Consider the following 87995-nt stretch of genomic DNA (forward strand, 5'->3'; position numbering starts at 1 on the left):
CAGACCGCCAGCGATCAACCGCTCCGGCGCGCCGGCTTGCACGACCTTGTTGCAGGCTCGGCAGGCGTATTTGGGTCTGGTTGTGCGCACGACGCGAAGCTGCGCCGGGACCCAATCGAGCATCTCGCTGACGCTCTCACCAATCAGATGGAGAGCGCCGCCACAGCAGCTGCAGACCCGATCTTGCACCTCGAGCAGAACGTCTTCGCGTGGCAGATGATCGGGCAGCGGACGGCGTCGCGGCGAAGAGTTGGCTTCCGGTGTGACCTTCGGTTGCGCTTCTTCGACGCGGCGAATGTCGCTGTCGAGATCCTCCAGACCGAGTGCAAGCTGGTCGGGATCGATGCGCTCGGAGCTGCGGCCGAACTGCATCCGCTGCAGCCGTTTGATGATGGACTTGAGACGATCGATCTCGGTGTCGCGATGGTCGATTGCAGCAGCAATGTCGCGCACGAGGCGCTGCAGAAGCTCTGGATCGGAGGGGAGATTGGTGAGATCGAGCTGCATGTCCGATGGTACTCGAACACGCTGATTCGTAGAAGAATCGCAACTCAGTTCAGCACCTGTTTTTGCAGATCATCCTGCAATCGCCGGCTTCCATACGCGTTCTGGCGCGCGCCAGTCGATACCTTCGATCAGCATCGCGAGCTGCGCCGGCGTCAGCGTGATCGAGCCATCATAGCCCGCCATCACTGGCCACACGAAGCCGCCCTGATCGATGCGTTTCGTGAACAGACAAAGCCCGTTTCCGTCCCAGAACAGGACCTTCAGGATCGATGCCTTTCTGCCGCGGAAGGCAAACAGATGACCAGAGAACGGATCCTTCTTCAGCGTGTCCTGCACCAGCATTGCAAGGCCGTCCATGCCCTTGCGCATGTCGGTGTAGCCGAGCGCCAGGTGCACCTTCACGCCTGCAGGGACGAACATCATGGCGCTGCATCTCCGCTTTCAATCTGCGCCCGCACCGTATCCGGATCGCTGCCGGCGGGAGCGAAGACACGCCGTCCATCATGGAGGTCGACGGCCATCATGCCCTCCGGTGGACGCACGAGATCGCGCAGGGCGCGTGCGGCGGGCATGTCGTCGGGCAGCACAACACGGGCGAGCTTGGAGCGCTTCTTTTGCGCGATGCCGAACTGCGCGCGCCAGCGGAACAGCAGCCCGGTGACAATCCCATGCTTGCGCGCGACGGCAGAGACTTTGGCGCCTGGTAGTTCGGTTTCCCTGGCAATTGCGAGCTTCTCCTCGTCGCTGAAGAAGCGCCTGACCGGCACCTTGGGCGTGGCCGGATCGCCAATTTCGGCGGCTGTCAAGCGGCGTTCGGGCTGTGAGTTCCTAGCACTAGTGCTAACGGCGGGACGGGCGGAGGGATGAAGATGGGCGCGCCAGTCGATCGTGACCTCGCCGGCGGCCAGTCGGTCGCGCCATTTGCGCAGCGAATGCGGCGACAGCTGCATCGCCGCGGCGTAGGCGCGGAGCTCCATTCCGCTCCAGTTCAGCGCCTCGACATGCATCGCCCAGAACGCCTGAGACGCTCGATTGCGTACATCCGAGGTGATCGTAAACCTGCGCTGCTTCTGCTTTCGAAGCGCCTTTTCTCGCTCTTCCCGGGCGCGCTCGCGGCGCAATTCCGTCTGATATTTCTCGAGCTTAAGCGCAGTCTCGTTGCCGGCCCGCCGCTTCAGCCAACGCCGCAGAGTGTTCTCGGTCAGACGTTGTTGCTGGCAGTATTTGCCGATCCCGAGACCGCTGCGACGCCACGCTTCGATGTGCAGCGATCACCATTCGCGGCGCGCTCTGTTCTCGAAATGTTTGGATCCCACCGGAGATTCTCCACAGCAGCAGAGAACTCGAAATGGAACGACAACACACGAGGGGGAAGGTGTGCAGAGACCGGACGGTTACCCGGCCGATTAAAGCGGCAAGATAAAAGCGGCTCGCCGGTTGAACAGCAAGCCATTGACATGGCTTGCGTTCAACCGTGCCGTTCGGTCGGAGCGTGTGCTGCGCTTGCAGTTTCTCGAACTGAATCAAAGCCATCTGTGGCACCAATCGTAGTGCAGCGGGCTCAAGCGTAGAGTATCGAAAGTCTCTTGAATCCCTCGCTTGAAAAGACCAAGCGTGATCAGGACCTGTTTGCAACTCGTATTCTCGTGCGAGTTTCTCCGCCCTCTTGGAAGGCTCTTTGTTGTGCGAAGACAGTTCTCTGTTTCTTTGCGAGCGATCGAGCGCCAGCCGCCGTTCCGCTCAGCCACGATTCGAAAATCGTTCGAACGCTGTCAGGCGCTGCAGCCGGGGTTCGACGTCGCAGAGATAGACCTCCTCTCTGAGAAAGGCGATCTCGGCTTCGATGGCGGATTGCTGGATGTCGATATACCAGGACTTCGGCCGGCCATCGGTGCCGTCGGCCCACCGGTACCCGCGCTTCTTCAGGGTATCCTTGAGGCCGAAGGGAGACTGCTCCGCCCACACTCTCATGATCGGCTTGCGCGCCGTCTGGAGCAGGGCAGCCAATGCCGGGGCCCCCGTCGTCGGCAGGACGAAATCCAGGACCTCGAGCAGAGCGTGGCAGTCGTCAACGGCGCGATGGGCCTGGTGGAAGAATCCGGCGCCGTGCAGAAGATATCCCAGCTGCGCGCCGGCGAAACCGTGTGAGCGCCAGTCGACCTCGGTCGCGCTGCAGCCCCAGGCCTTACGTTCGAAAATCGGCCAGTAGCGCTCGGCGAACCGACGGTCGAAGGCCGCGTTGTGGGCGATGACGATGGCCGCGCCCGCGACGAACGCCGATACCGCGTCCGGATCGATACGCTGTCCGGCGACCATCTCGTCGGTGATGCCGGTGAGCGCCGTCACCTCGGCGGAGATGGGGCGGCTGGGTTCGTGGAAGGCGGAGAAGACGCTCCTGACGCCGACGATGCGACCTTCCCGGGTGTAGTCGAATGACAGCATGCCGAGTTCGATGATCTCGTCCCGGGAGTGGTCGAGGCCGGTGGTCTCGGTGTCCAGCAGGACGGCCGTCCTGACCTCCTCTCCGATGGCGGCAGGGGAGGAGGCTCGGGGAACAAGCCTGCGCAGCACCCGGTAATCGGGCGATTGCGCGAGGGCATCTGCCATGGCCGCCAAGCCGGCAGCCTCGTCAAAATGGTGTCGGTGGATTCGCGGCGCGGCAGTCATGACGCGCCACCATACCCAAGCAAATGACCGCCAGGTATCGGAGAGTCAGGCGATTCACGGCCATTTTCGGCCCACCTGCCGACGCAAGGGCTGTGCGAAGAGGATCGCCTGATCTGCCGATTTTGATCGCCGCCATGTCGGAACCCGGCGCTGTCATTCGTCTTGAATCTGGACCATTGAAACCGGAGTTCCGCGTACATGGCCCCCCGCGCCAATTGGAAAGGCTTCCTGCGCCTGTCGCTCGTCACCTGCCCGGTGGCCCTCTACCCGGCCACGTCCGAGTCCGAGAAGATCAGCTTCAACCAGCTAAACCGGACGACGGGTCACCGGATCAAGTACGTCAAGGTCGATGCCGACACCGGTGAGGAGGTCCCCAACGAGGACATCGTCAAGGGCTATGAGCTCGAGAAGGGCCAGTACATCGAGGTCTCGAAGGAAGAGCTCGAGGAGATCGCCCTGGAGTCCACGCGCACGATCGAGATCGACGAGTTCGTCGACAAGACCGACATCGACCCGCGCTACCTGATCCGCCCCTACTATCTGCGCCCGGATGGCAAGGTCGGCCATGACGCCTTCGCGGTGATCCGTGAGACCATCCGTGAGATGAACAAGGTCGCGATTGGCCGGATCGTGCTCACGAACCGCGAGCACATCATCGCGCTGGAGCCGATGGACAAGGGCCTGGTCGGCACTCTGCTGCGATACCCTTATGAGGTGCGGTCGGAGCAGGAGTATTTCGAAGAGATTCAGGACGTGAAGATCACGAAGGACATGCTCGACCTCGCCCGGCACATCGTGAACCAGAAGGCCGGGACGTTCACGCCGAAGAAGTTCGAGGACCACTATGAAACCGCGCTGGTTGACCTGATCAACCAGAAGCGTGCGGGCAAGACGATCCGCCCGAAGGACCGGCCGAAGGGGGAGAACGTGGTCGATCTGATGGAGGCGCTGCGCCGCTCGGTCGGGCAGCAAGCGCAGCCTTCGGAGGCGGCCAAGCCCGCGAAGAAGTCGAAGAAAGCTGCTGCCGGCCAGAAGGAGATGTTGATGCCGATCGCCGGCAAGAAGGCTGCCGCCAAGGAGACACCGGCGAAAAAGCCAGCCTCCGGCCGCCAGCGGAAATCCGCTTGAAGCATCCCGTAACTCCGGACGGGCGCTACTTCGTGGTCCGAGGGCGCCTTTGGCGAATGGCCGATCCGAGGCTTGGAGAGACCGAGCGCTCCGTCCTGACCAAGCAGCTGATGTCTGCCAGGCGCGCCGTTCGAGCCGCCAAGGAGGCGGAGGATCCGGAAGCCGAAGCCGCGGCGCACCGCGCTGTGGACCAGGCTAAGAGAGCGCTCGGGGAGCGGGGGCCGGTCTGGTGGACGGACGGCTCGCCCGATCTGAACCGACACATGGCGAAGAACACGCCCTACGCCACATGGTACGCTGAAGTTTCCCTGTCGCGCAGGTAAACTCCCGTGCCGCGTAAACTGAAGACCTATCAGACCTCGCTCGGATTCTACGATCTCGCGATCGCCGCGCCGTCCATGAAGGCGGCATTGGAGGCGTGGGGCGCCGGCAAGGGCGGGCCAAGCGGTACGTCAACTCATCGATGCGCCGCCGAAAGCAGGTAATAACACTTTCCTGATCACCCACAAGACGAACATAGCCGATGCTTTCGGCAAGGAGGCCGCGGACGTTCAAGAAGGCGAGGCTTTCATCTACAAGCCCGGCGGCTCTGGACCAGCCGCTTTCGCAGGACGCATTAAGGTCGCGGATTGGATTGGCGAAGTTGGCAAGTGACAGAATTTCCAGTGTGCGACGTAGGCGGTGCGCAACTTGCTGCTGGGCTACGGTCCCGAATGCGACAAAATACCGGGACACGTGACGACGTCAGAACGCCGATCATTACTGGTTTAGCTTGGCGTCATCACGCTCGCATTCGGCTGGCTCGTCCGTCGGTGCTGGCGGAGATATCCACTCGGGTGGTTGCAAGAGACAATTGAATACGAGCCGTTCCGGCTAACCATCCGGTGAGCGTCACCGCTGCAAAGGTGCTTTTGATCGCTTGCCGAAGTGAGCCGGTCAGTCGGCGTACGTGCTGCCATTGAGCGCTTCTGAAGCGAATTCAAAGGATCATTCGGCACGGATCGTAGTGTGCGGAGCCGCAGTGAAGTTTCGGATCGACTTCCGGGTCGAGCGACCGCCCGTCCTCCAAGTCCCAAGTGGAAGAGCATGCTTGCCGTCGCCGTAGTTGGATGACGTCCAAATCGGGTGATCGAGAAAAAAACCACAGAAAGATCCAATCAGTTCCGAACACGGTCCCTTAGCGTGGCGAGCGCACAGCAGGGCTTGCATGCGGCAGTTCACCTGGAGGGGACATGGACCGATTGTCAGGGAAGATCGCGCTCGTCACCGGCGGAACCAGCGGCATAGGATTGGCCACCGCAAAGCTGTTTGCGGAGGAAGGCGCATTTGTCTTCATTTCTGGGAGACGGCCTGCAGAACTCGAGGCGGCCGTCGCCGCGATCGGGCCGAGCGCGAGGGGAATTCAAGGCGACATTGCCAATCTTGGCGATCTCGATCGACTGTTCGAGGAGATCAAGCGAAGCAAAGGGCGGCTGGATGTTCTGTTCGCGAATGCCGGCCTCGGCGAATTCGCTCCTCTTGGGTCGATCACGGAGGCCCATTTCGACAAGACCTTCGACGTCAACGTCCGTGGGACCCTGTTCACCGTACAGAAGGCGCTGCCGCTCATGGGCGAAGGTTCCTCGATCGTGCTGAATGCGTCGATCGCCGCCATCAAAGGCATTCCCGCATTCAGTGTCTACGCGGCGACGAAGGCCGCTGTCAGGTCGTTCGCCCGCGGCTGGAGCGTCGATCTGAGAGATCGAAAGATCCGGGTGAACGTCGTGAGCCCTGGCACGGTACCGACGCCTGCCTACGACAAATTCGGCATGACGGACGACCAGATGGCCGAGTTTCTGAAGGGCCACAACGACGTGGCGCCGATCGGGCGGGTTGGACGGCCGATCGAGATCGCGGAGGCGGTCCTCTTCCTGGCGTCCGACAGAAGCTCCTTCGTCAACGGCGCCGAACTGTTCGTCGACGGCGGCGCCGCCCAGGTCTGATCGTCTTCACCAGATTCGAGATCGTCGCAGCGGAATACTTCACGGAGACGACTTTCGTTTGAGACACGTCGCCCGGTCCAGGACCAGGCGCAGCGGGTCTCGACCCGCTCCGGAATAAGAAAGGACGATGGTATGTCGGAGCGAAGCGTAAGCGAAGTCGCCTGGAATCGAAGAAGAGTCCTCGTGGCCGCGACGACGGGCGTCGTTGGCAGCGCGGTCGCGGGATCTGCGTCGGCAGAATCGCTTGCGGACGTGCCTGCTCGCGAACCGGGTGCCGATTTGGGCGCGCTCAGTGCGCGGTCGAAATACGTGCAGATCGGGCGCATCCCGGAGGCGGGACCAGGGCGCCGCAACGTCAATCCCGCCGACGCCATCAACTCGAAAGCTCCGTTGCAGAAGCTCGTCGGCGCAATCACGCCGTCGGACCTGCATTACGAGCGAAGTCATGCTGGCGCTCCCGACCTTGACCCGTCCAAGCACAGGCTGCTCGTGCACGGCATGGTTCGCAAACAACTGGTCTTGTCCGTCGAGGATTTGAAGGCAATGCCGGCGGTCTCCCGCATCGCCTTCCTCGAGTGCACTGGCAACGGATGGGAAAACTGGAAGAAGGCCGACGGTGATCTGACCGTTCAGAACACGCATGGGCTGGTCAGCACCAGCGAATGGACCGGCGTGCCACTGAGGTTCATTCTTGGTCTTGTGGAGAAGGAGACGGCTGCCACCTGGATGCTCGCCGAGGGTGGAGACGCAGCCGCCGTGGCTCGCAGCATTCCGCTCACCCAGGAGATCGTCGATGAGGCGATCATCGCCTATGGGCAGAACGGGGAACCGATCAGACCCGCGCACGGCTTTCCGATCCGACTGATCCTCCCCGGGATGGAGGGCAATCTGAACATTAAATGGCTACGTCGCCTGAAATTTGGCGACCAGCCATGGATGACCCGGTGGGAGACGGCACGTTACACGCAGCTTCTCGCGAATGGGAAGGCCAGGCAATTCCAACTGCGAATGGAAACCAACTCAGTCATTACGCAGCCCTCCGGCACCATGCAGATTCGGCCGGGATACAATCGCATCTCGGGACTGGCCTGGAGCGGCCACGGCAAGATCGCCAGGGTGGAGATCAGCACCGACGGCGCGAAGAGCTGGCAGGAAGCTCAATTGAACCTTCCGGCTCTGCCCAAGGCTCAGACGCGCTTCCAGATGGATTGGAACTGGGACGGCAAGCCGACGAAAATCGTCAGCCGCTCAATCGACGACAAGGGCAACGTGCAGCCCGATCGGGACTCCTTCATCGCCAAGATGGGGACGAACGCCCTGTTTCATTACAACGCCCAGCAGACCTGGAGCATCGACCAAGCGGGAAGGGTTCAAAATGTCCTGTCGTAGAATGATGCTGCTGTCGAGCGCCATGGTGTTCGTGCTTGTCTCTTCCGCAGTGGCGGCCGAATTCGGCCGCCTTGCGACCCCGGACGAAATCGCGCTGTGGGACATCGACGTTCGGCCCGACGGCAAAGGTCTGCCGCAAGGAGTTGGCACGGTGGCCAGAGGCAAGGATGTTTTCGCTGAAAACTGCGCGGCATGCCATGGCGAAAACGGCGTTGGCGGCACCAAGGATCGGCTCGCCGGCGGGCAAGGGACGCTGGCGTCGGCCATGCCCGTGAAGACGGTGGGAAGCTTCTGGCCGTACGCCACGACGCTGTTCGACTACATCCACCGGGCCATGCCCTATCAGGCGCCTGGATCGCTCGGCGTCGACGATACCTACGCGGTTGCCGCCTACATTCTCAGCCTGAACGGGATCCTGCCTCCAGACGGCAGGCTCGACAACCACTCGCTGCCTGACATTCGGATGCCCAACCGTGACGGCTTCATCCCGGAACAGGAATTCAGCAAGGGCAGCAAATAGGTTCTCCATGACGAGCGCCGTAGATCCGCGATTTCGCCGCTTGCGACGCCTGTTGCTCGCAGCAAACATTGTCTCATTTTACGTCTGCTTCTCAGGAGTAAATGCCATGGCTGCAGAAGGATTGATCAGTCTGCAGATCCACCACCAGCCCAAGGAGACCATGGAACGGGTCGAGTCCGCCGTGTCCAGGCGAGGTCTGACGATTTTTGCGCGCATCGATCACGCCGCCGGTGCGGCCCAGGTCGATCAGTCTCTGCGCCCGACCGAACTTCTGATCTTCGGGAACGCGAAGGGCGGAACACCGGTGATGAAGGCGGCCCAGACCGCCGGCATCGATCTGCCTTTGAAGGCCCTGGTTTGGCAGGATGCAAACGGCGTCACATGGCTATCGTATAATGATCCGGCCTGGATCGCCGCCCGGCACGCCGCGGGGCCTGACGCCAAGGCGGCTATCGACGCGATGACGAAGCTGCTCCAGGGCATTGCTGCCGAGGTCGCGTCGGAGAAATAGCGGAGGCGTTTGCGCCGCGGACGTCCTCTGTCGCTCGAGACACGCTCGGTGCGTCTAGAGGTGGGACAGGTATAGCACCAGTGCTATCCCCATCACACTGAGGAGTCCGCCCAGCACGATGTCCATGCGCGAGCCAGGAATCTGGCGTTCCTCTTCGCTGTCGATCATGGCCGCGCTACGCAGAAAGCGAATGGTTGCGAGGACAAACAGCAGCGTTGCCATGGCGATCGTTGAGAGTCCCACGATATTTGCGAGCTGGCGAGCAGGCCCGCGCGGAGCGGCGGCATCCGTGGCCAGGCCGGCGGCACTCAGCATCAGATCGAATCTCTCGATCAAGAACCCGAACGCCATGACAGCGATGGACGTCCTTATCCAAGCCAGGAACGTGCGCTCGTTCGCGGCATGATCCCGAAAGTTGCGTATCATTGGCTTTCGCCGTTTGTCTCGACGGGCGACTGAGCAGCGGACTGTCCCTCCGTCGTGATGAATACCGCAGGCTCGTCATAGCCGCTGCGGCTGCTGTAGAATACTAGGCCCATCAGCCCGAACCCTACGACCAACGAGAAGACCACACCCAGAGCCATCGAGACGTAGCCTGCGGTCGGCTCCTCGGCGCCGCTTCCGAGTGTCCAACCGAGGTAGGCGACGAAGCCTGATGCTGCCAGAAGCGCGATCAAGACCACGATAATGGTCCAGGATCCCAGGCCAAGCCGATTACTTGCCGTCGAGGTCCCCGCGGTAGTCAACGTGTCCTTTTCGGGGTCGCTCATCTTGATGCTCCCTGTGACGGATTCATCCGGCTCAGGAGCTCATGCGTGCTCCTGAGCCGATGATTTGTCACTAACCGTTATCCAAGCCTGTGTCGGCTCGCGCGAAGTCCCTGCGACACTCAGTTGCTGGCCGTCGGCCTAGACACCCTCATAGACCAGCTTGGTGAAAAAGGCCGGCGTGATGACGAACTGGCCCCACTTGCCGTCGAAGGCCGCCGTCGGCTTGGCAGCGACGACCGCTTCGAGCGTCGTCTCCTGCTTCTTCAGCTTCGCGACGTTGTCGCGGATGGCGACGAGCATGTCGCGATATTGTTTTAGCTCAGCGCGATTGCTGACCGGGAAACCATGTCCCGGGATCACGATCGTCTTTTCACTGGCCTTCGCCAGATTCGCGTCCGCTGCGCGGATCATCCCATCGATGCTTCCCCCGGTGGAGTAGTCGATGAACGGGTAGACTCCGTTCCAGAAGGTGTCCGCTGCATGCAGAATATCCGCTTCCATGAAGTGCACGGATATGTCGCTGTCGGTGTGAGCAGGCCCATAGTACTGCAATTCGATCGTGGACCGGTTCACCGTCAGCTGTTTCCTCCCGGAAAAGACCTCGGTGGGAATGGCGCTAGGAGCCAAGGCCGGAAAATTGAAGTCCCAGTCCTCGACGCGCTGCATGGTCTTCAAGTGTTTTCGTGTGTTCTCGTGGGCCGTAATGGTCGCGCCTTGGGCATGAACCCACTCGTTGCCGTCAGCGTGGTCGAAATGCCAATGCGTGTTGACGAGATGCCGTATGGGCTCGGCTCCAAGGCTGGCCAGCGCGTCCAGCATTCTCGGCTTCGACGCCGTAATTCCGGCGTCGATCATAACCTTGCCGTCCGGCCCGCTGAGCACGCCGATGTTGCCGCCCGATCCCTCGAGGACACTGACGCCGCCACGCAGCTTGTGGACCTTGATGGCCGCCGTAGCCGCGTCGGCGCGCATCATGTCCACGATGCTTTTGGCTTCGGCATACGCGGCCCGAGGAGTTAGCCACCCTCCACCTGAAGCAAGCGTAGCCGATGCTACGCAACACAGACAAAAGTGCCGTCTTGTCAATTGTGACACCTGGCTCATCTGGGCCTCCAATGATCAGCAGGGTTAGGACGGATATCTGGGGCGAACTCGATGGCCGGTACTTGAATGAAACTCCTTGGCTTTGTACGTTTCGCTCGCTCACAGACGAAAACCATGCAAAAATGCCCGCGCAGCGCGCGGCAAGGGAGGTTCGTCCCGTTCGGGCAATACGCGAGCGATCGCTTGCAAGATGCCGCGGGTCATATGAGTAAGATCGACCTGTGATCGTCTGTGTCGTTGGTTTTGACAAGCAGATTTCTCAAAAATGGCCGTTGGTGCCTTAGCGGGATATGCCGAATGATTCCTCAGGACTCCTCGCAGGGGGATGAAGTGTCGTTCGGCTCGTTTTCACTCCGGGTGAGAGAGCGAGTCTTAAGAAAAGGTACGACGCCGGTTCATCTGCCGCCGCGTGCGCTGGATATTCTCGTTGTGCTCCTGCAGCAGGCGGGCAGCGTCGTCGACAAGAATGATCTGATAGCACGCGTCTGGCCGGACGTGACCATCGATGCTGGCAGCCTGCGATTCCATATCGGCGTGTTGCGCAAGGTCCTGGGCGATGGAGAAGCCGGCGCCAGATTTGTCGCAACGGTGCCGGGTAAAGGGTACAGTTTCGTCTGTCCTGTATCCTATCGAATGATCGAAGAGGCAGACGATCGCAGTCGGGCTGACGAGTCGAAATATGGCCTGCCACCGCGTCTCAGCCGGATGATCGGTCGCGACGAAGTGGTCGAAAAGATCTGCGGGATGCTCCTAGAGCATCGCTTCGTCACCATTGTTGGACCAGGCGGGATCGGTAAGACGACGGTGGCTATAGCTGCCGCGCATCAGAGGAGCCGGCAGGCCGTCGGCGCCGTGGCCTTCTTCGACTTGGGGCCCCTGAACGATGCCATGCTTGTGCCAACGGCCGTGGCGTCGACGCTGGGTCTCATGGTTCAATCCGACGATCCAACGCCGGCAATCATCAGCTTTATCCGCGACAAAAGCATGTTGCTGATACTCGATAGCTGCGAGCACGTCATCGCCTCGGCGGCGGCACTTGCCGAGCACGTCTTTCGGCACGCACCGAACGTGCGAATTCTCGCGACGAGTCGCGAGGCGCTGAGGGTGGAGGGAGAACATGTCTTCCAACTGCCCTCGTTGGAGAACCCGCCCCTTTATGCGCAGACAGTCTCGGACGTGCTTGGGTTTCCGGCGGCGCAATTGTTCCTGGACCGCGTTCTCGCGAGCGGGTCATCATTTGAACTGAACGATGCGGATGCTCCGATCGTTGGAGAAATCTGCCGGCGATTGGATGGAATAGCACTGGCGATTGAAATCGCTGCAAGCCGCGTGATCGCCTTCGGGGTCAAAGGCACGGCTGCTCTGCTCGATGACCGGTTTAGGCTGCTGGGCCAGGGGCGGCGCACTGCTCTGCAGCGTCACCAGACGCTGACAGCTGCGCTGGATTGGAGTTACGGTCTGCTCTCCGATAACGAATCGCTTGTGCTTAGGAGGTCATCTGTTTTTGTCGGATTCTTCTCCATGCGAGCCGCTGTTGCCGTGGTCGGGCCGGATGATCTCAGCGAGGAACTCGCGTTCGAGGCCCTCGCAAGCCTCGTCGACAAGTCTCTGATAGCGGTCGCTTCAGGGACATCGGAGACGCGCTATCGTCTGCTCGACACCACTCGCGCATATGCTTTGTCGAAGCTCATCGATTGTGACGACGAGAACGGCGTCTTTCGACGACATGCCATGTTTTATTTGAGGTGGGCAGAACAGCACGAAAATGTTCGGCTGACCGAGGATAGTCTTGACGGGGCCTCCAGTTACTACCCTCACCTTGGCAACATACGTGCGGCATTGGAGTGGAGCTTCCTTCAGACCGACAAGTCGGTAGCTGTTGCACTGACGTCTGCCGCCGCTCCGCTGCTTCTTGAGGCGTCGTTGGTCACAGAATGTCGCCGCTGGACGGAGCTGGCGATCCTCAATCTGGATGAGTCGAGCCGGGGGACGTCTCGAGAGGTGGCCCTGCAGGCGGCCCTCGGCCTCTCGCTCATGTTTTCTCAGGGCAATAGCGAGGAGGCCAGGACATCACTCGAAAGGGGACTTGAAGTTGCCGAGAGCTTGGGCGATCTGCCAAGTCAATTGCAACTGATCGGTCGCCTGCATCTGTTTCACTACAGAACTGGAGGTTTTCGCGAGGCTCTCAATTTCGCCGAACGCAGCGAGTCAGTTGCACTGAAGATGGACGACCCCGGGGCGTTAGCGGCTGCAAGCTCCCTTCTGGGTGTCTCGCATCATCTAATGGAGGATCTTGAGAAGGCGCGCGGGTACCTGGAATCGGCTGTCGGGCATATCCCCGCCTCAAAGCATGTCGACTCGCTCCGTCTTGGTCTTGACTATCGAAACCGCGCTGGAATCTGTCTGGCGCGCACGCTCTGGCTTCTTGGATACGCTGACCGGGCGACCGAATTGGCTCGGCAAGTCTCGATAGAGGCCGGCAAGTTAAATCATCCTCTGACGCTCTGCATCGCACTTATTTGGGCTGTTTCAGTCTATCTCTGGAACGGGGATTGGGAGAGCGCAGAGCAGAGCATAGAGCGACTGGTCGATCACGCGCGCAACCGCGCAATAGTCGCCTATGAGGCGGCGGGAATTGGCGTACGAGGCTATCTCGCCGTCATGCGAGGTGACCATCAAGCGGGGCTGCCGATGCTGAGATACGCCCTCGTCGAGACGCGAGCGCATCGTTATGAACTGATGACGACGGCCTTCAAGAGTGCGTTGGCGGAAGGACTGTTGATGGCCGGGCAAGCGAGAGAAGCGCTTGACGCGGCGGACGACGCCCTTGCTACGGTGGCTCGAAACGGAGACATGTTCAATGCCGCCGAGCTTCTTCGCATCAAAGGTCACGTGCTCTTGGCCGAAACGGTGAAAGACATGCCCAGGGCGGAGGAGCTCTTCATTCAATCCCTCGAAGCCGCGAAGGCATGCGGAGCCCGTGCGTGGGAATTACGAACGGCGACGAGCCTGGCCAGCCTGTGGCGCTCGCAGGGAGGATTCAGGGCTTCCGTGGAACTGTTGGAGGACGTCTTGAAAAGCCGCACCGAAGGCTTCGACTGCCCTGATGTCATCAACGCTAGGAAATTGCTCAGTGATTGCGCCAGGCGCGCTGCTGCAGGTTGACGGGAACCGGGGCGCTCGGCCGTCCCGAAAGAGACCTCTCACATAATCTAACACCCGTCTTCGAGCATTCTAACAGGCCTCTCGGATGTTCTAACCCCCGGACTTGCTCAGGGACTGTACCTTGCAAGCGCCGAGCGACCACACGAGAGTGTCCAAATATGCAGGAGTTCAAGAATCCCCAGAGGGGTGAGCTTGCCAGTTTTCAAGCTGGCGACTGCACTTACAGCGACCGCTTTGGCATCGCTGCATCAAGCGGACCTGAGCGCGCATCCAGATCGCTGTCCCCATCGATTCGGGGAGCCTGATGTGAGCGTCCTCGATCAGACCGCCGCCGCAAGTTCAGGTTGGCCGGCGCACGCGTTTGAATCGGCCAGGATGCGCCGCACGCCTGCGACTCGTGCAGGCGCCGTAATAGCCCAGACGTCCTTGGCCCGCGTTGACCTCTTCAGACAACTGGTCGTTCCGGCCGGCGAGGACGAGGTGGTGATCTCACACATTTCAAGACGCCTGGCCGGACACGGCGTTACCGAATCGCAAGCCAGGAAAGCTGGCTTTGCGGTCTGCGTCCACCTGGACGAGCTTGCGTCATACGACTTGTGGAGCGAGGAGAGGCCCTGCGCCAGTCCTTCGCTCCCAGCCGGCACAGTCCACATCAGCGACATGCGGCACACCTGGCGGGCAGATATTCAGAGTTCGTTCCAGGTCGTCAATTTCTATCTACCGCAGTCGGCTCTCGACGAGATCGCAGATGGCCAGGGCTTGCGGGTTACGGGCGGGCTCCATTGTCCCATCGCAGAAAGGAAAGCGGACTCTGTCGTGACCAGCGTTGCGATGGCGCTCCTGCCAGCGCTGATCCGCCCCGAAGAGGCGAGCAAGCTCTTCCTGGACCACGCGTGGCGCGCGCTGACGGCACATTTGCTCAATACTTATGGGTCACCTGATGCGCGCCTTCCAGTCGCCCGGGGCGGCCTTGCCCCATGGCAAGAGCGTCGGGCCAAGGAAATGTTGCTCGCAGCCTTGAATGGCAACGTGGCGTTGGCGGATCTCGCGCAAGCGTGTCGCCTGTCATGCAGTCACTTCAGTCAAGCATTTCGACGAACGGTCGGCTGTCCGCCGCATCAATGGCTGCTATCTCAACGGATCGAACGATCGAAGGAGTTGATGCTCAACAGCGATCAACCGCTCAGCGAAGTTGCGCTAAACGCCGGGTTTGCCGATCAGAGCCATTTCACGCGCGTATTCTCTCGTATCGTCAGGATAAGTCCCGCTGCCTGGAAGCGCGCGCAGCAAAGGTAAGTGCGTCATCCTTGGCGCAAAGGAATTCTTTCGTCACAAAGAGCAGAGAATAGGAAAAGAAGCGGTCGCTCGTTCGCTCAATAATGAATCCGTTGTACGGCAACTCGGACAGCGGCGGACAGAACTCAACAGGAGTGGGTGCAAATGAGCACGATCACGACGAAGGACGGTACGACGATCTACTACAACGATTGGGGCTCGGGCCGGCCGATCGTGTTCAGTCACGGGTGGCCGCTGAGCGCGGACGCCTTCGAAGACCAGATGTTCTTCCTCGCTTCGCGTGGCTATCGGTGCATTGCCCTCGACCGGCGGGGACATGGCCGTTCGAGCCAGCCTTGGCAGGGCAACGACCTCAGCACATATGCTGACGATTTGGCGACGCTCGTCGAGAAGCTGGATCTGAAGCATGTGATCCATGTCGGGCATTCCACCGGTGGCGGCGAAGTGACCCGATACATCGGGCGGCACGGGACGGGCCGGGTGGCGAAGGCCGTTCTGATTGGCGCCATTCCGCCGCTGATGCTCAAGACCGAAGCGAACCCCGGTGGCCTGCCGATCGCCGTGTTCGACGAGCTCCGCGCAAACGTCGCCGCCGACCGCTCGAAGTTCTTTCACGATCTGAGCCTGCCATTCTACGGCTACAACCGTTCCGGAGCGAAGATCTCGGAGGGAGTCCGGGAGTCTTTCTGGCTGCAGGGCATGATGGCCGGCTTCCCGGCGTCCTACTTCTGCATCAAGGCGTTCTCGGAAACGGACTTGACGGAGGACCTGAAGCGGTTCGACGTGCCCACTCTCGTCCTGCACGGGGACGACGACCAGATTGTCCCGATCGGCGCCTCGGCCCTGCTGTCGTCCAAGATCATCAAGGACGCGAAGCTCGTCGTCTACGAGGGCGCACCCCATGGAATGTGCACAACCCTCAAAGATCGCGTCAACGCCGAGCTGCTCTCGTTCATTCAGGGCTAGCTGCTGATGCGCCGGCGCCCGACGGGCGCCGGTCAGTCGTCAGTTCAGTGAACAGGAATAGCGACGATGTCACTGCGGGAGAAGTCATGATGACAAAGAACTCGGAATGGTCACGGACGAGGCGCGATGTTCTCGGCGGCGCGGCCGCATTGACCGCCGCCTCGCTGCTGAACGTGAAAGCGTCCGCGGCCGATGACGGCCGCAAGTCTCAACCGTCTCCAGGCATCATGGGCCGTACCCGGTCAGGCCGCTTCAAGACCAAAGACGGTACCGAGATCTATTTCAACGATTGGGGCGCCGGTCCTGCGATCGTTTTCAGCCACGGCTGGCCACTCAGTGCTGACGCCTTTGAAGACCAGATGTTCTTCTTGGCGTCTCGCGGATACCGCTGCATCGCGCACGATCGTCGGGGACACGGCAGGTCCAGTCAGCCGTGGCGCGGCAACGATATGGACACATATGCCGACGACTTGGCCGAGTTGATGCACGAGCTGGACGTGCGGAAAGCGGTGATCATCGGGCACTCCTCCGGTGGTGGCGAAGTTGCACGCTACATCGGCCGCCATGGTACGGAGCGGTTGCGCAAGGCGGTACTCATCAGTGCGATTCCGCCCGTCATGTTGCGATCCGATACCAATCCAGCTGGAACTCCGTTGATGGCATTCGATGACGTCCGCGCCAAGGTGAGCGCGGATCGTTCCCAGTTCTTCAAGGACGTCAGCCTGCCGTTCTATGGCTACAACAGACCAGGCGCCGTAGTGTCGGAGGGCGTTCGATCGTCTTTCTGGCTGCAGGGAATGATGGCTGGATTTCCAGCCGCATACTTTTCCATCGCGGCATTCTCAGAGACCGATTTCACCGCCGATCTGAAAAAGTTCGACATCCCGACGCTCGTTCTTCATGGCGAGTTCGACCAGATGGTGCCGATCTCGGATTCGGCCTTGCTGTCGTCGAAGATCATTCCCGATGCACGTCTCATCGTTGTCGAAGGAGCCCCGCACGGGCTCTGCACGACGCACAAGGATCGCGTCAATGCGGAGCTCCTCGCCTTCATTGGGTAGTTGGAAGATCGGCGGAACGACGATGGGACATGCGATGAATAGGGCAGCAAGGCTCGTTAGTTTGGTTGCGGCGGCTGCGTGCCCCGTCGTCCTGCCCTCCAGCCCGGCCCCCGGGGAGCTTGCGCTGTCGCCGATCTTTGGCGTTGGAATTCCGCCCGATTACCGGCAATGGGAGTTGGTCGGGGTGGCGCACGAAACCGGGTTGGACGAGCTTCGGGGCATTGTCGGTAACGCGACGGCGATCGAGGCCTATCGGGCCGGAACGCTGCCGTTTCCGGAGGGGTCGATCCTGGTCAAGCTGGCGTGGAAGCACGTTCAGTCGACGGAGTTCGAGCCTGCGTTCGTTCCCGGACCTGCCACAACAGTCCAGGTCATGGTCAAGGACTCGAAGCGATATCGCTCGACCGGTGGCTGGGGCTTCGGACGCTTCATCGATGGCCGGCCGGTCGATGAGGCTCAACATCAAACCTGCTTTGGCTGCCACGCCGTGGGGGTCAAAGACCACGACTTCGTCTTCACGCGACTTGCGCCTTGAGACTCGATCGCCCCTTAGGGCGTCGCCGGCGTTCTCGGAATGATCCTGAGCTATCCAGATTTTCGTCCAGTTCGTTGGTGTGACGAGCATCAATTTCGGGCCCGTTGAGCTCACCTCAAGCGTTGCGCGCATCATCCGAACAGCTCGCCGTCGCACGGACGGTAAGAATAGACAACCGGAAAGAGTCGCAGGCAAGAGTAGATCGGTCATCGCGGGTAGTCTCTCCGGCATCGCCTGCAAGTGCAAATGGCGCGACAGACGCGCTGTCCGTCGGCGGTCGTACAGGCGCAACACCCCATAGGAGCAGACATGACCAGACTGGCACGCTATCTGAAGATCGCGGCACTCGCCGCGAGCGTAGCGGCGCTTTCGCCGATCCCGACGACGGTGTCCGGACCGGCGCAGGCCGCGGAGAATACCCCGATTCCGGTTACCCACTATCGGACGGCAAAGATCGACGATATCGACATCTTCTATCGCGAAGCCGGGCCTGCGGATGCTCCGGTCATCTTGCTTCTTCACGGATTTCCAACGTCGTCACACATGTTCCGCAACCTGATCCCTCAGCTGGCGTCCCGCTATCGTGTGATCGCACCGGACTATCCGGGCTTCGGCCAGAGCGCGGCTCCCGACCACAAGACGTTCGCCTATACATTCGCTCACTTCGCCGATCTGATGGACGCTCTGCTGGGCAAACTCGAGGTGAAGCGCTACGCGATGTACGTGATGGACTATGGCGCCCCGGTCGGCTACCGGCTGGCGCTGAAGCATCCGGAACGGGTCAGCGCGCTGATCATCCAGAACGGCAATGCCTACGAGGAGGGGCTCAAGAAGTTCTGGGATCCGATCAAGGCCTATTGGGCCGACGGATCACCGGCTCACCGCAAAGCGCTTGAAGTCCTGATGAAGCCGGAGACCACGAAATTCCAGTACACCGACGGAATGAGCGACGTCAGCCGGATCGATCCGGACAATATACTGCACGACCAGACCTTGCTGGATCGACCGGGCAACATGGATATCCAACTCGACCTGTTCCTTGACTACGGGTCGAACGTTCCGCTCTATCCGCAATTCCAGGCGTACTTCCGGGAGCGCAAGCCGCCCACCTTGATCGTCTGGGGGAAGAACGACTTCATCTTCCCGGCAGATGGCGCGGGTCCGTATCTACGTGACCTGCCAGATGCCGAGCTGCATCTGATCGATAGCGGCCACTTCGCACTCGAGGACAAGGCCGACGAAATAGTTCCGTTGATCCGCAGCTTCCTCGAACGGAAACTGCCGGCGTCCTGACGAAGGCATGTGTGTCAGTCCATCGGAGGCGCAGCGCCAAGTCGGGACTGCGCCTGCTGATGCCGACGTAGGCGGCCGTTCGGCGCGCTGGATCAATTCAAATGACGCAAGGAAGCCCAACATGGACGACTCTTTCGACACGGAGGTCAGGGCCGCCGGCAGCGTGCCGCGGGTTACGCGCAGTGCCGCAACGGCCCGCGATGTTCGCGGTCCGTCGGCTCTGCTTGGCTTCGATGATGAACCGCCTCCCAGGCTGATCGTGGATCCACCGCTTGCCGAACCTCTCGCAGCGGGAAAGGTATTCATCCAATATAGAACCGAGAATATGCGTGTGCTGCCTGTTTTCGGCACCGGGGCCTTGGACGTGTCGCCGAGGGTCGGACACGTGCACATCACGGTGGACGACGCGACCTGGCACTTCATCGACGCATCCGGTGAAACAGTTGTCGTCGTAGGGCTCGCGCCCGGCCCGCACCGGATCCTGTTCGAATTGGCCGACCCGACCCACCGCGTGATCGACAGTCAAACGGTGCGGTTCACCGTACCGGGGTGAGATCGCCCAAGGCATCGGACGACCTTGCTCCCTTTAAGCGTGAATTCAAGATGGTGGCGGCAGGTCGATCCAGGAACGCGTCGATGCGATGACTTTGAAACGCACCCGCCTGCCTATTGCATGCAGCGTCGAGATCAGCCCTTGTCGGGGGCGCCGTTCGGAGGCGAAGCAGCGATTCGGCAGACGGTCGCTAGTTGTAGAGCCGGCACAGCGCCTTGATGGCCTCTCTTTGCTCGTCGATTTTCTTCTGAATCGCCTCGCGCAGTTCTTTGGATCGCAGTCTGTTGCTATCGCGCTCGACGTCATCGAGTGCCGACAGGGCGTCGGCCAGGATCTTCATCGTCATCTCGATACCAGGCCATTCGCCTCGGATTCCGAACGACAGCTGTTCGGCTGACGCCGCACTTTCCGGCAATGGAGAGATTGCGCCTTGACGTAGCTCAAGTATTCCGCGCCGGCCTTGAGAAACTGATGCGAATGTTCGCGGGCGGCGACCATTGTGGCATCACCCGGCCAGGCATGGACCAGCATCATGGGCAGCCGAACCGTATGGTTGCTCTCCGGCCCCGACGCTAGTCCTCGCTCGAAACGGCCGTCGAGTTGGCCCGAATGTGCCGAAATTGCTGCGGCCTGCTGCGCGATGTCCGTCGAAGCGATTTCCTCAAAGCGTGACCGCCGCGACTGACATCACCGATCCGGAAGACCGTTCTATGCATGAGCGCTCTTGCGCGCACAGGTGACGCCCATGCCCCCGGCCGGCCACCGATCGATCGTTACAACACAGTTGGGAGCCGCCGCGGACCATCGGCCGGACCTGCGAGCCGTCAGCAGGAAACGCAGACCGGACCCGGAGATCACCGTCCCGGAATTGAGAGCCGCATGGCCGGGCCGCGGCCACTACAGATCGAGCACGATGTCCCCCTTGGGATGGGCGCAGCAGATCAGCACGTTCCCCTCCGTCGGTGCATCAACGGGAGCCGGCTGATAGCCGAGCGCCCCGGCCACCAGTCCGGTCTCGCAGGTGTGGCACACGCCGGCTCGACATGACCACCGCACAGGCACGTCACAGGCCTCCGCGAGCTCCAGCAACGTCCTGAAGCGGGGGTCCCAGTGAACATCGAGACCGCTCCGGGCGAACGACACCATGGGACCGGTGCCGGCCGGTCCTGCCGGCAGGTGCGGCGCGTTGCGCGGCGATGCTGCAATGCCCGGTGAAATCGACGAGCCGGCGCCGAACAGCTCGGTGTGAATGCGCTCCGGCGATACGCCGAGTGCCGCGAGGCCTGCCGTCAAGTCGCGCATGAAGGTCGACGGACCGCAGATGTAGAAGTCGCCGTCCCGGGGAATGCCGATCTCGGCGAGGGCCTGCGTGGTCAGCCGTCCTTCGGCGTCGAAATCCGATTTGAGGCGATCCCCGGTTTCGGGCGCGCTGTAGCAGATATAACTGTGATGATGCGCAAGCGTCGCGAGCAACTCCCGGCTCTCGGCAGCAAACGCATGCTCGCGGCCGTTTCGAGTTCCGTGCAACCACCAGACGTCTCGTGTCGAAGCTTCGGCCGACAGCGCGTGGAGCATAGCCAGCACCGGCGTCACACCAATTCCGGCACTGAGGAGAACGACGGGCGCGTCACCCGGGCGCAGCGTGAAACTTCCGCGCGCTGCGCTTGCCTGCACGAGGTCGCCGGCACGGAGGTGCTTGTCGATGTAGGTGCCGGCCGCACCGTGCGGCTCTCGCTTGACGCTGACGCGATAGAATGCGGCGCTCGGCTGTCCCGACAGCGAATAGCTGCGCGAGAGTGCGGTCTCGGGCGACGTTCCGAGGCGCAATACCACGAACTGTCCCGGAAGGGCGGTGGCGACAGGCCGACCATCTGCGGGCGCGAGCAGCAGCGAGGTCACGTTGTCGCTTTCGTACACTTTGCGGTCCACGCGGAAGGACCGAAACCCCGACCAGGCCGGGGATGGGCCGGATGCCGGACCCAGCCCGGCGTTTCCCGATGCTGGACCACGCTCGTCCTCCTGGAGGAGCAATGCCTCGAAGGAACGGCGCCAGCCGATGCTCAGCGCCGGAATGCGCAGCGCGCGCTGCAATTCGTCGCGGGGGTGGCCGGGCAGATAAAGCAGCGCATCGATCTCGGATACGCTCATGCGCTCGGGCCCCGAAGCAATCAGTGCGATCTCGTCACCGGCTTCGACGTTCCCTTCCTCCAGAACACGAAGGTAGAAGCCGGGCCTGCCGTGCTTCACCAGCAGTGCGGCCATGTCCGGCTCGTTCATGCGGATGCCGACCCGGTAACACGTCACCCGAGGCTGCGTCACCTCGAACAGAGCGCTTCCGATCCGGTAGCGGTCTCCAATGCACACCTCAGCGTCCGGCAAGCCATCGATAGTGAGGTTCTCTCCGAACTGTCCGTAAGTGAAGTCGGCGCGACCCAGCTGCTCCTGCCAGTATTGGTAGGACTCATGCTGATACACCAGCACGGCCCGGTGCTCGCCGCCGTGGCCCGCCAGGTCTCCCTGTCCATCGCCATCGATGTTGAGGCGGCGGACCTTGCGCGGTCCGCTCACCGGCGCCTTCCAAATGCCGGTGTGGACCGTCTTGCCTTGCCAGGGGATGTCGCGTGGCAAGCCGACATTCACCGAAAGCACGCGTCCCATGAGCTTCTCTCCGGAGTCAATTACGTTCATCCGAACAACAGCGGCGGACCGAACTGGATCAGCGCCAGGAGAATAGTGACGGCCAGTATCGCAATCACGATCGTTCTGCGCATGGCTTCGCCTGTCCCTTTTGCTCGCGCACCAACCTTTTGCGCCGGTTACACACCGGCGGCGACGTCGATGATCGCATCGGCAAAGGCCTTGGGAGCCTCCTGCGGCAGGTTATGGCCGATGCCGCCCTTGACGGTGCGGTGCGCGTATTTCCCCGAGAACATCTTCGCATAGGCGGACGGCTCGGGATGAGGCGCGCCGTTGGCGTCGCCTTCCATGGTGATCGTGGGCACGCCGATCACGGGGGCTTGCGCCAGCCGCCGCTCGTGGTCATCGTATTTCGCTTCGCCCTCGACGAGGCCGAGGCGCCAACGATAATTGTGGATCACGATCGCGACGTGATCCGGATTGTCCAAGGCTGCTGCGCTGCGCTCGAAGGTCGCATCATCGAAGTGCCACTGCGGTGAGGCCAGCTGCCAGATCAGCTTCGAGAACTCGCGCCGGTACCTGTCATAGCCGTCGCGGCCGCGTTCGGTCGCGAAATAGAACTGATACCACCACTGAAGTTCCGCCTTCGGTGGCAACGGCATCTTCCCGGCTTGCTGGCTGCCGATGAGATAACCGCTGACTGAGACCATGGCCTTGCAGCGCTCGGGCCACAGCGCCGCCATGATGTTGGCAGTTCGCGCGCCCCAGTCGAAGCCGGCGACCGTCGCCTTGTCGATCTTGAGAGCATCCATCAGGGCGATGATGTCGGTCGCGATGGCCGACGGCTGTCCGTTCCGGAGGGTCGCCTCGGATAGGAAACGCGTCGTGCCGTAGCCCCGCAAATAGGGCACGATCACGCGATAACCGGCCGAGGCAAGGATGGGCGCGACATCAACGAAGCTGTAAATATCATAGGGCCAACCGTGCAGGAGAATGACGGGCGGTCCATCGGCCGGGCCAGCCTCGGCGTAGCCGATGTCGAGAAGACCGGCGTTGATCTGCTTCAGCGATGCAAATGATGTATTGCTTCCCGGCTTGACGGTTATACCGGCTTTGGCGGACTCACCGGTCCCGGCAGTGACGGTCGTGCTGAGCGAAAGCTGTGCCGCCGCGAGCGTCATGAGTGCGCTGCCAAAGAAGCGACGTCGACCGTGATCGAGTTTGTCAGACATGGCATTCTCCTGTCTTCGTTGTTTCGCGCAAGTCCTGGAGAAGGAGACGTCACTCCTTGTGGCCATCCATCCGCCCAAAAATCGCGGACCCTTGCAGCGCGGCTTGCACCAAGTTTGCACCGAAGCCGGGCCGTTGGCTCGTTATGTCCTGTTAGACGTTGAGAGCAGGCCTCCTGAGCTCGTGTCTCGCGGCCGCTATTCGAACGACGCGTCGAAGATCTCGACGTCGATCAGGACTGGCTTGGCGTTTACGGTTCCATCGGGTTGACGCGGCTGCGAGCGACGAAGGGTCGGCACCACGACGCCTCCGAAGCTCTCATGGGCCCAGGAGTAGTGGGCGACCTTCATGCCGAAAAGGTCGTGATCTGTCCGGCGCTGCAGGGCATTCTCGTCGAAGTAAAAGATCTGCTCGCCCGCGAAGGTGATGAGATTGGGCGGCAGTTGTGCGCGCAGGCGCCGCCAGGTCTCGACGCCTTCGTTCCACGATGGCAGTTCCTCGACAACAACGTCGGGACGGGCGAGAAGAAAGGGCGTGGTCAGATAGCTCCAAATCGTGACGCCGCAGAAGAAGATGAGATGCAGTTCGTCTGCGAGAACCTGCGGGCCGGTGTCAAATACGAGCTCGGGGGCGCACCAGGTCCGCAAGACCTCGCCATCGACGGTTTCGATCGTGATCGCGTCCGGCTGGAACGAGCCGGATCGCTCACCGCCGGTGATCCCGGTGAAACGGACCGATTGTGTTCGTGTCGATCCCTCCGCAATGACATCCTTGAATTCGCGGGCATGTCCTGCGCTCGAGAACAGCGTCCCTGCAGCGGAAAGATGCAGTGTGAACCGGCTCAGGCTGTTCCAGCGTGCGATGCCGCCATTCGCGTCGATTACATCGTCAAGAAGAGCCATGTCTTGTCGTATCCACCTGCGAGCGGATTCACCATGGCGGGGCGCGGACAGCTTGGCGTGTTAGAAATTGTTAGGAGTTGCAAGGGGCTCGCCGCGGGCGATGGCTCACGATGATGCGTTCAACCGACGCCGCCGAGAAAATCTCGCGCTCGGACCAGATCGCGGCTCGCGATCCCTTCCTGATATTGCGCCACGAGCGGGGCCAACATGCGGCTTGCCTCGCCGGCGCGTCCGGTCCGCTGCCAGATGCGGCCAAGGCTTATCGCTCCGCGTAGTTCCCAGGCGAGGGCGCATTGCCGGCGCGACAGGGCGAGTGAGCTCGCGAGGCAGGTCTCGGCCTCCGCGTCGCGTCCCAATTGGGCGAGGATGTCCGCCCGGACCCGCAGCATCTCCGGCATGTCGAAGGACTCGCCGTGGTCGCCGATCTGGGCAATGGCCTCGTCGACCGTGCCCAGAGCGTCTTCGGGCCTGTTTTGCGACGCCAGACCCTCCGCGAGCGCCGTCGCGAAGACGGTGGTCATGATCCGGTGCCGCGTCGCATACAAGATGGCCTGGCTGCGGCGCAGGTGCTCAATGCCGCCGTCGACGTCGCCGCGCTGCAGGAGAAGCAGTCCCTTCTGACCAATGCCTACCGCGTGGTAAGGGCCGAGGAAATGCCGCGCGGCATGGTCGATCAGCCGCTCGATCATGCTCTGGGCGCTAGCGCAGTCGCCGACCCACAGAAACACGTAGATCGTCCAGATCAGCGCAATGCCCAGCGTCAGGGGCTGTTCGAGCTGCTCGGCCTCGCGAACCGTGTAGCGGGCCGCCTCAATGGCGCGATCCGGCCGGCCGGTGAGCCAAAGGCCGCGCGCGAGCGCGACCAGCGCGACGATGCGGTCGTCATAGCCGAGATGCCCAATGTTCAGGCGCTGCGCGTTCGAGTTGTGAACCATCGCGCTTTCACAAAACTGAACGGCCTTGTCCTGATTGCCGATCAGGTGATGCGCCACGCCAAGCATCCATTCGACGTTCAGCGTGCTCGTCGGGTCGTTCAGTCTGCTTGCGACGCTCTCGCCCTGCTCGCCGATTCGGAGCGCTCCGTGAAAATCTCCGACGCGTGTCAGGTAGATGTGCAATCCGCGCAACAGCCATAGCTGCCAGTGCAGGTCGTCGAGCTCCCTGGCGAGCTGCAGGCTTCGTGCGAAGGCCGACTGGACCGCTTCGGTATTGCCCTGCGTGAACATCACGGAGACGCCGAGCGCGGCCTGCAGCGTCATCTCCAGCCGCGCGTCGGCAGAGGTCGTGGCGTGCGACGCGAGCGCCTGCTGAGTCCAACGGTAGCATTCCGTCAGCAGCGTCAGCTCGAGAAAGAACTGCGCCGCCGAAGCGGCCAGATCGATACCGATGACGCGGTCACCTTCCTCTGAGAAGCTCCAGGCCAGCGCGGCCCGCACGTTGGACAGGTGATCTGCGTAGGGCAGAAATCCACCTGCGCTCTGCAAGCCGTTCGACTTCAGGGAGATATCGCGCAGGAAGCTGCGGAAATACTCGGCGTGAGCGCGTGCGACCCGCGGCGCTTCCCCGCTCTCCACGAGCTTTTCCGCCACGAAGGCGCGGGTGGTATCGAGCAGTCGATAGCGGAGCGTCCGCTGGGCAGGAGAGGTCGCGATCAGGGATTTGGAGAGCAGGTTCGAAATCGCCTCCATCGCCTCCGGCTCGCTGATGCCCTGGCATGATGCGACGGCAAGCGCGGCCTCGAGCGTGAACGGGCCGACGAATACCGACATGCCGCGCAGCATGGCGCTTTCGCTCGCCGGCAACAGGTCGTAGCTCCAGCCGAGCGCCGCGCTCAGTGTCTGATGCCGGGGGATCGCGGTGCGTCGCCCGCGCCACGACAGCGAGAAGCGGCTGTCGAGAAGCTCGGCTGTTCCGGCAATTCCGTAGGCGTTGACCCGACCCGCGGCGAGTTCGATCGCCAGGGCAATGCCGTCGAGACGCCGGCATATCTCGGCAACGAGAGGCGCATCGTCATGGCTCAGCTCGAATTCGCTAAGGCTCTCGGCAATTCGCTCGACAAAGAGCTGGCTCGCGGGATAGGCGAGAATATCGGCGACGCCAAGTCCGTCTCGTTCAGGCGGACAATCCAGCGGGAACAGCCGATAGACGCGCTCGCCCTCCGATCGGAGGGATTCCCGGCTCGTTGCCATGACGTGCAGGTTCGGTGCCTCGCGAACCAAGCGCTCGGTCAATGGCGCGAGCTCGTCGAGGAGGTGCTCGCAGCTGTCGAACACCAGCAGCATTGGCCGGCTGCGCAGGAACATCACCAGTCCCGGTATCGGATCCTCGGAATTGACGGTCAGGCCAAGCGCGCTGACGATGCTGCCGGCCACCAGGCTCGCATCACTCACCGCGCCGAAATCGACGAAGCTGACTTGGCCATCGAATGCAGCAAGCTGGCGATGCGCGACGGCCAGAGCGACCGAGGTCTTGCCGATGCCGCCCGGACCGACGATTGTGACGAACCGATGAAGGGAGAGCTCGGACGTGATCTTTTCAACCGCATCGTCCCGCCCAATCATCCTGGCGAGGGGCGCCGGAAGAAGGCGGAGCGACGAGGCCATCTCGCTCGGTCCCTCCGGGAGCGCAAGCCGCGACAGTGGCACAGCTAAGCAATAGCCGCGTCCAGGCACGTTGACGACGTAGCGGGAGCCTTCATTGCCCGCCCCAAGCGCCTTGCGCAGAGCGGCGATATGAAACCGCAGGCTGCCCTCGTCGACATTCACGTTGGCCCACACCCGCTTGACGAGCTCGCGCTTGTCAACGACTTCACCGGCCCGTTCGGCAAGACAGACCAGAATGTCGAGCGCGCGGCCGCCTAGGTGAAGCGGGGCGCCGTCCTTCTCCAGCAGCCGCGATTTCGGAAACAGCCGGAATGGCCCGAAAGCGACGGCCGAATCCTGGTTGTCACTATCTGCCACGCACTTTTCGTCCGTCGAATGTCTTGTTCATTTGCGTATTGTTTTTCCAACTGGACCATCAGTCCAGCAGCCTTCCCAGCCTACGGCGTCGCCGTCGCTGCAACAAGCATAACAAAATCTTGCAACGTCTAACGAGCAAATATCGCAGGTCTCCGCCATTGTGACGCCAGGCCCATCATCAGCGGGGAGGCTGCGATGCCCGGCATTGGAACTCGTCCGAACGACGATATCATTCAATCTGGTCTGGCCGCCAATTTCGGCGACCAGGCCGACTGGGACTTGGTGCTGCGGGAATCGCATCACCGAATGAAGAACACGCTGACGCTGCTCGGTGCGTCAGTCCGCCGCGATCTGACGCGGGCGAGGCCCGGCGAAGTGTCGGCTGCCGTGGACCGGTTCGAGCGGCGCCTCGTCGCCTTCGGCAGGCTCTATCAATTCTTGTCGAATGACGAGCGTCTTCCGGCCGTCAACGTTGCGACTTTCTTCGAGGCACTTTGCGGGGCAGTGTCCGAGGCAATTCTGGAGCCTGCGGGGATCCGTTGTGAAGCCGCCATTGAGGACGGCATGCTGCCCGCATCACAATGTCACCGGCTCGCTCTGATGCTGACCGAGCTGATCACCAATGCAGCCAAGCATGCCTTTCCGACCAGGAATGATGCCCTGATCCGCATCGACGTGCTCCAGCGCGACGGCTGCTGGCTCTGTACGGTGACCGACAACGGGATCGGTGCGACCGGCCCGCTTCAGGGCACCGGGAGCCGCATTCTTGAAGGCCTGGCGCGAAGCATCCAGGCTCGGATGCACGGCGAGACCGGACAAGACGGCACGCGCGTGACCATTGCGATGTCAGCCCTCGCCGATTAACGTCGGTGTGCTGGATTTTTGCGGACGGCGGGGCTGGTTGCCTCGGACTCCATCACGACAAAGCAGCGAGCAGCCGCTTTGCGGCAAGCAGATCGACAGTATCAAATCCCTCGTCAAACCTGTCAAACACCGGCCGGAGCATCTGGTGCGCGGCCCTCCGCTGACCTTTGCCGGCCAACACCACCGCAAGATCATGCGCTGCGCGCAATTCCCAGCCTCGCGCACCCTGACTGTGACTCAGCGCCAGGGACTCCTCGAGACAGGCTTGGCCCGCCTCAACGCGCGGCTGGACCATCGACAGAAGCAATCCTGCCTTCACCCGAAGCAATTCCGGCTTGTAGCAGGTGTCGCCAGAACGACCAACACGCAGGATCGTCTCATCGAGGTGCGCGATCGCCGCGTCGATTCGGCCTGTCGCTGCGAGGCCTTGTGCCAGCGAGATGTCGAACTCGGTGGTAATGAGCTCGTAGCGCACGGCGTGGATAACTGCGAGGGATGCACGCAGGCTCGCAACGCCCTCCACGGCGTCGCCTTTCCGAATGGCAAGCTGCGCCTTGCGCGCACGCCCGACAGCTGCGAGCGGACCGAGCGAGTTCGACTCGGCCATGGTGATCGAGGCATCGATGTGCCGTTCGGCATTGCGCAGGTCTCCGGTCCACAGGAAGATCGATGCGGACCACGCGAGCAGGACGGTCACAGAGGCCGGATGATCCATCTGCCGCGCCCCATCGACGAACTCATGGACGCGTTGCTCGGCCTGGGCCGGATGGCCCTGTAGCCACAGCGTGCGGGCTAAGGCGATGCCGGCCCGGTAATGCCTGTCATGGACAAGATAGATGGTGCTGCTCTGTTGGGACGGCGACCAGTTCTTGAACAGCTCTTCGAGTTCTTCGCGCGCGCCACTCAGGTCTCCCATCATCAGCAGGGATCGGCCCAGGATGGAATGTGCGAGCGCAAGGGCTGCCGGGTCGTCGACATCTTCGGCAACCGTGCGGCACCGCCGCGCAAAGGATAGCGCAACGTTGAAGTTGCCGCCCCGGAAGTGGAACATGTGGAGCATGCCGAGTAGACCTGCTTCATTGGGGCCGTCATGCTCTTCCTGCGCGATCGCTAGGCTACGGTTCAGGGCAGCATGTGCGTGCTCGTTCTCCCCGTAAAGATGCATGGACGAAATGCCGAGGCCAGCCTGCAGATGCATCTGCTCCGATCGGCTGGCCGCCTGGCCGGCGGCCAAGGCCCGTGTCGTCCAATGATGGCACTCAGGCAGCAATGACATGGCCAGCAGGACCGGCACGGCGGCGGCCGCGAGTTCGACGCCGGTTCGCCGGTCGCCGTTCGGCCCGAAGCACCATTCCAGCGCGGAGCGAACATTGCTGACGGCGGCAAGATAAGGAGCCCGTTCTGCCCCAGACATGAGGCTGGACCATTCGGAGCCGGCTCGCTTGAGCCAGTCCCTATGATAGCAGGCATGGCGAACCGCCAGCTCCGAGGCCTCGGGGTCGTCGGCCGCCCGGTCGAGCGCGTAGGTGCGCGTGGTGTCAAGCAGGCGATATCGCATGACGGCGCCGAGCGGACGGGTCGCAACCATCGATTTGGCGACGAGGCCGTCGATCGCCGCGAACACGTCGGCCTGATCGAGTCCGTCGCCGGTCGCGACGGCCAGTGCGGCGTCTAGCGTGAAGTGCCCAACGAAGATTGCAAGCCGGCGAAGCACCATACGCTCGTTTTCGGAGAGCAGGCCGTAGCTCCAGTCGAGTGTCGCCTGGAGCGTCCGCTGCCGTCGTGGCGCCGTACGGGGGCCCGACCACACTTGCGACAGCTGCTCATCGAGAAGGGCCTCCGTCGCGTTCAAGCCGTAGACATCGACGCGGCGTGCGGCGAGCTCGATCGCAAGCGCGACCCCTTCGAGCTTGCGGCAGATGCGTGCGATGATGGCAGCATCGGAATCGTTCAACGTCAGATCAGCGCCGCTGGCCGCCGCGCGTTCGACGAACAGCCGGGTGGCCGGAAACGTCCGGAACGTGTCGGCCGACAGGATTTCCCGGTCGTCGACAGGAAAGGCAAGCGGGTCCAGCCGGTAGACATGCTCGCCCTCGACGCGGAGCGCTTCACGGCTGGTTGCGAGAATGTGGACCTGCGGCGCATTGTTGAAGATCGCCGCAGCGAGCATTGCGACCGCTGCGATCAGGTGCTCGCAGGTATCGAGAACGAGCAGAAGAGACTTGTCCTTGAGATGGGCAACCAGGCTGGACATGACGTTCTGGCTTTGTACGGCCATGCCGAGCGTGGAGGCGACGCTGGTGGCGACGAGATTGGGATCGCTCAGCATTCCCAGATCGACGAAGAGGACTGCGCCGTTGAAGGCGGCGCGGAGTTGATGAGCAGTTGCCAACGCGACGGTGGTCTTGCCAATGCCGCCAGAGCCTATGATGGTCACAAACCGCTTGGCGTAGAGCTGGCTCGACAGCCTTTCGACGTCCTCCTCGCGATCGACCATCGTGCTCAGCCGGTTGGGCAGATCGTACTGAACAAACGCCGGCGAACCGTCGGAGAGGGCGTGAGGCTGTTTGCTAGCCGGACGGGGCGTCCGCGCGACCGCTGCGACAAAGCTGTAGCCTCGCCCGGGTGTCGTCGAGATGTAGCGCGCGCCGTTCTTTCCGTCGCCGAGCACCTTGCGCAGGGCCGCGACGTGAACGCGCAGGCTTCCCTCTTCGACCGCGATGCCGGGCCAGACCTTTGCTATCAGCTCGGCCTTATCGATGATCTCGTTGGGACGCGACAGCAGCGTCACCAAGATCTCAAAGGCCCGCGCCCCGAGTTCCAGCCGGACTCCGTGTCTGGTCAGCTGCCTCTCGCTGACGATCAGTTCAAACGAACCGAACGAAATCGTGTCCTGCCTCTGCGCCGGCGGCAGCATTGTTGCGTGGCCCTTCTTCGCGCTTTTGGAACTGGTTTGAACTTTAGGCCGGAACCCGCGTCGGCGCCAGATGTGCCGCGGTCGGGACAGGCCTTCCAAAGCTGCTCGCAACAGCTAACGCTCTCTAACAAGCCATAACGCGCAAGACGTCCCGGATTGCGCGACGGTTGTCGTGCGATTGTGAATTGGAACCACAACAACCAGAGAGGCCGCCATGACCACGACCGAGATGAGCCGGCAAGCCAGCGTGAAGCCCTCGACGTCGCGCGGAGTTGATCTGAAGCTCGAGGTCATCGTCATCCCCGTCTCCGACGTCGATCTCGCCAAGTCCTTCTACGCGGGGCTGGGCTGGAGACTGGACGCCGATTTTGCGTCCGGCCCCGACTATCGCGTGGTCCAGTTCACCCCGCCAGGCTCGGCCTGCGCGGTGATCTTCGGCACGAACGTGACGTCAGCGGCGCCCGGTTCGGCGCAAGGCTTGTACCTCATCGTCTCGGATCTCGCAGCCGCCCGCAAGGAGCTGCTCGGCCGCGGTGTCAAAGTCAGTGAGCCATTTCACGACGCTGGCGGCAATTTCACCGGACCTGATGAGCCATACCTCTTCGGCAGCCGTCGCGTCGACGGTGTGGACCCCGAGCGCCGCAGCTATCGTTCGTTCGCCTCCTTCAGTGATCCAGACGGCAATGGCTGGCTCTTGCAGGAGGTGACCGAAAGACTTCCTGGACGTGTGGAGCCTGCCGGCACGTGTTTCACGTCGTTGTTTGAACTTGCCGCAGCGCTACGGCGCGCGGCGTCAGCGCATGGCGAACACGAGAAACGTGGCGGAGGGCACGATGATCATTGGGCGGACTGGTACGCCGCCTACATCGTGCGTGAGCAGTCCGGCGAGCCCTTGCCGTCCTGACGCGCGGCGATGAGATCAATCATCCTGATGGCGCAGCGTCGCCTCGACAGTTTCGTGTGTCGCAGCGTCGCGAGTTTGCGCACGCGATCTACGGCTGGACGTGCGCATCGCGCGTCTCGCAACGGTTAACGCGTTCTAACAATCCATAACGAGCAAATTGCCGGCGCTTGCGCCACTTGTTTGCAGCACGAACCGATCGGTCCACTACTTCCACCGCGGTCAACGTCGCCAGCCAAGTCAAGGAGATTGACAATGTCGACACAAATGCGCGCCGATGTCCTGAATCCCGACCGCCGCCAGCTGCTGGGTCATGCCGCGATGGGGGCGATTGCCGCCGGCATGGCAAGCCTGCCGCCGTTCGACCAAGCGCGGGCGGCGGCGAGTCACGCGATCCGCCCATTCCGGGTCGACGTCTCCGAAGAAGATCTCCTCGACCTGCGCCGCCGCCTTGCGGCCACGCGGTGGCCGGATCGCGAGATCGTCACCGACCAGTCGCAGGGTGTGCAATTGGCGACCGTTCAGCAGCTCGTGCGCTATTGGGAGACCGGCTACGACTGGCGCAGGGTGGAAGCACGGCTGAATGCCCTGCCGCAGTTCGTCACCGAGATCGACGGCGTCGACATCCATTTCATTCATGTGCGCGCCAAGCACGAGAATGCGCTGCCGATGATCGTCACGCATGGCTGGCCGGGCTCGGTCATCGAGCAAATGAAGATCGTCGGCCCGCTGACCGATCCCACGGCGCACGGCGCAAGCACATCCGAGGCGTTCGATCTGGTGATCCCGTCGCTTCCGGGCCACGGCTTTTCCGGCAAGCCGAAGACGCTGGGCTGGGACCCGCAGCGCGTCGCGCGTGCATGGATCGTGCTGATGAAGCGGCTCGGATACACGCGCTATGTGGCCCAGGGCGGGGACTGGGGCAATGCTGTGACCGAGCAGATGGCACTGCTGGCGCCGCCCGAGTTACTCGGCATCCACACCAACATGCCCGCAACGGTTCCCGATGACATCGCCAAGGCGCTGCAGCCGGGCGGGTCACGACCATCCGGCCTCTCCGCCGAAGAGAACCATGCCTACGACCAGCTCGACGAGTTCTACAAGCACGGCCTCGGCTATGCGATCGAGATGTCCAACCGGCCGCAGACGCTCTATGGCCTCGTGGACTCGCCGGCAGGCCTTGCGTCCTGGATGCTCGATCATGACGCGCGCAGCGCAGCCATGATCGCGCGGGTGTTCGATGGGAAGACCGAAGGCCTGTCGCGGGACGACGTCATCGACAACATCACCCTCTATTGGCTGACCAATACGGCCGTGTCGTCGGCGCGCCTATATTGGGAGAACAAGCTGGTCTTCTTCGAACCCAAGCACGTCAAGATCCCGGTGGCCGTCAGCGTCTTCCCGGACGAGATCTATGCGGCGCCGCGCAGCTGGACCGAGAAGGCCTATCCCAAGCTCATCCACTACAACCGCCTCGACAAGGGCGGGCACTTCGCCGCCTGGGAGCAGCCGGCGCTGTTCTGCGCGGAAATGCGCACGGCATTCCGTCCGCTACGCCAGTCAATCTGAGAAACGAGGGCGCGCACCAACGCGCGACCTCCCTATTCAGCATCAGATCAGGAGTGAAAATCGTGAATCGCCCAGAACCCAGCTTCACGACCGGGGAAATCAGGCTGGAGCGCCGGCTGCCGTCCTATTGGCGTGTCACGTTCGACATGCCTCCGGTGAACATCTTCGGCCCGAGACACCTTCCGCTGCTCAGCGACATCATCACCGCGATCGAGACCGAACCGCAGCTCAAGGTCGTGGTGTTCGACAGCGCCGTCGATGGCTTCTTCATCACTCACTACGATTTCCTCGCACCGCTCGAGGACTCTCTGCAGGTTCCGCCAGGTCCGACGGGTCTTCAGGCCCTTCCGGACATGCTGGTGCGCCTCAGCCGCGCGCCGGTCGTGTCCATCGCCGCGATCCGGGGACGCGCGACTGGTGTCGGCAGCGAGCTCGCGCTCGCGAGCGACATGCGCTTCGCCAGCCGAGAGAAAGCCATCCTGTCGCAATGGGAGGTCGGTGCGGGCCTCGTGCCCGGCGGCGGGCCGATGGCGCGGCTGCCGCGCCTGATAGGTCGCGGCCGCGCACTCGAGGTGTTGCTCGGCGCTGACGACATCCATGGCGATCTCGCCGAACGCTATGGCTACGTCAACCGGTCGCTGCCGGACGCTGAGCTCGACGGCTTCGTTGAGGCGCTCGCCATGCGGATCGCATCCTTCGACAAGGACGCGATCGCCGAGACCAAACGTCTCGTCGATGTCGCAAGCCTGCCGCCGGACGTCGAGATCAAGCCGGAGTGGGACGCGTTCCTGGCCTCGCTCGGCCGTCCGGCAAGCCGGAACAGGATCGAGGCGCTCATGGCGCGCGGCTTCCATCGCGCCGGCGACGTGGAGAGCCGGCTCGGCTTCCACGTCGGGCAGATCGGCGACTGAGATTAATGCGGTGGCCGTCGACTACCGGGCGCGGAGCGCCGGTGCCGACAAGAACCCCGGCGCGACCGCACGTCGTGCCGGCCAGTCCAGGACAAGGAACCTGATCATGGGCTTTACGATCAACATCAATGGAACACCGCGCAGCGTAGACGTCGACGGCGATACACCGCTGCTCTGGGTGCTGCGCGACGTGCTCGGCATGACCGGCACCAAGTTTGGCTGCGGCCAGGCGCTTTGCGGCGCGTGCACCGTCCACCTCGACGGCTCAGCCATTCGCTCGTGCATCACGGCTATCGACAGCATCGGCGACTCCAAAGTGACGACGATCGAGGCGATCGGCGCGACGTCGGCGGGCGAGCTGATCCAGAAAGCCTGGCTCGACCGCGAGGTCGCCCAATGCGGCTACTGCCAGTCCGGCCAGATCATGTCGGCGACGGCGCTGCTCGCAACCAACCCGCATCCGACGGATGCTGATATCGACGATGCCATGAGCGGCAACATCTGCCGTTGCGGCACCTATGTCCGTATCCGCGAGGCGATCAAGGTCGCCGCGCAAACGCGCGTGAAGGAGGGCTGACCATGATCTTCGATCGCACGACGTCCCATTCGTCCGACACGCGCCTTTCCCGCCGGGGCTTTCTCGTCTCGGCCGCGATGACCGGTGGAAGCCTCGTGATCGGCCTCACCTTGCCGGTCGAAGAGGGCAGCGCTGCGGGTGCCGAAGGTTTCGTGCCCAACGCCTTCATCCGAATCGGCCATGACAGCGAGGTCGTGCTGACCATGCCCTATGTCGAAATGGGGCAGGGCACCTATACCTCGATTCCGATGCTGATCGCCGAGGAGCTCGAGGTCGATCTGAAGCAGGTCAGGCTCGAGCATGCGCCGCCGAACGAGAAGCTCTACGTCAATCCGCTGCTCGGCGTTCAGGCAACCGGCAATTCGAACGCCATTCGAGGTGCCTGGAAGCCGTTGCGTGAAGCCGGCGCCGCCGCGCGCCTGATGCTGATCGAGGCGGCCGCGACGCGGTGGGGCCTTGAGGCCAAGTCCTGTCATGCCGAAGCGGGCGAGGTCATTCATGGCCCCAGCGGGCGGCGCCTGTCGTATGGCGCGCTCGTCGCGGATGCGGCGCGTCTGCAGCTTCCGACGAATGTCGTGCTGAAAAGTCCCGCGGAGTTCAAGCTGATCGGAACGCCAGCCAAGCGGCTCGACGCGGCGGGCAAGGTCAATGGCTCCGTGGTCTACGGCATCGATGCCCGGCCGACGGGAGTGAAGATCGCGACGCTGGCGCAATCGCCCGTGTTTGGCGGCCGCGTGAAGAGCGTGGACGACAGCGCCGCCAAGCTGCTCAATGGCGTGCGCCAGATCGTTCGGCTCGACGATGCGGTCGCGGTCGTCGCCGATCACATGGGCGCCGCGAAGAAGGGGCTGGAGGCGCTCAGGATCGAATGGGACGAGGGTGCCAATGCTGCCTTGGCAACCGAGGACGTCGCGCGCGAGCTCGAGCAGGCCATCCTCAGAGCTGGTCCGGTTGCGCAGAACATCGGTGACGCCGGACAGGCAATGGCGAATGCGGTGACGCGGATTGCAGCGAACTATCACGTCCCGTTCCTCGCACATGCCGCGATGGAGCCGATGAACTGCACCGTGCATGTCCGCGGCGGCGAATGCGAGATATGGCTGGGCACCCAGGCGATCGCACGAGTCCAGGCGTTGGCGGCGAAGGCCGCCGGGCTGCCGATCGAGAAGGTGATCGTCCACAATCATCTCATTGGCGGCGGCTTCGGGCGTCGCCTGGAAGCGGATGGCGCGGTTCGCGCGGTTCAGATCGCCAGGCAGATCGACGGTCCCGTGAAGGTGGTGTGGACACGCGAGGAGGACATCCAGCACGACATGTACCGGCCTTATTGGGTGGATCGCATCGAGGCGGGCCTGGACGAGGCTGGAAGGCCTGTTGCCTGGACCAATCGCTTCGCCGGCTCGTCGGTGATCGCGCGCTATCTTCCGCCCGCCTTCAACAACGGTCTCGATCCGGATACGACGGAAGGCGCGATCGACCTAGTCTATGCGCTTCCGAATTTACACGTCGAGTATGTGCGCGTCGAGCCGCCGGGAATCCCGACGGCGTTCTGGCGCAGCGTTGGCCCCTCGCACAACGTCTTCGTCACTGAGAGCTTCATCGATGAGCTGGCGGCGGCTGCCAAGCAGGATCCGGTGGCCTATCGCCGCGCGCTGCTGCATCATAATCCGCGGGCCAAGGCCGTACTCGATCTCGCCGCTGAAAAGGCTGGGTGGGGCGCTACCTTGCCGAAGGGCTGGGGGCGCGGGATTGCCCTGCAGAACGTCTTTGGAAGCCTCCTGGCGCAGGTTGCCGAGGTCGAGATCACGAGGGATGGTTCGGTCCGGGTCCATCGCGTCGTCTGCGCGATGGATTGCGGCACCGTGGTCAATCCCGACACGGTTCAGGCGCAGCTGCAGAGCGGCGTGATGTTCGGCGTCACCGCAGCGCTCTATGGCGAGATCACGCTCAAGAACGGCCGTGTGCAGCAGGCCAATTTCGACAACTACCAGGTGCTGCGCATCAACGAGGCGCCGGCCGTCGAGGTCCACCTCGTCAAGAGTGCGGAGCCGCCGGGCGGAATGGGCGAGGCCGGCACGTCCGGCATCGTTCCCGCCATCGCCAACGCCGTGTTTGCCGCCACCGGCAAGCGGCTGCGCAAGATGCCCATCGACCCCCATTCGCTCAAGGCGTGAACGGAACCACCACCAGCAAGGAGAAACATCATGATCCGCAAGGCAACGGCAGTTTGGCAGGGTACAGGCCGGGACGGCGGTGGGCACCTCTCCAGCGAATCCGGGGTGCTCGCTGAGGCGCCCTATTCGTTCAAGACTCGGTTTGAGAACGAGAAGGGCACTAATCCGGAAGAGCTGATCGCGGCGGCACACGCGGGCTGCTTCACGATGGCGCTGGCCTTCGGGCTGCAGCTGGCAGGCTTCACGCCGACCGAGCTTTCCACCGAGGCGGCCGTCACGCTCGAGCCGGAAGGCAAGGGGTTCAAGATCAGCAAATCGGCGCTCACCTTGCGCGCCAAGGTGTCGAACCTCGACGATGCCGGCTTCGCCCATATTGCTGGCGAGGCCGAGAAGAATTGCCCTGTGTCGAAGGTGCTCAACGCTGCGATCACGCTCGACGCCAAGCTGATCTAGGCGAACGCGGTAGGGAGCGCGCTATGGCCTAACCGCATCCGCGATTCCGCCGGGGGCGCGCCGTCGGCCGCCATGGTCGGCCGCCCCGTCGAGCCCGGCTCTCGCGTCGTCCGCCCGCGAGGCAGTCCGAGCGAACTGCTTTCGCTTGCCATTGGCTTGTCAAAGCCCGAGACTTGGTCTTCACGATGCTAGCTAAAACGCCATCTCGAGCCCTTGGATCACATCACATGACGACAGAGCGCGCAGTGCTTGCCGGAGGCTGCTTCTGGGGCATGCAGGATCTCATCCGCAAGCAGGCGGGCGTGATCTCGACCCGGGTCGGCTACACCGGTGGAGAGGTTAAGAACGCCACCTACCGCAATCACGAAGGTCATGCCGAGGCGATCGAGATCATCTTCGATGCCGCGCAGACGAGCTACCGGACGATGCTGGAGTTCTTCTTCCAGATTCATGATCCGACGACGCGCGATCGTCAGGGCAATGATCGAGGCTCGAGCTACCGTTCGGCCATCTTCTACACGACGGACGAGCAGAAGCGGGTCGCCGTGGACACGATTGCCGATGTCGAGGCCTCGCACCTCTGGCCCGGCAAAGTCGTCACCGAAGTCGCGCCCGCTGGCGAATTCTGGGAGGCCGAGCCCGAGCATCAGGACTATCTCGAGCGTTATCCGGACGGCTACACCTGTCACTTCATCCGCCCGGGCTGGAAGCTGCCGAGGCGCGGGCCCGAAGCTGCGTGATCAGGCCGCGGGCCATGCGCATGTCGGAGGTGTCTGCCCCCTCGGTCAGCTGTCCGCAGATCGTCTCGAGAACCTCCGCCGCCTCCGCGTTGCGGCCCTGAAGCATTTGGAGGTGCGCGATGCTGATCGCGCATCTCAGTTCCCAGAAGCGGGCGCCGTATCCGGCTGCGATAGCCATCGCCTTGCGAAAGCAATTCTCGGCGCCGGCCGATTGCTCCGCGTCCTTGAGCATCAGTTCGCCCTTGATGCGGATCAACTCCGGCAGATACCACCGCTCCTGCCGGTCGTCGCAGCGCTTCAGGACGTCCTCGATGGCGGCGAGGCCGCGATCGACCTGGCCGGCCTCTCCAAAGCATGCGGCCAGCTCGCCAAGCAGCGGAAGGAAGCGCGGCAGCACGCGGGCATCGCCTGCGCGATCGAGCTCGTCGCGCAGCAACGGCAGGCCTGTCCCGATGTCCCCGCGCCTCGCCACGATCATCGCGTTGAAGGCGCGGGCCCACAAACCCCAGAGTCGGATCCCGTGGCGGTCGGCGTGTCCGAGCAGCTCAGCGCCATGGCGTTGCGCGGCATCATGGTCGCCGGCGAAGAAGGCGAGGAGGCAAGCGCTTTGTCCGAGCACGCTGCAGAAGGTCAGCGCGTGGCCGTTCGCTCGGCCTTCCTCGATGTTGCGTGCGGCAAGCTCCTGCGCCTGGTCGGCCAGGCCCTGCAGCCACAGGATGCGAGCCCGGAAGTATTGCGTCGATACCCTGAGATCGAGCGGGAAGATCTTCGGCTTCTCGGTCAGCAAATGCAGGCAGGCGTTCACCCGGTCGATACGGATCCGGGCCTCGGTCTGGTCGCCGAGATAATGCAGCGCGACCGCCATAAGCCGGTCGGCGAGCATCAGGTCGGTGTTGTCGGGAGAGCTCGCCGCTATGGTGGTGAAACGATCGGCAAGCGCGCGCGCCTTGCCGAACTCTCCGCTGTTGAACTGGTCGATGCACAATCCCCACAACGCCCGCAGCCGGAAATCCTTGTCGTCGAGCCGGTCCGCGAGCTCGAGCGTTTCCTGGAGGATCGGGCGGGCTTCGCGCGCGCGGCCTTCGCCATACATCAGCGACCAGCCGAGGGCGCCCAGCAGCTGCATGCGAAGCTGATCGGCTCCGTCGGCATTGTCGCCCAGCGCCGCAAGCGCGGTCCGCGTCCGTTCGCGGCATTCGGCGAGCAGCGACAGGCGGACCCACAGCGTGACGGCGGCTGCCGTCAGCGCAACGCCGAGCTCAGCGTCGCCGTCGGCGGAGAAGGCCCAGTCCAGCGCCGCGCGAACATTGTCCAGCTTGCCGCCATACGTGCTCAACCATGCGTGTAGCGGCGCCGATGTCTCGGTTTCGGCGCGATTGAGCACATCGCGGAAGTACTCCGCGTGGCGCTGCGCAAGACGCCGTTGTTTTCCTGACTCGGCGAGCTTTCCAAGCGCGTATGTTCGTGTCGTGTCCAGCAGACGGTAGCGCAGCATCCGCGCGCCGGACGGGACGATCAGCGATTTGGTGACTAGGTTGTCGATCGCCTCGTTCGTTTCGGCCGCGCTGAGCCCGTCGCCGGACGCGATCGCTGTCGCCGCCTCCGGTGTGAACGGTCCGACGAATATGGACAATCGACGCAGGACAGTGCGTTCTAAGTCCGACAGCAGATCGTAGCTCCAGTCGAGCGCGGCGCTCAGCGTCTGGTGTCGCGGAATGGCCGTGCGCCGGCCGCGCCATTGCAACGAGAAGCGGCTGTCGAGCAGCGACGCCGTGCCGGCGATGCCGTATGCGTTGACGCGCCCGGCCGCCAGCTCGATCGCAAGCGCGATGCCGTCGAGGCGGCGGCAGATGTCCGCGACGAACGGCGCGTCTTCCGTGCTGAGCTCGAATGGCCCGGACCCCTGGGCGATGCGTTCGACGAACAATTGTGCCGCGGGGTAGGCGAGGATCTCCGCGACGCCGAGATCGTCGCGCTGGGGCGGACAAGCCAACGGGAACAGTCGAAAGATCCGTTCGCCCTCGCTGCGGAATGACTCCCGGCTGGTCGCAAGAACGCGCAGCTGCGGCACGTCGCGGACAAGGCGTTCCGCGAGCGGCGCCAGGGTCTCCAGCACATGCTCGCAGCTGTCGAAGATCAGCAGCGTCCGCTTGTCCTGCAGATTTGCCAGCAGCGCCGGGAGCGGATCGTCCACGTTGACGGCCAGCCCCACCGCGGACGCGATGGCGGTTGCGACAAGCCTGGGATCCCGTAGCGGTCCGAAGTCCACGAAGAACACCTGCCCGGCGAAATCAGTCGAGCGGCGATGCGCGACGGTAACCGCGACGGCGGTCTTGCCGATGCCACCCGGGCCGACCACGGTGATGAAGCGGTGCTGCGAGAGCCCGCTTGAGATCTTTTCAACGACCTCCTCCCGCCCGATCATCTTTGCGAGCAATGGAGGCAGCGGTGCGCGAGGCGCCGCGGCTTCGATGAGGGCTGGCGGGGCCGAAGGCGCCGCCTGGGCGAGCGGAGCGGCAAAGCAGTAGCCCCGTCCGGGGACGTTCACGACATAGCGGGCCGACTTGCCGGCGTCGCCGAGCACCTTGCGCAAGGCGGCGATGTGGAAGCGAAGGCTGCCTTCATCGACATGAACGTCGCCCCAGATGCGCTGGACCAGCTCACGCTTGTCGACGACCTCACCGGGCTTCTTGGCAAGGACGATGAGGATATCGAGGGCGCGACCGCCGATATGAAGCGCCGCGCCATCCTTCTCCAGCAGCCTGGACTTGGGGAATAGGCGAAATGGCCCAAATGAAATGCCTGCGTCCTGATTGCCCGCGTCCTGATTGTCGTTGTCTGGCACGCGCCATCGTCCCCTCGGGAGGGAAACTGTATGGTTTTTCTGTACCAGATCGAGGCGTGGAGTAAACTGGCGGAAGCGGCAGGAGCCCGGTACGCAACTGGGTTCCCGTGCCTCGTGCTGAGCGCATATTCGAACGCATGGCTCAAGCGAATGCTGGAACCAATCGCTAAACTGCTGGTCGGCTATGGACGCAGGCAGGAGTGATCCGATTCATGGGGTTGCCCCTTGACTGTTCCCGCAGGTTGCTCCCTTGCGTGCCTGAGGACTTACGGAACTAAACATGCTCTGGGTATCGCGCCGACGATTGATCGGTTCCGCCGCTTGTGCAGGCGCGCTCGCGGCGGTCACGCGCAACGGAATAGCTGCTGATTATCCAACGAGACCTATTCGGCTGGTCATTCCCTATGCGGCGGGAGGATCGGGTGATCAGATCGGGCGCCCCTGGGTCGATCGCATGGCGGCGCAGCTTGGTCCGGTTTTCGCCGAGAACATAGGTGGGGCGGGCGGGGCGATCGGCGCTGCGGCCGTTGCGGGCGAAAAGCCCGACGGCTATTCGCTTCTGCTGGGCAACGGCAGCACGCAGGTGATCATTCCCTTGGCTGAACGGCCGGCCTATTCCCCGGGCGACTTCCGCGCCATCTACCGGCTCGTCTCAAGCGCGCTCGTCTTCGCGGTTCATCCTTCGGTGCCGGCGCAGGACCTGCAAACCCTGATCGCGTATGCCAAGGTCCATCCCGGCAGGCTGTCTTATGGCACGCCCGGTGTCGGCACTGGCAATCACCTCGTCGGCGAAATGTTCAAGCAGCAGGCAGGCGGGCTCGACATTGTCCACATACCCTATCGCGGCGCTGCGCCGGCAACGAATGACCTCGTCAGCGGTCAGATCCCAGTGTTGATCGCCGTCATGTCGATTCAATTGCAGCAACTGAGCCGGGCCGGCAAGATTCGACTGCTCGCGGTCACCACCGACGCGCGGCTCAGCGCGGCCCAGGAGATACCGACCGCAGTCGAATCCGGCATGCCGGACCTGCGCTATGAGGGATGGTTCGGCTTGTTTGCACCCAGGCTCACCCCGGATTCGATAGTCGACCGGCTCGCGCTGGCGACGCGCGCCGTCCTGGCGGACCCGCCTCTGCAGGAGGCCTACCGGTCCCAAGGTTTGGAGCCGGACAGCCAGTCGAGCCCAGACAGGTTCCAACGTGTTGTCGAAGCCACGTCTGCAAGCTTGAGTCCTGTCATCAAGTCGATCGGGCTACACTCTGGTTAGTCGGATCGGGGGGAAACGCATTTAGAGCCCGACCTGCGTGACGCGGGCCATGAGCCTTCGTCGCCTCTCTTGGGCGCACTTTGGACGCAAAACATCGCCGAGCGCCAACAATGGCAGATCGGAAGTCGAAAATCATAATCATTTGATTTTGTTATGATTTTCGTGGCTTCTGGATTTCACCGCGGGCTGCGAGTGATCGGCTGAAAGCTGTTTCAACTCCCTCATTCGTAACCGATACCCTCTCGTCTACGACTGTACTCGGTCGATCATTTGGGCCACGCTCTTAAAAAGCATTGCAGAACAATGACGATGGTTCTCCCCAAACGGATTCCTAATCATCTGATTTTGTTCGATTTTTCTGCTTCCCTAGGGAAGCCCAGCCCTCGGCTCGGTCAAACGTAGGTCTATTTTCCAACCTAGGGTTCTCGGATGCGCAACGGCGCGTTTGCGACGTTGCATATCGCTTCGACGAGTAGACGCACCGCTCGTCCCTCCCAGGCGAGTTGACCGATTGGGGCCTCCCAGTACTCCGATAGAATGTAGGCCAAATGGCGCGCCTTCACACTCAAGCCCGTCATAGTATAGGCGGGGGTCTCCATGATCGCTCGCTCGACGGGATCGAGCCGGGCCAACACGGCTTCATCCGTTATCGTTAGGTACTCGTCGTCATCGGCGAGATTTCCAACGTCTCCGTCTAGTTCATCTACCAATGCCAAGAATTGGCTCTCAAGCTTGACTAAGGGAGCGTCTGGATCGGCTGAGGCAGTAAGCTCCGAGCTAGTGCTTCTGGCGTGATCGCGCATTTTTTTGCCCAGGTAAACGGAAACCGCCAATCCTAAACGGTTAGCGTGTATAATCGCGGATGTCAACGCTTTTCGTGGCTGTTAGACGGAAATCGTGTTCCATGAAATGGCTGTTTGATGACTCCCGATCAATCTCGGGCTGCTCGTGGTCTGCTCGACTGGTCTCAGGCTGAATTGGCTGCTCGGTCCAATTTGAGTGAGAGTACCATTCGCGATTTCGAAAAGGGCCGGCGGATCCCGTCAATCAACAATTTGGCGGCCGTCAGGCGTGCCCTGGAGGCGGGAGGCGTGCAATTCATCGACGGCGACCAGCCCGGAGTTCGATTGGCGCGCTGATAGTAAACCCCAATCCCCCAGATTCGATAACGCCCTGGACTCGCTAGGCGCCTATAGAACTGGCCATCATACTCTGCAGCCGCCGGCAACTGGCCAAGCTGATAGCCGAGTTCAAAATACTCGGATGGACGGGGCCGCGGGCGACTTCCGTTCGCGATTGAAGCCGAAGAGTAACTAATGATGGTTCATAAGCCATTCATCTTATCATGACGCTTTCCCGCGCGCCCGCACCCGGGAAGTGGTTCGAGATCGACTTGGCAGCCCCCAGGGCCGGTTCGCGTTCTGAATTGCGGTGTAACCTATTGGAATTCCTAGGGTCGAATTCCCTCCGTGTTTCAGAATGCGCGTTGATTTGTATAACGGACCGCGCTGATTTTGATTCCGCCATTCGGAGGTTCGATCCCTCCCGCCCCAGCCAGTTCTTGTTTCGACATCAGCCTCTCAGGGTCACGGTTCTGTTTTTCAAAAATCCGCCGTGTGCCGCGCTGTGGGATGGTTCGAGCCAGGATGTGGGCTCGGGTTTGGACACGGGCAGCCAAGCGTTCGAACCTTCGGCGGCGTCAACCGGCCAGGCGCAATGGGCGCGTGCGGGATGTCTGCAGCGCGCCGTTGCTGGCGAAGTCCCGCATCTGCAAAGACGGCTTCTCTTACGCGCGCCGGACCTCGTCCATGCAGCGAGTTATTGGCGGGACCTTGATCGCTGCCCGGTCCTCCCGAGGGAAGTCACCGCTCCGGCTTGACTCGGTCACGGAGTTCCGCCAGTGTTTTGGACAATTGGTCAGGCCAATTGGCCAAAGATAGACCGCCCCCGGGGAGAAAACGCGGTGCCTCTAGAAGCGGTGGAAGCACGACGTCTCTACCGTCAGGTCGCCGATCAGCTTCGCGCGCTGATCGATGGGGGAGAGTTTCCGGTCGGCAGCCGTCTGCCGACCGAGCGCGAGCTCGCCGAACAATTGCAGGTTTCTCGTCCGACCGTGCGGGAGGCGCTGATCGCCCTCGAGGTCGAAGGCAGGGTCCGCATCCGCGTCGGCTCCGGAATCTACGTCATCGAGCCGACTGCAGCCGCATTCACCGCGTCGGCCTCCGCCATCATCGAAGGACCATTCGAACTGCTGCGCGCGCGCGAGTTCATCGAGGGCGCGATCGCGGGCGAAGCCGCGCGACTTGCGACCGCCGATGACGTCGCAGGCATCGGCGCCGCGCTTGCCGCGGTGGCCACGGGCGATCATCCAAGCGAAGCCCTGATGGCGCACGACCGCGCTTTCCACATCGCGGTGGCCGAATGCCTCGGAAACGCAGTGCTGACGCGTGTGGTCGGCGAACTGTTCGACCAGCGGCTCAATCCTTATTTTGCGAAGCTCGCGACCTATTTCGAGAATTCGGACTCGTGGCGGACGGCGCATGCCGAGCACCAGGAAATTCTCCGGGCCATCGCGGCGCGCGATCCCGAACGCGCTCAGGCCGCGATGCGTGATCATCTGGCGCGCTCGCAAGCCCGGTTCGCACAGAGCTTCGGTGCAGAAGCGGCCACGACGCGCGTCGGGAAAGCGGCTGATACCGAACCAAGCATTACAAAAAACAGAATCAAACCAGGGAGGAAATCCAAGTGCTGAAGAAGATCGCCATTCTTTCCATCGCGGCCACCGCGATGCTCATCGCCGCAGGGGCCCCCGGGCAGGCTCAGACCAAGCTGAAATGGGCCCATGTCTACGAGACGTCGGAGCCGTTCCACACCGCGTCGGTCTGGGCTGCGCAGGAGATCGGCAAACGCACCAACGGGCGCTACCAGATCGACGTCTATCCGGCCTCGCAGCTCGGCAAGGAGACCGATATCAATCAGGGCCTGTCACTCGGCTCGGTCGACATCATCATCTCGGGCTCGAGCTTTGCCGCCAAGGCCTATCCGCCGATCGGCGTGACCTACTATCCGTATACGTTCCGCGATGCGGATCATCTGCTCGCCTACACCAAGAGCGACGTCTTCAAGGAGCTCACCAAGGGATACGAGGACAAAAGCGGCCATCACATCGTCGCGGTCACCTATTACGGCGTGCGGCAGACCTCCTCGAACAAGCCGATCAAGTCTTGCGCCGAGATGAAGGGCCTCAAGATCCGGGTGCCGGACGTCCCCGCCTATCTTGCGATGCCGCGGGCCTGCGGTGCCAACACTGCGCCGATCGCCTTCGCCGAAGTCTATCTCGCGCTCCAGAACGGCACCGTGGAAGCTCAGGAAAACCCGTTGACGACGATCGAGGCCAAGAAGTTCTACGAGGTGCAGAAATACATCGTGCTGACCGGACACATCGTCGATCACCTCAACACGGTCATCGCCGGCGGGCTCTGGAAGAAGCTCAGCGAAGAGGACCGCAAGATCTTCACTGACGTGGCGCAGGAGGCGGCGGCCAAGGCAACCGAAGAGATCAAGGCCAAGGAGGCCAAGCTGGTGACCTTCTTCAAGGACAAGGGGCTGATCGTCACGGAGGTCAACAAGGACGAGTTCCGCGACACTGTGATGAAGGCGATCAGCTTCGAGAGCTTCGATTACCGCAAGTCGGACTGGGATCGCATCCAAGCCATCAAGTAGCTCCGCGTGAGCCTCGCCTCCGCGCCGCTTGGCGGGGAGGCGAGGCCCTCACGCCCATCGTTCAGGTTCAAGGAAATTCGATGTCCACGGCTGAATTGCATCGGCGGATCACGGCCGATGAAATTGCGCATACTTTCGAAGAGAGTGAGCCGGTTACGGCCGACCTCAGCCCCTATGCGGCCGAGGATTGGCTGGCGCTGGCGATCTTCTGGATCATGGCGCTCTGCGTGTTCCTCCAGTTCTTCACCCGCTACGCGCTCAACGACAGCTACGCCTGGACCGAGGAAATCGCGACGTACTGTCTGATCGCGGTGGTCTTCGTGGGATCGGCGATGTGCGTCCGGCTATCGCGGCACATTCAGGTCGATCTGCTGTTCCGCTACCTGCCGCACCTTCCGGCGCGCGTCCTCTCCACAGCGATCGACGCCATTCGGGTCGCATTCTTCACCTACGCCATCAAGCTGGTCTGGGTCTTCATCGACGTGATCGGCGACGAGCGGATGACGACGATCAAGTTTCCCAAGAAATACGTCTACTATTTCGTGCTGCTCGGCTTCGTGCTGATGAGCCTGCGTTCGCTGCAGGTCGCCATCCAGAATTGGCGCCGCGGCTATTCGATTCTCGAGCGCCCGGGTGCGTTCGACGGCACGGAGGCCTAGGATCATGCTCCTCCTGCTCGGATCGTTCCTCGTCCTGATGCTCCTCGGACTGCCGGTGGCGCTGGCGATGGCGGTGTCGTCGCTCGTCTATATTCTCGTCACCGGCATCACGCCTGATGTCACGCTGGCGCAGCGCATGATCGCCGGCGTGGAGAGCTTCCCGCTGCTGGCCGTTCCCTTCTTCATCCTGGCCGGCAACCTCATGAATATCGCGGGTGTCACCGGCCGCATCTACCGTTTTGCCGTCGCGCTGGTGGGGTGGATGCGTGGCGGCCTCGGCCATGTGAACATCGTCGGCTCCGTGATCTTCTCGGGCATGTCCGGCACGGCCATCGCGGATGCCGCCGGTCTCGGCACCATCGAGATCAAGGCGATGAAGGATCACGGCTACTCGACGGAGTTTTCCGTCGGCGTGACGGCGGCGTCCGCCACGCTCGGGCCGATCATCCCGCCATCGCTGCCGTTCGTGATCTACGGCATGATGGCGAACGTCTCGATCGGCGCGTTGTTTCTGGGCGGTGTCATTCCGGGCGCCGTAATGACGCTGGCGATGATGGCGACGGTGGCCTATTTCGCCCACAAGAACGGCTGGGGCAGCGACTCGCCATTTTCCTGGCAGCAACTCGGCTCGGCGGCCCTCGAAATCGTTGTCGTTCTGGCGTTCCCGCTCGCCGTCTGGCTGCTTGTCCTGGCCGGCCTCTCGGTCAATCTCGCCGCGGGACTCTGCCTCGTCGTGCTGCTTGCTCTGGATTGGTATTTTGATTTCTCGGCGGTGATGGCGCTGATGGCGCCGGTGATCCTGATCGGCGGCATGACGCTGGGCTGGTTCACGCCGACCGAAGCCGCGGTTGCCGCGGTCATCTGGTCGCTGTTCCTCGGTCTGGTGCGCTATCGCACGATGAACTTTCGAACGGTGGCGAAAGCGACGTTCGACACTATCGAGACCACCGCTTCCGTGCTGTTCATCGTCACGGCCGCCTCGATCTTCGCCTGGCTCCTGACAGTGTCGCAGGCGGCGCAGATCCTGACGGACACGATGCTGGGCATTACGCACAACAAGTGGGTGTTCCTGCTGCTGGCCAACATCCTGATCCTGTTCGTCGGCTGCTTCATCGATACGATCGCAGCGATCACCATCCTGGTGCCGATCCTGCTGCCCATCGTGCTCAAGCTCGGCATCGATCCGATCCATTTCGGCCTGATCATGACGCTCAATCTGATGATCGGCCTGTTGCATCCGCCGCTGGGGATGGTTCTGTTCGTGCTGGCGCGCGTCTCGAAACTGTCCGTCGAGCGCACGACGATGGCCATTCTGCCCTGGCTGGTACCGCTCCTGATCGCATTGATCGCGATTACCTATATCCCGGACCTCACGCTGGGGCTGCCGAAATACATGGGACTCGTAAAATGACCTCGATGAGCTTCGCCGCCACTCTGTTTGGTCCTGAGGATCTGCGCATTATCGAGCGACCTCTCGAGCCGCTGACCGAGGGCATGGTTCGGATCCGCTTCGGCGCCGGCGGCATCTGTGGCTCCGACATGCATTACTTCCGCCACGCCCGCACCGGCGATTTCGTCGTGACGTCGCCGTTGGTGCTCGGCCACGAGATCGCTGGCGAGGTGGTGGAGATCGCGGGAGCCGCGCAGGGCGTGAAGGTCGGGGACCGGGTGGCGGTGAACCCGTCACGCTGGTGCGGGCATTGTGGGCCGTGCCGCGAGGGCCGTCTGAACCTGTGCGAGAACATCTACTTCATGGGCTCGGCCTCGAAGACTCCGCATATGGCCGGTGGCTTCGCCAGCTATTTCGAAGCCACGCCCGCGCAATGCGTGAAGATCGCCGATCACGTCTCCTATCAGGCGGCGGCTTTGGCCGAGCCGCTGGCGGTCTGCCTGCATGCCGCGGCGCGTGCCGGCGACCTCAGGGGCAAACGGACCGTGGTGTTCGGCGCCGGTCCGATCGGGCTTCTCACGATGCTCGCGGCCCGTCGTGCGGGCGCTGCGGACCTGACGGTCGTCGATATCGCTCCAGCGCCGCTGGCGTTTGCGAGCAGGCTCGGCGCCGATCGTGTGTTCGACATCTCCGGCGGCGACGATGGTCTGAAGGCGCAGGCAGCCGTTGCCCCGTTCGACGTTGTGTTCGAAGTGTCCGGAACGGCGGCCGGACTCGCCGGAGCGATCGGTATCGTCAGGCGGGGCGGCATTGTGGTGCAGATTGGCAATCTGCCGGGCGGCCAGATTCCGACGCCGTCCAATGCGGTGATGGCCAAGGAGATCGAGCTGCGCGGCTCATTCCGCTTCAGCCTGGAGTTCATGACCGCCGTCGAGCTGATCTGCGATGGTGCGGTCGACGTGCTCGGCCTGGTCACGGCGGAGCGTCCGCTGAGTTCCGCGCCCGAGGCGCTGCGGCTGGCGCTCGACCGCTCGCAGAGCGTGAAGGTGGTTCTGACCGCGCATTGACACGCTGCCCAGAACGAGACGGAGTTTCGTCGTCAGCCCTTCCAGATGACCGACTGTTCGTGACGGCGGATCAGCTCGGCCAAGGCCGCGAAGCCCTTCGCGACGGAATCGGAGAACGCCGTCGCGGCCGGCGACTGCGGGCTGCCGGCGAGCCGGAGAACGCCGAGCGCGCGATCCGGGTGCGGCACGCGCAGCGGCAGCGCCGTGATCTCGCGCTCCTTGCGATAGGCGAAGACGACGCCGTGCGGGAGGATGGTGAGTGCATCGGTGCGTTTCAAATAGTTCATCGCGCTCGCCAGCGAGCCGCCGACATAGGGGACGTTGACGCCTGTGGATCCGAATGACAGCAGCAGCGCGCGCATGTCGGCCTGCAGCGGACTGTTCGGTGGCGGCGCGATCCAGGGATAGTCGAGGATCTCCGGCCCCCTCAGCTTGCGCTTCATCAGCAGCGGATGGGTGACCCGGCAGGCAACGACGTTGCGCCCGGGCAGGATCGACTGGAACTCGAGATCGTCACCGTCCAGCACATCGACCGGGCAGATCGCGAGATCGACTCGGTCAGCGCGGATCGCGTCCTGCAGGTCCGGCATGTAACCGTAGCTCTGGATCACGCGCACGTCCGGACGGGCGTTGTGAAACTCGGCGATCAGGCCGGAGATGAGACCGTCCATGAAGAACGGCGTGCCGGCAACGCGCACGGTGCCGGCGAGGCCGTGGCGGAAATTGTCGATCAGCTCGGACGCCTTGCGGGAGGCCAGCAGCATGGCCTGGCCGTGATCGGCGAGCGCCCGGCCGAACGGGGTCGGCCGCAGCGGCCGGCGGCCTTTCACGAACAGCGGCTCGCCCAACCGCTTTTCCAGCGTAGCAAGCGTGCGGGACACGGCCGGTTGCGTCATGCCGAGCAATGCAGCGCCCTCGGTGACGCCGCCTGCGTTGATGACGGCCGCGAGCTGCACGAGGTGGCGTTCGTCGATCTTCATAGCAAATTGCTATATTATCTCCTGCAGAAATCATCAACGCCCCGGCCGGGTCCTGCTACCGTTCTCGTAAACGGGAAATTGTCTCCGGGGAGGGACGATGCGGCAGGAGCTGCCCATCGATCGCAGTGGCGAACGGCCGGGCGAGGCCATGGCGGAACGCATCACGCGGGCCGGGAACGGCCGGCTTCCTACCGGCATGATGGCGATCGTCGGCCACATTCATCAGCTCATCCGCGAGCTTCGTCCGACCAGGACCGAGTGGCGCGAGGTCATGGCGTATCTTGCGGCCGTCGGCGACGCCACGACCGACAACCGCCAGGAATGGGTGCTGCTGGCCGATCTGATCGGCGCGACCGCGCTGGTCGAGGACATCAACAGCCGCCGTCCTCCCGGAGCCACCCCGAATGCGCCACGCGGGCCATTCTATCGTGCGGACGCGCCGCGACGGGCGAATGGCGCAAACATCTGTCTCGACGGTGTCGGCGAGACGCTCGCGGTTGCGGGCAGGGTGGTCGACCTCGACGGTCATCCGATTGCCGGCGCCGTCGTTGAGACTTGGCAGGCCAACGGGCAGGGCTTCTTCGAGAACCAGCAGCCGGACGAGCAGCCCGACTGCAATCTCCGCGGCATCTTCACGGCCGATTCCAACGGCGCGTTCGACTATCTCACCGTGAAGCCGGCGAGCTACGCGGTGCCCATCGACGGTCCCGCGGGCCGGCTGCTCGGCCAGCTTGGTTGTTCGCTGCGGCGCCCCGCCAGCATCCACTTCATCATCTCGGCCGACGGCTTCGAGCCGATCACGACGCAGCTGTTCGATCGCGCCGACGCCACCGAAGATGCGTTGCATTGCGTGAAGCCCAGCCTGCTCGCCGACCTCAAGCCGACCCGGCGCAAGGACGTACCCTGGAGCCTCGCCTTCACCTTCGTGATGGCGCGCGCGCCGAAGACGCGGAGCATGACATGACCAGCACACGCGCCTTCGTCTTCCCAGGCATTCGCTCGCGCGTCGTGTTCGGCGCGGGCACTCTGTCCCAGCTTGGAGCCGAGATGGAGCGGCTGGGTCGCAAGCGCGCGCTGCTGCTGGCGACGCCGCAGCAGCGCAGCGACATCGATGCGCTGGCTGACCGGCTTGGCAGCGCCACGGCTGGCGTCTTCGCCGGCGCTGTGATGCACACGCCGGTCGACGTCACGCGCGCGGCTGTTGTGGCCTACGAGCAGAGTGGGGCGGATTGCGTGATCGCGCTCGGCGGCGGCTCGTCGATCGGACTCGGCAAGGCGATTGCGCTGCGCACCGGCGCCGATCAGATCGCGATTCCGACCACCTATGCCGGCTCCGAGATGACCGACATCCTCGGTGAGACCAGCGGTGGTGAGAAGAGCACGCGGCGCGATCCCGCGATTCTGCCGGAGACGGTGATCTACGACGTCGATCTGTCGCTGACCCTGCCGAAGGACATGACGGTCTCGTCCGGGCTGAATGCGATCGCGCACGCCGCCGAAGCGCTCTACGCGCCGGATCGCAATCCGATCCTGTCGCTGATGGCGGCCGATGCGATCGGAGCGTTCGCGAACGCGCTGCCTGCCGTCATCGCGAACCCCACTGACGAGAGCGCGCGTGCCGATGCGCTCTATGGCGCATGGCTTTGCGGCGCAACGCTCGGCGGCGCCTCGATGGCGCTGCATCACAAGCTCTGCCACACGCTGGGCGGCAGCTTCGACACGCCGCATGCACAGACCCATGCGATCCTGCTGCCGCACACGATCGGCTTCAATGCCGCGGTTGCCGCCGATCTGCTGGCGCCGGTGTCGCTTGCGCTCGGCGGCGCGACGCCAGGCAAGGCGCTGCATCGCTTCGCCGTGCAACTCGGCGCGCCGACGCGGCTGAAGGATCTCGGACTGACCGAGCCTGATCTCGACCAGGCGGCGGCGATCGCGGTGAAGAACCCCTATTCCAATCCGCGGCCGTTCAGCCAGGCCGACATCCGCGCGCTGCTGCAGGACGCCTGGGCAGGCACAGAACCACCGCTTTAGATCGATCGTTACGTAAGAAATAAAACAGGGAGGAAACGACACATGATCACGCGACGAAGGCTTCTCGAGACTGCGGCTGTCGGCGGCCTGCTGTCCGCCACCGATACGATCTTCAGGCCCGCGCTCGCGGCCGGGAAGGCGGCCAAGATCGGCTATGTCAGCCCGCAGAGCGGCCCGCTCGCGGCCTTCGCCGAGGCCGACAAGTTCATCATCGACGGCTTCAACGCCGCTGCGAAGGCGGCCGGCCTGCAGGTCCAGGTCGTCGTCAAGGACAGCCAGTCCAATCCGAACCGCGCCGCCGAGGTCGCCAAGGAGCTGATCGTCAGCGACAAGGTCAACCTGATGCTCGTCGCCTCGACGCCGGAGACGACCAACCCGGTGTCGACGACCTGCGAGTCCGAAGGCCTGCCGTGCATCTCGACCGTCGCGCCGTGGCAGCCCTGGTTCATCGGCCAGCAGGGCAATCCCGGCGATCCCGCCTCGTGGAAGCCGTTCAGCTCGAGCTATCACTTCTTCTGGGGCCTGGAGGACGTCATCGCCGTCTTCACCAACATGTGGGCCCAGCTGACCACCAACAAGCAGGTCGGCGGCCTCTTCCCGAATGACGGCGACGGCAATGCCTGGGGCGATCCGAAGGTCGGCTTTCCGCCGGTGCTGACCGAGAAGGGCTACAAGCTGATCGATCCCGGCCGCTATCAGAACCTGTCGGACGACTTCTCCGCCCAGATCAACGCGTTCAAGTCGGGCAATGTCGAGGTGATCACGGGCGTGATGATCCCGCCGGACTTCACCACGTTCTGGAATCAGGCCAAGCAGAAGGGCTTTACACCGAAGATCGCCTCGATCGGCAAGGCGCTGCTGTTCCCGCAGGCGGTCGAGGCGCTCGGCAAGCAGGGGCACAATCTCTCCTCTGAAGTCTGGTGGACGCCGAGCCATCCGTTCAAGTCGTCGCTGACCGGCGCTTCCGCCAAAGAGCTCGCCGACGGCTTCACCGCCGCGACGAAGCGGCCGTGGACGCAGCCGATCGGCTTCGTGCATGCGCTGTTCGAGATCGCAGCCGATGTACTGAAGCGCGTCGATGATCCGACCAATGCCGACAAGATGACGGCAGCGGTCGCGGCCACCAAGCTCGACACCATCGTCGGTCCGATCGCATGGAACGGCGCCAAGCTGCCGCCGTTCGCCGCGAAGAACGTCTGCAAGACGCCGCTGGTCGGCGGCCAGTGGCGGCTCAAGGATGGCGGCGGCTACGACCTCGTCATCACCGACAACAAGACGGCGCCCAACATTCCCGCTGGCGGGAAGATGGAGCCGATCGCCTGATCGACGAGCGGAGCAACCGGCGTGCCCATTCTCCAACTCGATCACGTGGCGAAGCGATTCGGCGCGTTGAAGGTCACGGATGACGTGACCTTTGACGTCGCGCCGGGCGAGGCGCTGGGCATCATCGGACCGAACGGCGCCGGCAAGTCGACGCTGTTCAACCTGATCACCGGCAATCTGCGCGTCGACGCCGGCCGCGTGTCGTTCGACGGTGTCGACGTCACGCGGATGCCGCCGATGGCGCGCTGCCATGCCGGGATCGGACGCACGTTCCAGATCCCGCAGCCATTCGAGAAGCTGACCGTGTTCGAGAATTTGGTGGTGGCGGCGGCGATGGGATCGCGCAAGGCGGAATCCGAGGTCACCGATCGCTGCGCCGATATCCTGGTGCAGACGGGGTTGATCGACCGCGCCAACACGCTCGCCGGCGGGCTCGGTCTCCTGCAGCGCAAGCGGCTCGAGCTGGCGCGCGCGCTCGCCACCGATCCGAAACTGCTGCTGCTCGACGAGATCGCCGGCGGCCTCACCGAAGCCGAATGCCGGTCGCTGGTGGAGACCGTCCGCGCCATCCATGCCTCCGGCGTAACCATCGTGTGGATCGAGCACGTGCTGCATGCGCTGAACGCCGTGGTGCAGCGGCTGCTGGTGCTCAATTTCGGCAAGGTGATCGGCATCGGCAAGCCGGACGAGATCATGGCCTCCAGCGCCGTGCGCGAGATCTATCTGGGGATCGAGGTCTGATGGCATTGCTCGAAACCCATGGGCTGACGGCCTTCTATCGCGACTTCCAGGCCCTGTTCGGCGTCGACCTGACGCTGGAGGCGGGCGAGACGATTGCCATCGTCGGCGCCAACGGCGCGGGCAAGTCGACCTTGATGCGCTCAATCTCGGGCGTGCTGCGCAACGGCGCCGATCAGATCCTGTTCGACGGACGTCCGATCGGCGCGCTTGATGCGCCCGACGTGATGAGCCTCGGCATCGCGATGGTGCCGGAGGGACGCAGGCTGTTTCCGTCGCTGTCGGTCGAGGAAAATCTGCTGATCGGCCGCTATGGCCGGGCGATGAAGGGGCCATGGTCGCTGGAGACGATCTATCGGTTGTTTCCCGTGCTGAAGGAACGGTGCCACACGCCGGGCACCGCGCTGTCGGGCGGACAGCAGCAGATGGTCGCCATCGGCCGCGCATTGATGTCGAACCCGCGCATCTTGCTGTGTGACGAGCTGAGCCTCGGGCTCGCGCCGATCATCATCAAGGACATCTACGCCGCCTTTCCCGCGATCCGCGCCAGCGGCGCGTCGATCGTGATCGTCGAGCAGGACATCGGCCAGGCGATGAAGGTCGCCGATCGGCTGTACTGCATGATGGAGGGGCGCGTGACCCTGAGCGGCCGGCCCGCGGAGCTCAGCCGCGAGGCGATCCACGCCGCATATTTCGGAGTACACGCATGAGCTGGGCGGATACCATCCTCCAGGGCGTGCTGCTCGGCGGCCTCTATGCGCTGTTCGCCGCCGGGCTGTCGCTGGTGTTCGGCATCATGCGGCTGGTGAACCTCGCGCATGGCGATCTGATCGTGCTCGCGGCCTATCTGATCCTGGTACTCGTCAGCGGGCTCGGTCTTCATCCATTCCTCGCCGTCCTGATCGCGATGCCGCTGATGTTCGGCGTCGGCTGGCTGCTGCAATCCTACGTGCTCAACCGCACGCTCGGCCCCGACATCCTGCCGCCGCTGCTCGTCACCTTCGGCCTCTCGGTGGTGCTGCAGAATGGCTTGCTGCAGGCCTATTCCGCCGACAGCCGCCGCATTCCGGCAGGCTCGCTTGAGACTGCGTCGGTCGCGATCGGGCCGTTCAATGTCGGCGTCATGCCGATGCTGACCTTCGCGTCGGCGGTCGCCGTGATCCTGATCCTCAATCGTGTGCTCTACGGCACCGAGCTCGGCCGCGCCTTCCGCGCCACGTCGGACGACGCCACCACCGCCGGGCTGATGGGCATCCGGCCCAACCGGACGTTTGCAGTGGCGACCGGCATCGCGATGGCGATCGTCGCGATCGCCGCAGTGTTTCTCGGCACCCGCGCCAATTTCGATCCGACCATCGGCCCGGCGCGCCTGATCTATGCGTTCGAAGCCGTCATCATGGGCGGGCTCGGCTCGCTCTGGGGTACCTTGGCCGGCGGCGTCGTGCTCGGCGTGGCGCAGACGGTCGGCGGCGCGATCAATCCGGAATGGCAGATCCTCGCCGGTCACATCGCCTTCGTGCTGGTGCTGCTGGCCCGTCCACGCGGCTTCTTCCCGCGCGCGGTCGATTGAGAGGGCAGGCCGATGCACGGGCGAACCATCCCCTGGCGTGTCGAGACGAGGACCAAGGCCTCGACCGCCTTCGCAATGATCGCGGCACTCATCGTCGTCGCCGGCATCATTGCGCCTATCTATCTGCAGCGCTCGACCTTGCAGGATCTGTTCTTCATCCTGACCATGCTGGTGCTGGCGCAGAGCTGGAACCTGCTCGCGGGGTATGCCGGCCTCGTCTCCGTCGGCCAGCAGGCCTTCGTCGGCCTCGGCGCCTACGCGATGTTCGCGGGCGTCGTGCTGCTGAAGCTCGATCCGATGGTTTCGATCCTGCTCGGCGGCGTGGCTGCGGCTGCGCTCGCCATCCCCGCCGGCTTCTTCGCCTTCCGCCTGCAGGGGGCATACTTCGCGATCGGCACCTGGGTGGTCGCGGAGATCGTCCGGCTCGTCGTCGCGCAATGGAAGACGCTCGGCGGCGGCACCGGCACGTCGCTGCCGGGCGCGGCGACCCGCGCGATGTTCGGCACCGATATCGTGCAGCGCCTGCTCGGCATCCGGCCGGCGCAGGCGGTGGACGTCATCTGCTACTGGCTGGCGCTGCTGCTCGCGGTCGCGACGATCTTCACGGTGTACCGCCTCCTGCGCTCGCGCCATGGGCTTGCGCTCGCCTCCGTCCGCGACAATCAGGAGGCGGCGCGCGCCATCGGCGTCGATGCGCGGCGGCTGAAGGCGATGGTCTATCTGACCAGTGCTTTCCTGACCGGTCTCGTCGGCGCGCTGATCTACGTGCAGAAGGCGCGCATCTCGCCGGACGCAGCCTTCTCGGTGATCGACTGGACCGCCTATGTGATCTTCATCGTCGTCATCGGCGGGATCGGCACCATCGAGGGGCCGATCGTCGGCGTGCTGATCTTCTTCGCGCTGCAGAAGCTGCTCGCCGATTTCGGCTCGCTGTATCTGCTGGCGCTCGGTCTGATCGGCATCGTCATCATGCTGTTCGCGCCGCAAGGATTGTGGGGTCTGTTCGCAAGCCGGACCGGCATCCAGCTGCTGCCGGTCCGCCGCCTCCTTCGCGGCGGACCGCTCGACAATTGACAACAAACGACAGGGAGGGGCCCGATGGCCGACATCACGACAGACGTTCTCATCATCGGTACCGGTCCGGCCGGCTCGGCCGCGGCGGCGCTGCTGTCCACCTATGGCGTCGAGAACATGGTGGTCAACCGCTATCGTTGGCTCGCCAACACGCCGCGCGCGCACATCACCAACCAGCGCACGATGGAGGTGCTGCGCGACCTCGGCCGCGACGTCGAGGACGAGGCCTACATGTTCGCCTCGCAGCAGGACATCATGGGCGAGAACGTGTTCTGCACCTCGCTGGCCGGCGAGGAGATCGGCCGGCTCCAGACCTGGGGCAATCACCCGCTGTCGCGCGCCGAGCACCAGCTGTCGTCGCCGTCGAAGATGAACGACCTGCCGCAGACCTACATGGAGCCGCTGCTGTTCAAGACGGCCTGCTCGCGTGGCACGCAGGCGCGGATGTCGACGGTGTATGAGAGCCACGTCCAGGACGAAGACGGCGTGACCACGACGCTGCTCGACCGGCTGACCGGCAAGACCTTCACGGTGCGCTCGAAATATCTGATCGGCGCCGACGGCGGCAACTCGCTGGTCGCCCAGCATGCCGGCCTGCCGTTCGAGGGCAAGATGGGCGTCGGCGGCTCGATGAACATCCTGTTCAAAGCCGATCTGTCGCGCTACGTCGCGCACCGGCCGTCGGTGCTGTATTGGGTGGTGCAGCCCGGTGCCGATGTCGGGGGCATCGGCATGGGGCTGGTGCGCATGGTCCGGCCCTGGAACGAGTGGCTGATCGTGTGGGGCTACGACATCAACCAGCCGGCGCCGGAGGTCGACGAGGCCTTTGCGATCAAGGTCGCCCGCGACCTCGTGGGCGACCAGGAGCTGCAGATCGAGCTGCAGTCGGTGTCGACCTGGACGGTCAACAACATGTATGCGACACGAACCTCGAACGGCCGCGTGTTCTGCATGGGCGACGCCATCCATCGTCACCCGCCGTCGAACGGACTGGGCTCGAACACCTCGATCCAGGACGCCTTCAACCTGGCCTGGAAGCTTGCTTACGTCATCAAGGACCGGGCCAGTCCGAAGCTGCTCGACAGCTACACGATCGAGCGCGCCCCGATCGCCAAGCAGATCGTGACCCGCGCCAACAAGTCCATCGAGGAGTTCGGGCCGATCTTCCAGGCGCTCGGCCTGCTCGACTCGATCGATCCGGTGAAGATGCAGCAGAACATGGACGCACGCTGCGATCGCACCGAGGACGCCGAACGGCAGCGCGCAAAAATTCGTGCGACCATCGCCAGCAAGGTCTATGAGTTCGACGCCCATGGCGTCGAGATGAACCACCGCTATCGCTCGGATGCCGTCGTGACCGACGGACAGGCTGAGCCGGCGTTCACCCGGGATCCCGAGCTGCACTTTCAGCAGACCACATGGCCCGGCGCGCGCCTGCCGCACGCCTGGCTGTTCGGCAAGGATGGCAGCAAGATCTCCACGCTCGATCTCGCTGGCCACGGCAAGTTCGCCGTGCTGACCGGCATCGGCGGCGAGGCCTGGGCTGCGGCGGCGAAGAAGCTCGGCCAGGAGCTCGGCATCGAGATCGACGCGCATGTGATCGGCCCACGCCAGATCTGGCAGGACCTGAACGGCGACTGGGCGCGCCTGCGCGAGGTGAGGGATGGCGGCATCGTGCTGACGCGTCCGGATCAGCACGTGTGCTGGCGGCGTGAGACGATGGCTGAGGATCCGGTTGCGGAGCTGCGCCGCGTCTTCAAGCAGATTCTTTCGAACTGATGCGGAAAGGACGACCTCATGGATGATCATGAGCAGGGCTATTTCACCGAAGAGAACTCCGCCGAGGTCGTGATCGGCCGCAACAAGAACGCCAGGGACGCGCGGCTGAAGGAGGTGATGGCCGTCATCACCCGCAAGCTGCACGAGGCGGTAAAGGAGATCGAGCCTACCCAGCAGGAGTGGTTCGAGGCGATCATGTTCCTGACCCGGACCGGTCAGATGTGCACCGACTGGCGTCAGGAGTTCATCCTGCTGTCGGATGTTCTCGGCGTCTCGATGCTGGTCGATGCGATCAATCATCGCAAGCCTGCCGGGGCGTCGGAGAGCACCGTGCTCGGGCCGTTCTACGTGCACGACGCGCCGGAGCTGCCGCTCGGCAGCAACATCTGCCTCGACCGCAAGGGCGAGGACATGGTGATCTCTGGCGTCATCCGCGACACCGCGGGAAAGCCGATCCCGAAAGCCAAGCTCGATGTCTGGCAGACCAACGACGACGGCTTCTACGACGTGCAGCAGAAGGGTTTGCAGCCGGACTTCAATCTTCGCGGCGTGTTCCGCACCGATGAGAGTGGACGCTACTGGTTCCGTGCCGTGAAGCCGCGGTTCTACCCGATCCCAGATGATGGCCCGGTCGGTCAGCTCCTGGGTAAGCTCGGCCGCCATCCCTACAGGCCGGCGCATCTGCACTTCATCATCTCGGCCGACGGGTTCGAGCCGCTGACGACCCACATCTTCGATCCCGACGATCGCTACATCGATTCTGATGCCGTGTTCGGCGTCAAGAAGAGCCTGCTTGCAAGCTTCGAGAAGGTCGATGACCAGGAACGTGCGCGGCAATTGGAGTTTGCCAATCCGTTCTGGGAAACCTGTTTCGATTTCACTCTTACGCCCCAAGAAACAAGGTGAGCGCGGCGAGGCGTTCATCCGCGCGACTTTCGCGGGACACGGGCTGACGTCTTGCGGCGCGGTGCGCGGGACTTCGCCGTGTCTCGCTGTGTGGCATCGACGCGCTTGAGCGCCGCAAGGAATCGGACCGCTGCGGTCAATATCCGGCCGGGCCGGATCTCCTGCTTGTAGACGAGCCGGGATCGCGCGTCGCCGCCCCGACGCAGTCCCGCAGAAGCGGAAGGCCTCAGCCGGGCCGCGATGCCTGACGTGCCGACATCGAGCCGCGCGATTCCGAGGGCACGGCTGTCGACGCCGATCCGGGCTGTTGCGATCAGATGGCTGGCTTCGGGCGGCAGCTCGCCGAACCGGAGCTCAATGTCATCCTCGATCGCGTCGATCTCCGCCGAGGTTTCGGCGTGAGCCAGCTGCGCGTAGACGTCGAGCCGCGTGGCCTCGTCCTTCACATAATCCGGGGGCAGGAATGCGGAGCAATCGATGCGCAGCTCCGGAAACCACATGTCGACGGCGCGGTGGGGCCGTCCCTGCAGCGCCCGTGACAGCAGCTCGTGATAGAGGGCAGGCCCGAACACCTGGACATGGCCGGCCTGTTGCTCGGACAGCAGATCGCCAGCGCCGCGCAGGTCGAGATCCCGTGCGCTGATCTGAAATCCGGCGCCGGCGAAGCTGAGCTCCTGCAGCGCCGCTAATCGCTTCTCGGCCTCGTTCTCCCGGACGTCCGCGAACAGATAGGCGAAGGCGCGCGTGCCGCCGCGGCCCACTCGCCCGCGCAACTGGTGCAGCTGGGACAATCCGAAATGTTCCGCGCCCGTAATCAGGATCGTGTTGGCGCGAGGGATGTCCAGACCATTCTCGACAATGTTGGTGGCCAAGAGGATGTCGGCCTTGCCCGCCACGAACCGCATCATCTGCGCGTCGATGTCGCGCGCCGGCATGCGACCATGAATCACGGCGACGCCGAGCTCGGGGACGACGCGGCGGAGGCGCTCCTGCATCGGAGCGAGATCCTTGATGCGCGGACAGATTACGAAGCTTTGGCCGCCTCGCCGGTGCTCCCGGCGCAGCGCGATCGACAGCGTGGCGTCGAGCAGCGGCTCGACCTTGGTCACGACCGGGCGGCGCTGCACAGGCGGCGTGGCGATGATGCTGAGATCGCGCAAGCCGGCCATGGCGCCCGCCATCGTGCGCGGGATCGGGGTTGCACTCATCGTCAGCGTGTGGACGCCTGCCCGCAACCGAGAGAGCCTGGCCTTGTCGGCGGCCCCGAAATGCTGCTCCTCGTCGATGATGACCAGGCCGAGATCGGCAAATCGGACGTCGTCCGCGGCCAGCGCCGTCGTTCCGACGACGAGTTTGAGCGTGCCGTCCGCAAGCTGCCGCTTCGTGCTGCGTGCATCGGCCGCGGACGACAGCCGCGAGAGATGTCCGACGTCGATCCCGAACGGCGCGAAGCGCTTCGTGAAGGTCTGGACGTGCTGGGCGGCAAGCACCGTGGTCGGAACGATCAGCGCAACCTGACGGCCGGAGAACACGGTCGCCGCGGCGGCGCGCAAGGCGACTTCCGTCTTGCCGAAGCCGACGTCGCCGCACACGATCCGGTCCATGGGATGACCGGCGCCGAGGTCTCTCAGCACATCCTCGATTGCTGAAGCCTGATCCGGCGTGGCGAGATAAGGAAAGCGCGCCACGAAGCGCTCGTAGTCCACCGCGGAAGCGACAATGCGCGGCGCCTCGGTCCGACGACGGGCGCGGATCTGCTCGGACAGCGTCTCGGCGGTTCGGTCGATCTCGCCCTCGGCCTGCAGGCAGCGAGCCGCCCACGATCGGCCATCGGCATCGTCGAGCCGGACCCCGCTCGGATCGCGCGCGTAGGGCCAGATGAGCGCAAGTTCGGCGATCGGCAGCAGGATGGCCTCGCCATTGGCGAAGACAAGCCGGATCATTTCGCGAGTGCTGACATCCGCCGCCGAGACGAGTTCAAGTCCATCCAACACGGCAAGGCCACGCTGGAGATGGATGACGGCGCTTCCCGGCAGTGGCCTCGTCTCCATGCCCGCGGCTGCGGCCTGCCGCGCCATCGGCTGGAGATGCCGGGCTCGGCTGCCGAGCACCTCGGCTGCAGTGATGACGGCGAGCGGGCGGTTGTCACCGGTCATGAAGCCACGATCGAGATCGACCAGCAGCGAAGTGATCGCATCGCCTCGCGTTCGTACGGCCGTCGCCCAATCGGCGCGTCTCTCGGTCGTCACTCCGGCCAGGCGCTGCATGCGCTGCAGATCGTGCTCGTCGGCCGCCGTGAACATCATCCGGACGCCCCGCCGCCTGCAGCTTTCGATGAAGCGTCGTAGCGCCGTCTTGGCCGATCGCTGCTGGGCGAAAAGGGGAATCAGCTCAGTATCGCCCGTCGCCGGCAGGACCGAGGCGGCGCGCAACGCGTGATCCCAGGCGCTGCGATCGATGAAGTCGCGGCTGCGACGCGCCTGATCGACCTCGCTCCCGTCGAGCGCGGCAAGCCGCGTCTCCGCGCGGTCCGGAACGGCGCTGTCGACGATGATCTCGGTGCCGTTGAGATAGACGAAGATGTCGTCCAGGCCGGCTTCCTCACAGAGGCCGCGCTCCGACATGGGATCGATCACCAGCGTGTCGGCGGCTGCGATCTCGTCCTGATGCAGGGGATCGAAGAAATGGATGGCGCTGATCACGCCGTCGGCATGGCCGATCCTGACCGGCCCGAGTGCACCGGCCGGAAACAACTCGGTCGTCTGGCCATGAGACAGGACGCCGCCCGGGTCATCGGGCGGTTCATCAGGCGCATATCCCAGTGCGACCAGCGAGCGGCGAAACATCTCCAGGTCGATCGACTGCCCGACCTCGATGCGCAGGCAGGCATCGGCCCAGCACCGCGGTGGCGGAACGCGCGGCAGCATGGCGTCGACCGTCGCGATCAGCATCGGCGCGCCCGCACGCTCGGCCAGCCGCCGCAGCACATGGGCGCGACGTCCGGAGCGTTCGCGCGAAGGCGCGGTGTCGTCGAAGGGCAGCGTATCGAAACGCGGCAGCACGACAACGCCGCAGCCAGGGTCCATCGCATGAAGCGCGGCGGCGATGCGTTCGGCGCGCGTTTCGTCGCTTGCGATGAAGACCAGGCCGCCCGACTTCGCGCGCTGCCAGAGCTGGAGCAGACGCGCCGCGAGCAAACCGAACGGCGCGTCGGATGCCGGCAGTTGCCGCGTTTGCTTTCGCGCGGACGCGTCCGGAATGACAGTCGATGTCTTGGATTTGCGCTGTGCTGTGGACTTGGCCATCCCCAACCAAACACGGCGTGCGCGATGAGAGTTCCGGCGCCGATTGCCGATCTCATGGGTCGTGGGACATCAGCCAGCCCGATCGGCCGCGCGTGAGGCTTGTCGCCCGCGTCCGGCATGGTTCGACTTCTCGGCATGCGCATCACCCTCTCGCGGCGCGCAGGACGCGTCCGAGTTGATCGGGATGTTGGCCCTCGGAGATCATGAGGGCGCGGGGAATGCCGGGCGCTGGCCGCACCCATGGCCCGCCTGCAGAAAGAAAAGCAGGCGGCAGTCACCACAGGTTCAGCCGAGACATCCGGCATTCCCCGCGCGATGGTTGGGCGGCTTATACGCACTCTCCCCGGGGACCGAGCTGTCTTGCCCCCGTCACGGATGGATCATCGTCACCATCCGCTTGGCCTCAGCGTCGGGAGGCCAGGACCATGCGACTTCGCCGGCGCGCGGTCTCGTTCGTCCGCATGGCCTCAAGCCACGCTGCGAAACCCTCGCACCCACCGCATCCCCCCCCGCGCGTCGTGACGATCGCGATGCGCCCCTCATGGCGAGGCGGGACGGACGCAGATAAGCATGAATTCCGAAAAAGCGAAAGTGAAATATTTTGCGTGACGGGACTGGACAGGGCAAATCAGCTTGAAGATGCGGAAGAAATGAGTTTCTCCGGCAGCGCCGCTCCCGGCTTCAAACCCCATGGTGAGGAGCGGCGAAGACGCATTCGGGCGATGCTCTCGCATCGTGCCCAGAACGGGGAGGGCGCAGTAGGGGCCTCTCCCCTCGAGACGCCCGCCTTTGGCGGGCTCCTCAGAGGGTGAGGAGCGGACATGGCACCTTGGAACATGATGAGTCGAGGAGGTCGCGCGCACTCCAGATGGTTCTGAACCCCTGTGCGGCCTCAGAAAATGTGCGATCCGTTGGAACCTCCGGCCTGACTGACGATTGGGCGGCAATGGGGACGGCGATCTCCCCACGAGGCGACATGCCCAAGCATCGCGTCCTGATCACCAAGGGCGCAGCATGTCCGACATCAGCTCTTCTCACCCGGAAAATGGTCTTCAGTCGAGACGTGCTGCGACAGCCGCCGTGCGTGTCGATTGCGCAGATCCACGGCTGATCGCTTGGCGACATGACGGGCTGGCGTCACACGGCGCAAGGCGCCCGCAGTGGTCAGATCACCCAGCGAAACTGATCATGAGGAGTAGCACGATGAAGCCAACCATCTGGGCTCTGCTGAGCATTGCGGTCTGCCTGTCTGCCTTTCGCGCCGATCCCTTGACCCCCGCCTACGGCCAAGACGCTGACTGGCAGCGGGTGGACGAGACCTTGGGCCGCAAGCCGGCGATTTCCGAGGATGTCCGACGCTATGGCTTTCCCCGCAGCGATCTCTCGGTCACGCTGGATGGCGTCACGATCAAGCCCGCGCTGGCCCTTGGCGGTTGGGTTGCCTTCAAGCCTGCCCATGGCGGCGCCATGGTGATGGGCGACCTCGTTCTCCTCGAGACCGAGATCAATCCGGTGATGGCGAAGATGATCGCGGGGGGTCTCGAGATCACCGCCGTGCACAATCATTTGCTGCGCGCGAACCCGGCGACATTCTACATGCACGTCGCCGGCCACGGGGACGCTCTCAAGCTGGCTTTAGCGATCCGCGATGCGTTGGCGGAGAGCAAAACGCCGTTGACCGGAGCGGCGCCGGCGAGCTCGCCGCCCGCCGTCGATCTCGACACGACGAAGCTCGATCGCATCATCGGCGTCAAAGGCCAGGCCAATGGCGGCGTCTATCAGTTCAATGTCAAGCGACGCGACCCGATTACGCAAGGCGGCCAGCCGTTGACCCCCGTCGCGCCGATGGGGGTGGCAATCGGCATCAACTTCCAGCCGACCGGCGACGGCAAGGCCGCGGTCACAGGCGATTTTGTCCTCACCAGCGACGAAGTGAATCCGGTGATCCTGGCGTTGCGCACCCACGGCATCGAGGTGACGGCATTGCACAGCCACATGTTGGATGAGCAGCCGCGGTTGTTCTTCATGCACTTCTGGGCGAACGATGACGCGGTCAAGCTGGCCGAAGGCCTGCGTGCAGCGCTCGACAAGACCGCCAGCACGAAAAGCTGAGTTGTCTGCAGAGAGGGTGTCGGTTGCGAGATCATCGCCAAGGCGTTGGACGATGCGAGCTGATCGCGGACCTCGCCTGCCCGAGAGGCGGAATAGCGCGCCGCCAGCTTCAACCCAAAGCGCGCGGGATGAACTCCCGCGCGACCATCAACGCGCTGTCCTCGCACAACTCCAGCGCCAGCTTCTGCGCCAGCATGACGTCGCCGGCCGGCAGGTCGCCGACCGGCACGAAGCAGATGCCACGGCGGGTGCGGCCGCGCTCGTCGAGCAGGCAGACATTCATGGCCGAGCCTGTGAAGATCCGATAGCGGCGGCCGCTGTCGGAGCCGGTGACGTCGAAATAGCCGCGCGAGGAAAACTGCTTCCATTGCGCCGGCGTCAGCCATTGCTGCAACAGGCGCCGCGCGCGGCCGGCCGGCGTTCGATCGGCGCGATGATGGCAGAACAGACGGCGCACCGCGCGCCGGCGCCGCAGGGCGCGTTGCTCCGATCGGAGAACGCCGAACATCACCGCTGCTGTCAGCCGCCGACGAGCCGCGGGAAGAACACGCATTCCTCCACGCGCGGGTCGAACGAGCGGATGATCTCCACGCGCCCCGGCGCGACGCGGGCTGCCGCGGTGAAGCCGCGTCCCGTCAGCTGCCGGAAGCGCCGCTCGGCGTCCGCGACTTCAGCCGCGCTGGCCGGATCGAACGGGTAGCGGCTGTCGCCTGTTCGATCCATCACGATCTGGACTGCCATGGAGCGTCTCCCTGAGGAATGCACCTCGCTACGTCTTGGAGCGCAACCGGCGCCGGGCGGAAGAGTTCCTGTCCGCTGCTGGTTGGCCGCGAGGCAGGGACTCTGCTCGACGAGATGCCGCGGGAAGGGAGGGGGCTTCCGGGCCGGATCGACCTAGGAGGGTTGGATAACGTCATGCACTCCGGGCAAACGGGCGCTTCGTGCAACGTGTTGCGTCCGGCTTCTGCGCATGGCCCCGACGGCCGCTGAATTGTGCTCGGTGTCGAGAAGGCCTGGCGTGCACCGGCGAGACGGCGCTGATCGCCGAGCAATGGGGCGGGCGCGAGCCCGCCGAACACAGCGCGTGTCGCCCAGCTTTTGTCACCTTGCAGCTCACGCGTGCCGGCGGCGTCCCGATGTCGCCCCTTTGCGAACATCCCGGCGTGTTGGCGAACGAGTGACAACGCCACATTTCGCGTTCTACCTTAAAGCGATTCCAGCGGCCGCAGTGCCGAATTCAATTGATCGGCATGCGACGATCAGCATGATTCGGCTCTCGATTGTCTTTGTAGAACGTCCTTGTCGTTGTGAATCCATCGGTCCCATTTGGAACTCAGAGCAGATGAGCGTCGAGGACGTCGTCGCGTGTGAGCTTTGGTCTGCTTCTGATCGTTTCTGGATTTTTCGCAATTTGATCGTGAGGCGATTCGATCGTGAGGCGATGCATCTCACGTACGGCTGAGACGTCGATGGACGCGGCCGGGCGTGGGCGCCTCGGTCCGGTGGTGAAGCAGGGTGGGTTCGAGCAAAATGCGGTTGTGGGTTCAGGTGCACACATGGACGTCGCTTGTCAGCATGATCTTTCTGCTGATGTTGTGTCTGACCGGGCTGCCGCTCATCTTCCATGACGAGATCAATCATCTTCTCGAAGACGAGATCTCTGCGCCTGCAATGCCGGCCGATACGCCCGTTCTGCCGCTCGACCGATTGATCGCGTCGGCGCGGCAGCAGCAGCCGAAGCAGCACGTGCTGTTCGTCAGCCTGAAAGCGGCCGAGCCGCTCGTCGTGGTCGCGATGTCGCCGACTCCGATCCCGGTGCCGGGACAGCTTCATCGCCTGACGGTGGATGCGCGCACCGGCGCCATCCTCGGCGACGAGGCGCCGCATCAGGACGCCATGGACGTGATTCTGCGCATCCACCGGGACATGTTCACGGGACTGCCGGGTGAGCTGTTCCTCGGATTGATGGGCCTCGTCTTCGCGGCCTCGATCGTGTCCGGCGTCGTGGTGTATTGGCCGTTCATGCGGCGGCTGCAGTTCGGAACCGTGCGGGATCGCTCGACGCGTCTGAAATGGCTCGACCTGCACAATCTGCTCGGCATCGTCACGGTGAGCTGGACGCTCGCGGTGGGGCTCACCGGGACCATCAACACGCTCGCCGTGCCGCTGTCGGATCTCTGGCGCGCCCAGACCATGCCGGCGCTGCTCGCTCCCCATCAGGGCAAGCCGCTCGCTGAGGCGAAGTCGGTCGAGGCCGCAGTCGACGCGGTTCGCACCGCCTATCCGGATCGGCTCGTGGCATCGGTGACCTTGCCGACTGCGACGCGGTTCGGCAGCCCTCAGCATGTCATCGTCTGGACAAAAGGCAGGACGCCGTTCACGGCGCGCATGTTCTCGCCTGTCATGGTGGATGCGCAGGACAGCACCAAGATGATCGCGCCGGCACTGTCCTGGTACCTGCGCGCGCTGCAGGTGTCGCGGCCGCTGCATTTCGGTGATTATGGCGGGCTTCCCCTGAAGATCATCTGGGCCTTGCTCGACATCATCACCATCATCGTGCTGTCGAGCGGTCTCTATCTATGGGTGGCGAAGCGGCGGGGCAGCCGACGCAGATCGTCGAGCGTCGTGGCCGCGACTGCGGCGACGGTGTCGCCATGAGCTCGTCCGCGGCGCCGTCGCCGCGCTCCGTGCAGCTCTCGGCGTGGCAGGTGTTTCGCGCGCCGCTGCTGATCGGGCTCGTTGCCGCGGCCGGCCTCTCGTTCGGATTGTTCGGCGACGGCGTTTGGGACGGTCTGTGCTGGCTCGGACTGTCGATCCCGATTCTGCTGTCGCTGATCTATGGCGCACGCTGGAAGTCAGGCCTCGAGCCCGCGCAGCGCGTTCAGGCTGAGGCCCGCGGAAGCGGTTCGAAATAGCCGCGCCGTTCCAGCCGAGAGCCGCCTCGCGCGATCGCGGTCGGGACGCGACGGGGCGGCCGCGGCATCCGATCAGAACCTCATCTCGATCATCGACCTCAGACTGTCGTCCTGCAACGATTGCAGCGCTCTTACAGATTCGGCGATCCGCCGAGGCTCGCTTCAGTGTGGGCGCCGCGCGTTGCGCGCAGCCCTCGCGTACATTCAGACACAGAGTGCGGCCGATGGCCGCAAATAAGACGGCATCCGTCGCGTGTGGGGTCAGTCTGAAGCAGATCTGAATCAAGAGTTTGTATAACTAACAGCTCAACGTCGTCTGACGAATTGTCCTATCTGCATGGGTAGCATGAGCAGGAGTCTTGGCGTGGGCTGAGCAGGTCAGTCACGCCTCGCCGCTCCCAATCTCTGCGCTTCTTTTGAAGTCTTCGAAAAATCTGCCGTGCAGGAAATCCTGCTGTAGCGGCAACCTCTTGAATCGCCAGTCGCGATGGAAATGTCGCTCGTTAGACATCTTCTACGTGGTCCGACGCCATCCTCGGATACCTGTGTGTTAGGAGCGCCGATGAACCAAGTTTGAAGTTGGAATGATCGGGGTGACGGAATGAGTTGTTGCGTGAAGGATAGAGACGTCAGGTGGAGCGTTTCGTTGGGATGTGTGAGCTCGCTGGCGCTCACGCTGGGTATCGGAGGCATTCCGCAGGCATATGCGCAGACCAAGCTTCCCGACGTGACGGTCGAGGCGCCGAAGCCGAAGACCACCAGGCAGACCACGCAAAGGAGCCAGGCGACCTCGACGCGCAACGTGCAGCGACGGGTCGCGGCGCGCAATCTGCCTCCGAGGGCGCCGGTGCCCTACGTGACGCCCTCCACCGGAACGATCGGCGCGCCACCGTCGCCCTATGCCGGCGGCCAGGTCGCCAGCGGGGGCGGGCTCGGCCTGCTCGGCAACCGCGGCGTGATGGACACGCCGTTCAACCAGACGAGCTTCACCTCGCAACTGATCCAGAACCAGCAGGCCCGCACCATCCGCGACGTGCTGATCAACGATCCCTCGGTGCGCACGATCCAGGCCGCCGGCGGCGGCGCCGACAGCCTGTTCATCCGCGGCTTCTACTACGACAGCGGCGACTACGCCTTGAACGGCCTGGCTGGAATTGCGCCGTATTATTCGACGGGCGCCAACTTCATCGAACGCGTCGAGCTGCTGAAGGGCCCGGCGGCTCTGCTCAATGGCATGACGGTGGGCGGCACCGGTGCATCGAGTGGCGGCGCGGTCGGTGGCAGCGTCAACCTGGTGACGAAGCATGCGCCCGAGACGGATATCACGCAGCTGACGACGACTTACGCCTCGAAATCGCAGTTCGGCGAACAGGTCGACGTCAGCCGCCGCTATGGCGAGCACAAGGAATGGGGTGTCCGGCTGAACAGCACCTATTCGAACGGCAACACGGCTTGGGACCGTCAGAAGGACGAGTTCGGCAATGCCCATCTCGCCGTCGACTATCACGGCGATAACGTGCGGATCGACGCGGATGTCGGCTACCAGGCCGATCAACTGAACCCGCCGCTGCGATTCTTCACCATCGGCGCGACCACGACCAGCATTCCGGCGCCGCCCTCGGCGGGCACCAATTTCCAGGTGCCGTGGGCGTACTACGCTCCGACCGACTTCTTCTCGACGGTGAAAGGCGAGGTCGATCTCAATGACCGCATCACCGCCTATGCGGGATTCGGCTATCACGACAGCAACATCAACTACCGCTATCCCTCGCCGGTGATCTCCAACAATGGCAATTTGAGCGGTCTGCCGTTGTCCGGGAGCGAAACCTATCAGACCTTTGCGGGCGAGGCCGGGCTCCGAATGACGGTCGACACCGGGCCGGTGAACCACGCCCTCAATGTCGGCTATTCCGTCACCGATCGTACCTATACCCAGCGCGTCGTGACCGCAGCGACCATCCCGGCGACGGCGTGGAACCTTTATGCCGATCCGAGCAATATCGCGCTGCCGGGATTCTCTTCCGCTCTGGCAGCCAATCAGCAGGTCGGCGCCAATCTGTGGAGCATCGGCGTCTCCGACACCATGTCGCTGCTGGACAAGCGGATCCAGCTGACGGTCGGCGCACGGCGGCAAACGGCGGGCACGGAGGTCGCGAACTATCTTCCCAATGGCGTGAGCCGGCCTTTCGCGGATACATCGGTCTGGACGCCGGCCTATGCGCTCGTGGTGAAGCCGGTCCAGAACGTCTCGCTCTACGCCAACTATATCGAGGGCCTGCAGACGCCAGCCGTCGTGACCGGCAATTTCACCAATGTGGGCACGGTGTTTCCGCCCGGCCAGACCAAGCAGGTCGAGGCCGGCATCAAGGTCGATTTCGGCCGCATCACGACCACTGTCAGCGCCTTCGATATCTCGCGGCCGAGCATCATCAGCGTGACAGCTGCGGGCGCGACGCAGGCGACTCAGGTGCTCAACGGCCTGCAGCGCAACACCGGCGCCGAGTTCAACGTGTTCGGCGAGGTCATGCCGACGCTGCGGCTGCTCGGGGGCGTCGCCTATACGCACGGCGTCCAGGAGAAGACCCAGGGAGGAGCGACTGACGGCAAGCGCGCGATCGGCGTGCCGGAGCTCACCGTCAACCTCGGCGCCGAGTGGGATACGCCATTTGTACGCGATCTGACCCTGACCGGGCGCTTCGTCTATACCGGCGCGCAATACGTCAACGCCGCAAATACGCTGTCGTTGCCGGATTGGACGCGGGTCGATCTTGGCGCGCGCTACACGTTCAAGTCACCATGGAATGGCAAGCCGATCGTGGTCAGGGGCAGCGTCGAGAACGTTTTCAATACGGCGTATTGGGCGTCGGCCTATAGCGGCGTGATCACCCTGGGTGCACCGCGCACCTATCTCGTCTCGACCACCTTCAACTTCTGAGGTCGGGCGCCGGCGCACCAGTGGGATCAGCGACGTGCAGGCCCAATTCGAACGGCCGGCACGTCGCGCGGTCCGCAGGCGCGGCTGAGTGCGGGAGTGGGACATGGCTGGGCCGCATCTGCCTGAGCGGATCGTGACTCTTTTTTTATCCAGTGATTACGCGCGGCTGGTCGGCGCGACGGTGTCCGAGCAGCTCGACTACATCGTCGACATCGCCTCGCTGCATACGCGCGACGAGCTGTTGCGCCGCCTGGGGCTCAATCGCGTCGTGGTGCGGCAGGTCGAGACGTGGCTCGGCTCTCACGGACGCCGCCTGCGCCGTCCGACCGAGAGCATCGACGTCGCGATGTGCGGATTGGAGTTCCGCAAACGGCGCATCCGGAGGTCGCGGCTGGGCGCGCGCCGGCGACGGCTGGATCCCAAGGCCGCTGCCGGGACGACGCCCTCCAAGGAGCCAGGCTGACGATCTCACCGGCGGATCGGCCGCAGGGGGATCTCCCGGCTCGTCCCATGGCCGTCCGGTTTTCCGGACGGTCCTCCATGCCCGTTTCCGAAAGTCCAGACGCGCGACCGGCCGCAGCCGCCGGTCGCGACCGCGTGGGCCGGCAAATATCAGCCATTTGAGGGAGATGCGGACTTCTCCCAGCCGTTCCCCGCAGCTGGCACGGATGCTGCTTTACGTGCCCCCAAACGAGCGCCAGCTCCAGAACAACGACGCGAGGGGACGTCCGGATGCCAGCTCACAGCCATCCCTGACCTGAGACGACCAGCCGGGCGTTTGCGCCCGCGCATCGCGTGTTCGCCGGATGCCGGCGGCTGCGCTTCTGGACGTGTGACTTCGGCATGCAGGGGAGACCAAGATGACGATTGCGGACGCGAACGACCTGGATCCGCAGGAAACCCGCGAATGGCTCGAGGCGCTGGCGGCGGTGCGCGGTCATCGCGGCGATGAGCGCGCCCGCTTCATCGTCAAGGCCGTGCTCGACGCGGCGCGGCGTGACGGCCTGCCGGTCGGTCAGTCGCTGACCACGCCCTATTGCAACACGATCCCCGTGAACCAGCAGCCGGCGCTGCCCGGCGATCGCGCGCTGGAGCACAAGCTCCGCTCGATCATCCGCTGGAATGCGCTGGCGATCGTGCTGCGCGCCAACAAGGAGAGCTCGGAGCTCGGCGGCCACATCGCGAGCTTCCAGTCGGCGGCCACGCTCTACGACATCGGCTTTGGCCATTTCTGGCACGCTCCGACGGACACGCATGGCGGTGATCTCATCTTCGTGCAGGGCCACAGCTCGCCCGGCATCTACGCGCGCGCCTTTCTCGAAGGTCGCTTGACCGAGGACCAACTGCTCGGATTCCGCCAGGAGACCGGCGGCAAGGGGTTGTCGAGCTATCCGCATCCCTGGCTGATGCCGGACTTCTGGCAGTTTCCAACGGTGTCGATGGGACTCGGACCGCTGGTCGCGATCTATCAGGCGCGCTTCCTGAAATATCTCGAGAACCACAAGCTCGCCGAGACCGCCAACCGCAAGGTCTGGGCGTTCATGGGCGACGGCGAAACCGACGAGCCGGAATCGCTCGGCGCGATCTCGCTCGCCGGCCGCGAGAAGCTCGACAACCTGATCTTCGTCATCAACTGCAATCTGCAGCGGCTCGACGGTCCGGTGCGCGGCAACGGCAAGATCGTGCAGGAACTGGAGAGCGTGTTCCGCGGGGCGGGGTGGAACGTCATCAAGGTGCTGTGGGGCTCGGGCTGGGACCGCCTGCTGCAGCAGGACAAGACCGGTCTATTGCTGAAGCGCATGGAGGAGTGCGTCGACGGCGAGTACCAGGACTTCAAGAGCAAGAGCGGCGCCTATATCCGCGAGCACTTCTTCGGCAAGTATGAGGAGCTGAAGCAGCTCGTCGCCGACATGAGCGACGACGAGATCTGGAAGCTCACCCGCGGCGGCCATGATCCGGAGAAGGTGTTCGCGGCCTATGCGGCGGCGGTCAATCACAAGGGGCAGCCGACCGTCATCCTGCCGAAGACGGTGAAGGGCTACGGCATGGGTGAATCCGGCGAAGGCCAGATGATCGCGCACCAGGCCAAGAAGATGACCCAGGACGCGCTGCGCGGCTTCCGCGACCGCTTCCAGGTGCCGGTCGCCGACGAGGATCTCGCCAAGGTGCCGTTCATCCGGCCGGCCGAGAACAGCCCGGAGATGCAATATCTCCACGCCCAGCGCGCGCGTCTCGGCGGCAGCCTGCCGCAGCGCCGGCGCAAATCGGCGTCGCTGCCGATCCCGCCGCTGTCCACGTTCCAGCGCCTGCTCGACGCGACCGGCGAGCGCGAGATCTCGACCACCATGGCGTTCGTGCAGATGCTCGGCACGCTGGTGCGCGACAAGGCGATCGGCAAGCACATCGTGCCGATCGTGCCCGACGAATCCCGCACCTTCGGCATGGAGGGCATGTTCCGCCAGCTCGGCATCTACTCCTCCGTCGGCCAGCTGTACCGGCCGCAGGACGCCGACCAGCTGATGTATTACCGCGAGGACAAGACCGGCCAAGTGCTGCAGGAAGGCATCAACGAGGGCGGCGCGATGTCGAGCTGGATCGTCGCGGCGACGTCCTACAGCACCAACAACGTGCCGATGATCCCGTTCTACATCTACTATTCGATGTTCGGCCTGCAGCGCGTCGGCGATCTCGCCTGGCTCGCCGGCGATATGCGCGCCCGCGGCTTCCTGCTCGGCGGCACGGCCGGGCGCACCACCCTGAACGGCGAGGGCCTGCAGCACGAGGATGGCCACAGTCACATCCTGGCGGCAACCGTTCCGAACTGCGTGTCCTACGACCCGACCTTCGCCTATGAGGTCGTCACCATCGTCCGCGAGGGTATGCGCCGCATGTACGAGGCGCAGGAGGATGTCTATTACTATATCACCTTGATGAACGAGAACTACCCGCATCCGGCGCTGGCGGAAGCCGGCGAGGGCGCGGAGCAGGGCATTCTCAAGGGGCTTTATCTGCTCAAGAACGGAGGCGAGGCGAACGCCGCGGCGCCTCGCGTGCAACTGATGGGCTCGGGCACGATCCTGCGCGAGGTGATCGCGGCCGCCGAGCTGCTCAAGACCGATTTCGGCGTCGTCGCCGACGTCTGGAGCGCGACCAGCTTCAACGAGCTGCGCCGCGACGGCATGGCGGCGGAGCGCTGGAACCTGCTGCATCCGACCGAGCCGCGCCGCAAGAGCTGGGTCGAGGCACAGCTCGACGGGCATGCCGGCCCGGTCGTCGCCTCGACCGACTACATGCGCAACTATCCGGACCAGATCCGCGAATACGTCCACGCCGCCGGCCGCCGCTACGTCGTGCTCGGCACCGACGGCTTTGGCCGCAGCGACTATCGCGTCAAGCTCCGGCGCTTCTTCGAGGTCGACCGGCATTACGTCGCCATCGCTGCGCTCAAGGCGCTGGCCGATGACGGCCGCATCAAGCCGGAGACCGTCGCCGCGGCGATTGCGAAATATCAGATCGATGCCGGGTGCGCTGCGCCCTGGACCCTCTAGACGCAGCGAGCCGAGGACCTAGCGATGACTGACATCAGAGTACCCGACATCGGTGACTTCAGGGACGTCCCGGTGATCGAGATCTTCGTCAAGCCGGGCGACAGCGTGAAGGCGGAAGACCCGCTGATTGCGCTGGAATCCGATAAGGCGACGATGGAGGTGCCGTCGCCGCGCGACGGCGTCGTCAAGGCCGTCATCGTCAAGGTCGGCGACAAGGTCAGCGAAGGCACCGTCGTCGTGCAGTTCGAGGACGCCGGCGCGGCGCAGGCCGAGGCGCGTCCCGTCGTCAGTGCGCCGCCGTCGCCGGTGAGTGCGCCGGCAGGTGTCGCCGAGGTGCGCGTGCCCGACATCGGCGACTTCAAGGACGTTCCGGTGATCGAGATCTTCGTCAAGACGGGCGACAGTGTGAAGGCCGAGGATCCGTTGATCGCGTTGGAATCCGACAAGGCGACCATGGAGGTGCCGGCACCGCTGTCCGGCACGGTGCGTGAGCTCAAGGTGAAGGTCGGCGACAGGGTCAGCGAGGGGGCCATCATCCTGGTGCTGGCGACCGGCGAGACCGTCGTTGCAGCGAGCGCACCACCGGCCGCCGTCGCGCCCGCTGTCGCAGCGCCGGCTGCAGCTGCCGTCGACGACAGCGCATTCGTGCTCGCTTACGCCGGTCCTGCCGTCCGCAAGCTCGCCCGCGAGTTGGGCGTCGATCTCGGCAAGGTGAAGGGCACGGGCAATCACGGCCGCATCCTGCGCGAGGATGTCGAGGCTTTCACGAAAAGCGGCACTGCGCCGGGTAAGCCCCAAGCCGTAGCCGCGAGCACCGGAGGCGCCGGCCTCGATCTGCTGCCCTGGCCGAAGGTCGACTTCGCCAAATACGGTCCGGTCGAGCGCAAGGAGCTCGGCCGCATCAAGAAGATCTCTGCGGCGAACCTGCACCGCAACTGGGTGGTCATCCCGCATGTCACCACGCACGACGAGGCTGATATCACCGAGCTCGAGCAGTTCCGCGTCAAGATGAACAAGGAGCTGGAGAAGAGTGGCGTGAAGCTCTCGCTGCTGCCGTTCATGGTGAAGGCGGCGGTCGCCACCCTGAAGAAATTTCCCGAGTTCAACGCCAGTCTCGACGGCGACACGCTGGTCCATAAGAACTACTGGCACATCGGCTTCGCCGCGGACACGCCGAACGGCCTGATGGTGCCGGTGATCCGGGATGCCGACAAGAAGTCGATCCCGGAGATCGCCAAGGAGATGAACGACCTCGCCAGGCTCGCGCGCGAGGGCAAGATCAAGCCGGAGCAGATGCAGGGCGGCACCTTCTCGATCTCCTCGCTCGGCGGCATCGGCGGCATCTACTTCACCCCGATCATCAACGCCCCCGAGGTCGCGATCATGGGCGTCTGCAAGGGCTACTGGAAGCAGCATTCGAGCGATGGCCAGGCCTGGACGTCGCGTCTCACGCTGCCGCTGTCCTTGTCCTGGGACCACCGCGTCATCGACGGCGCCGCCGCCGCCCGCTTCAACGTCCACTTCGCCACCGTGCTCGCCGATCTCCGGCGCGTGCTGTTCTGAGGATCGAGATGATGATGAGCACGAATCGCGCGGCGCGTGCGGTGCTCGCCTCTCCCCGCGCGCGGGGAGAGGCCGGATTGCATCGTAGATGCAATCCGGGTGAGGGGGGCTATCCACGCACCGTGCTCGTGGAGAGAGCCCCTCACCCCGAGCCGCTCCCCGTGAAGGACGGGGAGAGGGAGCACACCGCCGCCGGCGCAACAGATCGCCTCCAACCAGCAAACATGCGCGCACACACCGGAACGGCGGAGGCAACAGCATGGCTCATCTGATCGACGTGAAGGTCCCCGACATCGGCGACTTCAAGGATGTCGCCATCATCGAGGTGCTGGTGAAGCCGGGCGAGACCGTGGCGGTCGACACCAGCCTGATCATCGTCGAGTCCGACAAGGCGTCGATGGAGATCCCGTCGTCGCACGCCGGCACCGTCAAGGAACTCCGGATCAAGACCGGCGACAAGGTCAGCGAGGGCTCGGTCATTCTCAGTCTGGAGACAACAGGCGCAGCCTCCAGCCCGGCGCCGGCTCCGGTCGCGCCGCCGCCGGCGGCAACTCCGGCGCCCGCGCCGATCGCGTCGTCCTATTCCGGCAAGGCCGACATCGACTGCGAGATGCTGGTGCTCGGTGCCGGCCCGGGCGGCTACTCGGCTGCGTTCCGCGCCGCCGATCTCGGCATGAAGACGGTGCTGGTCGAGCGCTACGGCACGCTCGGCGGCGTCTGCCTCAACGTCGGCTGCATCCCCAGCAAGGCGCTGCTGCATACCGCCTCGGTCATCGACGAGGTCAAGCATCTGCCCGATCACGGCATCAGCTTCGGCGCGCCGCAGATCGACCTCGACAAGCTGCGCGGCTTCAAGGACGGGGTCATCAAGAAGCTCACCGGCGGCCTCGCCGGCATGGCCAAGGCGCGCAAGGTCGAGGTGGTGACCGGCGTCGGCAGCTTCCTGGATCCGCAGCATCTCGAGGTGACGGCCGGCAGCGGCAAGACCACGATCCGGTTCGCCAAGGCGATCATCGCCGCCGGCAGCCAGGCGGTGAAGCTGCCGTTCCTGCCTGACGATCCGCGCATCGTGGATTCCACCGGCGCGCTGCAGCTCAAATCGATCCCGAAGAAGATGCTGGTGATCGGCGGCGGCATCATCGGGTTGGAGATGGCGACGGTCTACTCCACGCTCGGCGCGCGCATCGACGTCGTCGAGATGCTCGACGGCCTGATGCAGGGCGCCGATCGCGACCTGGTCAAGGTCTGGGAGAAGATCAATGCGCATCGCTTCGACAAGGTGATGCTGAAGACCAAGACTGTCGGCGCCAAGGCGACCGACGCCGGGATCGAGGTCAGCTTCGAAGGCGAGCAGGCGCCGGCGGGGCCGCAGCTTTATGACCTCGTGCTGGTGGCGGTCGGGCGCAGCCCGAACGGCAAGACAATCGGTGCCGACAAGGCCGGCGTCGCCGTGACCGAGCGCGGCTTTATCCATGTCGACAGGCAGCTGCGCACCAACGTGCCGCACATCTTCGCGATCGGCGACGTCGTGGGGCAGCCGATGCTGGCGCACAAGGCCGTCCACGAGGGGCATGTCGCGGCGGAAGCCGCGCATGGCGAGAAGTCCTATTTCGACGCACGGCAGATTCCGTCGGTGGCCTACACCGATCCGGAAGTTGCCTGGGCCGGCAAGACCGAGGAGCAGTGCAAGGCCGAAGGCCTCAAGGTCGGCAAGGCGGTGTTCCCCTGGGCAGCCTCGGGACGTGCCATCGCCAATGGCCGTGACGAGGGCTTCACCAAATTGCTGTTCGACAGCACGACCCATCGCATCATCGGTGGCGGCATCGTCGGCACCCATGCGGGCGATCTCATCAGCGAGATCTGCTTGGCCATCGAGATGGGCTGCGAGCCCGCCGATATCGGCAAGACCATCCATCCGCATCCGACGCTCGGCGAATCCATCGGCATGGCTGCCGAGGTGTTCGAAGGGCATTGCACCGACCTGCCGCCGCAGAAGCGGAAGTAGGCCGGCGAGACGCGACTTAGACAAGCGAGACCAGGGAGATCACATTCGATGTCTGCAACCACTACAGCGGCCGCGGCGCCGAAAAAGCCGTTCTATCGGGTCCTCTATGTCCAGGTCCTGGTCGCCATCGTGCTCGGCGTCATCGTCGGCTGGGTCTGGCCTGAGCTCGGCAAGAACGAATGGATCAAGGCGCTCGGCGACGGCTTCGTCAAGCTGATCAAGATGGTGATCGCGCCGGTGATCTTCTGCACCGTGGTGTCGGGCATCGCCCACGTCTCGGAGGTCAAGAAGGTCGGCCGCGTCGCCATCAAGGCGCTGATCTATTTCGAGATCGTCTCGACCTTCGCGCTCGCGCTCGGCCTGATCGTCGGCAACTTCATCCAGCCCGGCGCCGGCTTCCAGGGCCAGACCAACGCCGCGGCGGTCGCCAATTACGCCAAGCAGGCGAGTGAGATGAAGTCGGTCGACTTTGTGCTCCATATCATCCCGGACACGGTCGTGGGTGCGTTCGCTCAAGGCGAGATCCTGCAGGTGCTGCTGTTCTCGATCCTGTTCGGCATCGCGCTGATGAGCCTCGGTGAGCGCGGTCACACCATGCGCGCCTTCATCGACGACGCCGCGCACGCGATCTTCGGCGTCATCGCCATCGTCGTGAAGGCCGCTCCGATCGGCGCGTTCGGCGCCATGGCCTTCACCATCGGACGCTATGGCCCACAGGCGCTCGGCAATCTCGCCGGCCTGATCGCGACCTTCTATCTCACCGCGCTCGCCTTCGTCGTGATCGTGCTCGGCATCATCGCCCGCATCGCTGGCTTCTCGATCTTCAAGTTCCTGAAATACATCAAGGACGAGCTCCTGATCGTGCTCGGCACCTCGTCGTCGGAGAGCGCGCTGCCGCAGATGATGGAGAAGCTCGAGCGCCTCGGCTGCTCCAAGCCGGTGGTGGGTCTGGTCGTTCCGACCGGCTACTCGTTCAATCTCGACGGCACCAACATCTACATGACCTTGGCGACCTTGTTCATCGCCCAGGCGATGAACGTGCATCTCTCGTTCGGCGAGCAGATCACGATCCTGCTGGTCGCGATGCTGACCTCGAAGGGCGCGTCCGGCATCACCGGTGCGGGCTTCATCACCCTTGCCGGCACGCTCGCGGCCGTCCGGCCGGAGCTCGTTCCGGGCATGGCGATCGTGCTCGGCATCGACAAGTTCATGAGCGAGTGCCGCGCGCTGACCAATCTCTGCGGCAATGGCGTGGCGTGCGTCATCGTCGCCTGGTGGGAGGGCGAGCTCGACCGCGACAAGCTGCGCGCCGCGCTGGACCGCGACATCGATCCGTCGGATGTCGAAGTCGCGGTCACGACCGGCTAGCGATCGAAGGGCCGGGACTGGCGCGGCCAGTCCCGGCCCTTCGCAGATGAGCATGTGAGTTCGGGGACCATGATGGACAGGGATCTGAAAGACGCCGCGCTCGAATATCACCGCCTGCCGAGGCCCGGAAAAATCTCCGTGGTGCCGACCAAGGCGATGGCGACGCAGCGCGACCTGGCGCTGGCGTATTCGCCCGGGGTGGCCGAGCCATGCCTGGTGATCGCCGCCGATCCGGCGCAGGCCGACGAGCTGACCGCGCGCAGCAATCTCGTCGCCGTCATCACCAACGGCACGGCCGTGCTCGGCCTCGGCAATATCGGGCCGCTGGCGGGCAAGCCTGTCATGGAAGGCAAGGCCTGCCTGTTCAAGAAGTTCGCCGGCATCGACGTGTTCGACATCGAGCTGGCGGAGACCGATCCGGACGCGCTGATCGAGACCATCGCGCGGATGGAGCCGACCTTCGGCGGCATCAATCTGGAGGACATCAAGGCGCCCGAGTGCTTCTCCATCGAGCAGAAGCTGCGCGAGCGGATGAAGATCCCGGTGTTCCACGACGACCAGCACGGCACCGCGATCATCGTGGCGGCCGCGATCCTCAACGGGCTCAAGCTGGTCAAGAAGGATATCAGCCAGGTGCGGCTGGTGTGCTCGGGCGCCGGCGCCGCGGCGCTCGCCTGTCTGGATCTGATCGTCAGCCTCGGCCTGCCGCGGGAGCGCATCATCGTCAGCGACGTGTTCGGCGTGGTCCATGCCGGCCGCGCCGAGGGCATGGACGACAACAAGGCGCGCTATGCGGTGGAGACCTCGGCGCGCACGCTCGGGGACATCATCGAGGGCGCCGACATCTTCCTCGGCTTGTCAGCCGGCAACGTGCTGAAGCCCGACATGGTCCAGCGCATGGCGCGCGATCCCCTGATCTTCGCCATGGCCAATCCGACGCCGGAGATCATGCCGCAGGACGCGCTGGCGGTGCGCCCCGATGCGATCATCGGCACCGGGCGATCGGACTTCCCGAACCAGATCAACAATGTCCTGTGCTTTCCGTTCATCTTCCGCGGCGCGCTGGATTGCGGCGCGACCACCATCAACGACGCGATGAAGCTCGCCACCGTCCGGGCGCTGGCCGATCTCGCGATGACCGAGGTGCCGGAGGTGGTCGCCGCCGCCTACAAGGGCGAGGGGCTGCGCTTCGGCCGCGACTATCTCATTCCGAAACCGTTCGACCCGCGCCTGATCGAGGTCATCGCCCCCGCCGTCGCCAAGGCCGCCGCGGACACCGGCGTGGCGCGACGCCCGATCGCCGACATGGCGGAGTATCGCGCGAAGCTGGCGCGCTTCGTCTATCGCTCCGGCAATGCCATGCAGCCGGTGTTCGCGGTCGCCAAGAGCGCGGCGAAGTCGCTGCTGCTGGCAGAGGGCGAGGAGGAGCGGGTGCTGCGCGCCGCGCAGATCATCGTCGACGAGGGGCTCGCTTTGCCGAAGCTGGTCGGCCGTTCCGCTGTGATCGAGGAGCAGATCAAGACGTTCGGCCTGCGGCTCAAGCCGGGCCGGGATTGCGCGATCATCGATCCGCAGGACGAGCACGTCCATGCCGAATGCGCCGAGCTGTATCATGCGCGCCGCAAGCGCGATGGCGTTTCAGCGGGCCTGGCGCTGTCGGAGACGCGCAACAATGCGACCGTGCTGGCCTCGCTGCTGCTGGCGCGCGGCGACGGCGATGCCATGCTGTGCGGTGTGGTCGGGCGGACCTCCGATCATCTCACGACCATCCGCAACGTCATCGGCCTGCGCGACGATGTCGCGACACTCGCCGTCATGCAGATGCTGATCCTCGAGCGGCATCAGCTGTTCATCTGCGACACCCACTGCAATGCCGATCCCTCGGCCGAGCAGGTCGCCGACATCGCGCTGTTGGCTGCCACGGCCGTCAGCCGCTTCGGCATCACGCCGCGCGTGGCGCTGCTGTCGCATTCGAGCTTCGGCAGCTCGGCCGCGCCGGAGGCGCAGAAGATGCGGCGGGCGCGGGCTATCATCCACGAACGGTCGCCTGCTTTGATCGTGGAGGGCGAAATGCGCGGCGATGCGGCGCTGTCGCAGTCCATCCTCGATCACGAGTTTCCGGATTCGCGCTTCGATGGCCCGGCAAACGTGCTGGTGATGCCCAATCGTGATGCAGCCAACATCTCGTATAATCTGCTAAGAATGGCCGCGGGGCAGGGGCTCACGGTGGGCGGCATCCTGCTCGGTGCCGCAAAGCCGGCGCATATCCTGACGCCGTCGTCCACGGTCCGCCGGATCGTGAACATGGCGGCGGTTGCGGTGGCCGGCACGTCGGTGACGCTGGCGACATGACGCTGGCGACATGACGCTGGCGGAGTGAAGCTGGCGGAGTGAAGCTGGCGGAGTGAAGCTGGCGGAGTGACATCGGCGCCACGGCCACGCTTGGGGAGATTGATGATGGCCGTTGCGCAGTCCGGAGTTCCTCGTGTCGTGATCGTCGGCGGCGGCGCCGGAGGCCTGGAGCTGGCGACCCGGCTCGGCGACAAATACGGCCGCAAGGGCAGGCTCGACGTCACGCTGGTCGAGCGCAACCGAACCCATGTCTGGAAGCCGAAGCTGCACGAGATCGCCGCCGGCAGCATGGACATCTCGGCGCATGAGGTCGACTATCTGGCGCAGGCCTATTGGCACGGCTTCCACTACCGCATCGGCGACATGATCGGGCTCGACCGCGATAAGCGCGAGGTGCTGGTCGCGCCCTACCTCGACGCCGAGGGGCGCGAGGTGACGCCGCAGCGGACCATCCCCTATGACGTGCTCGTCATCTCGGTTGGCAGCCAGAACAACGATTTCGGCACGCCCGGCGTGGTCGATCACGCCATCAAGCTGGAATCGCAGCGTGACGCCCGGCGCTTTCACGAGCGCATGATCAACGCCTGCATCCGCGCTCATTCGCAATCCTCGCCGATCGCGCTGCATCAGCTCAAGGTCGCGATCATCGGCGCCGGCGCGACCGGCGTCGAACTGGCGGCCGAGCTGCATCGCACGACGCGCGAGGTGGTGGCCTACGGGCTCGACCAGGTCGACGCCGAGAAGGACATCAAGATCACGTTGATCGAGGCCGCGCCCCGGGTGCTCCCGGCCTTGCCGGAGCGGGTGTCGAGCGAGACCGGCAAGCTGCTGGAAAAGCTCGGCGTCGAGGTGCTGGTCGGCGCCAAGGTCGCCGAGGTCGGGGCTGACCGCGTCAGTCTCGCCGATGGCCGCGTCATTCCGGCCGAGCTGATCGTCTGGGCCGCCGGGGTCAAGGCGCCTGACTTTCTCAAGGATATCGCTGGGCTGGAGACCAATCGCATCAACCAGCTCGTGGTCAAGCAGACCCTGCAGACGACGCGCGACGAGCGCATCTTCGCCATCGGCGACTGCTCGGCCTGCTCCTGGGGCACGCGCGGCAACGTGCCGCCGCGGGCGCAGGCCGCGCACCAGCAGGCCTCGCATCTCTACAAGCAGATTCCGCGCTTCGTCCGCGGCGAGCCGCTGTCGGACTACCGCTATCGCGACTTCGGCTCGCTGGTGTCGCTCGGCGAGTTCAGCACCGTGGGCTCGATGATGGGGGCGCTGGTCGGCGGCAATCTGGTGTTCGAGGGCATGTTCGCGCGCATGATGTATCTGTCGCTCTACAAGATGCATGAATACGCGCTGCACGGCCTCGCCAAGGTCACGCTGGACACGCTGGCGCGCCTGATCACCCGCCGCACCGAGCCGCATGTGAAGCTGCATTGATGGGAGGATCCGCCGCAGCGATCGGCGCAGCAGCGCCGGGCTCAGGCGGCGGTCGCACGGCATCGCGGCGCCGGCCTCCGATTTTGCTGTCGCAAATTCCGGTGCAAGACCCTAGACTTAGGGCTGATATGCGGGCGCGGTGGGCGCGGCCCGCCACCCCCTGGATTTGCCCGGCTCAGGAGATGACGGACCTTCCCATCCGGATCGGCCTCGAGGGACATCCCGACGCCGCAATGGTCCGGGGACGCCCGGGCTGGCTCCTGCGCGGGCTGCTGGCCCTTGCGCTGGTCGGCGTGGCGGCCTGGCTCGGCTATGCCATCGCCTTCTCGCGCGGGCTCGACCAGCGCCACGCCGCCGCCCAGCAGCGGCTGGCGGTCGAGGCCGCGCAGCTCGACGGCTATCTCTCGCGTTTCGAATATCTGCCCTCGCTGCTGGAGACCTCGCCGGATGTGTTCAGGCTGCTCGGCACACCGGATGACCGCGCCCTGCAGCAGAGCGTCAGCCTGTACCTGAAGTCGATCAATCTGCTGGCCGGCGCCGACAACCTCTATGTCCTGACCGTCGACGGCGACGCGATCGCCGCGGCCGATTTCGACCAGCCGGGCACGCCGGTCGGCAGCAACCTTTCTTACCGGCCCTACATGCGCCAGGCGCTGGCGACCGGCCGCGGCGCCTTCTTCGGCATCGGCATCACCAGCGCCCGCGCCGGCTACTATCTGTCCTACGCGATCAAGCGCGACGGGCGGACGATCGGCGTCGCCGTGGTCAAGGTCAATCTCGATGCGTTCGAGCGCGAGTGGCGCAACCGCGGCGCCGACATGCTGCTGGTCGATGCGCGCGGCGTCACCATTCTCGCCTCGCGCGACGAATGGCGCTTCCGCCCGCTGACGCCGCTCACGGTCGATGCGCTGGAAGAGATCGCGACGTCGAAGCCCTATGGCAGCTCCAGCCTCGCGCCGCTCGGCTGGACCTTCATGGAGCGCGCGGATCGCGGCGGGCGGGTGACGACCGAGCGCGGCGCGGTCTACAGCATCGACGAACGTTCGCTCCACGAGCGGCAATGGCAGCTGATGCTGCTCGACGACGAGGCGCCGGTCCGGCGCACGGCCCTCATCATTGGCACGCTGTCGGGGCTCGCCAGCATCGTGGCGCTGCTGCTGTTCGGCCTGCTGGCGCAGCGCCGCAACGAGATCCGGCAGCGGCTGGCGAGCCAGGCCGCGCTGCAGGCCGCCAACGATCGGCTGGAAGTCCGGGTGCAGGAGCGCACCGCCGAATTGCGCGCTGCGCAGGACGAGCTGGTGCATGCCGGCAAGCTCGCCGTACTCGGACAGATGTCGGCCGGCATGGTGCACGAGATCAATCAGCCGCTGGCGGCGCTGCAGACCGCGTCCGACAATGCCGTGCAGTTCGTCGATCGCGGCATGATCGGCGAGGCCCGGGGCAATCTCGTCCGCATTGGTGAGCTGGTGCGCCGCTTGGCGCGCTTGACCGGCCAGCTGCGCGTGTTCGCCTACAAATCGAATGCGCCGCTCGACGTGGTCGCGGTCGAGCAGGCGGTGGCGGAGACGCTGAAGATCCTCGGCGCGCGGGTGAAGGATTGCGGCGTGGATGTCAGCATCGATCTCGCGCCGGAGCTGCAGGTCCGCGCCGACCAGATCCGGCTCGAGCAACTGCTCTGCAACATCGTCGCCAATGCGATCGACGCCGTTGAGGGCGCGGCGCAGAAGTCCATCTCGATTCGCGCCGCGCGTGAGGACGGGCAGTGCCGCATCGCCATCGGCAACAGCGGCCCTGCGATCGCCGACGACGTTCTGCAGCGCATGTTCGAGCCGTTCGTGACCACCAAGCCGGCCGGCAAGGGGCTGGGCCTCGGCCTCGTCATCGCCAATCACATCGCGCGCTCGTTTGGCGGCGAGCTGCGGGCGCGCAATCTCGATCCCATTGGCGCCGAGTTCGTCCTGCTTCTGCCGCTTGCCGCATGAGAAGGTCCGCGTATGAATTCTGAACAGCCGATCGGCGTGATCTATGTCGAGGACGACGAGGATGTCCGCATCGGCGCCGTGCAGGCGCTGCAGCTCGCCGGTCTCGCGGTGACGCCGTTCGCCTCGGTCGAGTCGGCGAGCGCGGTCGTCCGCGCTGACATGCCGTTCGTCGTCGTCTCCGACGTGCAGCTGCGCGGCAAGAGCGGCACGGCATGGTTGTCGGAGCTGCAGCGGCTCGATCCGGATCTGCCGGTCATCCTGGTGACCGGCCATGGCGATATCTCGATGGCCGTGGAAGCGATGCGCAACGGCGCCTATGACTTCATCGAGAAGCCGTGCTCGTCCGAGCAGCTCGTCTCCGTCGTGCGCCGCGCGCTCGACAAACGCCGGCTCACTCTCGAGGTGCGCAGCTTGCGCTCGGCGCTGGCCGACCGTCAGGGCATCGAGGCGAGCCTGCTCGGACGCTCGCCGCAGATCCAGGAGGTGCGCCGGCTCGTCGCCAATCTCGCCTCGACCAATGTCGACGTCACGATCTATGGCGAGACAGGCACCGGCAAGGACGTCGTCGCGCGCTGCCTGCATGCGCACAGCGCCCGCCGTGCCGGCAACTATGTCGCGGTCAATTGCGGCGGCCTGCCGGAGTCGCTGGTCGAGAGCGAGTTGTTCGGCCACGAGGCCGGCGCGTTCACCGGCGCCACCAAGCAGCGCATCGGCAAGATCGAGTACGCCCATGGCGGCACCTTGTTCCTCGACGAGATCGAGAGCATGCCGCTCAGCGTCCAGGTCAAGCTGCTGCGCGCGCTGCAGGACCGCGCGATCGAGCGCGTCGGCTCCAACAAGCCTGTGGCGGTGGAATGCCGCGTCGTCGCCGCCAGCAAGGCCAATCTCTACGAGCTCAGCGAGAGCAAGCAGTTCCGCGCCGATCTCTACTACCGCCTCGGCGTTGCCTTCATCGAGCTGCCGCCCTTGCGCGAGCGGCGCGAGGACATCCCGATCCTGTTCGAACATTTCACGCTGGACGCCGCCAAGCGCTTCGAGCGCGACGCGCCGATCGTCGACGATGCGACGATGTCGCTGCTGCTCGGCCATGCCTGGCCCGGCAATGTCCGCGAGCTGCGCAACGTCGCCGACCGCTTCGTGCTCGGCGTGCTCGACCGCAGGGTGCTGAGCCGGTCCGCGGCCACGACCTCCGAGCTGTCGCTGCCGCGGCAGTTGGAGAACATCGAGCGCTCGATCGTCGAGGATGCGCTCCGCCGCAAGCTCGGCGACGTGCAGGCGACGGCGGCGATGCTCGGCATTCCCAAGCAGACGCTGTACGACAAGATCAAGCGGCTCGCCGTCAATGTCGACGGCATCCGCGAGGGCGCGCCGGCGCGGCCGCAATCCTGATGCACACGTCACGCGCGACGATCGGCCACGCGCCTGCGCGCGGCGGCGCTAACCTGGATCAGGACGCCGCGGCTTTAGAGTCGTTTTAAACCCGCGCTACGCATGCGTTAGGAACGGCAACCACAGGACATCATTGCCGCGAGGTCACTTCGAACAGGAGACCTTTGCATGTACTACTTTGACAAGCGGCTGCAGTATCCGGTGGCGGTGGAGACGCCCGACCCGATCTTCGCGCGTCAGCTGCAGCAGGCGATCGGCGGCGTCGAAGGCGAGATCCGCGTCTGCCTGCAATATTTCTTCCAGGCCTGGGGTGCGCGTGGACCTGCCAAATATCGCGACGTGCTGCTCAACACCGCGACCGAGGAGATCAGCCACATCGAGATGCTGGCGACCGCTGTCGCGCTCAATCTGGAGAACGCGCCGGCGACGATGCAGGAGACGACCCTGCAAGCCAATCCGGTGGTCGGCGCCGTCATGAGCGGCGGCGAGCGCCCGCGTCATGTCATCGAGGGCATGCTGCACCGGCACATCCTGTCGACCGGCATGGCGGCGTTCCCGGCGAATGCCGACGGCGTGCCGTTCGACTGCTCGCACATCTACGCCAGCGGCAATCTGGCCGCCGACATGTATTGCAATGTCGCCGCGGAGTCGACCGGACGGACGCTTGCCGTGCGGCTCTACAACGCCACCGCCGACCGCGGCATGCAGGACATGCTGAGCTATCTGATCGCGCGCGACACCATGCACCAGCAGCAATGGCTCGCCGTGATCGAGGATCTCGGCCCGGATCAGCTGCCGATCCCGAACAGCTTCGATCGCAGCAAGGAGGCGACCGAGTTCGCCTACATGTTCATGGGCACCGAGCGCAACGGCACGCCGCCGGAGCCCGGCCGCTATTGCGAGGGTGGCACGCCCGACGGCCAGGGCCAGTTCTCGATGCGTCCGGGCTTCGAGCCGCTCGGCGAGGTTCCGAACCTGGGACCTGCGCGTCCTGACAGCGCCGCGCAGCGCGAGCAGATGAGCAAGTCGCCGACCACGAACGCCCTGACCTGACGATCCCAAGGGCACCCGCACCGGCGCCGCTTTCGGCGCCGGTGCCGCCGTGACGGTGAGCAGGAACGAATTCCGGACGGTGCTGGTTGAGAGATCATGACAGGCAGAGACACCCGCGACCTGCGCTCCGGCGCCTACGACCCCGTCAGCAAGGACGGATTGCCGCAGCCGCAGCAAGTCAAGGACGCGACGACGCCCCGCCAGCAGGAGCAGTGGGGCGCCGATGTTCGCGCCGAACCCCTGCCGGGCACCGAGCCGGTGCTGCCGGAAGGGTTGATGCGCGAGCGGCGCGATCCGCTCAACCGCAAGACAGGTCGACGCGGCAGCAAATAGAAGCCGCGAAATCGCTGCGCTCCCTCTCCCCGTTCTTACGGGGAGAGGGTTGGGTGAGGGGCAGCGGCACGGG

The 87995-nt window shown here is 64.2% G+C and carries 71 protein-coding genes and 2 pseudogenes; 54 read left to right on the top strand and 19 right to left on the bottom strand.

The window, feature by feature from the left end:
• The 5 genes and pseudogenes from BRAO375_RS03160 to BRAO375_RS03175 all read right to left on the bottom strand — a co-directional run.
• Positions 1 to 507, bottom strand: a 507-nt coding sequence (locus BRAO375_RS03160; RefSeq protein ID WP_035638703.1) for an IS66 family transposase zinc-finger binding domain-containing protein, incomplete at its 3' end; no start/stop codon positions are given.
• A gap of 69 nt (positions 508 to 576) precedes the next feature.
• Complete coding sequence (tnpB, locus tag BRAO375_RS03165; RefSeq protein WP_349545283.1) at positions 577 to 903, bottom strand: IS66 family insertion sequence element accessory protein TnpB; 327 nt, start codon at positions 901 to 903, stop codon at positions 577 to 579.
• Positions 904 to 926: 23 nt separating this feature from the next.
• The gene (gene tnpA, locus BRAO375_RS35610; protein WP_083842425.1) at positions 927 to 1628 is read right to left on the bottom strand and encodes an IS66-like element accessory protein TnpA; all 702 of its coding nucleotides are present in this window, start codon (positions 1626 to 1628) and stop codon (positions 927 to 929) included.
• 81 nt (positions 1629 to 1709) lie between these two features.
• Positions 1710 to 1775, bottom strand: a pseudogene (locus tag BRAO375_RS38995) (hypothetical protein); the annotation flags it as partial.
• Positions 1776 to 2247: 472 nt separating this feature from the next.
• Positions 2248 to 3174 (bottom strand): 3'-5' exonuclease, encoded by a 927-nt coding sequence (locus BRAO375_RS03175; protein WP_009026006.1) that lies wholly within the window; start codon positions 3172 to 3174, stop codon positions 2248 to 2250.
• Between the two features lie 198 nt (positions 3175 to 3372).
• Here BRAO375_RS03175 and ku point away from each other — a divergent pair, with 198 nt between their 5' ends.
• The 7 genes and pseudogenes from ku (at position 3373) to BRAO375_RS03205 (ending at position 8704) form a co-directional block, all read left to right on the top strand.
• Positions 3373 to 4302 carry a non-homologous end joining protein Ku gene (ku, locus tag BRAO375_RS03180; protein ID WP_009026007.1) on the top strand — a complete coding sequence of 310 codons (930 nt, stop codon included), beginning with the start codon at positions 3373 to 3375 and terminating at the stop codon, positions 4300 to 4302.
• Complete coding sequence (locus BRAO375_RS38490; RefSeq protein WP_035638708.1) at positions 4299 to 4625, top strand: hypothetical protein; 327 nt, start codon at positions 4299 to 4301, stop codon at positions 4623 to 4625. Before ku ends, BRAO375_RS38490 begins: the two co-directional genes overlap by 4 nt.
• Positions 4626 to 4631: 6 nt before the next feature.
• Positions 4632 to 4730, top strand: a pseudogene (locus BRAO375_RS38495) (cell envelope biogenesis protein TolA); the annotation flags it as partial.
• Positions 4731 to 5534: 804 nt separating this feature from the next.
• Positions 5535 to 6284: an SDR family oxidoreductase gene (locus BRAO375_RS03190; protein WP_009026010.1), complete on the top strand. Its 750-nt coding sequence runs from the start codon at positions 5535 to 5537 to the stop codon at positions 6282 to 6284.
• Positions 6285 to 6467: 183 nt separating this feature from the next.
• On the top strand, positions 6468 to 7673 hold the full coding sequence (gene soxC, locus BRAO375_RS03195; RefSeq protein WP_009026011.1) for a sulfite dehydrogenase: 1206 nt from the start codon (positions 6468 to 6470) through the stop codon (positions 7671 to 7673).
• A gap of 1 nt (position 7674) precedes the next feature.
• A complete protein-coding gene (locus BRAO375_RS03200; RefSeq protein ID WP_009026012.1) occupies positions 7675 to 8193 on the top strand; it encodes a c-type cytochrome in 519 nt (172 codons plus the stop codon).
• A 106-nt stretch (positions 8194 to 8299) separates the two neighbouring features.
• The gene (locus BRAO375_RS03205; protein WP_009026013.1) at positions 8300 to 8704 is read left to right on the top strand and encodes a DUF302 domain-containing protein; all 405 of its coding nucleotides are present in this window, start codon (positions 8300 to 8302) and stop codon (positions 8702 to 8704) included.
• A 54-nt stretch (positions 8705 to 8758) separates the two neighbouring features.
• Here the strand turns inward: BRAO375_RS03205 and BRAO375_RS03210 are convergent, their stop codons facing one another.
• The 3 genes from BRAO375_RS03210 to BRAO375_RS03220 form a co-directional block, all read right to left on the bottom strand.
• The gene (locus BRAO375_RS03210; RefSeq protein WP_009026014.1) at positions 8759 to 9130 is read right to left on the bottom strand and encodes a YidH family protein; all 372 of its coding nucleotides are present in this window, start codon (positions 9128 to 9130) and stop codon (positions 8759 to 8761) included.
• Positions 9127 to 9474, bottom strand: a complete 348-nt coding sequence (locus BRAO375_RS03215) for a hypothetical protein (protein WP_009026015.1) — start codon at positions 9472 to 9474, stop codon at positions 9127 to 9129. The genes BRAO375_RS03210 and BRAO375_RS03215 overlap by 4 nt, the downstream gene beginning before the upstream one ends.
• Positions 9475 to 9612: 138 nt before the next feature.
• Complete coding sequence (locus tag BRAO375_RS03220) at positions 9613 to 10578, bottom strand: MBL fold metallo-hydrolase (RefSeq protein ID WP_035638714.1); 966 nt, start codon at positions 10576 to 10578, stop codon at positions 9613 to 9615.
• A gap of 297 nt (positions 10579 to 10875) precedes the next feature.
• Here BRAO375_RS03220 and BRAO375_RS03225 point away from each other — a divergent pair, with 297 nt between their 5' ends.
• The 7 genes from BRAO375_RS03225 (at position 10876) to BRAO375_RS03255 (ending at position 19447) form a co-directional block, all read left to right on the top strand.
• Complete coding sequence (locus tag BRAO375_RS03225; protein ID WP_009026017.1) at positions 10876 to 13743, top strand: ATP-binding protein; 2868 nt, start codon at positions 10876 to 10878, stop codon at positions 13741 to 13743.
• A 306-nt stretch (positions 13744 to 14049) separates the two neighbouring features.
• A complete protein-coding gene (locus tag BRAO375_RS03230; protein WP_139031293.1) occupies positions 14050 to 15039 on the top strand; it encodes a helix-turn-helix domain-containing protein in 990 nt (329 codons plus the stop codon).
• A gap of 144 nt (positions 15040 to 15183) precedes the next feature.
• Positions 15184 to 16005 carry an alpha/beta fold hydrolase gene (locus tag BRAO375_RS03235; protein ID WP_009026020.1) on the top strand — a complete coding sequence of 274 codons (822 nt, stop codon included), beginning with the start codon at positions 15184 to 15186 and terminating at the stop codon, positions 16003 to 16005.
• An 86-nt stretch (positions 16006 to 16091) separates the two neighbouring features.
• Complete coding sequence (locus BRAO375_RS03240) at positions 16092 to 17066, top strand: alpha/beta fold hydrolase (RefSeq protein ID WP_009026022.1); 975 nt, start codon at positions 16092 to 16094, stop codon at positions 17064 to 17066.
• A gap of 22 nt (positions 17067 to 17088) precedes the next feature.
• Complete coding sequence (locus BRAO375_RS03245) at positions 17089 to 17601, top strand: cytochrome P460 family protein (protein ID WP_035638717.1); 513 nt, start codon at positions 17089 to 17091, stop codon at positions 17599 to 17601.
• 309 nt (positions 17602 to 17910) lie between these two features.
• Positions 17911 to 18894, top strand: a complete 984-nt coding sequence (locus BRAO375_RS03250) for an alpha/beta fold hydrolase (protein WP_009026024.1) — start codon at positions 17911 to 17913, stop codon at positions 18892 to 18894.
• Positions 18895 to 19015: 121 nt separating this feature from the next.
• The gene (locus BRAO375_RS03255; RefSeq protein WP_009026025.1) at positions 19016 to 19447 is read left to right on the top strand and encodes a DUF6130 family protein; all 432 of its coding nucleotides are present in this window, start codon (positions 19016 to 19018) and stop codon (positions 19445 to 19447) included.
• Positions 19448 to 19637: 190 nt separating this feature from the next.
• Here BRAO375_RS03255 and BRAO375_RS37855 read toward each other — a convergent pair whose 3' ends face one another.
• The 5 genes from BRAO375_RS37855 to BRAO375_RS03280 all read right to left on the bottom strand — a co-directional run bounded on the left by BRAO375_RS37855 (position 19638) and on the right by BRAO375_RS03280 (position 27176).
• On the bottom strand, positions 19638 to 19787 hold the full coding sequence (locus BRAO375_RS37855; protein WP_009026026.1) for a hypothetical protein: 150 nt from the start codon (positions 19785 to 19787) through the stop codon (positions 19638 to 19640).
• Between the two features lie 557 nt (positions 19788 to 20344).
• Positions 20345 to 22105 carry an MOSC and FAD-binding oxidoreductase domain-containing protein gene (locus tag BRAO375_RS03265; protein WP_009026028.1) on the bottom strand — a complete coding sequence of 587 codons (1761 nt, stop codon included), beginning with the start codon at positions 22103 to 22105 and terminating at the stop codon, positions 20345 to 20347.
• Between the two features lie 158 nt (positions 22106 to 22263).
• The gene (locus BRAO375_RS03270; protein WP_009026029.1) at positions 22264 to 23316 is read right to left on the bottom strand and encodes an alpha/beta fold hydrolase; all 1053 of its coding nucleotides are present in this window, start codon (positions 23314 to 23316) and stop codon (positions 22264 to 22266) included.
• Positions 23317 to 23511: 195 nt separating this feature from the next.
• Positions 23512 to 24216, bottom strand: coding sequence for a hypothetical protein (locus tag BRAO375_RS03275; RefSeq protein WP_009026030.1), 705 nt, complete (start codon positions 24214 to 24216; stop codon positions 23512 to 23514).
• Positions 24217 to 24335: 119 nt separating this feature from the next.
• On the bottom strand, positions 24336 to 27176 hold the full coding sequence (locus tag BRAO375_RS03280; RefSeq protein ID WP_009026031.1) for an ATP-binding protein: 2841 nt from the start codon (positions 27174 to 27176) through the stop codon (positions 24336 to 24338).
• Between the two features lie 195 nt (positions 27177 to 27371).
• On the opposite strand from BRAO375_RS03280, the gene BRAO375_RS03285 reads away from it, so the two are divergent.
• Positions 27372 to 28040: a sensor histidine kinase gene (locus BRAO375_RS03285; RefSeq protein ID WP_009026032.1), complete on the top strand. Its 669-nt coding sequence runs from the start codon at positions 27372 to 27374 to the stop codon at positions 28038 to 28040.
• A gap of 52 nt (positions 28041 to 28092) precedes the next feature.
• Here BRAO375_RS03285 and BRAO375_RS03290 read toward each other — a convergent pair whose 3' ends face one another.
• Positions 28093 to 30957 carry an ATP-binding protein gene (locus BRAO375_RS03290; RefSeq protein ID WP_009026033.1) on the bottom strand — a complete coding sequence of 955 codons (2865 nt, stop codon included), beginning with the start codon at positions 30955 to 30957 and terminating at the stop codon, positions 28093 to 28095.
• Positions 30958 to 31171: 214 nt separating this feature from the next.
• Here BRAO375_RS03290 and BRAO375_RS03295 point away from each other — a divergent pair, with 214 nt between their 5' ends.
• The 7 genes from BRAO375_RS03295 to msrA all read left to right on the top strand — a co-directional run bounded on the left by BRAO375_RS03295 (position 31172) and on the right by msrA (position 38282).
• Entirely contained in the window at positions 31172 to 31861 is a 690-nt protein-coding gene (locus BRAO375_RS03295; protein WP_009026034.1) for a VOC family protein, read from the top strand.
• A 252-nt stretch (positions 31862 to 32113) separates the two neighbouring features.
• Positions 32114 to 33427, top strand: a complete 1314-nt coding sequence (locus BRAO375_RS03300) for an epoxide hydrolase family protein (RefSeq protein WP_009026035.1) — start codon at positions 32114 to 32116, stop codon at positions 33425 to 33427.
• Between the two features lie 62 nt (positions 33428 to 33489).
• Positions 33490 to 34338 carry an enoyl-CoA hydratase/isomerase family protein gene (locus BRAO375_RS03305; RefSeq protein ID WP_009026036.1) on the top strand — a complete coding sequence of 283 codons (849 nt, stop codon included), beginning with the start codon at positions 33490 to 33492 and terminating at the stop codon, positions 34336 to 34338.
• A 106-nt stretch (positions 34339 to 34444) separates the two neighbouring features.
• Positions 34445 to 34915 carry a (2Fe-2S)-binding protein gene (locus BRAO375_RS03310; RefSeq protein WP_035638720.1) on the top strand — a complete coding sequence of 157 codons (471 nt, stop codon included), beginning with the start codon at positions 34445 to 34447 and terminating at the stop codon, positions 34913 to 34915.
• A 2-nt stretch (positions 34916 to 34917) separates the two neighbouring features.
• Positions 34918 to 37089, top strand: a complete 2172-nt coding sequence (locus BRAO375_RS03315) for a xanthine dehydrogenase family protein molybdopterin-binding subunit (RefSeq protein ID WP_009026038.1) — start codon at positions 34918 to 34920, stop codon at positions 37087 to 37089.
• Between the two features lie 30 nt (positions 37090 to 37119).
• Entirely contained in the window at positions 37120 to 37542 is a 423-nt protein-coding gene (locus BRAO375_RS03320) for an OsmC family protein (protein WP_009026039.1), read from the top strand.
• A 227-nt stretch (positions 37543 to 37769) separates the two neighbouring features.
• Positions 37770 to 38282, top strand: coding sequence for a peptide-methionine (S)-S-oxide reductase MsrA (msrA, locus tag BRAO375_RS03325; protein ID WP_035638723.1), 513 nt, complete (start codon positions 37770 to 37772; stop codon positions 38280 to 38282).
• Here msrA and BRAO375_RS03330 read toward each other — a convergent pair.
• The gene (locus BRAO375_RS03330) at positions 38233 to 41127 is read right to left on the bottom strand and encodes an ATP-binding protein (protein ID WP_009026041.1); all 2895 of its coding nucleotides are present in this window, start codon (positions 41125 to 41127) and stop codon (positions 38233 to 38235) included. The genes msrA and BRAO375_RS03330 overlap by 50 nt on opposite strands.
• Positions 41128 to 41157: 30 nt before the next feature.
• Here BRAO375_RS03330 and BRAO375_RS37860 point away from each other — a divergent pair, with 30 nt between their 5' ends.
• The 8 genes from BRAO375_RS37860 to BRAO375_RS03370 all read left to right on the top strand — a co-directional run bounded on the left by BRAO375_RS37860 (position 41158) and on the right by BRAO375_RS03370 (position 49233).
• Positions 41158 to 41331 carry a hypothetical protein gene (locus BRAO375_RS37860; protein ID WP_009026042.1) on the top strand — a complete coding sequence of 58 codons (174 nt, stop codon included), beginning with the start codon at positions 41158 to 41160 and terminating at the stop codon, positions 41329 to 41331.
• 76 nt (positions 41332 to 41407) lie between these two features.
• Positions 41408 to 42394: a Bug family tripartite tricarboxylate transporter substrate binding protein gene (locus BRAO375_RS03335; protein ID WP_009026043.1), complete on the top strand. Its 987-nt coding sequence runs from the start codon at positions 41408 to 41410 to the stop codon at positions 42392 to 42394.
• A gap of 920 nt (positions 42395 to 43314) precedes the next feature.
• Positions 43315 to 43533 (top strand): helix-turn-helix domain-containing protein, encoded by a 219-nt coding sequence (locus BRAO375_RS36010; protein ID WP_035638728.1) that lies wholly within the window; start codon positions 43315 to 43317, stop codon positions 43531 to 43533.
• Positions 43534 to 44357: 824 nt separating this feature from the next.
• A complete protein-coding gene (locus BRAO375_RS03350) occupies positions 44358 to 45146 on the top strand; it encodes a FadR/GntR family transcriptional regulator (protein WP_009026045.1) in 789 nt (262 codons plus the stop codon).
• 35 nt (positions 45147 to 45181) lie between these two features.
• Complete coding sequence (locus BRAO375_RS03355) at positions 45182 to 46117, top strand: sialic acid TRAP transporter substrate-binding protein SiaP (protein WP_085964440.1); 936 nt, start codon at positions 45182 to 45184, stop codon at positions 46115 to 46117.
• 80 nt (positions 46118 to 46197) lie between these two features.
• A complete protein-coding gene (locus BRAO375_RS03360; protein WP_009026047.1) occupies positions 46198 to 46776 on the top strand; it encodes a TRAP transporter small permease in 579 nt (192 codons plus the stop codon).
• A gap of 4 nt (positions 46777 to 46780) precedes the next feature.
• Positions 46781 to 48187 carry a TRAP transporter large permease gene (locus BRAO375_RS03365; RefSeq protein WP_009026048.1) on the top strand — a complete coding sequence of 469 codons (1407 nt, stop codon included), beginning with the start codon at positions 46781 to 46783 and terminating at the stop codon, positions 48185 to 48187.
• Positions 48184 to 49233 carry an L-idonate 5-dehydrogenase gene (locus BRAO375_RS03370; RefSeq protein WP_009026049.1) on the top strand — a complete coding sequence of 350 codons (1050 nt, stop codon included), beginning with the start codon at positions 48184 to 48186 and terminating at the stop codon, positions 49231 to 49233. Before BRAO375_RS03365 ends, BRAO375_RS03370 begins: the two co-directional genes overlap by 4 nt.
• Before the next feature lie 32 nt (positions 49234 to 49265).
• Here the strand turns inward: BRAO375_RS03370 and BRAO375_RS03375 are convergent, their stop codons facing one another.
• Positions 49266 to 50213, bottom strand: coding sequence for a LysR family transcriptional regulator (locus BRAO375_RS03375; protein ID WP_009026050.1), 948 nt, complete (start codon positions 50211 to 50213; stop codon positions 49266 to 49268).
• 97 nt (positions 50214 to 50310) lie between these two features.
• Between BRAO375_RS03375 and BRAO375_RS03380 the strand changes: the two genes are divergently transcribed.
• From BRAO375_RS03380 to BRAO375_RS03420, 9 genes are read left to right on the top strand one after another with little or no spacing between them, the layout of a single operon-like run.
• Positions 50311 to 51177: a dioxygenase family protein gene (locus BRAO375_RS03380; protein ID WP_052536043.1), complete on the top strand. Its 867-nt coding sequence runs from the start codon at positions 50311 to 50313 to the stop codon at positions 51175 to 51177.
• Positions 51174 to 52244, top strand: a complete 1071-nt coding sequence (locus tag BRAO375_RS03385) for a maleylacetate reductase (protein ID WP_009026052.1) — start codon at positions 51174 to 51176, stop codon at positions 52242 to 52244. The genes BRAO375_RS03380 and BRAO375_RS03385 overlap by 4 nt, the downstream gene beginning before the upstream one ends.
• Positions 52245 to 52286: 42 nt before the next feature.
• Positions 52287 to 53567 carry an ABC transporter substrate-binding protein gene (locus BRAO375_RS03390; protein WP_009026053.1) on the top strand — a complete coding sequence of 427 codons (1281 nt, stop codon included), beginning with the start codon at positions 52287 to 52289 and terminating at the stop codon, positions 53565 to 53567.
• A gap of 21 nt (positions 53568 to 53588) precedes the next feature.
• Positions 53589 to 54308 carry an ABC transporter ATP-binding protein gene (locus tag BRAO375_RS03395; RefSeq protein WP_009026054.1) on the top strand — a complete coding sequence of 240 codons (720 nt, stop codon included), beginning with the start codon at positions 53589 to 53591 and terminating at the stop codon, positions 54306 to 54308.
• Positions 54308 to 55015, top strand: a complete 708-nt coding sequence (locus BRAO375_RS03400; RefSeq protein WP_009026055.1) for an ABC transporter ATP-binding protein — start codon at positions 54308 to 54310, stop codon at positions 55013 to 55015. The genes BRAO375_RS03395 and BRAO375_RS03400 overlap by 1 nt, the downstream gene beginning before the upstream one ends.
• Positions 55012 to 55875, top strand: coding sequence for a branched-chain amino acid ABC transporter permease (locus BRAO375_RS03405; RefSeq protein WP_009026056.1), 864 nt, complete (start codon positions 55012 to 55014; stop codon positions 55873 to 55875). Before BRAO375_RS03400 ends, BRAO375_RS03405 begins: the two co-directional genes overlap by 4 nt.
• 12 nt (positions 55876 to 55887) lie before the next feature.
• Positions 55888 to 56949, top strand: coding sequence for a branched-chain amino acid ABC transporter permease (locus BRAO375_RS03410; protein ID WP_009026057.1), 1062 nt, complete (start codon positions 55888 to 55890; stop codon positions 56947 to 56949).
• A gap of 24 nt (positions 56950 to 56973) precedes the next feature.
• The gene (locus tag BRAO375_RS03415) at positions 56974 to 58728 is read left to right on the top strand and encodes an FAD-dependent oxidoreductase (RefSeq protein ID WP_009026058.1); all 1755 of its coding nucleotides are present in this window, start codon (positions 56974 to 56976) and stop codon (positions 58726 to 58728) included.
• A gap of 18 nt (positions 58729 to 58746) precedes the next feature.
• Entirely contained in the window at positions 58747 to 59634 is an 888-nt protein-coding gene (locus BRAO375_RS03420; protein ID WP_009026059.1) for an intradiol ring-cleavage dioxygenase, read from the top strand.
• A gap of 14 nt (positions 59635 to 59648) precedes the next feature.
• Here the strand turns inward: BRAO375_RS03420 and BRAO375_RS03425 are convergent, their stop codons facing one another.
• Entirely contained in the window at positions 59649 to 62939 is a 3291-nt protein-coding gene (locus BRAO375_RS03425; protein ID WP_009026060.1) for a DEAD/DEAH box helicase, read from the bottom strand.
• A 1203-nt stretch (positions 62940 to 64142) separates the two neighbouring features.
• On the opposite strand from BRAO375_RS03425, the gene BRAO375_RS03430 reads away from it, so the two are divergent.
• A complete protein-coding gene (locus BRAO375_RS03430; protein ID WP_009026061.1) occupies positions 64143 to 65051 on the top strand; it encodes a DUF1259 domain-containing protein in 909 nt (302 codons plus the stop codon).
• 109 nt (positions 65052 to 65160) lie between these two features.
• Here BRAO375_RS03430 and BRAO375_RS03435 read toward each other — a convergent pair whose 3' ends face one another.
• Together BRAO375_RS03435 and BRAO375_RS03440 are read right to left on the bottom strand one after the other, a co-directional pair.
• Positions 65161 to 65559 carry a hypothetical protein gene (locus BRAO375_RS03435; protein ID WP_009026062.1) on the bottom strand — a complete coding sequence of 133 codons (399 nt, stop codon included), beginning with the start codon at positions 65557 to 65559 and terminating at the stop codon, positions 65161 to 65163.
• Between the two features lie 11 nt (positions 65560 to 65570).
• Positions 65571 to 65792 carry a hypothetical protein gene (locus tag BRAO375_RS03440; RefSeq protein ID WP_035638733.1) on the bottom strand — a complete coding sequence of 74 codons (222 nt, stop codon included), beginning with the start codon at positions 65790 to 65792 and terminating at the stop codon, positions 65571 to 65573.
• Positions 65793 to 66581: 789 nt separating this feature from the next.
• Here BRAO375_RS03440 and BRAO375_RS03445 point away from each other — a divergent pair.
• The 14 genes from BRAO375_RS03445 (at position 66582) to BRAO375_RS03510 (ending at position 87922) form a co-directional block, all read left to right on the top strand.
• The gene (locus BRAO375_RS03445; protein ID WP_009026065.1) at positions 66582 to 67709 is read left to right on the top strand and encodes a PepSY-associated TM helix domain-containing protein; all 1128 of its coding nucleotides are present in this window, start codon (positions 66582 to 66584) and stop codon (positions 67707 to 67709) included.
• A complete protein-coding gene (locus tag BRAO375_RS03450; RefSeq protein WP_035638736.1) occupies positions 67706 to 67966 on the top strand; it encodes a hypothetical protein in 261 nt (86 codons plus the stop codon). Before BRAO375_RS03445 ends, BRAO375_RS03450 begins: the two co-directional genes overlap by 4 nt.
• Positions 67967 to 68567: 601 nt before the next feature.
• Positions 68568 to 70901 carry a TonB-dependent receptor gene (locus BRAO375_RS03455; protein ID WP_035638739.1) on the top strand — a complete coding sequence of 778 codons (2334 nt, stop codon included), beginning with the start codon at positions 68568 to 68570 and terminating at the stop codon, positions 70899 to 70901.
• 103 nt (positions 70902 to 71004) lie between these two features.
• Positions 71005 to 71364 (top strand): hypothetical protein, encoded by a 360-nt coding sequence (locus BRAO375_RS03460; protein WP_244423109.1) that lies wholly within the window; start codon positions 71005 to 71007, stop codon positions 71362 to 71364.
• Positions 71365 to 71761: 397 nt separating this feature from the next.
• Positions 71762 to 74449 (top strand): pyruvate dehydrogenase (acetyl-transferring), homodimeric type, encoded by a 2688-nt coding sequence (gene aceE / locus BRAO375_RS03465; RefSeq protein ID WP_009026069.1) that lies wholly within the window; start codon positions 71762 to 71764, stop codon positions 74447 to 74449.
• 24 nt (positions 74450 to 74473) lie between these two features.
• The gene (locus tag BRAO375_RS03470; RefSeq protein WP_009026070.1) at positions 74474 to 76012 is read left to right on the top strand and encodes a dihydrolipoyllysine-residue acetyltransferase; all 1539 of its coding nucleotides are present in this window, start codon (positions 74474 to 74476) and stop codon (positions 76010 to 76012) included.
• A gap of 259 nt (positions 76013 to 76271) precedes the next feature.
• Positions 76272 to 78017, top strand: a complete 1746-nt coding sequence (lpdA, locus tag BRAO375_RS03475) for a dihydrolipoyl dehydrogenase (RefSeq protein ID WP_009026072.1) — start codon at positions 76272 to 76274, stop codon at positions 78015 to 78017.
• A gap of 48 nt (positions 78018 to 78065) precedes the next feature.
• Positions 78066 to 79385, top strand: coding sequence for a dicarboxylate/amino acid:cation symporter (locus BRAO375_RS03480; RefSeq protein ID WP_009026073.1), 1320 nt, complete (start codon positions 78066 to 78068; stop codon positions 79383 to 79385).
• Positions 79386 to 79457: 72 nt separating this feature from the next.
• Positions 79458 to 81737, top strand: a complete 2280-nt coding sequence (locus BRAO375_RS03485) for an NADP-dependent malic enzyme (protein ID WP_009026074.1) — start codon at positions 79458 to 79460, stop codon at positions 81735 to 81737.
• Between the two features lie 105 nt (positions 81738 to 81842).
• A complete protein-coding gene (locus BRAO375_RS03490; RefSeq protein WP_009026075.1) occupies positions 81843 to 83165 on the top strand; it encodes an NAD(P)/FAD-dependent oxidoreductase in 1323 nt (440 codons plus the stop codon).
• A gap of 182 nt (positions 83166 to 83347) precedes the next feature.
• Positions 83348 to 85147 carry a sensor histidine kinase gene (locus BRAO375_RS03495; protein WP_009026076.1) on the top strand — a complete coding sequence of 600 codons (1800 nt, stop codon included), beginning with the start codon at positions 83348 to 83350 and terminating at the stop codon, positions 85145 to 85147.
• A 12-nt stretch (positions 85148 to 85159) separates the two neighbouring features.
• Complete coding sequence (locus BRAO375_RS03500; RefSeq protein ID WP_009026077.1) at positions 85160 to 86536, top strand: sigma-54-dependent transcriptional regulator; 1377 nt, start codon at positions 85160 to 85162, stop codon at positions 86534 to 86536.
• Positions 86537 to 86704: 168 nt separating this feature from the next.
• On the top strand, positions 86705 to 87589 hold the full coding sequence (locus BRAO375_RS03505) for a manganese catalase family protein (RefSeq protein WP_009026078.1): 885 nt from the start codon (positions 86705 to 86707) through the stop codon (positions 87587 to 87589).
• A gap of 96 nt (positions 87590 to 87685) precedes the next feature.
• Complete coding sequence (locus tag BRAO375_RS03510; RefSeq protein WP_009026079.1) at positions 87686 to 87922, top strand: hypothetical protein; 237 nt, start codon at positions 87686 to 87688, stop codon at positions 87920 to 87922.
• Positions 87923 to 87995 lie beyond the last annotated feature (73 nt).

It is taken from the genome of Bradyrhizobium sp. ORS 375 (assembly GCF_000239775.1).
In the GTDB taxonomy this organism is placed as follows: domain Bacteria; phylum Pseudomonadota; class Alphaproteobacteria; order Rhizobiales; family Xanthobacteraceae; genus Bradyrhizobium.

Excerpts from the sequence above, each read along its gene's own strand:
- BRAO375_RS03175 (WP_009026006.1), bottom strand. The coding sequence starts at position 3,174 with ATGACTGCCGCGCCGCGAATCCACCGACACCATTTTGACGAGGCTGCC.
- ku (WP_009026007.1), top strand. The coding sequence starts at position 3,373 with ATGGCCCCCCGCGCCAATTGGAAAGGCTTCCTGCGCCTGTCGCTCGTC.
- BRAO375_RS03190 (WP_009026010.1), top strand. The coding sequence starts at position 5,535 with ATGGACCGATTGTCAGGGAAGATCGCGCTCGTCACCGGCGGAACCAGC.
- BRAO375_RS03200 (WP_009026012.1), top strand. The coding sequence starts at position 7,675 with ATGATGCTGCTGTCGAGCGCCATGGTGTTCGTGCTTGTCTCTTCCGCA.
- BRAO375_RS03205 (WP_009026013.1), top strand. The coding sequence starts at position 8,300 with ATGGCTGCAGAAGGATTGATCAGTCTGCAGATCCACCACCAGCCCAAG.
- BRAO375_RS03210 (WP_009026014.1), bottom strand. The coding sequence starts at position 9,130 with ATGATACGCAACTTTCGGGATCATGCCGCGAACGAGCGCACGTTCCTG.
- BRAO375_RS03215 (WP_009026015.1), bottom strand. The coding sequence starts at position 9,474 with ATGAGCGACCCCGAAAAGGACACGTTGACTACCGCGGGGACCTCGACG.
- BRAO375_RS03220 (WP_035638714.1), bottom strand. The coding sequence starts at position 10,578 with ATGAGCCAGGTGTCACAATTGACAAGACGGCACTTTTGTCTGTGTTGC.
- BRAO375_RS03225 (WP_009026017.1), top strand. The coding sequence starts at position 10,876 with ATGATTCCTCAGGACTCCTCGCAGGGGGATGAAGTGTCGTTCGGCTCG.
- BRAO375_RS03235 (WP_009026020.1), top strand. The coding sequence starts at position 15,184 with ATGAGCACGATCACGACGAAGGACGGTACGACGATCTACTACAACGAT.
- BRAO375_RS03240 (WP_009026022.1), top strand. The coding sequence starts at position 16,092 with ATGATGACAAAGAACTCGGAATGGTCACGGACGAGGCGCGATGTTCTC.
- BRAO375_RS03245 (WP_035638717.1), top strand. The coding sequence starts at position 17,089 with ATGGGACATGCGATGAATAGGGCAGCAAGGCTCGTTAGTTTGGTTGCG.
- BRAO375_RS03250 (WP_009026024.1), top strand. The coding sequence starts at position 17,911 with ATGACCAGACTGGCACGCTATCTGAAGATCGCGGCACTCGCCGCGAGC.
- BRAO375_RS03255 (WP_009026025.1), top strand. The coding sequence starts at position 19,016 with ATGGACGACTCTTTCGACACGGAGGTCAGGGCCGCCGGCAGCGTGCCG.
- BRAO375_RS37855 (WP_009026026.1), bottom strand. The coding sequence starts at position 19,787 with ATGAAGATCCTGGCCGACGCCCTGTCGGCACTCGATGACGTCGAGCGC.
- BRAO375_RS03265 (WP_009026028.1), bottom strand. The coding sequence starts at position 22,105 with ATGGGACGCGTGCTTTCGGTGAATGTCGGCTTGCCACGCGACATCCCC.
- BRAO375_RS03270 (WP_009026029.1), bottom strand. The coding sequence starts at position 23,316 with ATGTCTGACAAACTCGATCACGGTCGACGTCGCTTCTTTGGCAGCGCA.
- BRAO375_RS03275 (WP_009026030.1), bottom strand. The coding sequence starts at position 24,216 with ATGGCTCTTCTTGACGATGTAATCGACGCGAATGGCGGCATCGCACGC.
- BRAO375_RS03285 (WP_009026032.1), top strand. The coding sequence starts at position 27,372 with ATGCCCGGCATTGGAACTCGTCCGAACGACGATATCATTCAATCTGGT.
- BRAO375_RS03290 (WP_009026033.1), bottom strand. The coding sequence starts at position 30,957 with ATGCTGCCGCCGGCGCAGAGGCAGGACACGATTTCGTTCGGTTCGTTT.
- BRAO375_RS03295 (WP_009026034.1), top strand. The coding sequence starts at position 31,172 with ATGACCACGACCGAGATGAGCCGGCAAGCCAGCGTGAAGCCCTCGACG.
- BRAO375_RS03300 (WP_009026035.1), top strand. The coding sequence starts at position 32,114 with ATGTCGACACAAATGCGCGCCGATGTCCTGAATCCCGACCGCCGCCAG.
- BRAO375_RS03310 (WP_035638720.1), top strand. The coding sequence starts at position 34,445 with ATGGGCTTTACGATCAACATCAATGGAACACCGCGCAGCGTAGACGTC.
- BRAO375_RS03315 (WP_009026038.1), top strand. The coding sequence starts at position 34,918 with ATGATCTTCGATCGCACGACGTCCCATTCGTCCGACACGCGCCTTTCC.
- BRAO375_RS03320 (WP_009026039.1), top strand. The coding sequence starts at position 37,120 with ATGATCCGCAAGGCAACGGCAGTTTGGCAGGGTACAGGCCGGGACGGC.
- msrA (WP_035638723.1), top strand. The coding sequence starts at position 37,770 with ATGACGACAGAGCGCGCAGTGCTTGCCGGAGGCTGCTTCTGGGGCATG.
- BRAO375_RS37860 (WP_009026042.1), top strand. The coding sequence starts at position 41,158 with ATGGTTTTTCTGTACCAGATCGAGGCGTGGAGTAAACTGGCGGAAGCG.
- BRAO375_RS03335 (WP_009026043.1), top strand. The coding sequence starts at position 41,408 with ATGCTCTGGGTATCGCGCCGACGATTGATCGGTTCCGCCGCTTGTGCA.
- BRAO375_RS36010 (WP_035638728.1), top strand. The coding sequence starts at position 43,315 with ATGACTCCCGATCAATCTCGGGCTGCTCGTGGTCTGCTCGACTGGTCT.
- BRAO375_RS03355 (WP_085964440.1), top strand. The coding sequence starts at position 45,182 with ATGCTCATCGCCGCAGGGGCCCCCGGGCAGGCTCAGACCAAGCTGAAA.
- BRAO375_RS03360 (WP_009026047.1), top strand. The coding sequence starts at position 46,198 with ATGTCCACGGCTGAATTGCATCGGCGGATCACGGCCGATGAAATTGCG.
- BRAO375_RS03365 (WP_009026048.1), top strand. The coding sequence starts at position 46,781 with ATGCTCCTCCTGCTCGGATCGTTCCTCGTCCTGATGCTCCTCGGACTG.
- BRAO375_RS03370 (WP_009026049.1), top strand. The coding sequence starts at position 48,184 with ATGACCTCGATGAGCTTCGCCGCCACTCTGTTTGGTCCTGAGGATCTG.
- BRAO375_RS03375 (WP_009026050.1), bottom strand. The coding sequence starts at position 50,213 with ATGAAGATCGACGAACGCCACCTCGTGCAGCTCGCGGCCGTCATCAAC.
- BRAO375_RS03380 (WP_052536043.1), top strand. The coding sequence starts at position 50,311 with ATGCGGCAGGAGCTGCCCATCGATCGCAGTGGCGAACGGCCGGGCGAG.
- BRAO375_RS03385 (WP_009026052.1), top strand. The coding sequence starts at position 51,174 with ATGACCAGCACACGCGCCTTCGTCTTCCCAGGCATTCGCTCGCGCGTC.
- BRAO375_RS03390 (WP_009026053.1), top strand. The coding sequence starts at position 52,287 with ATGATCACGCGACGAAGGCTTCTCGAGACTGCGGCTGTCGGCGGCCTG.
- BRAO375_RS03400 (WP_009026055.1), top strand. The coding sequence starts at position 54,308 with ATGGCATTGCTCGAAACCCATGGGCTGACGGCCTTCTATCGCGACTTC.
- BRAO375_RS03405 (WP_009026056.1), top strand. The coding sequence starts at position 55,012 with ATGAGCTGGGCGGATACCATCCTCCAGGGCGTGCTGCTCGGCGGCCTC.
- BRAO375_RS03410 (WP_009026057.1), top strand. The coding sequence starts at position 55,888 with ATGCACGGGCGAACCATCCCCTGGCGTGTCGAGACGAGGACCAAGGCC.
- BRAO375_RS03415 (WP_009026058.1), top strand. The coding sequence starts at position 56,974 with ATGGCCGACATCACGACAGACGTTCTCATCATCGGTACCGGTCCGGCC.
- BRAO375_RS03420 (WP_009026059.1), top strand. The coding sequence starts at position 58,747 with ATGGATGATCATGAGCAGGGCTATTTCACCGAAGAGAACTCCGCCGAG.
- BRAO375_RS03425 (WP_009026060.1), bottom strand. The coding sequence starts at position 62,939 with ATGGCCAAGTCCACAGCACAGCGCAAATCCAAGACATCGACTGTCATT.
- BRAO375_RS03430 (WP_009026061.1), top strand. The coding sequence starts at position 64,143 with ATGAAGCCAACCATCTGGGCTCTGCTGAGCATTGCGGTCTGCCTGTCT.
- BRAO375_RS03435 (WP_009026062.1), bottom strand. The coding sequence starts at position 65,559 with ATGTTCGGCGTTCTCCGATCGGAGCAACGCGCCCTGCGGCGCCGGCGC.
- BRAO375_RS03440 (WP_035638733.1), bottom strand. The coding sequence starts at position 65,792 with ATGGCAGTCCAGATCGTGATGGATCGAACAGGCGACAGCCGCTACCCG.
- BRAO375_RS03445 (WP_009026065.1), top strand. The coding sequence starts at position 66,582 with ATGCGGTTGTGGGTTCAGGTGCACACATGGACGTCGCTTGTCAGCATG.
- BRAO375_RS03450 (WP_035638736.1), top strand. The coding sequence starts at position 67,706 with ATGAGCTCGTCCGCGGCGCCGTCGCCGCGCTCCGTGCAGCTCTCGGCG.
- BRAO375_RS03455 (WP_035638739.1), top strand. The coding sequence starts at position 68,568 with ATGAGTTGTTGCGTGAAGGATAGAGACGTCAGGTGGAGCGTTTCGTTG.
- BRAO375_RS03460 (WP_244423109.1), top strand. The coding sequence starts at position 71,005 with ATGGCTGGGCCGCATCTGCCTGAGCGGATCGTGACTCTTTTTTTATCC.
- aceE (WP_009026069.1), top strand. The coding sequence starts at position 71,762 with ATGACGATTGCGGACGCGAACGACCTGGATCCGCAGGAAACCCGCGAA.
- BRAO375_RS03470 (WP_009026070.1), top strand. The coding sequence starts at position 74,474 with ATGACTGACATCAGAGTACCCGACATCGGTGACTTCAGGGACGTCCCG.
- lpdA (WP_009026072.1), top strand. The coding sequence starts at position 76,272 with ATGGCTCATCTGATCGACGTGAAGGTCCCCGACATCGGCGACTTCAAG.
- BRAO375_RS03480 (WP_009026073.1), top strand. The coding sequence starts at position 78,066 with ATGTCTGCAACCACTACAGCGGCCGCGGCGCCGAAAAAGCCGTTCTAT.
- BRAO375_RS03485 (WP_009026074.1), top strand. The coding sequence starts at position 79,458 with ATGGACAGGGATCTGAAAGACGCCGCGCTCGAATATCACCGCCTGCCG.
- BRAO375_RS03490 (WP_009026075.1), top strand. The coding sequence starts at position 81,843 with ATGGCCGTTGCGCAGTCCGGAGTTCCTCGTGTCGTGATCGTCGGCGGC.
- BRAO375_RS03495 (WP_009026076.1), top strand. The coding sequence starts at position 83,348 with ATGACGGACCTTCCCATCCGGATCGGCCTCGAGGGACATCCCGACGCC.
- BRAO375_RS03500 (WP_009026077.1), top strand. The coding sequence starts at position 85,160 with ATGAATTCTGAACAGCCGATCGGCGTGATCTATGTCGAGGACGACGAG.
- BRAO375_RS03505 (WP_009026078.1), top strand. The coding sequence starts at position 86,705 with ATGTACTACTTTGACAAGCGGCTGCAGTATCCGGTGGCGGTGGAGACG.
- BRAO375_RS03510 (WP_009026079.1), top strand. The coding sequence starts at position 87,686 with ATGACAGGCAGAGACACCCGCGACCTGCGCTCCGGCGCCTACGACCCC.